General features: G+C 38.9%; 101 protein-coding genes and 10 pseudogenes. 29 read left to right on the top strand and 82 right to left on the bottom strand.

The genetic code is table 11. The annotated features are described in order from the left end of the window. Positions 1-314: 314 nt before the first annotated feature. The 6 genes and pseudogenes from AWH49_RS01705 to AWH49_RS01685 all read right to left on the bottom strand — a co-directional run bounded on the left by AWH49_RS01705 (position 315) and on the right by AWH49_RS01685 (position 5,228). Entirely contained in the window at positions 315-1,610 is a 1,296-nt protein-coding gene (locus tag AWH49_RS01705; protein ID WP_063964467.1) for a CitMHS family transporter, read from the bottom strand. Between the two features lie 308 nt (positions 1,611-1,918). Further along, entirely contained in the window at positions 1,919-2,602 is a 684-nt protein-coding gene (locus AWH49_RS01700; RefSeq protein ID WP_063964476.1) for a response regulator, read from the bottom strand. After that, positions 2,590-4,191 carry an ATP-binding protein gene (locus AWH49_RS01695; RefSeq protein WP_063964466.1) on the bottom strand — a complete coding sequence of 534 codons (1,602 nt, stop codon included), beginning with the start codon at positions 4,189-4,191 and terminating at the stop codon, positions 2,590-2,592. Before AWH49_RS01695 ends, AWH49_RS01700 begins: the two co-directional genes overlap by 13 nt. A gap of 49 nt (positions 4,192-4,240) precedes the next feature. After that, positions 4,241-4,552 (bottom strand): annotated as a pseudogene (locus AWH49_RS01690) (SRPBCC domain-containing protein); the annotation flags it as partial. 74 nt (positions 4,553-4,626) lie between these two features. Then, a pseudogene (locus AWH49_RS20600) lies at positions 4,627-4,779 on the bottom strand (ArsR/SmtB family transcription factor); the annotation flags it as partial. 53 nt (positions 4,780-4,832) lie between these two features. Then, a complete protein-coding gene (locus AWH49_RS01685; RefSeq protein ID WP_244886763.1) occupies positions 4,833-5,228 on the bottom strand; it encodes a DUF3291 domain-containing protein in 396 nt (131 codons plus the stop codon). Here AWH49_RS01685 and AWH49_RS21160 point away from each other — a divergent pair. Then, positions 5,188-5,334, top strand: coding sequence for a hypothetical protein (locus tag AWH49_RS21160; protein ID WP_425305690.1), 147 nt, complete (start codon positions 5,188-5,190; stop codon positions 5,332-5,334). The two genes, AWH49_RS01685 and AWH49_RS21160, sit on opposite strands and share 41 nt — an antisense overlap. On the opposite strand, the gene AWH49_RS01680 is transcribed toward AWH49_RS21160, so the two are convergent. The 3 genes from AWH49_RS01680 to alaP form a co-directional block, all read right to left on the bottom strand. Beyond that, complete coding sequence (locus tag AWH49_RS01680; RefSeq protein WP_063964464.1) at positions 5,312-5,602, bottom strand: hypothetical protein; 291 nt, start codon at positions 5,600-5,602, stop codon at positions 5,312-5,314. The two genes, AWH49_RS21160 and AWH49_RS01680, sit on opposite strands and share 23 nt — an antisense overlap. Before the next feature lie 456 nt (positions 5,603-6,058). Further along, complete coding sequence (locus tag AWH49_RS01675; protein WP_063964463.1) at positions 6,059-6,523, bottom strand: hypothetical protein; 465 nt, start codon at positions 6,521-6,523, stop codon at positions 6,059-6,061. Between the two features lie 279 nt (positions 6,524-6,802). Further along, positions 6,803-8,194 (bottom strand): alanine permease AlaP, encoded by a 1,392-nt coding sequence (gene alaP / locus AWH49_RS01670; protein WP_063964462.1) that lies wholly within the window; start codon positions 8,192-8,194, stop codon positions 6,803-6,805. A gap of 891 nt (positions 8,195-9,085) precedes the next feature. Between alaP and ald (AWH49_RS01665) the strand changes: the two genes are divergently transcribed. After that, positions 9,086-10,219 (top strand): alanine dehydrogenase, encoded by a 1,134-nt coding sequence (gene ald, locus AWH49_RS01665; RefSeq protein WP_063964461.1) that lies wholly within the window; start codon positions 9,086-9,088, stop codon positions 10,217-10,219. Positions 10,220-10,437: 218 nt separating this feature from the next. Here ald (AWH49_RS01665) and AWH49_RS01660 read toward each other — a convergent pair whose 3' ends face one another. The 3 genes and pseudogenes from AWH49_RS01660 to AWH49_RS19845 all read right to left on the bottom strand — a co-directional run. Continuing rightward, positions 10,438-11,409 carry a DMT family transporter gene (locus AWH49_RS01660; RefSeq protein WP_063964460.1) on the bottom strand — a complete coding sequence of 324 codons (972 nt, stop codon included), beginning with the start codon at positions 11,407-11,409 and terminating at the stop codon, positions 10,438-10,440. Positions 11,410-11,415: 6 nt separating this feature from the next. Then, positions 11,416-12,081 carry a GntR family transcriptional regulator gene (locus tag AWH49_RS01655; protein WP_034284997.1) on the bottom strand — a complete coding sequence of 222 codons (666 nt, stop codon included), beginning with the start codon at positions 12,079-12,081 and terminating at the stop codon, positions 11,416-11,418. Between the two features lie 86 nt (positions 12,082-12,167). Continuing rightward, a pseudogene (locus tag AWH49_RS19845) lies at positions 12,168-12,263 on the bottom strand (helix-turn-helix domain-containing protein); the annotation flags it as partial. 1 nt (position 12,264) lies between these two features. On the opposite strand from AWH49_RS19845, the pseudogene AWH49_RS20595 reads away from it, so the two are divergent. Then, positions 12,265-12,402: pseudogene (locus tag AWH49_RS20595) on the top strand (EamA family transporter); the annotation flags it as partial. A gap of 282 nt (positions 12,403-12,684) precedes the next feature. Here the strand turns inward: AWH49_RS20595 and AWH49_RS01650 are convergent. Further along, positions 12,685-14,109 (bottom strand): S-layer homology domain-containing protein, encoded by a 1,425-nt coding sequence (locus AWH49_RS01650; protein WP_063964459.1) that lies wholly within the window; start codon positions 14,107-14,109, stop codon positions 12,685-12,687. A gap of 229 nt (positions 14,110-14,338) precedes the next feature. Here AWH49_RS01650 and AWH49_RS01645 point away from each other — a divergent pair, with 229 nt between their 5' ends. Next, complete coding sequence (locus tag AWH49_RS01645; protein WP_063964458.1) at positions 14,339-16,624, top strand: family 10 glycosylhydrolase; 2,286 nt, start codon at positions 14,339-14,341, stop codon at positions 16,622-16,624. Between the two features lie 82 nt (positions 16,625-16,706). Here the strand turns inward: AWH49_RS01645 and AWH49_RS01640 are convergent. The 9 genes and pseudogenes from AWH49_RS01640 to AWH49_RS01600 form a co-directional block, all read right to left on the bottom strand. Then, positions 16,707-17,009 (bottom strand): annotated as a pseudogene (locus AWH49_RS01640) (MATE family efflux transporter); the annotation flags it as partial. A gap of 116 nt (positions 17,010-17,125) precedes the next feature. Continuing rightward, the gene (locus AWH49_RS01635; protein ID WP_280512809.1) at positions 17,126-17,494 is read right to left on the bottom strand and encodes an ATP-binding cassette domain-containing protein; all 369 of its coding nucleotides are present in this window, start codon (positions 17,492-17,494) and stop codon (positions 17,126-17,128) included. A gap of 9 nt (positions 17,495-17,503) precedes the next feature. After that, positions 17,504-18,118: a nitroreductase family protein gene (locus AWH49_RS01630; RefSeq protein WP_082862633.1), complete on the bottom strand. Its 615-nt coding sequence runs from the start codon at positions 18,116-18,118 to the stop codon at positions 17,504-17,506. A gap of 149 nt (positions 18,119-18,267) precedes the next feature. Beyond that, the gene (locus AWH49_RS01625; RefSeq protein WP_244886762.1) at positions 18,268-19,650 is read right to left on the bottom strand and encodes a DHA2 family efflux MFS transporter permease subunit; all 1,383 of its coding nucleotides are present in this window, start codon (positions 19,648-19,650) and stop codon (positions 18,268-18,270) included. 114 nt (positions 19,651-19,764) lie between these two features. Further along, entirely contained in the window at positions 19,765-21,114 is a 1,350-nt protein-coding gene (locus AWH49_RS01620) for an LLM class flavin-dependent oxidoreductase (protein WP_063964453.1), read from the bottom strand. Between the two features lie 51 nt (positions 21,115-21,165). Beyond that, entirely contained in the window at positions 21,166-22,176 is a 1,011-nt protein-coding gene (locus AWH49_RS01615; protein WP_063964452.1) for an ABC transporter substrate-binding protein, read from the bottom strand. A gap of 11 nt (positions 22,177-22,187) precedes the next feature. Next, positions 22,188-23,531 (bottom strand): LLM class flavin-dependent oxidoreductase, encoded by a 1,344-nt coding sequence (locus AWH49_RS01610; protein WP_063964451.1) that lies wholly within the window; start codon positions 23,529-23,531, stop codon positions 22,188-22,190. Positions 23,532-23,617: 86 nt separating this feature from the next. Further along, positions 23,618-24,442 (bottom strand): ABC transporter permease, encoded by an 825-nt coding sequence (locus AWH49_RS01605; protein WP_063964450.1) that lies wholly within the window; start codon positions 24,440-24,442, stop codon positions 23,618-23,620. 25 nt (positions 24,443-24,467) lie between these two features. Then, complete coding sequence (locus AWH49_RS01600; RefSeq protein WP_063964474.1) at positions 24,468-25,274, bottom strand: ABC transporter ATP-binding protein; 807 nt, start codon at positions 25,272-25,274, stop codon at positions 24,468-24,470. 596 nt (positions 25,275-25,870) lie between these two features. Here AWH49_RS01600 and AWH49_RS01595 point away from each other — a divergent pair. Then, entirely contained in the window at positions 25,871-26,092 is a 222-nt protein-coding gene (locus tag AWH49_RS01595; protein WP_063964449.1) for a hypothetical protein, read from the top strand. A 120-nt stretch (positions 26,093-26,212) separates the two neighbouring features. Here the strand turns inward: AWH49_RS01595 and AWH49_RS19835 are convergent, their stop codons facing one another. From AWH49_RS19835 to AWH49_RS01555, 9 genes are all read right to left on the bottom strand, one after another. Further along, a complete protein-coding gene (locus AWH49_RS19835) occupies positions 26,213-26,350 on the bottom strand; it encodes a hypothetical protein (protein ID WP_018392874.1) in 138 nt (45 codons plus the stop codon). A gap of 114 nt (positions 26,351-26,464) precedes the next feature. Next, positions 26,465-27,013, bottom strand: a complete 549-nt coding sequence (locus tag AWH49_RS01590; protein ID WP_169815962.1) for a sporulation protein — start codon at positions 27,011-27,013, stop codon at positions 26,465-26,467. Continuing rightward, entirely contained in the window at positions 26,995-27,624 is a 630-nt protein-coding gene (locus AWH49_RS01585) for a metal-dependent hydrolase (RefSeq protein ID WP_063964448.1), read from the bottom strand. Before AWH49_RS01585 ends, AWH49_RS01590 begins: the two co-directional genes overlap by 19 nt. Positions 27,625-27,685: 61 nt before the next feature. Further along, positions 27,686-27,985 (bottom strand): hypothetical protein, encoded by a 300-nt coding sequence (locus AWH49_RS01580; protein WP_018392871.1) that lies wholly within the window; start codon positions 27,983-27,985, stop codon positions 27,686-27,688. A gap of 169 nt (positions 27,986-28,154) precedes the next feature. Then, entirely contained in the window at positions 28,155-28,505 is a 351-nt protein-coding gene (locus tag AWH49_RS01575; RefSeq protein WP_063964447.1) for a SunI/YnzG family protein, read from the bottom strand. 213 nt (positions 28,506-28,718) lie between these two features. Further along, positions 28,719-28,919 carry a cold-shock protein CspD gene (cspD, locus tag AWH49_RS01570; protein ID WP_018392868.1) on the bottom strand — a complete coding sequence of 67 codons (201 nt, stop codon included), beginning with the start codon at positions 28,917-28,919 and terminating at the stop codon, positions 28,719-28,721. Positions 28,920-29,068: 149 nt separating this feature from the next. Next, entirely contained in the window at positions 29,069-29,551 is a 483-nt protein-coding gene (locus tag AWH49_RS01565; RefSeq protein WP_034284804.1) for a hypothetical protein, read from the bottom strand. 60 nt (positions 29,552-29,611) lie between these two features. Beyond that, entirely contained in the window at positions 29,612-30,988 is a 1,377-nt protein-coding gene (locus AWH49_RS01560) for an aldehyde dehydrogenase (protein ID WP_244886766.1), read from the bottom strand. Between the two features lie 139 nt (positions 30,989-31,127). Next, the gene (locus AWH49_RS01555) at positions 31,128-32,141 is read right to left on the bottom strand and encodes a metal ABC transporter solute-binding protein, Zn/Mn family (protein WP_063964445.1); all 1,014 of its coding nucleotides are present in this window, start codon (positions 32,139-32,141) and stop codon (positions 31,128-31,130) included. 633 nt (positions 32,142-32,774) lie between these two features. Here AWH49_RS01555 and AWH49_RS01550 point away from each other — a divergent pair. Further along, positions 32,775-33,905: an ATP-binding protein gene (locus AWH49_RS01550; protein ID WP_051927720.1), complete on the top strand. Its 1,131-nt coding sequence runs from the start codon at positions 32,775-32,777 to the stop codon at positions 33,903-33,905. A 372-nt stretch (positions 33,906-34,277) separates the two neighbouring features. Here AWH49_RS01550 and AWH49_RS19830 read toward each other — a convergent pair whose 3' ends face one another. Then, positions 34,278-34,448, bottom strand: a complete 171-nt coding sequence (locus AWH49_RS19830; protein ID WP_157723655.1) for a hypothetical protein — start codon at positions 34,446-34,448, stop codon at positions 34,278-34,280. A 345-nt stretch (positions 34,449-34,793) separates the two neighbouring features. On the opposite strand from AWH49_RS19830, the gene AWH49_RS01545 reads away from it, so the two are divergent. The 4 genes from AWH49_RS01545 (at position 34,794) to AWH49_RS01530 (ending at position 37,654) form a co-directional block, all read left to right on the top strand. Continuing rightward, positions 34,794-35,075, top strand: coding sequence for a hypothetical protein (locus AWH49_RS01545; RefSeq protein ID WP_034284810.1), 282 nt, complete (start codon positions 34,794-34,796; stop codon positions 35,073-35,075). A gap of 484 nt (positions 35,076-35,559) precedes the next feature. Beyond that, the gene (locus AWH49_RS01540; protein WP_157723654.1) at positions 35,560-36,129 is read left to right on the top strand and encodes a maltose acetyltransferase domain-containing protein; all 570 of its coding nucleotides are present in this window, start codon (positions 35,560-35,562) and stop codon (positions 36,127-36,129) included. A gap of 583 nt (positions 36,130-36,712) precedes the next feature. Then, complete coding sequence (locus tag AWH49_RS01535) at positions 36,713-36,937, top strand: hypothetical protein (protein WP_018392861.1); 225 nt, start codon at positions 36,713-36,715, stop codon at positions 36,935-36,937. Between the two features lie 537 nt (positions 36,938-37,474). Then, a complete protein-coding gene (locus AWH49_RS01530) occupies positions 37,475-37,654 on the top strand; it encodes a small acid-soluble spore protein H (RefSeq protein WP_063964444.1) in 180 nt (59 codons plus the stop codon). A gap of 203 nt (positions 37,655-37,857) precedes the next feature. On the opposite strand, the gene AWH49_RS01525 is transcribed toward AWH49_RS01530, so the two are convergent. The 3 genes from AWH49_RS01525 to AWH49_RS01515 are packed head-to-tail and all read right to left on the bottom strand — an operon-like array spanning position 37,858 to position 41,572. Further along, a complete protein-coding gene (locus AWH49_RS01525) occupies positions 37,858-38,955 on the bottom strand; it encodes a Ger(x)C family spore germination protein (protein WP_063964443.1) in 1,098 nt (365 codons plus the stop codon). After that, complete coding sequence (locus AWH49_RS01520) at positions 38,952-40,043, bottom strand: GerAB/ArcD/ProY family transporter (RefSeq protein WP_169815961.1); 1,092 nt, start codon at positions 40,041-40,043, stop codon at positions 38,952-38,954. The genes AWH49_RS01525 and AWH49_RS01520 overlap by 4 nt, the downstream gene beginning before the upstream one ends. Continuing rightward, positions 40,040-41,572: a spore germination protein gene (locus AWH49_RS01515; RefSeq protein WP_063964441.1), complete on the bottom strand. Its 1,533-nt coding sequence runs from the start codon at positions 41,570-41,572 to the stop codon at positions 40,040-40,042. Before AWH49_RS01515 ends, AWH49_RS01520 begins: the two co-directional genes overlap by 4 nt. Before the next feature lie 265 nt (positions 41,573-41,837). On the opposite strand from AWH49_RS01515, the pseudogene AWH49_RS20590 reads away from it, so the two are divergent. After that, positions 41,838-41,992 (top strand): annotated as a pseudogene (locus tag AWH49_RS20590) (DsrE/DsrF/DrsH-like family protein); the annotation flags it as partial. Positions 41,993-42,204: 212 nt separating this feature from the next. On the opposite strand, the gene AWH49_RS01510 reads toward AWH49_RS20590, so the two are convergent. Beyond that, entirely contained in the window at positions 42,205-43,593 is a 1,389-nt protein-coding gene (locus AWH49_RS01510) for an amino acid permease (protein ID WP_063964440.1), read from the bottom strand. Between the two features lie 765 nt (positions 43,594-44,358). Between AWH49_RS01510 and AWH49_RS01505 the strand changes: the two genes are divergently transcribed. Beyond that, entirely contained in the window at positions 44,359-44,985 is a 627-nt protein-coding gene (locus AWH49_RS01505) for a hypothetical protein (protein WP_063964439.1), read from the top strand. Positions 44,986-45,034: 49 nt separating this feature from the next. Here AWH49_RS01505 and AWH49_RS18865 read toward each other — a convergent pair. The 5 genes and pseudogenes from AWH49_RS18865 to AWH49_RS01485 form a co-directional block, all read right to left on the bottom strand. Then, positions 45,035-45,570 (bottom strand): annotated as a pseudogene (locus AWH49_RS18865) (IS6 family transposase); the annotation flags it as partial. A gap of 9 nt (positions 45,571-45,579) precedes the next feature. Then, the gene (locus AWH49_RS01500; RefSeq protein WP_063964438.1) at positions 45,580-46,206 is read right to left on the bottom strand and encodes a hypothetical protein; all 627 of its coding nucleotides are present in this window, start codon (positions 46,204-46,206) and stop codon (positions 45,580-45,582) included. 554 nt (positions 46,207-46,760) lie between these two features. Then, the gene (locus AWH49_RS01495) at positions 46,761-47,525 is read right to left on the bottom strand and encodes a carbon-nitrogen hydrolase family protein (RefSeq protein WP_063964437.1); all 765 of its coding nucleotides are present in this window, start codon (positions 47,523-47,525) and stop codon (positions 46,761-46,763) included. A 288-nt stretch (positions 47,526-47,813) separates the two neighbouring features. Next, entirely contained in the window at positions 47,814-48,641 is an 828-nt protein-coding gene (locus tag AWH49_RS01490) for a protein-glutamine gamma-glutamyltransferase (protein ID WP_063964436.1), read from the bottom strand. Positions 48,642-49,020: 379 nt separating this feature from the next. Further along, positions 49,021-50,178 carry an MFS transporter gene (locus AWH49_RS01485; protein WP_063964435.1) on the bottom strand — a complete coding sequence of 386 codons (1,158 nt, stop codon included), beginning with the start codon at positions 50,176-50,178 and terminating at the stop codon, positions 49,021-49,023. 33 nt (positions 50,179-50,211) lie between these two features. On the opposite strand from AWH49_RS01485, the gene AWH49_RS01480 reads away from it, so the two are divergent. Both AWH49_RS01480 and AWH49_RS19825 read left to right on the top strand, forming a co-directional pair. Further along, on the top strand, positions 50,212-50,892 hold the full coding sequence (locus tag AWH49_RS01480; protein WP_244886761.1) for a LysR family transcriptional regulator substrate-binding protein: 681 nt from the start codon (positions 50,212-50,214) through the stop codon (positions 50,890-50,892). A gap of 60 nt (positions 50,893-50,952) precedes the next feature. After that, positions 50,953-51,138, top strand: coding sequence for a hypothetical protein (locus AWH49_RS19825; RefSeq protein WP_155894672.1), 186 nt, complete (start codon positions 50,953-50,955; stop codon positions 51,136-51,138). A gap of 59 nt (positions 51,139-51,197) precedes the next feature. On the opposite strand, the gene map is transcribed toward AWH49_RS19825, so the two are convergent. Next, positions 51,198-51,941, bottom strand: a complete 744-nt coding sequence (gene map / locus AWH49_RS01475; protein WP_063964434.1) for a type I methionyl aminopeptidase — start codon at positions 51,939-51,941, stop codon at positions 51,198-51,200. A 156-nt stretch (positions 51,942-52,097) separates the two neighbouring features. Between map and AWH49_RS01470 the strand changes: the two genes are divergently transcribed. Further along, positions 52,098-52,721, top strand: a complete 624-nt coding sequence (locus AWH49_RS01470; RefSeq protein ID WP_063964433.1) for an HAD hydrolase-like protein — start codon at positions 52,098-52,100, stop codon at positions 52,719-52,721. Between the two features lie 39 nt (positions 52,722-52,760). Here the strand turns inward: AWH49_RS01470 and AWH49_RS01465 are convergent, their stop codons facing one another. The 6 genes from AWH49_RS01465 to parE all read right to left on the bottom strand — a co-directional run bounded on the left by AWH49_RS01465 (position 52,761) and on the right by parE (position 60,932). After that, a complete protein-coding gene (locus AWH49_RS01465; RefSeq protein WP_063964432.1) occupies positions 52,761-53,960 on the bottom strand; it encodes an MFS transporter in 1,200 nt (399 codons plus the stop codon). Positions 53,961-54,197: 237 nt separating this feature from the next. After that, positions 54,198-54,578 carry a large conductance mechanosensitive channel protein MscL gene (mscL, locus tag AWH49_RS01460; RefSeq protein WP_034284848.1) on the bottom strand — a complete coding sequence of 127 codons (381 nt, stop codon included), beginning with the start codon at positions 54,576-54,578 and terminating at the stop codon, positions 54,198-54,200. A gap of 98 nt (positions 54,579-54,676) precedes the next feature. After that, positions 54,677-54,820, bottom strand: coding sequence for a hypothetical protein (locus AWH49_RS19820; protein ID WP_169815960.1), 144 nt, complete (start codon positions 54,818-54,820; stop codon positions 54,677-54,679). 10 nt (positions 54,821-54,830) lie between these two features. Then, positions 54,831-56,279 carry a PAS domain-containing sensor histidine kinase gene (locus AWH49_RS01455; RefSeq protein WP_063964431.1) on the bottom strand — a complete coding sequence of 483 codons (1,449 nt, stop codon included), beginning with the start codon at positions 56,277-56,279 and terminating at the stop codon, positions 54,831-54,833. Positions 56,280-56,528: 249 nt separating this feature from the next. Next, positions 56,529-58,952 carry a DNA topoisomerase IV subunit A gene (gene parC / locus AWH49_RS01450; RefSeq protein ID WP_063964430.1) on the bottom strand — a complete coding sequence of 808 codons (2,424 nt, stop codon included), beginning with the start codon at positions 58,950-58,952 and terminating at the stop codon, positions 56,529-56,531. 3 nt (positions 58,953-58,955) lie between these two features. Then, entirely contained in the window at positions 58,956-60,932 is a 1,977-nt protein-coding gene (gene parE / locus AWH49_RS01445; RefSeq protein WP_063964429.1) for a DNA topoisomerase IV subunit B, read from the bottom strand. 228 nt (positions 60,933-61,160) lie between these two features. On the opposite strand from parE, the gene plsY reads away from it, so the two are divergent. Then, positions 61,161-61,763: a glycerol-3-phosphate 1-O-acyltransferase PlsY gene (plsY, locus tag AWH49_RS01440; protein ID WP_094777129.1), complete on the top strand. Its 603-nt coding sequence runs from the start codon at positions 61,161-61,163 to the stop codon at positions 61,761-61,763. A 106-nt stretch (positions 61,764-61,869) separates the two neighbouring features. Continuing rightward, positions 61,870-62,163 carry a HesB/YadR/YfhF family protein gene (locus tag AWH49_RS01435; RefSeq protein ID WP_034284858.1) on the top strand — a complete coding sequence of 98 codons (294 nt, stop codon included), beginning with the start codon at positions 61,870-61,872 and terminating at the stop codon, positions 62,161-62,163. A gap of 1 nt (position 62,164) precedes the next feature. On the opposite strand, the gene AWH49_RS01430 is transcribed toward AWH49_RS01435, so the two are convergent. Next, entirely contained in the window at positions 62,165-62,422 is a 258-nt protein-coding gene (locus AWH49_RS01430) for a hypothetical protein (RefSeq protein ID WP_082862630.1), read from the bottom strand. Positions 62,423-62,455: 33 nt separating this feature from the next. Further along, entirely contained in the window at positions 62,456-62,878 is a 423-nt protein-coding gene (locus tag AWH49_RS01425; protein ID WP_018392834.1) for an acyl-CoA thioesterase, read from the bottom strand. A 118-nt stretch (positions 62,879-62,996) separates the two neighbouring features. On the opposite strand from AWH49_RS01425, the gene AWH49_RS01420 reads away from it, so the two are divergent. Together AWH49_RS01420 and ggt are read left to right on the top strand one after the other, a co-directional pair. Next, complete coding sequence (locus AWH49_RS01420) at positions 62,997-64,130, top strand: M20 family metallopeptidase (RefSeq protein ID WP_082862629.1); 1,134 nt, start codon at positions 62,997-62,999, stop codon at positions 64,128-64,130. A 20-nt stretch (positions 64,131-64,150) separates the two neighbouring features. Continuing rightward, on the top strand, positions 64,151-65,833 hold the full coding sequence (gene ggt / locus AWH49_RS01415) for a gamma-glutamyltransferase (RefSeq protein WP_082862628.1): 1,683 nt from the start codon (positions 64,151-64,153) through the stop codon (positions 65,831-65,833). A gap of 40 nt (positions 65,834-65,873) precedes the next feature. Here ggt and bluB read toward each other — a convergent pair whose 3' ends face one another. From bluB to AWH49_RS01395, 5 genes are all read right to left on the bottom strand, one after another. Beyond that, entirely contained in the window at positions 65,874-66,521 is a 648-nt protein-coding gene (gene bluB, locus AWH49_RS01410; protein ID WP_211268370.1) for a 5,6-dimethylbenzimidazole synthase, read from the bottom strand. Positions 66,522-66,535: 14 nt separating this feature from the next. Next, positions 66,536-67,585, bottom strand: coding sequence for a nicotinate-nucleotide--dimethylbenzimidazole phosphoribosyltransferase (gene cobT, locus AWH49_RS01405; RefSeq protein ID WP_063964424.1), 1,050 nt, complete (start codon positions 67,583-67,585; stop codon positions 66,536-66,538). Between the two features lie 200 nt (positions 67,586-67,785). Next, complete coding sequence (locus AWH49_RS18860) at positions 67,786-67,926, bottom strand: FbpB family small basic protein (protein WP_082862627.1); 141 nt, start codon at positions 67,924-67,926, stop codon at positions 67,786-67,788. Positions 67,927-68,053: 127 nt separating this feature from the next. Further along, positions 68,054-70,780: an aconitate hydratase AcnA gene (gene acnA / locus AWH49_RS01400; RefSeq protein ID WP_063964423.1), complete on the bottom strand. Its 2,727-nt coding sequence runs from the start codon at positions 70,778-70,780 to the stop codon at positions 68,054-68,056. A gap of 150 nt (positions 70,781-70,930) precedes the next feature. Further along, entirely contained in the window at positions 70,931-71,872 is a 942-nt protein-coding gene (locus tag AWH49_RS01395) for a magnesium transporter CorA family protein (RefSeq protein WP_063964422.1), read from the bottom strand. A gap of 169 nt (positions 71,873-72,041) precedes the next feature. Here AWH49_RS01395 and AWH49_RS01390 point away from each other — a divergent pair, with 169 nt between their 5' ends. Beyond that, positions 72,042-72,329 carry a hypothetical protein gene (locus tag AWH49_RS01390; RefSeq protein WP_051927723.1) on the top strand — a complete coding sequence of 96 codons (288 nt, stop codon included), beginning with the start codon at positions 72,042-72,044 and terminating at the stop codon, positions 72,327-72,329. Positions 72,330-72,392: 63 nt separating this feature from the next. Here AWH49_RS01390 and AWH49_RS01385 read toward each other — a convergent pair whose 3' ends face one another. Further along, the gene (locus tag AWH49_RS01385) at positions 72,393-72,986 is read right to left on the bottom strand and encodes a lytic transglycosylase domain-containing protein (protein ID WP_018392825.1); all 594 of its coding nucleotides are present in this window, start codon (positions 72,984-72,986) and stop codon (positions 72,393-72,395) included. Positions 72,987-73,089: 103 nt separating this feature from the next. Continuing rightward, the gene (locus AWH49_RS01380) at positions 73,090-74,595 is read right to left on the bottom strand and encodes a hypothetical protein (RefSeq protein WP_063964421.1); all 1,506 of its coding nucleotides are present in this window, start codon (positions 74,593-74,595) and stop codon (positions 73,090-73,092) included. A 351-nt stretch (positions 74,596-74,946) separates the two neighbouring features. Between AWH49_RS01380 and AWH49_RS01375 the strand changes: the two genes are divergently transcribed. Next, entirely contained in the window at positions 74,947-75,639 is a 693-nt protein-coding gene (locus tag AWH49_RS01375; protein ID WP_244886764.1) for a L,D-transpeptidase family protein, read from the top strand. A 48-nt stretch (positions 75,640-75,687) separates the two neighbouring features. Here the strand turns inward: AWH49_RS01375 and ald (AWH49_RS01370) are convergent, their stop codons facing one another. The 6 genes from ald (AWH49_RS01370) to AWH49_RS01345 all read right to left on the bottom strand — a co-directional run bounded on the left by ald (AWH49_RS01370) (position 75,688) and on the right by AWH49_RS01345 (position 83,613). Then, positions 75,688-76,800 (bottom strand): alanine dehydrogenase, encoded by a 1,113-nt coding sequence (gene ald / locus AWH49_RS01370; protein WP_063964420.1) that lies wholly within the window; start codon positions 76,798-76,800, stop codon positions 75,688-75,690. Positions 76,801-76,909: 109 nt separating this feature from the next. Further along, on the bottom strand, positions 76,910-78,136 hold the full coding sequence (locus tag AWH49_RS01365) for a PucR family transcriptional regulator (RefSeq protein ID WP_063964419.1): 1,227 nt from the start codon (positions 78,134-78,136) through the stop codon (positions 76,910-76,912). A 191-nt stretch (positions 78,137-78,327) separates the two neighbouring features. Then, complete coding sequence (locus AWH49_RS01360; protein ID WP_018392819.1) at positions 78,328-78,507, bottom strand: hypothetical protein; 180 nt, start codon at positions 78,505-78,507, stop codon at positions 78,328-78,330. Between the two features lie 184 nt (positions 78,508-78,691). Then, positions 78,692-79,279, bottom strand: a complete 588-nt coding sequence (locus tag AWH49_RS01355) for an SCO family protein (RefSeq protein ID WP_082862626.1) — start codon at positions 79,277-79,279, stop codon at positions 78,692-78,694. Between the two features lie 102 nt (positions 79,280-79,381). Then, positions 79,382-82,495, bottom strand: coding sequence for an AAA family ATPase (locus AWH49_RS01350; RefSeq protein WP_063964418.1), 3,114 nt, complete (start codon positions 82,493-82,495; stop codon positions 79,382-79,384). Then, positions 82,492-83,613 carry an exonuclease SbcCD subunit D gene (locus AWH49_RS01345; RefSeq protein ID WP_063964417.1) on the bottom strand — a complete coding sequence of 374 codons (1,122 nt, stop codon included), beginning with the start codon at positions 83,611-83,613 and terminating at the stop codon, positions 82,492-82,494. Before AWH49_RS01345 ends, AWH49_RS01350 begins: the two co-directional genes overlap by 4 nt. Positions 83,614-83,738: 125 nt before the next feature. Here AWH49_RS01345 and AWH49_RS01340 point away from each other — a divergent pair, with 125 nt between their 5' ends. Then, positions 83,739-84,164: a DUF2621 domain-containing protein gene (locus AWH49_RS01340; protein WP_018392815.1), complete on the top strand. Its 426-nt coding sequence runs from the start codon at positions 83,739-83,741 to the stop codon at positions 84,162-84,164. Positions 84,165-84,180: 16 nt separating this feature from the next. Here AWH49_RS01340 and AWH49_RS01335 read toward each other — a convergent pair whose 3' ends face one another. Next, positions 84,181-84,684 (bottom strand): CcdC family protein, encoded by a 504-nt coding sequence (locus AWH49_RS01335; protein ID WP_425305691.1) that lies wholly within the window; start codon positions 84,682-84,684, stop codon positions 84,181-84,183. Positions 84,685-84,715: 31 nt separating this feature from the next. Further along, positions 84,716-85,423, bottom strand: coding sequence for a cytochrome c biogenesis CcdA family protein (locus tag AWH49_RS01330; RefSeq protein ID WP_018392813.1), 708 nt, complete (start codon positions 85,421-85,423; stop codon positions 84,716-84,718). Between the two features lie 157 nt (positions 85,424-85,580). On the opposite strand from AWH49_RS01330, the gene AWH49_RS01325 reads away from it, so the two are divergent. Further along, complete coding sequence (locus AWH49_RS01325) at positions 85,581-85,751, top strand: aspartyl-phosphate phosphatase Spo0E family protein (protein WP_018392812.1); 171 nt, start codon at positions 85,581-85,583, stop codon at positions 85,749-85,751. 46 nt (positions 85,752-85,797) lie between these two features. Here AWH49_RS01325 and AWH49_RS01320 read toward each other — a convergent pair whose 3' ends face one another. The 4 genes from AWH49_RS01320 to AWH49_RS01310 form a co-directional block, all read right to left on the bottom strand. Beyond that, complete coding sequence (locus AWH49_RS01320; protein ID WP_063964416.1) at positions 85,798-86,316, bottom strand: hypothetical protein; 519 nt, start codon at positions 86,314-86,316, stop codon at positions 85,798-85,800. Positions 86,317-86,567: 251 nt separating this feature from the next. Continuing rightward, a complete protein-coding gene (locus tag AWH49_RS21155; RefSeq protein ID WP_157723653.1) occupies positions 86,568-86,720 on the bottom strand; it encodes an S-layer homology domain-containing protein in 153 nt (50 codons plus the stop codon). A gap of 47 nt (positions 86,721-86,767) precedes the next feature. Continuing rightward, positions 86,768-87,013 (bottom strand): S-layer homology domain-containing protein, encoded by a 246-nt coding sequence (locus AWH49_RS01315; protein WP_063964415.1) that lies wholly within the window; start codon positions 87,011-87,013, stop codon positions 86,768-86,770. A gap of 232 nt (positions 87,014-87,245) precedes the next feature. After that, positions 87,246-87,425, bottom strand: coding sequence for a YjzC family protein (locus AWH49_RS01310; RefSeq protein ID WP_018392809.1), 180 nt, complete (start codon positions 87,423-87,425; stop codon positions 87,246-87,248). 302 nt (positions 87,426-87,727) lie between these two features. On the opposite strand from AWH49_RS01310, the gene AWH49_RS01305 reads away from it, so the two are divergent. Beyond that, the gene (locus tag AWH49_RS01305; protein ID WP_034284877.1) at positions 87,728-88,072 is read left to right on the top strand and encodes a hypothetical protein; all 345 of its coding nucleotides are present in this window, start codon (positions 87,728-87,730) and stop codon (positions 88,070-88,072) included. Between the two features lie 446 nt (positions 88,073-88,518). Here AWH49_RS01305 and AWH49_RS01300 read toward each other — a convergent pair whose 3' ends face one another. Both AWH49_RS01300 and AWH49_RS01290 read right to left on the bottom strand, forming a co-directional pair. Continuing rightward, complete coding sequence (locus AWH49_RS01300) at positions 88,519-89,136, bottom strand: CAP domain-containing protein (RefSeq protein ID WP_063964414.1); 618 nt, start codon at positions 89,134-89,136, stop codon at positions 88,519-88,521. Positions 89,137-90,159: 1,023 nt separating this feature from the next. After that, positions 90,160-90,426 (bottom strand): annotated as a pseudogene (locus AWH49_RS01290) (hypothetical protein); the annotation flags it as partial. A 195-nt stretch (positions 90,427-90,621) separates the two neighbouring features. Here AWH49_RS01290 and AWH49_RS20920 point away from each other — a divergent pair. After that, a complete protein-coding gene (locus AWH49_RS20920) occupies positions 90,622-90,744 on the top strand; it encodes a hypothetical protein (RefSeq protein ID WP_280512808.1) in 123 nt (40 codons plus the stop codon). Between the two features lie 86 nt (positions 90,745-90,830). On the opposite strand, the gene AWH49_RS01285 is transcribed toward AWH49_RS20920, so the two are convergent. After that, complete coding sequence (locus tag AWH49_RS01285; RefSeq protein ID WP_063964411.1) at positions 90,831-91,985, bottom strand: aminotransferase class I/II-fold pyridoxal phosphate-dependent enzyme; 1,155 nt, start codon at positions 91,983-91,985, stop codon at positions 90,831-90,833. Between the two features lie 100 nt (positions 91,986-92,085). Between AWH49_RS01285 and AWH49_RS20585 the strand changes: the two are divergent. Next, positions 92,086-92,361, top strand: a pseudogene (locus AWH49_RS20585) (arsenic resistance protein); the annotation flags it as partial. A 107-nt stretch (positions 92,362-92,468) separates the two neighbouring features. On the opposite strand, the gene AWH49_RS01280 reads toward AWH49_RS20585, so the two are convergent. Beyond that, positions 92,469-93,947 carry a HAMP domain-containing sensor histidine kinase gene (locus tag AWH49_RS01280; RefSeq protein ID WP_244886760.1) on the bottom strand — a complete coding sequence of 493 codons (1,479 nt, stop codon included), beginning with the start codon at positions 93,945-93,947 and terminating at the stop codon, positions 92,469-92,471. Next, complete coding sequence (locus tag AWH49_RS01275; protein WP_063964409.1) at positions 93,937-94,614, bottom strand: response regulator transcription factor; 678 nt, start codon at positions 94,612-94,614, stop codon at positions 93,937-93,939. The genes AWH49_RS01280 and AWH49_RS01275 overlap by 11 nt, the downstream gene beginning before the upstream one ends. A 276-nt stretch (positions 94,615-94,890) precedes the next feature. On the opposite strand from AWH49_RS01275, the gene AWH49_RS01270 reads away from it, so the two are divergent. Then, a complete protein-coding gene (locus AWH49_RS01270) occupies positions 94,891-95,121 on the top strand; it encodes a hypothetical protein (protein WP_063964408.1) in 231 nt (76 codons plus the stop codon). A 209-nt stretch (positions 95,122-95,330) separates the two neighbouring features. On the opposite strand, the pseudogene AWH49_RS18845 reads toward AWH49_RS01270, so the two are convergent. After that, positions 95,331-95,438, bottom strand: a pseudogene (locus AWH49_RS18845) (IS66 family transposase); the annotation flags it as partial. Between the two features lie 252 nt (positions 95,439-95,690). On the opposite strand from AWH49_RS18845, the gene AWH49_RS01265 reads away from it, so the two are divergent. Then, positions 95,691-96,170 (top strand): immunoglobulin-like domain-containing protein, encoded by a 480-nt coding sequence (locus AWH49_RS01265; protein ID WP_063964407.1) that lies wholly within the window; start codon positions 95,691-95,693, stop codon positions 96,168-96,170. Positions 96,171-96,573: 403 nt separating this feature from the next. Here the strand turns inward: AWH49_RS01265 and AWH49_RS01260 are convergent, their stop codons facing one another. The 3 genes from AWH49_RS01260 to AWH49_RS01255 all read right to left on the bottom strand — a co-directional run bounded on the left by AWH49_RS01260 (position 96,574) and on the right by AWH49_RS01255 (position 97,825). Further along, positions 96,574-96,894 (bottom strand): small multi-drug export protein, encoded by a 321-nt coding sequence (locus AWH49_RS01260; protein ID WP_244886759.1) that lies wholly within the window; start codon positions 96,892-96,894, stop codon positions 96,574-96,576. Positions 96,895-97,017: 123 nt separating this feature from the next. Continuing rightward, positions 97,018-97,185, bottom strand: a complete 168-nt coding sequence (locus tag AWH49_RS19810; RefSeq protein WP_157723651.1) for a hypothetical protein — start codon at positions 97,183-97,185, stop codon at positions 97,018-97,020. 265 nt (positions 97,186-97,450) lie between these two features. Then, positions 97,451-97,825 carry a DUF4878 domain-containing protein gene (locus AWH49_RS01255; RefSeq protein WP_157723650.1) on the bottom strand — a complete coding sequence of 125 codons (375 nt, stop codon included), beginning with the start codon at positions 97,823-97,825 and terminating at the stop codon, positions 97,451-97,453. Positions 97,826-98,243: 418 nt separating this feature from the next. Here AWH49_RS01255 and AWH49_RS18840 point away from each other — a divergent pair, with 418 nt between their 5' ends. Next, a complete protein-coding gene (locus tag AWH49_RS18840) occupies positions 98,244-98,336 on the top strand; it encodes an IS3 family transposase (protein ID WP_082193962.1) in 93 nt (30 codons plus the stop codon). 40 nt (positions 98,337-98,376) lie between these two features. Here AWH49_RS18840 and AWH49_RS01250 read toward each other — a convergent pair whose 3' ends face one another. The 4 genes from AWH49_RS01250 to AWH49_RS01225 all read right to left on the bottom strand — a co-directional run bounded on the left by AWH49_RS01250 (position 98,377) and on the right by AWH49_RS01225 (position 103,786). Next, positions 98,377-99,393, bottom strand: a complete 1,017-nt coding sequence (locus AWH49_RS01250; RefSeq protein WP_063964468.1) for a tRNA dihydrouridine synthase — start codon at positions 99,391-99,393, stop codon at positions 98,377-98,379. Positions 99,394-100,355: 962 nt separating this feature from the next. Continuing rightward, a complete protein-coding gene (locus AWH49_RS20915; protein ID WP_280512807.1) occupies positions 100,356-100,487 on the bottom strand; it encodes a hypothetical protein in 132 nt (43 codons plus the stop codon). 668 nt (positions 100,488-101,155) lie between these two features. Beyond that, positions 101,156-101,773 carry a DUF6241 domain-containing protein gene (locus tag AWH49_RS01230; protein WP_063964402.1) on the bottom strand — a complete coding sequence of 206 codons (618 nt, stop codon included), beginning with the start codon at positions 101,771-101,773 and terminating at the stop codon, positions 101,156-101,158. Positions 101,774-101,953: 180 nt separating this feature from the next. Continuing rightward, positions 101,954-103,786: a dihydroorotate dehydrogenase gene (locus AWH49_RS01225; RefSeq protein WP_063964401.1), complete on the bottom strand. Its 1,833-nt coding sequence runs from the start codon at positions 103,784-103,786 to the stop codon at positions 101,954-101,956. Positions 103,787-104,243: the final 457 nt, after the last annotated feature.

Raw genomic sequence — 104,243 nt, 5'->3', positions numbered from 1 at the left:
CTTTTTCTGTTTATTCATTTACACAAGATATTTTACGCTCTCACTCACTTTTCTTTTTTGCAAACAAAAAACCCTGAATAATATGTTGAATCATTCAGGGTTTTTAATTTTATTACTGCTCCTCTACAATTTTTATTTCAGTAGCATGTGCATACAATGAAGCAGAATGCTCGTATATATCAAACGTAACAACTACCTTTTAAGCGACTTGAAGAGAGGAAACAGTCTCTTCATCGATATCCTTCGTGTCAAAATCGCTTGAATAGTCGTACCTACATATACATGCCACTGCCTTGTAATAATCATTAACTATATTACAATGGGATAATACCTAAAACGAGAGCAACAAGAATTAGTACTGCTGTCGATCCGCATGCCCACTTTAAGAAAGCGCGCTGTAGTTTACCAAAGTCTTCTCCTACCATCCCGACCAAAAGATAGGTGGACGGAACAAGAGGACTTAATAGATGAACTGGTAAACCGAAAAGAGAAGCTCTTCCAATCATAGCAGGATCAATTCCATATGCAGCTCCTGCTTTTGCAAGTAATGGCAAAACGCCATAGTAAAAAGCGTCATTAGACATAAAGAAAGTAAACGGTGCACTAATTACTGCTGTGATTACAGCAAAATGGGATCCCATTGCATCTGGAATATGCTTGATCATCGAGTTTGCCATGGCATCCACCATTTCAGTTCCTGAAAGAATGCCAGTGAAAATTCCAGCAGCGAAAACCATTGAAACAACAGATAGAGCATTATCGGCGTAATTGGCCACACGTTCTTTTTGATCACTCATTTTCGGATAATTTATAGTAATGACAATCGCAAAGCCTAACATAAACAATACAGTTGTTGGCAGTAATTCCATGATTAAAGCTACTAAAAGGATTATTGTTAATGCATAGTTAAAGACGATCAATTTCGGGCGTTTAAGATGCATATCCTCGGTTGTAGCCGCCACCTCTTGAGCCACCACACCATAATCAAGTTCGATCACACCAATCCTCTTTCTTTCTTTTCTGCCGAGAAAATAAGCCATGAATAGAACAAATAGGACACCACCAATCATGGAAGGAATAACAGGCGTAAATACGTCTGACATTTCAAGATTCAAAGCAGTCATCACCCTTGCTGTCGGTCCCCCCCATGGAAGGAGGTTCATTACCCCTGATGCCGAAACAGCAATCCCTGCTAATGTAAGCGATTTCATTCTGATCCTTTTATAAAGGGGAAGCATGGCAGAAATGGTGATCATGTATGTGGTGGTACCATCTCCATCTAATGAAATAATAAGGGCTAAAACAGCCGTACCGATAGCAATTTTTACAGGATCTCCTTTTACTAGCTTAAGAATCGTATTGATAATGGGATCAAATACTCCTGCGTCAATCAAAATACCGAAGAAAAGAATCGCAAATAAAATCATGATTCCTGTTGGAGCTACACTTTTAATCCCCTCTAATGCCATTGGACCCATTTCCCTGCCAAATCCGCCCAAAAGAGCAAATACGACGGGTACGATAATGAGAGCAATCATAGCTGAAAGTCGTCCTGTCATAATTAAAATCATAAATACGAGTATCATTAAAAACCCTAATAAAGCAAGCATATCCTTCACCCCTCAATTCTAATTAAATAAATTTTAAACTATGCAACTTAATTTGTAAGCGTTTTCAATTTAATGTGTTTTAAACTTTTTTTGAAGATTTTGTTCATTTTGTTCACAGGAGCTTTTTGACACCTGATAATACCGGAAACATTTTTTCTTGACGGGTTGTAGTATTAAGTGCAACACATAGAAAGTAGAAACGCCCATGAAAGCTTCTTGTAAATTGATAAACTATCTCTTATAAAAAGAAAGATCGGAATGTTATTGATAACATTCCGATCTTTCCCTTCTTTAAAAGGATATTTCCATCAAATTTTATAATATTTACGCTCTGGTCTCCCTACTGCACCATATACCACTTCAGCTTTACATTCCCGAGCAGATATCAAATATTCGAGATAACGCCTGGCCGTTGTCCTTGAAGCGCCAATTTGAACGCCCACTTGTTCAGCTGATAAGCCTTTGTTACTTATTTCAAGGACTGTCCTTACTTTCGATAATGTGATTTCATCGATTCCTTTTGGTAACGAAGTCTCCTGTTCAGTTGTGGACGTGGAGGATTTATTAAAGATAAGATCAACAAAATCTTGATCTATTTCTCGTTTAGATTGCAAAAGCTGATACTTATTGAGATACTCCTCAATAATTTGATAGAAACGCTCCATTTTTACCGGTTTTATTAAAAAATATTCCACACCATAGTGAAGTGCCTTTTCAAGTATCTCCTTATCGGTTGCTGCGGTGATCATTAATATATCTACTTGCTTGTATTTTTGACGAATGACCGGAAGCAGATCGGAACCAAGCTGGTCTGGCATATACACGTCAAGAAGAAGCAAATCAGGTTTCTGTTGATCCAAAATTTCAATAGTCTGTTTTGCATTTAACGCTTTACCAATTACTTCTATTTCTTCAAACCTATTCAGAAACTTCTCATGAATGTCTGCTACGCGAAAATCATCTTCCGCAATGGCCGCTCTTATTTTAACCATTCCTCTCTCCCTCTCTGTCTTTTCGGAAGATACACTGTAAAGACGGTGTTTTCTGCCCCGCTGTGCACCTCAATGATACCGCCTAGCTCTTTTACTGCATGGTCAGTGTTTGAAAGTCCATAGCCACTTGGAATTTTTCCTATTTTTGAAGTAAAGCCCCGTTCAAAAAGGAGAGAAATATTTTCTGGTTTTATTCCCTTTCCATTGTCACTCACTTCAAATATAATATCCTCTCCGATATCAGTTGCGAAAAAGTTTACGAGTGGTTCCTCAATACCAGAAACAGCTTCAAATGCATTATCAATAATATTACTAAGGATTAAGGTAAGCTCGGACAACTTTATATGACTCGGCAGTGTCTCTAAGTAGCTTTGCATATCTATTTCAAAGGTAACCTTCTTTTCTGAGGCTTTTCCTAACTTCCCAAGTAAAATAGCTTGAACCTTGGTATCTTTTATCTGTTCAAAGACAATTCGGTTTAGAGATTGCAGTTCAGATGTCTCGCTTTGTATCATATTTATAGCCTCGTCATATTTCCCTAATTGGAGTAAACCGGATAGCACGTATAATTTATTAGTAAATTCATGGGTTTGTGCTCTTAAATCCTCAGAATACACTTTTACTTCTGATAATGTGTTTACCATCTGCTCAATTTCTGTTTTATCACGAAATGAAGCGACTACACCGCTCACCCCTTCATCGTCAAAGATCGGTGTGCAATTTATAATAATTTTTTTATGCCTCCACAGCATTTCTTTATCTATTTGCGGCCTTCCTGATTTCAACACTTCGTACAAATAAGCAGGAGGAAAGAGATTATCAACTTTCAAATCGCGAACAGACCCTTTTATATTCAGCAGTTTTTTTGCCGGCTGATTCATAGACGTAATAACCCCATTTTGGTCAATCGCTAAGATTCCCTCTTTCACTGAGTGAAGCACAGCGTTTTTTTCTTTATATAAACGGGAAATTTCAAAAGGTTCTAACCCTAATGTATCCTTACGTATACTGCGTGCAAGCATATAACTGCCAATGACGGATATGACAAGAGCTATGAATGATACGACAATCTCTCTAGATAAATCTTTAAAGATTTGTTGACGAACATCTTCTACTAAAAATCCAACCGAAACAACGCCAATGATGTTTCCATTCTTATCAAATACCGGTGACTTTCCCCGCATGGAAAGTCCAAGAGAACCACGAGCTTCGGAAATATAAGATTCACCATTTTGAATAGCCCGTTCGTTGTCTCCGCCAATCATAGGCTTTCCTATCTCTGATACCAAGGGATGGGAATAGCGAATTCCCTCTGCATTCCCCACGACGATGAATTCAGCACCTGTTTCTTGGCGAATTTTTTCAACTATCGGTTGGATGGTATCAGATGGATCTTCCGATTTAAATGCGTCGACAATTGTAGGTATAAAAGCTATGGTTTTTGATAACTCCAAAGCCAAGCGGCCCCTATCCTCTGCTATTTGCTTTCCTTCCATATAGGTAAAATAAGCCGTTAATAGGAGGATCAGAAATAAGCTTAATGATAATACCAACCCCAGAATCTTTTTTTGAAGCGATACTTTCCACATTTACAACAACATCCTCTATCTTCATTCGCTTTTTATCCTTTTATAACGTATCCGTGTAGACAATCTTCTCAGGAACAATAATTTCATGATAGACAGCTTTACCCCAAGATTCTTGACCATAAAATTCTCCCTGATTCTCATCTATGCACCGCATACAATAATGCCATACGCCATTAGGCTTAAACTCAAATTTGCGATTTTCTGTTTGCCATCCTCTCGGTCCCCACCAGCTTGCCAAGCGCTCTGGTTCCGAAAATGCCTTAAATACAAGACCTCGCGGCGCGTTGAAGATCCGCTCCATGACAAGAACTTGCCCTTCTATGTTCGTCGTCATACTGTTTGTTATTTTGTTTTCGGACATTTCAATTCCTCCTACCAGAAATTTTTGTACTAAGCTGGTCACTCTTTTCCATAGTAATTCTTTCCGTCGTAATGTCAGTCTTTCCCTTGCAACTTACGCAAATAATCATCCAAACGATCGAATCTTTCATTCCAGACACACTGGAAAGATTCCAGCCAATCATCTAGATCTTGAAACGGCTGATGCCTTAGCTTGTAGATTCGCCGATTAGCAATCGCTTGCACCTGATCTTCAAATCTTGTACCCGTTACTTGAAGAAGAAAACTAGTTTAACTTAATTTTATTTTCTTCCAAACTTATTATGTAAACGCTCCTTACATTCATCCCAAGAAGGTTTATTATCGGCTTCCCAATTGATTGATTCTAATTCGTCAGCAATATTTCTAGATACTTTCATTGCTTTTAAATGATTCCCTTTGTTTCGGTACTCTTTCATACTATTTTTGTTTTCCCATACAGTTAGTGTCCAGTATGTATCCCATCCTTCTTTATCAAATGAAGAATACAAAAGACCTTCTGCTTTTCTTGATTGACTAAATGATTTGCCTGTATGCCAAATAAAGACAGGTAACTTACGCTTTTCTTTTAGATGCAACCTAGTAACTGAAACAAACATAATTATCATCCCTTCAATAATGGCTTCTGGATTGTTAGCTGCTATGGCTTCGGATCTCAAGCTGTTAGCACCTTTTCAGGTACATTATGAGCTTTGGCAAAAACAGATTGAAGAAGATGGTGTAGATCCTGTCATAGCAACCATTATCTTAATACGGCTTCTTTAATTTTCCGATTAAACAAGCTCCGATTTTTCCAAATAAAATCAACAAAATCATTACCAACTAAACTTTGTTCATCATGATCACAATAATTCAGGCCTTTGCCATGAAGGGACCATTGGCTGTCTGAATATTTCATCAGTGTCCAATCCCCTCCTCGTTCTCTATCTTCAATCACAAGGTAATGCTTTTGTCCAACATCATCATATGAAGCTATTAATTCAAACTTTTCAATAAAGTCTTGAATGTCTAATTTTTTCTTAATAATACGCATGATATCCTGCCCCTCTATTTATTTTAGTAATTAATAAAAAGTGCATTATTTACCACTAATGATATAACATATTATACCATATGAATCATATAAAAAATCCAAATCTGTTTTTGTCTGTCAATGCTCATATTTAACCTTTCTTTCTTTAAGGAGTAGCGTCAGGAAAATGCGGATTTACAACGATAATCATTTTAAGACAAGTTTTATGAGACATAAGGAATGATAGTTATATTATGTATAAATGGATATATTTACTATTATAGGCAGGGCATTATTATCGTGATGGACGCATCTTGTTTTATTGAACAAACCCTGCTCCATAGATTATGTAAGGAAACCCGTTCTTACATGGGAATGGAACAAGAAAATCAATAACGTTCTTTAACAGAGCCTATATAAAAAGCCCAAGCAATCTATGATCACCTGAGCTTTCCTAATTCTTATATAACTATTATTTTACCTATTGATTACTTTAAAATACTTTACCATCATCCCTATGAAATAAAGATCCGTCCCGATGGAAACGAAAAGGTCGAACCAGTTTGTTTCATCGCTAAGGAGAGGCGGGAAAATGGATGGAGGTATCGCGTAACCGACAAGCTTCAGTACAAACACAATGAGAATAACCCGAAGTGTCAGCGGAATAAATAAACTAAAGCAGCGGAGCCAAAAGTCTTGGCGGTCCCCACTCTGATTGATCATGTACGCAGCGCATAGCCCGATAAGATTGAGCATTCTATAAATCATCATGTCTATTATGTCCAGTGTGTTGGCCCTTTCGGTTACCAGCAGAAACGGATACGTTAGCACTCCTATTGCCAGCAAAGCAATCCCTACAATAAAATACGTTCTTTTCGACTGTTCGGCAATACGCCTTTCTTTTAGTGCCTGTGCTAACTCTTTTATGTTCCAAATATACATACTTGTATCTCCTTGTATCTCCTTGTATCTTTTTATTAAATTTGGATTGTCAGCACTAAATCAGACAACTTTTTTAAAGGACAATCGTTTATATTCAATAGTGGTGGCAGCAACGAAAGTAACCTAAAGATAAAAAGGGGACTCTGTTTGAAGTCCCCTTTTTGTTTTCTTCATCCACAATGGTGATAAAAAGTCTCTTAGATTTGATTGGTTATCCTTAAAAGGTTTCCAATCCATTTTCTAAGAGGCTTAGAATCATAACTTGGTTAATTGGCTAACTTATTTATGATCTTCATTTTGTGCTTTATTTTTTTTATGGAATCCTTTCCCATAATAGAATGCCACTAGAATAATTAACCATACAGGTCCTACTATTAAAGCGATTCTTGTATCCGGGAAATAAGCCATTAAACCAACTACTCCGATTAAGAAAGTTAATGACAAATAGGAAGTAAATGGATATAAAGGCATTTTATATTTTAAACCTTGTTTTTGTTCTAGAGTTAAGCCTTTACGGTAACGAATTTGAGATAATAAAATCATGCACCATGTCCAAATCGCACCAAAAGTCGAAATACTTGTTACCCATGTAAATACTTGAGCAGGTACTAGGTAGTTTAATACTACCCCGATTAATAAAGCTCCTGCAGTCGCTAAAACCGCCAAATTAGGTACGCCGTTTTTGTTCAATTTATTGTATGCCTTTGGTGCTTCTCCATTTTCAGCTAAGTTAAACAACATACGTGCTGTACTGAAGATACCGCCGTTACAAGAAGAAAGAGCTGCCGTTAAAACAACAAAGTTAATGATTCCTGCTGCTGCAGGGATACCGATTTTTTCAAAAGTTAAAACAAACGGACTTCCTTGTGTACCAATTTCTGTCCAAGGATAGATGGACAGAATAACAAATAAGGCACCTACGTAGAAGATAAGAATTCGCCAAAAAACTGTATCGATTGCTCTTGATAACGTTTTTTCAGGATTTTTCACTTCTCCTGCTGTAACACCAATCATCTCAATTCCCAAGTAAGCAAACATAACCATTTGTAACGACATTAATACCCCGGTAATACCATTTGGAAAAAATCCTCCGTGTTTCCAAAGATTGCTGATACCCGTTGCGATTCCATCGTTACCAATCCCGAACACAATCATGCCGACACCTATAGCAATCATAAAGATAATAGCTGCAATTTTAATTAAAGCAAACCAAAACTCTATTTCCCCATACGCCTTTACAGCAAGGAAGTTAACTGCTGCCATAATCAATAATGCTGCTAACGCCCAAATCCAGCGCGGGGTATCCGGGAACCAGAACTCCATGTAAATTCCCACCGCTGTAATCTCGGCCATACACGTAACAACCCATAAAAACCAATAATTCCATCCTGTTATATAGCCTGCAAGCGGTCCCAAATAGTCACGTGCATATTGACTAAACGAGCCAGCCACAGGTTTTTGAATTGCCATCTCTCCAAGTGCTCTCATGATAAAAAACATGATCATACCACTAAATACATACGCCAACAAAATACCAGGTCCTGCTAACTTAATGGCAGATGCTGAACCAAGAAATAGGCCAACCCCAATCGCTGCTCCTAAAGACATAAGTGTAACATGTCTTTCCTCTAAACCACGCTGTAACCCTTTTCCTGAAGCATTCTTTTGCATACTTTCTTCCTCCAGTCGTTATCACATGAATAACATGATTACTCTCTCAAGCCTTAATTCCCATGTTGACTAGGCTTTTCATTATCCATCATGATCATGATGTTTATTATGGTGTAATCGTCATGTTATCTTTCCCTGTTTGTTCTCCTTAAAATATAAATAAATAATTACCATCAAATACTTATTGAATAAAAGAGAAGTGAGTTGAAAATTCCTATGAAATTTTTTGCTTACTTATGAAATTTAGAAAGTGATTTCTTCCTCCTCCACTGCACCTTAGTTGTGAACGCTTTCATTTTATAAAAGTGAGTTCTAAATGCTTGCAATATAATTACAACATTTTTGTGAACAAACTTCTATGTGATTTCACTAAAAAATTAAGTTGTGATTTTGTTGATTTAAACAAATCATTAACCTGAAAAGCTAATAAACCTATCAGAATAACAAAATAAATCAATTATATTTAGATAATGAGGAATTTTATATGACATATATGAAAAATGACCCTTTTAGAGTTAATTTTTACAGTCTAGAGGAGTTTGCCGACGTCGTAAGTGAAGTTCTTTCATTGTCCTATTACAATTGAAGATTGCACTTTATTCGATTGATCATCATCAATTAATTTTGTTGATCTCTCTAAATCAGATAGAACAGCCTTTCAACAAATTAAATGATTTTTTGGCGAGATTGATTTGAAGGATCCGAATCAAAAGAGGACGCTCTATCTTAACCTCAAGCTTGAGAAGTTTAAGTGATTATGAACGTTTTGTGAAAAAAATCAAAAACCCGTGAAATTTTTCTCCTTTTTCAATAAAGAAAAATTGTTGAAAGCGCTCTATAATAAAGTCGCAAGGAAATGTAAAGCAAGTTATTAAAGGAGGAAATCACGATATGATTATCGGTATACCTAAAGAAATTAAAAATAACGAAAATCGAGTTGCTCTTACTCCGGCTGGGGTAGTTTCATTTATAAACGCCGGACATAAAGTATTAGTAGAAAAAGACGCTGGGCTCGGAAGCGGTTTTACTAATGAAGATTACGCTGCTGCTGGTGCAGAAATTATTGCAAGTGCTGCAAACGTATGGGCTCAAGTAGAAATGATCATGAAAGTTAAAGAGCCTCTTTCAAGCGAATATAACTACTTCCGTGAAGGCTTAATCTTATTCACTTACTTACATTTAGCAGCTGAACCTTCTTTAACTCAAGCTCTTAAAGATAAAAGAGTTATTGCCATCGCATACGAAACTGTAGCAGTTGGACGCACACTTCCTCTGCTTACTCCAATGAGTGAAGTTGCTGGTCGCATGGCTGGACAAATCGGTGCTCAGTTCTTAGAAAAAACAAACGGCGGTCAAGGTATCCTTCTTGGAGGCGTTCCTGGCGTAAACCGCGGTAAAGTCACAATCATTGGCGGTGGTATAGTAGGAACAAACGCTGCGAAAATGGCAATTGGCTTAGGTGCAGACGTAACAATCATCGATTTAAGTGCTGACCGTCTACGTCAATTAGAAGACATCTTCGGTAACCAAATCAAAACATTAATGTCTAACCCATTCAATATCGCGGAAGCTGTAAAAGAAGCAGATCTTTTAATCGGCGCGGTATTAATTCCGGGTGCAAAAGCTCCTAAGCTTGTAACAGAAGAAATGGTAAAAACAATGAAACCTGGTTCTGTTATCGTGGATGTGGCAATCGATCAAGGCGGCGTCGTTGAAACAAGCGATCATGTAACAACTCATGATAACCCAACATTCGAAAAACACGGGGTTCTTCACTACTCTGTTGCGAACATGCCTGGTGCAGTTCCAAGAACATCTACAATCGCTTTAACAAACGTAACCGTTCCTTACGCATTGCAACTTGCAAACAAAGGTGTATTCAAAGCGATTTCTGAAAACGGTGCATTAAAGCTTGGTGTTAACGTTGCAAACGGCGAAATCACATATGAAGCTGTTGCAAAAGACCTTGGCTATGACTATGTAACAGTTGAGAAAACTCTTGAAAAAGAAATAAAAGTTAGCTAATTATTAACTTATTCGACCACAATATGTCCCCTCAAAAAACCAATTTTGAGGGGTTTTTCATGCAGACATTCGGAGGGATAACAACATGAATCAACATAGTTATCGGGACACATGGGCAGAAGTTTCATTAGATGCTATTAAACATAATGTTCAGCAATTTAGACAAATAGAACATATATTACCTACTAACTTGCGAGTTATGATGCTATAAAGATAATTTAAAGATTCACTGACTGTTTAAAATGACTTTCCTCTTTTCTATTTGAAACATAACTATGCAAAATCATTCCTAGAATGACGATAAAAATACCGCACCAAGATAATGGAGATGGAATTGGTATTGACAAAAATATTAGTTCTCCAGCTAATGCAAAAAGTACTTCCATTGATTGCGTTGCTTCAACAGAAGCTAACTTTTGCATATTTCCTCTTACCCTATCTGTTGCTTTGAAAAATAGGACAGTAGCAATGACTCCTGAACAAAGTGCCACCAATAAAGATTGAAGACTCTGCCCCTTACTTGGTAATCCTACGGTATAAAAGCCATACAAGGAAAGTAAAAACCAGAATGGAAGACTTGCCAATGTCATTCCTAACACTCGTTGATAAGCATCTAAACGCCCTTCACACACTTCCATCATTTTACGATTCCCTAAAGGATATGCAAATGATGCTATTAAAAGGGGAACAACTCCCAATAATAGACTTTCTAAAGAAAGTTGTTTTGCATGTTCAATTTGCATTAGAACAATACCTAACAGAATGATAAGTGACATTATAAGACCTTTAAAGGGAATTTTCCCTCTTATCTGTAAAGGTCCATTCTTTGTGTATATTGTTTCAAAAAATAACGGTGCCAGTAAAGCACCTGAAATAATAGTGATTTGCCATGTTCCAGCGATAAGCCAACCAGGTGAATAAGCAGATGCAAAACATAAGGGAGCATAGAATAACCCAAACCCAACAAAGCTCCATAAAACCCATGTTCTTGGTTGTTTTCTCATTTCGTTTAAGAGTGGTCGTAAATTTTTTCTAATTATTACAATACATAAGAGAAATGGAACCATAAAGATATATCGGAGCGAAGCACTCCAAATCCAACTACCACCAGACAGCTCCATAGATGCATTAAGAACAAATGTAAAAGCAAAAAAGAAGGCTGCACAAATACCTATTAAAATTGGTTGCAACTGAACTCACCTCGGGTCCGCTTGTTGTGTTAGTAGTTCGCCAAGACTTAGCCAGTTTTCTTCTACAAGACGGACGATTATTTCGTATTCCCGATTTTTACAAGCTGATATAATTTGTTTGTGCTGCTCAACCGAATTTAACCCTTTTAGCGTAGTAAATTGTGAAATCTCTAATCGTTGAATTTTAGGTACACTACGTTCTAATGCGAATACTATTTCAGGGTTCCCAGCCACGTCTAAGAAAACCTTGTGAAAAGTTCCATCTGTCTCAACCGCCTTAATAACATCACCTTTTTCAATTGCAAGTCGCAAAGTTTTATTGCTAAACTCTAATTTTTCAATATCCGTTTCCTTCAATAAAGGACATGCAAGTCGAGCAGCTAAAGCATGTAAAGCTGCTACAACAGTAAAAGCATGTTTCGCCTCCTCTAATTTTAATGGTGCTACGCGAGTAGATGACCCTGGAAGTGACTCAACAAGTCCTTCGTCTTCAAGTCGTTTAAGTGCTTCCCTAACAGGGGTACGACTAATTCCAAACTTCTCTGCTAATTTTTTGTCATTTAAGCGTTCTTCTGGATGTAATTCCAAAGTGATAATCGACTTTTTTAAAGTTTGATATACTTCATCTCTAAATGACAAACGTTTAATTGGTTTTATAATGTCTTTTTTCATAAAACCAATATATCGCATATTAGTTTTATTTGCAATTATTACTTATCTTCTTCAACAATCTGGCCCTTTAGCGGAATAAAGATTGGCTAATTATTCAATTCTGATAGCTTTCTATATAATGAAGCTCTAAAGACATTTGTAATTTCACAAATTTGATTTACAGTCATATTTCTTTCTTTATGTGGTGGTTTATTTTTCTTTTTTCAACCTGTAGTTGGAACATTTCTAGGGTGGCTTCTTCTAGGAGAAAATATAGGTTTAATATTTTGGATAGGATCAATTCTAATTTTCATTAGTGTCTTATTAGTTATTAGAGAAAGAGTCAGCGGAAGTGGCATTGGTTCCCTTCCCAGACATTTAAACCAGCGCCACTCCTTGAATTGTAAGGAATGGCGCTGGTTTTTGATCTGTGCCAAATGCAAAATAATGACTTTTTGTGTTTCATAGGGCTTGATTTAAAAATCTTATGAAGGAGTTCTCATTACTCATAAGAATCATCTTTCCGAATTTAATGACCAGCCCTCCTTTTAATAAAAAGAGCCAGTGAGAGATTCATCGTCCCCAGTACCACTATCTATTGTCTCGTTATACTCTCCACTTTTTTTATTCCTGAAGAGCCCTGTTTAAAAACGCAGAAAATTGTTCTCTTGTTACGTCATCATCTGGTTTGAACGTATTATTCCCGTATCCGAATGCAATTTCTGCAGCAACAACACGTTTAATCGAATCATACGCCTTCATTGCTGAAGAAACATCTATAAATGTGATCGCTGCTGTTTCCTTCAAGTTAAATGCATTTGTTAAAAGGATGGCCATTTGTCCGCGTGTGACAGAACGGTTTTCATAAAAATGCCCATCTGTAAATCCCGACATAATGCCATCTCGCTTCACCGCTTCGACGTAGTCTCCTTCGCTCACCGGCAAATTAAACGCACGCGCCATCATAATCGCCGCCTGTCCGCGAGTTACGATCTGCCGGGGACCGAATGCCCCATCCGGGAAGCCCGAAATGATCCCCCGTTTACTTAGCACCGTAATGTCCGTATAAAAACGGTTTTGCGTGCTCACATCCGAAAAAGATACAGCCGGCGGATCCGTTTTTTGGAGATAAGCAGACGCGATATAGCCGGTTTGTCCATCCGGCGTTCTCACCGGATACCAAACATAATGATTGTTGCCTTGATCGTATACAAACCGTCCAGTCACCGTCAGAACTGTATGTTTGGACAGCTGTTTCATAATCATGGTGCCTGGTCCGGTGCGAAGATTAACTGCATCTGTTGTCATCGCATAATCTCCCGCTTTCAGCCCATAAATCGATTCATGTGTATCCTCCGTTGGCGTATACTCTTTTTTCAAAAAAGTAATATTTTGATTGGAACTGGGATCATAAGCAAAATCATCCGCATGGAACAAAAATGCCGCGAGTTCTCTATCCCCTGTAAAACTCTTCTGCTCAACAATTGCAAACACCCGCTCTTGATATGCATTTGTATTCACAAGGCCTGTCCCTTTTACAATGGGGCTGTTCACGGGCTTAGTACCATTGTACGCCATCACCGGAAAATACCAGTTTTCAATCACATGACGTCCCGCCTCTTTAATCTTCGGAAGATCCGATGATGTGCGGTCATACATGCTGTCGAGAATTTGAACGCCTGCTTCGATATTGTAAACAAGATCTGTTTTCAGTTTTTCTTGATCGTAGTTTGATTGATTCGTAACCTGCATTAAACCAATCCCACCGTCAGCTGAAATTATTGCATTCCCATTTGCATCAAACTGCTTCCAGCCGCCGTTTTCCATCGTCGCGACTGCTTTGACAACTTCTGGTGGAATGTCCGCTTCAAGTGCCGCATTCGTCAAAAGACAGTTCACATGCTGAAAAGACGAATTCACGCCAGTTTTCACATTTCCAAACGCCTCACATGCGGACGTAACAGATGACTCTGCCAACGCTTCACCATTATTCATAAGACCCGCTGCGAGAATCGCCAGGAGCCCGATCTTCCCAAATGGTACTTTCACTCTATCATTCTCCTACCTCTCTTCGTTTATCTTACATTTGCATTTTACCATATAGTTTGTTTTGGTTGTATTTTCCTGTATACTAAATTAGTGGTGATCGTACTATTACTAATTACCCAAAATAAATACAATAGAGGTGCCGCTAATGAAGATTTTATTGTCGTTCCACATATTTCATCCATAAAAAATAAATTAATCTATTTTTTAATCAAGGAGTGTATTTTTACGTATGAAGAAAAAAGATATGTTTAGATTTATGATGTCAGCAGTTATGATACTAGTTTTATTTATTTCCATCTTTCCTTTACCAACTAAAGGAGCAAGCAATACATCTCCTAAGAATGAAATGCGCGCAGCTTGGATTGCGACTGTTCAAAATGTTGATATGAAAGCCGGAATGAATAAAGCCGAATATATAACTTGGGTACGTAAAACATTGGATCAATTGAAAGCCAATAAATTCAATGCGGTCATTTATCAAGTGAAACCAACAAATGATGCTTTGTATCCTTCAAAGTTGGCTCCATGGTCATTCTATATAACAGGTGGAAAACAAGGAACAAACCCGGGTTATGATCCTTTATTAATCATGATTGAAGAAGCGCATAACCGCGGTATGGAGCTACATGCATGGGTAAACCCTTATCGAGTAACAATGCCAGGACAAACATTAACAAGTCTTGCGCCTGATAATGTAGCTCGTACAAATCCTAGCTGGGTAGTTAAATATGGGCAACAATATTATTTAAATCCCGGTCTTCCTGAAGTGCAAAACTATTTAATTTCTACAGTCAAAGAATTAGTATCTAATTATGATATTGATGCCGTTCATATGGATGATTACTTTTATCCATATAAAATAAAGAATGAGGTATTCCCAGATCAAGCTGCATTCAAAAAATACGGAACGTCTTTTAAAAAAATTGAAGATTGGCGTCGAAATAATGTTAATCAACTTGTTGAAAATTTATATTCAACTATTAAAGCGACTAAATCGCATGTTCAATTTGGGGTTTCGCCATTCGGTGTTTGGCGTAATAAATCGCTCGATCCAACTGGAAGTGATACACAAGCCGGTGTAAATAATTACGATGATTTATATGCAGATACAAGACAATGGATTAAAGACGGTAACATTGATTACATTACTCCACAAATTTACTGGTCTAAAAATTTATCAGTTGCGAAGTATAATACTCTATTAAACTGGTGGAGCTATGAAGTGCAAACGTATGCTAAAGTTCATCCTGTTAATCTCTATATTGGTTTAGCAGATTATAAAGTCGGTAATGACTCCGATGCAACATGGAATAATAAAATGGAGCTTCCGAATCAAGTGATAGCTAACAGAGCTGACAAAATAACGAAAGGTCAAATGCACTTTTCCCTAAGAAGCATACAAAATAATTCGCTTGGTTATGCAACGATTCTTAAGCAACAACTTTATAATTATACAGCTGTAACTCCAGCAACTTCTTGGAAAAACGCTGCTCAACCTTTAAAGCCAACATTCGTACGAGTTAACAAGGATGCGGCTGGTATGATGCTCGAAATCAAAGATCAAAATAGTAAACAACCAAGAAAATATGTGATTTATCGTTTTGAAGGAAACAAAGAAGAGTCGTATCAAGATCCACGAAACATAGTGGATGTTGTCTATAATACGAAAGGAAATACGGTATTCTTAGACAAGACAGTAAGTTCAAACAAAGTATATACGTATGGAATTACATCTGTGTCAGCAACTGGTGTTGAAAGTAAAGACGCATATGTTGTGAAAGAAGGAAGTAATTCAGGAGAAGCAACCTTATTTAATGATATTAGTTCCTCATATCGTGCGTATAAGGAAATCACATACTTAGCACAAGGAGAAATTACGAATGGTGATCTCAAAGGTAATTTTAATCCAGGTCAACAAGTAACACGTGCTGAAGCTGCTGCCATGATTGGTCGTGCTTTAAACCTTGATGGTACAAAACGAGAGAACTCTTTTATAGATGTCAGTGCCAGCATGTTTGCATCGGGGTATATTCAATCTGCCGTAGACAAGAAGATTCTATCTGGCTATAAAGATGGTACATTTAAGCCTTATGAAAACGTAACTCGTGGCGAAATGGCTCTTATGATCAGCAGATCGTTCGACTATAGTTATGGAAATACAACTTCGGGAGCTGAAAAAGCTCTGACATCAAGAGATATTGCTCAAGGTATGGGTAATGGCACTTTCGGAACTAATTTAAGTATTATCCGAGCAGACTTTGCGATATTCTTAGCAAGAGCTATTGACTATAATCTTCGGATAAACAATCCAACGATTCCGTTTAGTGGAGAGATGTATGTAAATACGGAATCCCTTCCTATAAAAAAGGGACCGTCTGAAAATTATGCTCAAGTAGGTATTCTTAAACATAATGAGAAAGTAATAATTGGCTATAAAGTTGGAAGCTGGACGCTTATTAAAGCCGGCTCTAACGTAATTGGTTTCGTTCCTAATTCTTATTTAAAAACATTTTAAAAGAATGATCTCTAAAAGCCGAGTCAAAAGGTCGTTAAATAACGATACTTTTGACTCGGCTTTTCTGTTACGTGATAATAAAAAGGAAAATAAAGCTTATTCCTATAAGAATGGCAATTAAAAATGGTCTTGTAAGGACTAATATCCCTTTAATATCATTGTTTGCTCCATGTGCTTGAGCTGTAAAACCTGATGTACTCACGCGTAAAAACCCAAATAACCAATACATCGTATTGAAAATAATGGTCCCTATGGCGACTCCCCCGATATAAGCAGGATTAGGCAAGTGCACGACAACTGCTGTATCTACAGCTCCCAGTAAGGGAGTTGTCAGAGTTGAGATGGTGAGTGGGACGGCTAAAGCAAGATAGGATCGATGATTCAATACATGTTCCCTCTCTCCCCTAAACAACCGCTCCCCACTGTTACAGGAATTTTTTATTCAAAGAAGAGTTCTCATTAACCGTAATAATTATGAATTGATTACAGGAAATTTCTATATTATTCTAATGCAGCTTCTACAAGCTTCTCGGTATATGGATGACGATTTTCTGAAAAGAAATCTTTGGATGAAAATAAATCAACCAACATGCCTTCTTTTAAAACCGCAATTCGTTCACACATATATTGCACAGTGGCTATATCATGTGAAATGAACAAATAGGATATATTGATTTCACTCTTCAACTCCTTCAGCAAATTTAAAATTTGTGCTTGAATGGATACATCTAAACTGGATGTTAGTTCGTCACAAATAAGCAAACTTGGCTGAAGACTTATTCCCCTCGCAATGGCCACTCTCTGTCGCTGGACTCCACTGAGCTGATGGCAACTAAGATTGAGTAGGTTGTCACTATAATTGGAGAATATTATCTCAGCTTACGAAGTGATTGCTCCTTCAAAAACAACTTCTTTTAATGCCTTTCTGGTGCTTGGATTCTCACGCTCTTGCAAATTCTTATCGAGTGCTTCTTTTTCCCCTCGATAGCCAATGGTAATAACTGCATGGAGATCAAAATCATCTGGAATATTCAGCAAGTTTCGAGCTTTATCTTTATCAAATCCCCCAATTGCATGTGTGCTAAGTCCCAGTAAAGTTGCCTGAATCGCTAAGTAACCCCAAGCGGCTCCGGAATCAAATGCATGTGCCTCGTTTGGATCGCCATTCTCTCTTCGGTTACTTGATGCTACTAGAACAAGAACTGGAGCTTTTTCTGCCCAAGCCCGATTAAAAGGATTTAAGAACTCATGAAAAATTTTCAGTTGTGGTTCTGTCTTAGCTACAATAAAGCGCCAAGGCTGATCATTGAAAGCTGAAGGGGCCCAATGTGCAGCTTCAAGAATACTATATACATCATCATCAGAAATTTTCCGGTCAGAATATGAACGAGGAGACCAACGATTTAAAAATAAGGGACTAACAGAATGCTCCGCTTTACGATATTCTTTAACCTCGCTTGTAAGTTTCTCAACAGGCTTAACAGTTAAACTCATTATAGATAACCTCATTTCCTATAGAATTCATTTTAGTTATGATTACATTTTATACATTTTTGGTTTAAAATCATGATACCTTCAGCGTAATCGGCTTAGCATCCCCCCTCTCAATATGGGACCTCGCACAAGCGGTTCCTTTTATGCCTCTATCTCTTCGCCCATTCACTTCTCTTTTTGTAGCCCAGTCTTCCATTAAGCAATAACGAAAACGGGATACTCAAACAAGTCAAGATCGTTGCCAGAATAAATACATCATTCAATCCTTTTACATATATCTCGGGAGAAAGACCATCTACACTTCCATAAAAATCCATTCTTGTATAGAAAAAAGATGTGAATATTCCGATAGACATTGCTCCTGTCACTTGCCTGGCCCAATTAATCAAAGAAGAAGCGTCACCAGACAGATTAGATGGGACCGCACTCATCCCCGCGTTGATTGTAGAGGTCATCGATAATCCAAGTCCTATATAGCGAAAAGTCATCCATAGCATGACGAAACCTGGAGTCGAGTCCACCGTTAAACGACTAAATTCCCAAGTGGCAATCACTAAAAAGAGTGTTCCAATCAATATCAACGGCCGTGGCCCGACCCTCTCATAATATTTGGCACTCACCGTAGTGGCTACCGCCATCGATAGTGCAGGCGGAAGGAGTAATATACCGACTTCAGTAGGGGTCATCTGATGGACTTCTAACAAATACAATGGGATAAAATAAATTCCTGTAAACAGGCTGCTAATTAATATAAGCGAGGTAATCAGACTCAAAACAAATGTCTTATTTGTAAAAAGTCGCAGCTCCAATAACGGTTCCTTCATTCGAAGTTCCCTCCAAATAAAGTGACTAAGAAAGAAAATCCCTATAATTAAACAGATGACTGACTTTCCTGAAAGTATTCCCCACTGATAAAGATTACTAAATAAAACCAATAAAGCCAGACTGCCGAAAACAATGCCGATCATGCCTATTCCATCAAATGCAGACTTCTGGTAATCTGTCCTTTTCTCTAGGCTTAACCATCCAAATATCCATGCGATCACTCCGAACGGAATCATTATTAAAAAGATCATTGGCCAATTCCATGATTGAAGCCAGCCACTGATGGTAGGGGCTAATGCAGGGCCTAATACAGAAGAGGCCGACCACAACCCTAAAGCCATGGAACGTTTGTGTTCCGGAAGCATTTGATAAATGATCATCAAGGTTACAGGCTGAATAGTCCCGCAAAAAACACCTTGTACGACCCGGAATACGATCAGCGAACCAATATTCCAAGCAAAAGCACATAAAAGTGACGAAATTATTAACCCTGCCACTGAAAATAAAAAAAGTTCACGCGTTCCAAATCGATTTCCAAGATAGCCGCATAAAGGAGCGATGAGTCCCGTTACGAGGGTGAACCCTGTCATGAGCCATTGCACCGTAGTCAAATCCGTATCAAAAATATCCATAAAACCGGGTAATGAGACATTCAAGGAAACAGACTGATAAATGGAAATAAAAGAACCGATTACTAATGCTGTCAAAATAAAAGTGTACTTCCGAGATTCAGGGACTAATCCTGCTATGCTTTTCATCTCCATTCAAGAAAACCGATAGATGCAAACAAGAACTACGTTCACGTCTGCCTCTAACATCCGTTATATCGTTTCTTTTGTTTTAGCAATTAGCGTGTTGGCTGGTCGTTTCAATCCTAAATTCTCCCGTAAAGTGTTTCCTCTGTACTCTGTGCGGAACAGTCCGCGTTGTTGAAGTACAGGAATGACGTGATCTACGAAATCATCAAGTCCGCCTGGTAAATAAGGAGGCATAACATTGAAGCCATCCGCTGCTCCATTTTCAAACCATTCCTGCATTTGATCCACAATTTGTTCAGGTGTACCCTTTATTTCTCTATGTCCACGGGCACCGGCAATTCGTTGATACAGTTTACGAATCGTCAATCCTTCACGATCGGCAAGATCCTTTAGTAACTTAAAACGGCTTTTCCCACCGTTTACCTGATCCAATTCAGGTAGCTCCGGCAATGGTCCATCCACTGGGAAGCTCGATAAATCAAAACTTATCATGGCCGACAAAAGGGAAATCCCCGCTTCCTCTGGAATCAGTTCCTCAAGCAACCTTTTATTTTCTTCTGCTTCTTCTGCGTTTTTTCCGATTACCGGGAAGATACCAGGCATGATTTTCAATTCCTCAGGTTTACGGCCATACTTCGCCATACGTCCTTTTACATCGGAATAAAAAGCTTGTGCCTCTTCAAGTGTTTGCCATGCAGTAAAAATAACCTCCGCTGTACGCGCTGCAAGTTCCTTCCCATCTTCGGAAGATCCTGCTTGAACGACAACAGGATGACCTTGCACAGGACGGGACACATTTAGTGGCCCCTCAACAGAAAACCATTCGCCTTTATGATTGACAGCGTGTATTTTTGAACCTTCTGCAAATTGTGCTGATTTTTTATCTATAACGAGAGCTTCATCCTCCCAACTGTCCCACAGTTTTTCGACAACATCGACAAATTCTCCAGCCCGATCATAGCGCTTTGAATGCAGCAAATGATGTTCTTGATTAAAATTCCTAGCCTCTTCTTCCGTATTCGATGTCACCACATTCCACGCTGCACGACCATTGCTTAAATGATCAAGTGAAGCAAACTTTCGAGCTACGTGGAAAGGTTCGTTATACGTAGTTGATACCGTCCCTACAAGTCCAACATGGTGTGTGACCGCAGAAAGTGCGGATAAAAGGGTGAATGGTTCAAAATGAGTATTGACAGTTTGATCGAGGACCTTTTGATTTTTTGCTCTCACTGCATAACCGTCTGCAAGAAAAACCATATCAAACTTTCCACGCTCAGCTGTTTGCGCCAGCCTTTTTAGAAAATCAAAATTCATTACATTATGAGCTTCTGCTTTAGGGTGACGCCAAGCTGCGACATGATGCCCTGGTATCATGAAAAAGGCGCCTAATTTCATTTGTTTTTTCGTCATATCAACCACTCCTATTTATCCTATTTTTTTAATAAGAATTTAATCAAAAAATTATTTAGCAAAAGGATTATATTCGTTTGTATATAGATCTTCCGCCTTTACTTGACCTTCTTTTAATTCACCACTTTTCACAAGCCAATCAATCCAAACGTCATATTCTGATGGTCTAATGACACCGCCTTTTTCAGTAATGCCTGTACTCTTCCAATATTTAAGATTGTCTGCTGTTTCTTTGCGTCCACGCTCATTTATAATTTTCTCAAAGCGTGCAATGACTTCTTCCCTCGGCGTTGTTTGTGCCCAGTCAATCGCCTTTGCAACCCCTTCAGTAAATTGCTTTACGGTATTCGGATTATCCTTGATATATTGCTCTGTAAAAAACGTATCACCTGCAGTAAATTCTGCACCAAACACGTCAATATCTTTAAATAATTCTACGACTCCTCCTGTTTCTAAAGCTCGATCTCTCGCAATACCACTTAATAAAACGACATCTATTTGTTCATTTCGTAATGTTTGTTCAGCATTGGCTGCTGGAACCGTCACTAATGTCACTTGTTCAATTTCTTTTTCAGTTAAGCCGCCCTGACGTAAATAATCTTTGGTAACAAACTCCAGATGAGCACCTAGAATATTCACACCTACTTTTTTACCAATGAAATCTTTTGCCGATTTAATCGTGCTCCCTTCAAGTACATATGCACCTATATACGTATTTTCATCACTACCGTAAGATCCAACGACTGATTTTATTTTCACATTTTGTGAATGAGATTTAATAATGGCTCCATTGAATGCTGCACCAAAATCAATTTGCTTTGTCGCGGTTAATTGAATACTTTCTGGACCGCCTACACTATCACCTATATACTCTAACTTCAAATCCCCTAAATAACCTAAGTCCTCTGCTAGCTCAGGGAAGCTTACACTACCTGGTGAACCTTGATATTGTAGTACCTTATCTTCTTCTCCATTCGCAGATGTTGTCTGATCGTCTGAGCAACCTGCTAAAATACTACTGATTAAACTTGTTATTAAAATAAATGATGCTAATTTTTTCATATATTATCTCCTTATTCTCCCACTGTTTGTGGCTGTTTTTTATTTGGATTAACCGGTACGGAAAGCCCTAAATTCCCGCGAAGTGTATCGCTCTCATACTCCGTGCGGAATAAACCACGGCGTTGAAGCTCTGGGATTACTAAATCAACGATATCATTCAGGCCATCTGGGAATGTTGGAGGTTGAATGTTAAAACCATCTGCACCTTCATTTAAGAACCACTCTTCTAATTGATCTGCAATTTGTGAAGGTGTTCCAACAATTTCGCGATGACCACGTGCTCCAGAAATACGTTCATATACTTCGCGAAGTGTTTTTAAATTTTCACGCTCTACTAGCCCGCGAATAAGATTTCGGCGGATACCTGGATTTGTTGGATCCTCTATTTCTGCAAAGTCAGGAATTGGTCCATCAACGTCATAACCTGTTAAATCTACCCCCGTAAAGCCAGATAAATACTCTAAGCCGATTTCAGGTAAAATATAGCTATTTAGTTCTTTTCGTTTAGCAATCGCTTCTTCTTCTGTTTTAGCAACTGTAATAAATACACCAGGCATAATTTTTAAATCCTCAGGCTTACGACCATACTTTGCAAGACGTCCTTTAACATCTCGATAGAATGCTTGTGCTTCCTCAAGCGTTTGCCACGCTGTAAAAATCACTTCCGCCGTTTTTGCTGCCAATTCTTTTCCTGCTTCCGATGAACCTGCTTGCACAATGACTGGATGACCTTGTGGAGTTGAAGGAGAATCTAATGTTCCTTGTACTTTGAACCATTTTCCTTCATGATCTACTGGATGTACTTTATTTAAATCTAAAAATTCACCATTTTCCTTGTCGATGATTAATGCCTCATCTTCAATCGAGAACCACAATTTTTTCACGACATCAACAAACTCTTCTGCGCGTTCATAGCGATCAGCATGTTGTAAATGCTTTTCTTTACCAAATAGTAAAGATTCACTGTCGTTTGCTGATGTTACGACATTCCAAGCTGCTCGCCCTTTTGATAAATGATCAATAGCACTATATTTACGCGCTACTTGGAATGGTTCGTTGTACGTTGTTGTCAATGTAGCTGTTAAACCAATATTTTTAGTAACTGCTGCAAGCGCCGAAATAAGGATGACTGGATCTAACTTCAATGCTGATGGTGTATTTTCTGCAAGATTTTGACCAAATACGTCCGCAAAGAAAATTGTATCGAATTTTCCACATTCCGCCGTTTTTGCTATTTCAGTTAAGTAATCCAAATCAAATGTACGATGTGGTTGCGTTGATGGATAACGCCAACTTGCTACATGCTGCCCTGGTAAAAGAATAAACGCACCTAATTTCATTTGTTTTTTTGTCATACCAATTACTCCTATTTATCATATTTTTTTAATCAGAATTAATACAAAAAAAAGTATGTTCGCTTACGTATAATCATTCAGACTATTCATTGCACTGGTTGCTTCCATTTTGAAAATTTACGTTCGAGCACGCTTAAACCTTGATTGATTAGTAAGCCCAACAAAGCAATTGTGATAATACCCGCGTACATTTCAGGGATTTGGAAGTTGTATTGTGAATACGTAATTAAATAGCCTAAGCCTTCTTTCGCACCTACCATCTCAGCCGCAATAAGGACTAAAATAGCACCAGTACCTGCCATGCGAATACCGGTAAAGATGGTTGGTACAGAAGCCGGTAAAATGACCTTGATAAATAATTTAAAGGATGAAATATTCATCGAGCGTGCCGATTTAATGAGTAGCGGATCGACATTGCGAACAGCTGCAATCGTATTTAATAAAACCGGCCACGTGCACGCAAAGAGCACAATCGCAATTTTCGATGTTTCACCAATACCTAGTAACAGCATAAAAACAGGTAGTAATGCCAGTGCTGCTGTATTTCGGAATATCTCCAAAATTGGATTAAGTAAATCCTTCGCTAGTGGATACCAGCCAATGAGCAGACCAAGTGGAATGGCAATCAGTAAAGCTAAAATAAATCCCGTTAAAGAGCGTACAATACTAGCTGTGAAATGGGCGAACAACTCACCTGATACAAGCATTGCCCACCAAGACTTCACTACATCAGAAAAAGCTGGAAAGAATGCTGCGTCTACTAGCCCGATACGTGGGACAGTCTCCCAAATTAAAAGCAGTAGTATGATGACAGCTGTCTGTTTCACAAGTTTTTGCAGCCAATGAAAGGAAAAATGTATTTGTTGCCTTCTTTCTATTGGAACAGCAATCACTTTTTCTGTATTTGACAATATAATCACTCCTTTTTATTTTTTATTAGATGGAAGCCGCTTGATAGATATTTCCATGAAGTAAATTCCAAATTTGATGACGTGCTTTAACAAACTCTGGATGGGAACGAATGTCTAGTTCGTTTAATCGTGAATCTAAAGGAATATCAATCATATGCTTAATCGATCCAGGCTTTGTAGACATAACTGCTACACGCTGACCTAAATACACAGCCTCATCAATTCCATGTGTAATGAATATAATTGTTTTTTTCGTCTTTTCCCAAATTCTTAACAGTTCACTTTGCAGTGTTTCTCGCGTCTGTGCATCTAATGCTGCGAACGGCTCATCCATTAGCAATACATCTGGATTAAATGCCAGACTTCTAGCAATTGCAACACGCTGTTTCATACCTCCCGACAATTCATGAGGGTAACGATCTTCAAACCCCTCTAAACCAACTAGTGATAAGTAATATCGAGTTAGTTCGATGCGCTCTTTTTTCGAAATACCCTTTGCTTCTAAACCAAATTCGATATTGCCTAAAGCTGTCTTCCATGGGAACAAAGCATATTGTTGGAATACAATTCCTCGATCTAACCCAGGGCCCGTTATTTCCTTCCCATCAAGAAGGATTCTACCGGATGTTGGTTTCGTTAAGCCGCTAAGTAAATCCAACAAAGTAGATTTACCACAACCGCTTGGACCCACTAGTGTTAAAAATTCACCATCTTTTACAGAAAAGTTCAAGTCCTTTACCGCTGTAAATTCCTTCAGCGCTCTTTTTCCTTGTTCGGTATCACGCACTTTAAATATTTTCGTTACGTGTTCAAACCGAATTTTATCCGTCATCCTTTTCACCTCATTTATTTTTTCTCTTCTAGTATTGAATCGTTTCTGCATCTTCTTCTTATAATTTCCTCCTTTTTTTACTTCCTCTCCAATAGAAAAAACCTTTACCGCAAACGAATAACGCTTGTTGCAAAGGCCTCCAGCGGACTGGTCAGCTTGCTCATCAACCAAAAAAGCCGGAGACATTTCTTTGTATTAAAGAAACGTCTCCGGCTGACCGGTTAACGAATTAATAAAACCTATTGAAATACTTAGTATTTATTTTTCAATATGTTAGCAATGTTTTTATTATTAGTCAATATTAAATATTAAAAAAATAAAAAATTTTATGTTTATTTTTGAAATCCGTATGTACTTAGTGTAGCTTTGAAATAAAGTTTGATCAAAATAGCCCTCTTAACCTTGATAGACGAACAAAAGACAAGAGCCTGTTTTGAAAAAAGATCGATCAGAACAGACTCTAACACCTTTTTGATACAAACGAAATACGGTTCACTAAAACGTTGTACAACAAAAACAACAATATGTGAGAATACAAATTAACTTCGCCGAAGATAAAAGCAGCTATTCGCACAATTGATATTGATAAAAGTGATATGGATTTATTAAAAAGTCATAAGAAGAAGCAAGCGCAATTTAAATTAAGAAACAGACTTCGCGTTTCGGATTACCACGGTGAAAATTTTGTTTTCTGTAGAAAAAATGGTTATCCTTTTGTAACGTATGCCATATTTAATCAAATGAAAAAGACTACAGCTTTTAAAATGAAAAACACATTCGGAGCCATACTTGAAATGACAAAAGAACAAGAAATGTGATTTTCCCAAAATAAACGTGCAAAAACATGTGTAAACCCCGTCTACTTTTGCAAGAAGTTAACGGGGTTTTTAGACATCACATTTACTTGATTTTTCCGTGATAAATCAACCTTTCTAAAGTTATTTTGTTGTTTGTATGTACTGCTGAATCTGGTCATCTGTTAAGTTGTGCATAAAGTGATAAAAAGGAATACAGTCCATGCCGTAATTTTCACACATCTGTGTATAGTGTTCATAAGCCTCTTTGTACAAATCCATTGTTTGTTCCTCCTCTGTTATATAACAATATATATTTATTTTTATTAATATATAACACGAATAACGTATTGTCAAACCCTTTCATGAAAAAAAAAGCAGAAAGATTTCTGCTTTTTATACAATCATTAACTCATCTTCATCGGTAGGATCAACTGATTGATTAATTAAAACTGTCGTTTGTAAAAACCATTTATGCTTTTCTCCGGTTTTCGGACCGTCAGCTGGAATTTTCATCGTAAATGGAATACGATCTTTCTCTCCTGCTTTAATATGTCGATTCACAACAATTGTTAATTCGTCTATATGTTTATCATGCCATGAAAAATCGCTGTCTTTACGCACTTCTTCATATTGCAGGTACAGAAGTAGATTTATTTTTTGGATAGGCTCATCTGTCTGGCCGCCACAGATTAACACATCTCCTTTTATCATTTCACCTAGTGCTGCTTTTTTATCATGTAAAATTGTATCCACCTTTACACTGCCAATGCCAATACTTGAAAAAAATTTTTTCCACATATAAATAATCTCCTGTTCGTTTTTTATTTCTATTCCCGTATTTGACTTATTAAATACTAATTTTTTGTTTTTATTTGAATTTTGCATATAATGTATTAAAAATAAAAAGCCGTTTAAACGACTTTTTAAAATTCTTTTTTCCATAATGGATAAAACCATTTTGTTCCTTTTTTATTTGCTGGCAACATTTTCATATCAGCAATTAAATGAGAAATATAACTAATCAAAAGCGTCATAAATAAACCAGGCAATGGATATTCTTTAACGATTTCTACGGCCACAAAATAAAAAACCGCTACACCAATAATAGAGTGCGTCCATGTGCGATGCGAAACAAGTGAAGCAAATATAATAAACAAAGCTGTATACATGACCCAAGTCTCTTTTATATACCACCCTGCATATAGTACGAGTGCTCCAGTGATAAATAGCATTGTCCGTTGTTTAATGAACAACCTCGGTAATAAAAGAAGGCCCATACTAATTAGAAAACCGCTCATCTGTTTAATACCGATCAGCATAAAATAACTGTAAAGCGCCAAAAAAAGGCCAGCTATCGAAAAGAACAAAATAAGCCATTTCTTTTCGACTGTGATTTTATTCGCCAATTTCCCGTTTACGTCTAGGTCCGGAACGAGTGCAGCAACAGAGCCAACCCCTGCTAAAATAGCCGTTTCAAGTGGTGTAGCATTGATCCAGATAGAGACACCAAGACCCGATACAGCGCCAATTGCTGCGTGAGTAGATCCTTTCATTGATTAACTTCCTTTCTTTTTGCAAATAAAAAACCGCCTAATAAGAGGCGGCTTTGTATGGTCACGACGGATTAATCACATACAATATCCAGTCTTGAACAGCTTCGATATGTTCAGCTGAAATCTCCATTTCACACAACACTGCACCTTTGCCGATAATTTTTAAAACCGGGACAATGGCCGGCTTTTTCGGATTGTAAGAGTACACAACAGTATCAATATGAACAATAGGAATACGAGTATTCGTGATCATGCCGGTACTTTTTAAATATCCATCTTCTACCTTGACTATGTTTTTCTTCCAGCAATATGATGTACTGGTTACGATAGCTTCCGGCTGCTCTTCCGTAAAGATCACCATTATATAGATAACCCCATTTCTTCATACTAACTATTCTAACGTAACAGCTTCTGTAGCCTTTGTAAATAGGCATTTCCCCTTCTATAACTAAGCATAAGAAGACATCAAGTTTACATAATAAATTTATGGTTTATTTATTCAAAAAAATAAAACGGATCAACATCCGTTTTCACAAAACTTTTGCTTTTATATGAACGCGTGGATTTTGTGTTTTTACTGATTTTACAAGCCGATCTTTATTACGTAATACAAATAAATAAGATACATTGGAACGAGTGTAAACAGCTACACGTTTCTTTTTTACGTACGGACGGACAATATATTTTTCGATAAATGATGGATCTTTCGGGAATTCATCCATTTCAAATACTTCAACAATTTCATTCATCGGAATAGTTGTTTCTCTGTCCCCTGACTTGACAACAAGCAATCCCTCTTCTACTTTATGGCCGGCTAAATAACGGTTAGCGAGTACAACTCCTACAACAACAACGACGATAGCTGCTGCGATATATAACATACTCATCCTCCTGATTGTTCTATTTCATTTTCTTTCTCCTCATACATTGTACTCTTTTTTTATAAAAATAGATCCGATTCCTCGATCAATTTATAACGTTTTTGTGACATTTTTTCTGTAATTGTATTGACAGCGTTTTCAAAATATGCATAAGGAAAACTACAACGAAAAACAGGTGAAGCCGAGGCTTCACCTGTTATAGTTTCAATCAGATTAGTTTTTTTCAACGTTAGCAGCTTGTGGGCCACGTGGTCCTTCAACTACTTCAAATGTCACGCTTTGGCCTTCTTCAAGTGATTTGTAGCCTTCACCTTGAATAGCTGAGAAATGTACGAATACATCATCTTGTCCTTCAACTTCGATGAAACCAAAACCTTTTTCTGCGTTAAACCATTTTACTTTACCTTGTAACATGTCTTGTCCTCCTTATACTTTATGCACACAATCATTCTTGCTGTTTGCTACTATCTCAAGACGAAAAAACAATAGACCATTTTCTTTTGAAACGTACGAACAGCTGTCTCTAATGTACCATTTTTCCAATCCTCTTGCAACTAAACCTTTCATTTTTTCTCAATTTCAAGTGATTTTGCAACGTGTAAAAGATGTGCTGGGACGTCCCATTTTACAACGCCATCTGGATAAATCCACATGCGAATAATATCAAGTTTATCAAGACCTCCAGACAGTTTGGAGACAGTCCATTTCATCCGGTCAAGTCCTGGATTTGCCATAACAAATAGACTCGGCGTTTCCGCTTCTTCCTGTATACGCATTAGTTTTTCCACTTGATCTGCCGCATTGGAGCGAAGCTGTGTATTATCATATACCATTCCTTCTTGCTGCCGTTTTCCTCTTGATCCTTTACATTTTACATAGGCGGTCCACTCCATTTTTTCAGCTTGAATATCGTGACCCCCTACTGTGGATTCGACATGAGCAGTCCAGCCATTTTGATTTAAAAATTGAACCGCTTCTTCTATAATTTCTTCCTGTGTTAATATAAATTCATCCGGTACTTTTAAGCGTTCTAAACTAATTGGCACTTGTCCCCCTCCATTTCTCTTCGTTTTTTATTATTCTATTTTCAAACAATATATTCCTGTTTATTGAATCAATTTTCGTACAAGATTAACCCGGTTATCATATGGTGGATACAATAAATTTGATTGCAGTAAACTGCTTTTTCTCATAATGCTTTTCTTATGGGAAAAAGCATCAAAACTAGCTTTCCCATGATAGGCATTCATACCTGATGTACCAACACCACCAAATGGTAAATATGGACTCGACACATGAACGAGCGTATCATTTACACTCGCACCGCCAAATGGTATAGACGTAATCACTTTTTCTTCGATTGCTTTTTCTTTCGTAAACACGTAAAGCGCCAGTGGTTTAGGTAATTTTTTCACACATTTGATCGCTTGATCTAGCTCTGAATAAGTCAAAACGGGTAAAATCGGGCCGAAAATTTCATCTTCCATTAGCGGATCATCCCAACCCGCTTCCACAATTGTCGGTTCAATGTAGACATCATCACGATCAGTCCCGCCGCCCTGTACAATTTTCCCGTTTGTTTTTTGCAAGATTGTTTGCAAACGATCAAACTGCTTTTCATTCACAATACGTCCGAAATCCTGACTTTTTTGCGGATCCGCTCCGTAAAAATCAAACATAGACAGCGTCAATTCTTTTAAAAAAGCGGCTTTCACATTTTGATGAACGAGCACGTAATCCGGGGCAATGCAGGTTTGACCTGCATTGGAAAATTTCCCCCATGCAATCCTCTTCGCTGCCTGTTTTAGATCAGCCGAATAATCAACGAACGTCGGACTTTTCCCTCCTAGTTCAAGTGTTACTGGAATCAGTTGTTTCGCAGCCGCTTCCATCACAACTTTCGCGGTAGGCACACTCCCAGTAAAGAATATATAGTCAAACGGCGCGGCCAGAAGTTCTGTAGCCGTTTCTTTTCCGCCTTCCTGCACGCCGATAAACGACGGATCAAATGTATCTTCGAGCAGACTTTTTAAGACAGCGGACGTATGCGGGGTACTTTCAGATGACTTCACAATGGCCGTGTTGCCGGCTGCAATCGCACCGATAAGCGGCTCGATTACAAGCTGGAACGGATAATTAAATGGTCCAATAATTAAAGTAACACCGTACGGCTCAGTTAAAATCAAGCTTTCGGCCGGCATTTGATGAATAGGTGTCTTTACCTTCTCCGGTGCAGCCCATTGCGGCAGATGACGGATCATAAAGCGAATGCTTTCGTATAAAAAGCCAATTTCTGTCGTATATGCTTCAAATTTATTTTTACGCAAATCGAGATAGAGTGCATTCATAATTTCATCTTCACGTGCTTTAATAGCCGCTTTTAATTCATTCAATCGGGCAATCCGCCAGTCGACACTGCGTGTGATTTCAGTATCAAAAAAAGCTTTTTGTGCTTGAATCATGTTCGTAACGTTCAACGCAATCATCTCCATTACATATTTCTTTAATTCTAGCAGTCCAGTATTTGACCGTCAAAATCTCACCCTTCAGTTCATGATCGCTTCAGCCCCTATCAGTTCATTCTCCAAAAAAGCCGCTTCCTGTTTGGGAAGCAGCTTTTTATCATTTCGCCAAGGCTGTTTTCAACGTTTCAATATTTTTCTCCATAATAGAGAAATAATCCTCGCCATTTTCAATGTCTTCTTCTGTTAAAGTTGACAGATTATGAAGGCGGAGTGAGTCAGCACCAATTTCGTTTTGAATGACTTTTGCTACTTTCGGTGTAATATTTTGTTCAAAGATAACGTATTTAATGTTATGCTTTGTTGCTGTATCAGCAATTTCTTTCAATTCTTTTTGTGACGGTTCCTCCGTTGATGAAAGACCAGCTATGCTAAGTTGTTCAATGCCATATGATTCTTCCCAATAGCCGTAAGCTGCGTGAGACACAAGAATTTCTTTTTGTTCTGCGGCGTCCGTCATCGTGTGAAATTGTTCATCCAGCGATTCAAGATCTGTTTTTAGCGATTTAAAATTTTCATTATACGTCCCTTTCCCATCAGGATTTAACGTTACAAGTTCATCTTTCACAACGCTTGCTATTTCAATCGCCAACATCGGATCAATCCATATGTGCGGGTCAACACCGCCGTGTTCATGATCATGGCCACCTTCTGTTGTTTCACCTTCATGCGCGTGACCGTCTTCTGTTCCTTCTTCATGAGCTGTTTCATCTTCATGTGAATGACTCTCATGGCTGTCCACTTCCACATTGACATGCTCACCAACATTCACGATCTTGACATCTTCTCCTGCCAGCGTTTCTTCCGCTTTTTCTGCGAATGGCTCAAGGTTCAAGCCGTTGTATAAAAACAAATCGGCTTCAGCCAGCTCTAGTATTGTTTTTGTTGTCGGTTCGTACGTATGTTCATCTGCACCTGCCGGCATAATACTTTCCACGTTCACCGTATCGCCGCCAATCCGCTCAGCAAAATATTCAAGCGGGTAAATAGTTGTATAAACAGTCAATCGGCTGGCTTCATTTTCTTCTGTTGATGTTGCTTCCTTATCTTCTTCATTGCTGCATGCCGCTAGTGCTAATGACAGGGCGGCGGCAATAACTGCCCATTTTTTCACAATAAACCCCTCCAAATATGATGTATCATCTATTATATAGTAATCATTCCGATTTGCAAATAATAATTATTACGATTTAAAAGAGCATTCACCAATATTCAAATGAATGCCTTCATTTCACTTCGTTAAAATCGTATGTGCATTATATCGAATGTTACTATATCATATTTCCGGTGTATTAACACTCATCTTCCATGAGTTTTTTGAAGTATGGATATATCATATAATATCTTTAAATATTAAAAATATGATCATTTTGTTATCAATCTTGTGAATCGCCAAATCACTGAATACATCATCTGGCAACTTTGCTTCCATTTGCACGGTCCATCACCACGTTGATCAGGAAAAATCCCGGCCTAGTCATAGAAGCGGTAACAGTTAAAAGCCAGCAGAATCCTTTTGGAACATAGAATCTGTAATCAACATGCGGTCGTATCGCTGTACCTTCACAATTTTCTCACCCCCTTCCAGGCAATAAAAAAGACCTATTTTCGGTCTTTCAACATTTTCCAATATTAAATTTAATCATGTGAGGAAAAATAGCAAAAATTACTTTATAATTTAAAGGGATGTTATCGATTATGACGAATTGAATTTATCAGCCATTAAAATAAACAAAGGATGTGACCTATGGATTATAGCTACAAGGAAAACAATCAGAATATTAACAATAATAAAATTGATTATAAAAATCTTATCCCAGGACCAAATAGGTTTGTATTTAAATTTATAAAGAAAGATAACGATTTTATCCATACGTTCATTGAAGGTGAGTTTCTAGAAAAACTAGGACTTTCCCCTTCTCATATTATCGGTAAATCTTTGCATGAATTCTTACCTGAAAATCAGGCAAATCAAAAACATAAATTTTATGAACTGGCCTGGAATGGTGTTCCTGTTAACTATGAAGGATACATAAATGGATTCCATTACCTTGCTTCATTAACTCCAGTAATTATCAATTCAAAAATTATTGAAGTAAATAGTATAGCTATCGACATTACAGAGTATCGGAAGAATTCCATGAAGATCCAAGAACTAGAAAAACTTTCATTAATTGGGGAATTAGCGGCTGGAGTTGCCCATGAAATTCGAAATCCTTTAACATCTATAATAGGGTTTGCCCAGATAATTAAAGAAAGTTCAATTGACGAAGCAACAGATAAGTACCTTGAGATAATGCTTAATGAATTAAACCGAATTAGTACCATCGTCAATGAATTTATGTGTATATCTAAACCTAAAGAAAGCATGGAATTTAGAAATACAGACATTAAAGCTTTGGTCTCTCGTGTTATAGAATTTATGAAACCCCAAGCAAGTCTAAAAGGGCTAAACCTTATCGAATTTATTAATTCTGATTCTATAATCACTGCTCATTGTGACCCCAATCATTTAACACAAGTTCTAATGAACCTGATACAAAATGCTCTTGAAGCAACTACCGAGTCTACTCAAAAAATAGTGGTTTCGCTTAAAAATGTAAACAAAGATAGCCTCTTAATAAAAATTACTGATCAAGGGAGCGGGATTTCACCAGAGAGACAAAAAAGACTGTTTGAACCTTTTTATACAACAAAAGAAAAAGGGACAGGATTAGGACTTATGATGTGCAAACGGATTATAGAAAACCACAACGGTACGATAGAAATTAACAGTCAACTTGGTAAAGGAACGACTGTCAGAATCATTTTACCTAAGGCAGTTAGTCGTCTTCAATCATCCTCAAAAACAGGGTTATCCGTGCAACGGCAATTATAATCAGTACCAGGCCAGCCAACAGCAGGCGACTTGGCATACTCGAAAGTTGCCCCATCCAAGCTTCTCGGACCCGCTCGTCCTGTGAGGTGCTCCATTTAAACTTTCTGATCCCCATTCCCTTGTGACGATGACCTATCAACTGTCCATGAATGGATCCGATCTGATCACGAGCAATGATTTTAGCCCGTCCCTGCGTCATACCGATGCGTTTGATCAGCTAGTCCCGCATTTCTTTCGGACTGCTGCCGTTTTTCACTTTACGTCATAACATTTTGCTTTTATGGGATGTTTCGTGGGTATTTGGGGGAATATCCGCATTTTCACCCACGAACCATTTTAAAGCTTTTTAAAATGCGCTCTGTTAAATCACTCTCAACATCCGCGATTTTCCTTCTTCCCACGTAACATACCCAGTTTTTTCAGTCGATCCAGATGACCTTTCATAGAAGCATTTACAATGTTTCTGTGGTAACTTTCATCTTTCACATAAACGTTATGGCAACGGTATCTGCCTGTTTTTTCTTTTAGTACATAGGCTTTCATTTTGCTTCTCCTTATGGGTCTACTGAATATAATTTCGAGTGTCATACATAAATTCCTCTCGGATGGTTAAACTGTTACTACACGAGAGTTCCCTCTTGCATATGACAGTTTCACTCTTCCCGGCCGGGGGGCTTGGCTCCCCTCGGTTTTTTAGTTAATCTTTAATTAAAATGGAAATAATATTATTTTCCGGAACATTTTTCTACTTTAGTTTCCGGTTTTTAAAGTCGGGGCAACCCGGCTTTTTATGCTGTAATATCAATATAATCTTAATTAACTTTTTGTAATAATTAAGCTTCCTCAATAATAAGATTGTTTATTAAATCACAGAGAGGAAGATGAAAAATGCTTGAAGAAAAATTCGACTTAGAAACACTTGAAAATGTAAGGAAAAAATTAGCCGAAATTCAGGCTTGGTCAACTATTCAACGAAAAGCTGCCCATGAACTTTATGACATGATTGATGGCTTGTGCCGAGTTGCACACATGTACAATATGGCTATTGCCCAACAGATTGAAGATGGATATATTACAACTTCTAACCCTCAAAGTTACATTCAAAGTAAGCTAAGTACTCCCTATGCAATTTATAGATGGGAAAATTCAAAGCGTGAGTCCTTGAAATAAGGGCTTCTTCTTTTTCATGACTGTATCGACTTTTAAACCTTCTTTTCACTGCGCTTTTTTGCGTCGATAGTATTTTATCAAACAATAACGTCATCACTGTACGGGACTTTTCCTGGCTTTTTTGTATATATTTCTTTGTATTGGTTAAACTGTTATTGTGTTAAGTTTTCTCATAATTAAGTTCCTTCCACTCGTTTTAGTCAGGGCAACCTGGCTTTTTTTGTGCTGTAATATCGATGGATTGTTCATTTAACTGATTGAATTTTCACAGTTTGAATCGTTACTGCGTATACTGAAAACAGATAGGAGTCTCTTGCTCCCTCCTATTTAGAAGCCTTATTTTTATCACTTTCGGGCAACTATTCTTATCCTGGAATAGTTGCTTTTTGTCGTACTGTTCATTAAGCAACTTCCTTTTTTCTCTCCGTTTAGCTACAATAATTCCGAACGTGTGATTAAAACTAAGTAGTAAAGGGGAAGAGAATTGAGAACTGAAAAAGAAAAAATGTTGGATGGTAAATTATATCTTTCAGCCGATCCTGAACTAATGAATGAGCGGGAAAATGCCCGCCGGTTAACAAGATTATTTAACCAGACGTTAGAAACTGAGAACAACAAACGTATAACCCTATTAAAAGAACTCTTTGGCTCTACTGGAGAAAATATACACATTGAGCCTATCCTACGTTGTGATTATGGTTATAACATCCATGTTGGAGAAAATTTTTACGCCAATTTTGATAGTGTATTTTTGGATGTATGTGAAATCAGAATTGGCGATAACTGCTTCATTGCTCCAGGCGTACATATTTATACTGCTACTCATCCATTAAATCCATTTGAAAGAATTTCGGGTGCCGAATATGGCAAGCCAGTAACCATCGGTAATAATGTTTGGATTGGCGGAAGAGCTGTCATCAATCCTGGAATAACAATAGGAAATAATGTCGTTATTGCTTCAGGTGCAATCGTGACAAAAGATGTCCCTGATAATGTAGTCATAGGTGGAAATCCAGCGAAAATAATTAAATGGATCGATGTTCCAAAAGCATAAAAACTTTCCTACTTGCAGAAGGGCTATTTGGGCCCTTCTTTTCTTTCATCTGGCACCCCATTCAAATCAATTTTTACTACATAGTGTGTGTCTACTGTTGATTAAATTTTCCGTTTTTGCGTAGTCTTCAATGGTTAAACTGTTATTGCGTGATACTTTTTCATGAATAAGATCTTTCCAATGTTTGTAGCCGGGGACTTTCTTCGGCTTTTTTTGTATAAACTTTTCTGGAATGGACATACTGTTTTTGTACGACGGTTTTTCGTCACACCCCAAACCCTACTGGTCAATTTCTAACTCTTTTACAGTCAGGTATTAACCTGGCTATTTTTTATTGCAAAATACACTCCTGCTCCCCCTCATCAATTTTTAAACATTCCGTTAAAAAACTGTTACCATACCGACTATATCCACTCTCTTTTCCGCTCTTGTAATGCGAATTGTTTGTATTAAAAATTCCATTCCTATCGACCTCTCTTTAAACGTAGCTTCAACGAAATGTGACATACTTTTTAACCCATTGAACCTTTACAAGAACCCAAATTTATTGGAGTCATAAGATGTATTTAAAGGAGGGATCAATATGCCGTGGCAACATAAAATTAGGTACTTAATTGGTCAACCAGTAGGAATCTCATTATCTAACGGTCAAGGAACTTCAGGTATTTTATGCAATGCGTCTGGAGGAAAAGTTTTTGTTATTGAATATTTGTATCAATCTCAATTTGCACTAAAACAATACGATTATCGTATGATCCAAGATATAAATGAGTTTCCTCCTTGTCAGAACCAACAACCATTATATTAATAACAACGTCTCTCGATTAACTAAAGAGGAATGCACTTTTTTATATTACTTGCTACACGTTTTGTGTCTACTGGATACAAATTTGATTATTTGGCCTAAACTAAAAACAAATAGGAGCCCTTTCTCCCTCCTATTTAGAAGCCCTACCCCATTTCGAGCAACTATCCTTATCCTGAAATAGTTGCTTTTTGTCGTACTGTTTACACGGAGTTCACAATTAATCGGGTGGCCTGTTTTCGGACTTATTCGCTTGCCCGATCCGTTACAGCGATGGCATGTAACTGTGTATTTCGGTATGATTTCAAACACTGGTTGCACTTCCACCTTTTCAACATTTTGAATTTTTCACATTGTTAATTAAGATATTGATCTATCTGTTATTTCTTCAATACCACGCCCTATCCACGGCATAATTCCACCCTTTTCCACCCGTAAATTGAACCTCAACACAACTGAAGCTTAATATTTATTATTAAGAATAATTAAAGCTTTTCAGTAAACATTATTACTGTTACAAATCGAAAGGAGGTCATGATCATGAATAAACAACGAGCGCAAGAAATTGCTGCTTCACCAGTGATGGCTAATGTCACTTTCAATGAAGTACCCATCTATATTCAACATGTGGAAGAAAGCAACGAAACGGCTAGAATTTATCCTCTTGATGAACCGCAGAACGAACAAAATGTTCCTTTAGCTGCTTTAAGAGAACATTAATTATTTAAACTAAATACTGACCCTGCAAACACCACTTAGCGTGGTGTTTGCCTGTTTCATCAAGCCTATTTCTTCTCCACTTTTTATTAAATGATCGGTGATCGGAGACCTCTGTCATGAAACAATTTCAAACATCGGATACACATTGGAATCAAATGCACTTTTGATATCTTTGATCGCTTGGTTCTTCACCGCACTAGGCATTAGAACGTAATTCCGCTTTCGATGATCTCTGCTTTCACATGAATCTTGACGTTCAATTCCGGATAGGCGTTTTCCCATTTTAATTGTTTAAACCGGTCCGGATCCTTTGCCGACATACTGAGCCCGATGCCCAATATATCGGATTCGGCTTCTTTTATTTTATCCATCGTTTTATCCATCGACTGTTTGATTTCGTCTGAGATTTTTTTGTTCACTTTTTTCACCACTTTCTGTTCCTCTAAGTGACCTGGCGGATAATCTGTCACACGGTAGCTCAATTGATACGATAAATCAACCGATGCTGGTCCGTCCTTCGGCATGTGGAGTTTCATTTTCCGTTTCATTTTTTCAATCCGAATCGTCATATTTTCTTCTTTGCCCATTGGGAATGTTAGTGTAGCGTCTTTCCCCTTTTCGTCGTTCATTAAAAGCAAAACGGTCGTTTCTGCTACAGATAATTCACCCGCTATACGCCGATCATTAAAAAGGGCTGTTCCTTTTACTTCCGCCATCTTCTCTTCTTTATTAAACGTGATGAGCGGGGCCATCGCCGCTTCGCCGTCACTTTTATCAAATAGCGGCGAAGCGAATCGCTGTAGATTCGTGTTTGGCACCATTGTCGAGTCTTCGGCGCTTTCAATCAGAGTATGATAATAGGTACTGTACAGCGGTTCTCCTTCTATTTCATTTCTAAAAAAAGGCTCAGCCTTCCCTTCCGTAATGATAATTTTGGCATTCAGCGGGCTTCTAGCATTCCGATAGAGGTCATCAAGCAGCGGATAAATGTCATGCTGGATCGATTCTTTACTAATGAGTAAAACACGCATTTTCCCTATTTCCACAACGGCACTTGCTTTACGATCGATTTTACGTGTACTCTCTCGAACCGTTCGTCCCGTTGCTGATATGACTTGTTTTGTAGAGGCCGGCTTTTGCTCGTTGCCCGGTTCTGGAATGGCAACTGTAAACGCGATTTCTTCTTTTGAAGGCGCATCGATTGCTGCTCCAAAGATAATACTTCTCTCTTTTAGCTGACGTTCATCCCAGCAGCCTGCCAACAGCAGGCAGGACAGCCCCAGTCCAATCCATTTTTTCACACCGATTCCTCCCGTTTCTTTCGGATCAACGCAACCATTAGCAGAAAGGCAGGGATGACAAAAAGAAGAATGATGGATACGCTATTGATTTTATCCCCGATTCTCATTAATTCCATCCGATTTTCAGTGGCAATCGCCACTGGAATAACGAGAACAGCCAATACATAGAGCGATTTCTTGTGCTCCTTCGCCTTTAAAAGGTGCGTCAGTCCAGTCGATGCCACATACAAATAACTGATCATCGTCGTCAGAACAAACACGGCCCATACCGTCAAAAAGAGAAGATCAATCCGTTCAACGACAATCAGTTCGGCTTCTTTTATTATATATAGAACCGGCTCCGGAACGACTTTTATTTCTTCTGGACTGAATATAGCAGAAGAAGCAAAAGCAAGTATTGCATAGATGATGCTGGTTGCCGCATTTGCCCCGGCAACTGCTTTCCATTTAGCTGTTTTTGATCCTTCCGTAAAAGGGTACAACCAAAGTAAAAGTTCGAATCCTGCAAACGCCGTATTAAATGTTTTCCCCACGCCTTTCATAATGTCCTCCACTCCATTTGAAGCGAATGGCAGCAAGTATCGCATCTCGAAGTGTGGAATGAGGGGAAGGAGCACGAATATAATAGACACGAGTAAAAAAGAAGCTAGAATGTGAAATCGTCCAATGATCCTCAAATTTTCTTTTGCTAGGTAAACCGACACTGCGACAGTCAACACTGCAAAGACGACATGCGGTGTTCGTGGAAAAGCCCAGTTGGATGATATGGCAAGAAAAACAGACAGCTGATAGCAAACCATGACAAAAAAGAAAAGCATATACATCATCGTCAACACGGTACCGATGATTTTTCCGACAAGAAGCGGTGCAAAATCATAGAAGGTGAGCCCTGGAAAACGCGACGAAAGCAGCCAGATCACCGCAATGCCTCCTTGTACGAAAAGACCAGCGAGCAAAATGGAAATCCATCCATCTTTTCCTGCTCCCTCTTGGACCGTGTAAGGAATCGATATAAGGCCAATGCCTATTTGTGTTTGCAAGATAATGAAAAACAGCTGAACAGGCGAAATCGTTGCGGGCGATTTCATTTTTTCACCCACTCTCTTGAACCGAACTCCGCGCCTTCTCTAATTGGATGACTGTCGAGCGGCCGTGTTTTCTTCTTCCAAGCAGGCTGTTTTATAAACGTATCTCTTAGCATGTCTTTCAGACGAAAAGGAGCCAATGGCGCAAAATAAGGCCTGCCGAGTGATTCAAGCTTACACAGGTGCATAGCAATAAGCACTACTCCAAACATAAGGCCGTAAAAACCAAATAAAGAAGCGAGGATCATTAACGGGAAACGAATAAGCCGAGTAGCTGTACTCATTTCCGCTGACGGCGCGACAAAGGATGAAATGGCCGTGACCGCCACCACAATAACGGTTGTACGTGAGGCAAACCCTGCGCTGACAACGGCATCACCGATGATGAGACCGCCGACGATCCCGATGGTCTGTCCGATTGGCGTCGGAAGTCTCACACCGGCTTCCCGTATGATTTCAATAGCCGTCTCCATGGCCAGTACTTCAAATATCGGCGGAAACGGAACGGTCTGAACGCCCCCTTTTATTGTTAAGATTAGATCGGCTGGCAACACTTCAAGGTGAAAGCCGACGATGGCTATATACAAACCCGGCATCAGGATCGCGATTAAAAAGGACAAAAACCGGAGCAGCCGGTAAAAGGAGCCGGGGATGGTGCGGGCGTTGTAATCATCCGGAGACTGATACAGAGCAAAAAAAGTCACCGGCATGATGATGCAGGTCGGACTCCCATCTCCAAATAGTGCAATTCTTCCATCCATTATATTTGCTATGGCCCGGTCCGGACGTTCTGTATTCAACACTTGCGGAAATGGAGACAACGTTGAATCTTCGACCATATCTTCCAAAAACCCAGGATCAAACATCATATCCATATCGATGCTGTTCACACGCCGCTTTAGCTCCTCGACAAGCTCTGGATTGGCGATTTCTTTTTCATAAATAATCGCGACACGCGTATTTGTTTTCTGTCCAAGTTGGACATACTCGATCATCAGTCCTGGACTTTTAAGACGCTCTCTTATTAAGGCAATATTCGTGTTTAAGTTCTCAACGAAGCCATCATGGGAGCCGCGGATTACTTTTTCATTCGCTGGCTCCATAATGCTGCGTAAGAAAAATGTTTCCACGCCACACGCGATGCATACCGAACGTCCTTCAAGGAAAAGAAGCACTTTCCCTTGCATTAATGCGGCGATTGCTTTGTCTGGATCCGCTATTTCCTCTCGTTCCAGAACCGTCAGTGCTTCTTCCACATTTTGCATGTCTGTTTCCGAAAGAGGCCGAAGAATACTTTCTTCAATCCGTCCTGAATCTACGATAGTTTCAAAATACAAAAGCCGGCCTTCCGCTTTTTCATATGAAAAGGTCCGCTCTTTTAGATCTCCTGATTTACCGAGTAGATCGATAAGTTGCTTCGTATTTTCAGCCGCTGAAAGAGAAAATAGACTACTATCATTACTTTGGGGCTTCGTATTCCCACCTGCCGTAAGAGAAAGCGGATCATCCTCACCGCTTCGCCAAACTGCCATACAGATCACACTCCCTTTTCCACAGGATGGGGAAGTTTGATAGTTTTTATACATAAAAAAGGAATATTAGAAAATAATGAATAACAAAGAGGTCAATACGATACAGTCACAATTGTAGCAAATCCTGCCTCATAACAATAAAATAACTTCAAATACAAAAGAATTAAAGTGTCTTCTATTACTATTCTGCAGTTTCAATGCTATTGAATAAGGAAAAAGAATATGAGTATAAAAGTAGGGATCATTCTATCCTAGATCACGTAGAATGTCTCAAGAGATGGAGAGCACATTGATTGGGTGTCAGATGATTATTAATGTTATGGGATTAGAAAAAATGCTTTTGTGGGTCGTATTAAAGTTGGCGTAGCAGTCACGTTTTTAGAATTCACTAAAGATGCAGATGTAACTTTAACATTTTAATTCAAAAACTAACATTCCAGTATCTATTTATCCGAATTCCTAATTTTGCAATATAGTTCAGTTTATTACCTTATTTACTTATGGTACGATTCACCGTGATGTGTCTAAGTGCGGTTTTTCAAAAATAAAATAGGGACATTTGTCAAAACTGTCCCTATTCATTGATTTTTTTACTGGCTATTGCTTACTCTAACATTAAACAAAGTGAATTATCAGTTAGTCTCTTGATCCTCTGTTTGAGCATCTACTGGAACACGCTTGCCCATTCCAAAAGCGTAAAAACTAATGACAACGATACCTAGGAAAACAATTCCTACAATAAGCGACATACGTGTGTCATCATTAAACCACATACCGATTAAAACCATAATTAAAAAGGCGATTGTTAAGTAGTTTGTCACCGGTGCAAAAGGCATTTTGAATGGATGATTATCCATTTCAGCTCCCTTTATTTTTCTGAATTGAATTTGACTAATCAGAATAACAAACCATGGAATCATACCAGGAAGTACACTTGCACTGTATACATACACAAATAAATTTTCTGGTGCAATATAACTTAAAATAACGCCCATTGCTAAACCAACCAGCACACCAAGCGTACTGAATAAAGGCACACCATTATGAGATATTTTCGCAAAAAACTTTGGTGCTTGTCCATTCATTGCTAATGTATAAAGCATACGTCCTGCACTGTAAATACCACTGTTACAGCCGGACATTGCCGCTGTGATGACGACAAAGTTAATAATTCCTGCTGCAGCCGTGATGCCAATTTTCGCGAAAGTTGCTACAAATGGGCTTCCAATGGAATCTAGTTGATCCCAAGGGTAAACCGTTACAATGACAAAAATCGCACCAATATAGAAGATTAAAATACGCCAAATAATACTTTGAATCGCTTTAGTTAATGTTTTTTGAGGATCTTTTGCTTCACCGGCTGTAATCCCAATTAGTTCGACACCTTGATAAGCCCCAATAACTAGTGATAGAGCAAAGAAAAATCCTGACCAGCCACCTGCAAAGAAGCCGCCATGTTCCCAAAGATTAGATAATCCAATTGCGTCTCCTCCATTACCAAATCCGAAGAAAATCAGACCAAACCCTGCAATAATCATCAATACAATTGTAACGATTTTAATCATCGCAAACCAAAATTCAAATTCACCAAATGATTTAACAGAAATTAAGTTCGCTGCACCAAGAATTACCATCGCAATGATACCTGGTATCCAAGCAGGCAGGTCTGGGAACCAATACTGCATGTATGCCCCAACTGCTATAATTTCTGACATCCCAACGATAACCCATTGGAACCAGTTACTCCACGCCGTCATATACCCTGCTAATGGATGGATGTACTTATGGCCAAATGTCGCAAATGAACCTGTACTTGGCTCTAAATATAACATTTCTCCCATTGCTCGCATAATGAAAAATATAAAAATCCCTGTGATTGCATAAGCAAGCAATACGGATGGACCCGTCCATTTAATCGTGCTGGCTGAACCCATAAACAAGCCAACACCAATTGTACCGCCCAAAGCAATCATCTGAATATGACGTGCTTCCAAGCCTCTCTTCAATTCTTTGTTTGCCACTTCATTTCCTCCTCTTACAGTATTGCCACAATTTCAAGCAAGTTGCTAATACACTCTCTATTCGGTATCGAAATGATGAAGCGGGCGCCACTTTTTTCAATCTATCTTAAAAGCTGCCTCCTAAAATCATTCTTCACTTCTTATTAAACATTCCTAACAGTTAGAAAGATTTTTTATCTTCCTTCGTCATATAATACATAAATTACTTATCTTATAATAATAAATTCTCCAACAGAATACAATTGTATTTTTCAGGGAAACACTTATTAATCAACATGTACTGATTAAATTCAAAACAGTAACTATATTAGAAAGAAAAGGAATTTTTATTTCAATATAGTTTTAATTTTGTGAAAATTCTTTAAGTAATACTTCTGTGCTAAAGAAAATCTAGATGAATGATTATTTGTAAAAACCTGAACGCGTGGGACTTCACGAAGAGTCTTAAATCATTTCAAATTGCAAATCGCCGAGAAAAGAATATTCCCTTGGCTTGATTCATGCTTTACACAAGCCACAATCTTGTTGTGGGTTATATTTTTCCCTCAACATTGACTTCATTCAAAAAGCTTTTTTTGGATAGCTAATGATAAATTACTTATTTCCTGCTTCAGTTAAATTAAATAAATTTTTTATAAAATTATTCAAATTTAGACAAAATTATTCATTTTTGTTTTATAAAGCCCCTATATTATGGAATCTAGCTGTTATGTCCAAACTCACTTATTCCTTTTCCATATACTAATAAAAAAAGGAGGTGAGAAAGTGAGTAATAATGAGCATAGCTCTTTACGTAAAGATAAAGCAAAAATAGAATCGGCACACCAAGAGTGTATTGACCGTGCTTATCGTATTCCCATATTTTTAAGTACGACAACTCATTTAAATGACAACCAACAACGGTTTCTAAACCGTCTAATTTTAGAGATTGAGAATGCTTTGCTTTTTCCGCGTACATTACCTTTAAGCGAAAGTTATCCCGAATCCATTTTAACTGATATTCGTCGGTTAGTTTCATCAAGCTATGGAATGTTGGCAGTAAACCTTCGTCGTTTTAAAATTCAAACAGTTGGCGTCAATACAGGACCCCTTCCACCATCCACTCCGTTCTGGGAAGGATCCGTTTATTCACAAGTAGAACCTTCAATGGCTTTTCAATTTGGTCTACCCTTATTATTAGTAAGGGAAGAAGATACTGACGCAAATAATGGAATTTGGGCGGGAGGAATTGCCCCACTCAACCTATTTATAGTTTGGCATTCTGAAACTCAAACTGTTGATCAATTCTTTAACACTCCTGAATGGAGATCAGCCTTTGCAAATTGGAGTGCACAAGTAAGAAATGCTTTTTATATTCAGACAGAGCCTAAGTTCAAGTACAGATGTGAATGATAAAAGGGAAGATAAAAAGAGGCGAATATTTTCCTAGTGGAATTCGGTCTTAAGCAACAATTCTAAATAGTTGATGGATGAACTTCACCTGATTTTGGACAGACTTATCCCGTGAAACAAGTTGCCTTTTTTCACCATATGCATAGCTTCTATTTCCACTATGTTATGGAGATATTTCACTGGTCTTATTTGGATGCCTAATGGCATCTTTTTTTCTCAATTCTTCAACTGCTGTAGGGTAAGCCGGGTTCCTATCGACTGCCACGACACGAGGCTCAGAATTATGAAAAGACTGCAAAGTTTTAAAAACCGCTTTGCAGCCTTGTGATTTCTTGTGTTGCTTAGGTAAAAATCGATGGTATTTCCTTTCGAATCGACAACACGATACAGGTACATCCATTGACTTTTTACTTTGATATATGTTTCATCGACTCTCCAAGAGTCATTGGTTTACTTGAGATGACGACGGATTCGCTTGTCTAATCCAGGACCATACTGATGAACCCAACGCATGATCGTTATATGAGCAACGGATAAGCCCCGTTCCTCCATCATTTCCACCAAATCACAAAAGCTCAAGTTGTACCAATGTCATCATAACGGCTTTATAAGACTCTGACATAATGTATTCGCTTCTTCACCTGTGGCATTGTGGTGCAAGACAGCAATGATCACGCCCGCCTCTTCTCTGGTAAGTTCTGTACTCTTTTTTATGAGTTTGATTTTATTTATTTTAATCAGGTTTTCAACGAATTTCTGTTGCTTTTCAGTGGCTTTAAGCTGTGGCGATATCGATGGACTCTTCATATTTGCATTCACTCTATACACGAGACCGTCTACCAATGAGGATATACAGGCACGCTGATAGTTACCTGTCAGGTATTCATCTTTATGCGTCCGATAATACTTAGGAATGACATAATCAGCATATTCTGCAACCTCTTGCACGAAAGTCGGGTAGTTTTCAATTATGACCTCCTGCGGGCCAACTTTCTCCACCTGTTTTACTGAGCTTATAATGTGCGGCAGGATCTCCATCGCTAACTCTACTCTGTTTTTATCATTCAAAGCTTGTACAATGGATTTTATCCTGCCATCTAACGTTAAAAACAATGGTTGTACTAATTCCTGCGATACATAATCCCTGATCGTTTTCTGGATAGCAATCTCTGTTTTATTTCGACCGTATACATTTAGGCTCTGTTCCAAGTAATCAAACATCTTTATTTGACCTCCCTTTGCTGCATATACTTGTAGTATGGAATCCAGTAATCCACGGTCACCCCGAATGCTTCTCATAATCGAACCAGAATATCAAACTGTTATCGTAATTGCAATCCCATCACCTCATATTCTATTAACTATATCCATATTATATACGATTTGTAATATTATGTTTAATGATTACGCTCCGCCACATATGAAAGAGGTGGAAATGCTGTCCAATCAATTAGACGATGACTCGCTTTATTTGCCTTTTTATTTTCACAAACAGTGATACACTTACGAAGGTTCTAGTACAATTAATTGGAGATGATAAAAAGAGACGAAAAGTTTCCTAGTGGAATCTGGTCTTAAGTTTCTACCTACTTTGGTTACAACTAAATTCATTATTGAATCATTCCTTATCAAATAATGTATCCAAATTGATTTTCCCTATGACCTTATTAACCCGATTACTGAATACCTTTGAGCAAAATAAAGCAAGAGAACGACCTTTCGAATCTTTTTGCTCTTGCCACCCGTTTGTTGAAGAATTTTATTTAAATAAAAAATCAATCAATATAATTAATTTCAAAATCAGAAGAAATTAAATTCATATCATCCAAATTCCATTCAAAAATTAAAATTGCAGATTGTGCAGATTTATGTGAAAGAAGTCGTTTACCATTCTTAATAACCAAGCTTTCAGCTTCCCAAAAGGAAACAGTCGTATCTTCCCCAGTACGATTACACACAAATATGGGCAATCCAGTATCAATGGATCTTTGTTCCCACTCACCGTTCGGTCCGTGTAAACCTGGTCCCCAAGATGAAGGAGCAACTAGGATTTCTGCCCCTTTGGTCAATAATGTTTCCGCAATATTTTTTGTATAGGCATCTGCACATATCAGCACACCCACTTTTATATACCCCAAATCTATTGGTTCAATGAACTCACCTGGTGTAGACCAATTATCTACCCTTGCAATCTTTTTTTGTTTTCCTATTAATTCACCTTTCTGATTAATCACAAAAACTGAATTGTATAGTTTATTATCTTGTTTTGATTTTTCTGCACAGCCAAGAAATACAGTTGTTTTGATTGACTCAACAATGTTATGAAAATTAGTCATCCATTTATCGGGTTGTTGTTTAATCCAATCAGTTCCAATGATATGAGTAAACTGTAATCCGCTAGTAGCTAATTCTGGTGTTATAACCCAATCTACTTCTTTTTCTGCTGCATGCTTAACTGCTTTTTCAATAAGGTTTTGATTGTATTTAATATCTCCAGCAATAGGGATTAAATGTAATAAAGCAATTCTTATCGTTCTCATCAATTCACTCCTTGCCTATCATACATACTTTATGACCCCGGCATCCAACACTTTAATAAAAATATATAGATTTTCTAAATCCACTTATCTAACAGGTACTTTCGTTGAATAACTTTCACAGAAAATAATCAAACTTTTTTATAAAAAGAAATCTTTTTAAATACGTTGAGAACCTGTTTTTGATCAATCTTTTTTTCAAAAACAGGTTCTTTTATTTATCGATAAATCATCGTTTTCAGCAGCACCTTAATCGAATTTTATTTTAAACCAACACTTTCGGGTTGGCGATTACAAGTAGAACACATATTGATCAAATGAAATCGAACTTTCGTTATGTTGGACGACGATATGTTGATATTTATGATTCAAATAAACTCCTTGTGACATCGAAAGTTTCGCCAAATGTTTAAAAGATGGTCTTGTAACTAAATTTGTCAGATAGGCTGATTGCTTTGTCCCCGGCTTTCTCCTTCGATTCAGAGCATGGATTATTTGTTCAGCTGTCTTTATTCCTACCCCATGTCCAAAATACGTACCATCTCCTAGAATAACGGCATTTTCTCCTCTCCACTGAGGGGTTTGCGGATCGAAGTCCGGATTTTTAAAATATACGACATCTCCAGGCAAAAAATGGCCTGTATAATTTGATGTTATTCCGAGATCAGGATCAGCATGCCAGCTGTATAAATAGATATTTTGAAATAATCGATTAAATAAGGATTCGCCTATAAGGTTTAGGACCGCATGGTAATAGATAATGACCTTTGCCGTTGCACATTCAAACGCATATTGTGAACTGTTCCTGTAGATATCTTGAATCGCGTCTGATGGTTTTACACCATCCCGCAGCAGGAATCCGCCGGTACTCGTCAAATGCCAGTATCGAGGATTACAACGGGACTTTGCAAATACTTCAAACCGCACATTGCTTTGATTCATGGCTTTTGCACTTAATATGATATTTTTTCGTAACTTAAGCTCAAACAATAATTCACCTATGGATCGATACGAGTAAACGACTGTATCTTTATTCATCCGTTGAATGATCATACTTTCAATGCTACCAGACGGCCACATATCACTTCGTTGAAAGGGCTTTCCCGATAGTTGAATCATAATATACCTCTTTTCAAGTTCGAGTATTAATTTACATTATTACCTAGCATATTCAAGCATCGTTTTAATGTGTAGCTTTCACAAATAAAACAATCCGTCCTTTTTCAGATTGAACCACGTCGTTCGGTTACTCCAAGAACTTGGGATGATGATTATAAAGTGATCAAAGCAGGATATATAGAAGGATCTGACTCTTATGCCACCACGAGAATAAATATTGAAAAAGCTTCCGGAATTCATAGATTTCGGAAGCTTTTAATGCAATATATTAACTATTATGTTAAAATTGAACTTTATGTTTCACTTTCTTGAACTAACGCACCCGTTTAGTTGAAGAGGTAAAGTTATTAAAGAAACCATTCACCTTCCAAATGTTGGTTCATTTTGTTTCATCCATGTTTTCTTTGTTGTTCCCTATTTTTAAGATAGTAAAAAGCATCATACATATAATGATCACTAGTACTAACAACCCTGGAACAAAATTGTCAAATAGATCTACTGTGAGCCCAATAAATGCAGGACCAAGAGATCCTAACAAATAGCCGCCAAATAGCATCATAGCAGACCATGATATAGCTTCTTCTGTATTACTAGCTTCTTCAATTGGGATTAGTAGAGCCAAAGGAAAAAGACCGCCAGCTCCGATACCTAGAAAAATAGTAGTTACCCATGGGGAGAAATGTATCAGTAACAATACAATTCCTATTAATTCAGAGAGACTACATACTAGTAACCAAGTTTTTCTATCCCCTGTTTTACTAACAAGTATGGGAATTAAAAAACTTACAGGAATTTGAATGACTGTAAACAGTGTGAGGATCATGCCAGATTGAGAATAGCTTAAACCTGTTGATTGCACGATTGGAGCCAACCAAGCCGTTACAGTATAAAAAATAGCCGCCATGCAACCAAAAAATAATATAAACAAATTAACACGTTTATTTTTTATAAATAAAGCTGAAATAGATATGGAATCTTTATTTGTAGCCCCTTTTTTTAGAAGTGGGAGAAGTAGTAAAGAAGCGGGTACCGCTAAAATACTCCAGAAACTTAATGAATGTTGCCAAGAATCATTCATTTTTTGAAATAATTGTACAGAAAAACTAGATGCAATCGCTGCACCAGTCACCATAGATACGGAGTATAGACCCGTTAAACCAGGCTTTTCAGGAAAGTATTTTTTTATAAACCCTGAAATTAATGGTCCAGCAATTCCTATACCAACCCCAGAGAATAGGGCTGTAGTAAGTAAGAAAAGACTACTATTGACGAACACTCGAAGGAATGTGGCAATTAATATCAAAAGCATTGCTAGAAGTAAAGATCTTTCAATTCCTAAAAGGTTATTTAACCTAATGGCTAAAATGGCAAATAGGCCCATACAAAAAACAGGTAGCGTCGTTATTAAACTAGCTGTCACCCCACTCATTCCTAAATCTGTTTGGATGATATCAAGTAAAGGACCAACAGAAGTAATGGATGGTCTTAAATTCAATGAAACAAAAAATATAATCATAGCGAGATAAACAAAACGCACAGGAAACGCCTCCTTCCTTTATCATCGCATTCATTGTATATTTACGCTTTACAAATTGTTCAACTACTAGAAAATGCAAAAAATTCCATAGAAGATCTTACAAATCTGAATACCGGTCACTTACGTGTAGCGGTACTACCATCCGATCTTGATTATCGATTAACATCATTACTAATAGATTTTCACAAGGAATTCCCAAATACTAAAGTTCAAGTGATTCCATCAATTGATATTTTAAATAAAGTGCTAGAAAATGAAGTTGATATTGGGGTTGGTTTAGCGATTCAACCAGACAGTCGTTTAAATCGTATACCTTTTTATACCGAAACGTATAGTCTTTATGTTAATAAAGAACATGATTTAGCAGAAAAAGAAATTATTTTACCGGAAAACTTGGTAAATGTACCTTTAGTTATGTATCCTAAGGGATTCTATGGACGTGATTTGATTGATACATGGTGCAAAAATCAAGAAATTTCTATCGATACGCTTATGGAAACAGGATCAGCTACTTCCTTGTTTCAACTCGTAAAAGAAGGGATTGGGGCTACTATTCAACCTAGTCAACTGATTGAAAGTTTCCAGTCGCTCGGTATCCGTGCAATTTCAATCAAGCATTCACCTACCAGGAAGTTAGAAATGTTTTATCGTAATGATAAATATTTAAGTCAATCCGCAAAAGCGTTCTTGAAAAGAATGGATGCCTTTTTTTAAGTCAGCATTGGAAGAGACATTAAAAATTTAATCAATGCTGTTTTTAAATATGCTAAACGAATGGAATACATTGAAAGAAATCCTATGCAGCATGTTGTCGTTTCAATAAAAGTAGAAGATTTTTTGGTAAAAGAAGAAAAACGTAATTATTGGGAAAGGGATGAAATAAAAAATGGTCAATTTATGGTCAGAGAGTGTAAAAATAATAAAAAACAGCCCCATAATTTATTGATATATGGGGTTTGAAACGTTGATATATAAATATTCTGAACAACATGTATTGTATATTCAGAATTGGCAACTGATTATTTCGTTAAAATAATCGGCTCGCCTTTCGTTACAATGACCGTATGTTCAATTTGCGCGACTCGGCTGCCATCAGGTGTTTTGAACGTCCATCCGTCCCCTGATTCTTTAATCATATCTGCTTTTTCTGATACGAACGGTTCAAACGCAAGTACCATGCCTTCTTTTAAAAGGGCATTATCCCAAGGATCAAAATAATTCATTATATGATCCGGTGCTTCATGTAGTGATTTACCGATACCGTGGCCTGTTAAATTTTTAATGACCGCAAATCCATTCCGGCGTGCTTCATTGGCAACGGCTTTCCCGATTTGATTTTGCTTGGCGCCTGCTTTTATTTTCAGAAGGCCGCGTTCAAATGACTGCTCTGCTGCTTCACATAATTTCGTTAAAATCGGTTCGCCCTTACCAACGACGAATGAAATGCCTGTATCCGCAAAATAACCATCATAGGAACCGGATACATCAATATTCACAAGATCTCCTTCTAAAATAACACGGCTTCCCGGAATACCATGTGCTACTTCATCGTTAACGCTAATACATGTAAAGCCAGGGAAATCATATTCACTTTTAGGGCCAGAAATGGCACCGTACTTTTTAAATAAACGACCCCCAAGTTCATCAATTTCTTTTGTTGTTACACCTGGTTTCGTATAAGCTCGCATTTCATCACGAATAGCCGCGACAATGCCGCCAATTTTTTTTAATGCTTGCAATTCTTTATCTGTTTTTACGATCATATTGGTCATTCCTTCTCTTTTGATTTTCCATTTCTCATTATAACAGAATGCATACATCCTGAAAAAAAATCTTTTTTATGTTTGACGTACCATTCCAGTGTTAAACTAACAGTATACGTGGGCAACTCTGTCCTTATTCGAAAGGGTGATATTTATATGACAAAATGTGTAATATTTGATTTTGATGGAACACTTTCTGATTCCCTCCAGGTGTTTATTAAAGCCTATAACAATTTTGCTGAACAGGAAGGCTATAATAAAGTTGACCCGGAAGATTTAGATGATTTAAAAAGAATGAGTATTCCAGAGCGGTGCCGTCATTTAAATTTCCCGATGCGTAACATACCATTCGCCGCTCCGAAATTATACCGCTACGTACGTGAATCCCGAGAAACACTTCCGCTTTTTCCCGGTATAAAGCAAATGCTTGATGAATTGAACAGCCGTGGCATTCATATTGCTATTATTTCATCTAACGCAAGCGACATCATTAAAAATTGCCTTGAATTAAATGGCATCAACTATGTACATGATATTTTATCTTCCAAATACATTTTCAGCAAAGACAAACTCATTAAAAAGCTGCTTAAGCAGTACGATTACACAGTAGAAGATGCCTTTTATGCCGGCGATGAACAGCGTGATATCGATGCAAGTAAAAAGTCCGGCCTTCGTGTCGTCTGGACATCGTGGGGTTATGACGACGAGTCATTGATCAACGGCCCTGATTTAAAAGCCGCAACACCGGATGATATTGTCGATTTTGCATCAAGAGGATAAAAAAAGAGTGCGGGCCTCCTCTGCCTGCACTCTTTTTTATTAGACCGAGCTGGAGACGTTTTGTCTTTTCCTTCCTCTTGCCCAGTTCATACAAATAATGAGCGTAACACCGATAATGAGTGCCCCGAATATATAAGGAAGCCCCATGCTCATATCGAATAGCATTCCAGCCAGAGCTGGACCGATCATATTACCAATACTCATATACGCATTGTTCATTCCTGCTGCAAAGCCCTGTTCGTTCCCAGCCATTTTCGATACAGTCGTATTAATGGCTGGCCGCAAAAGGGAAGCTGCCGTGAAAAACACGCCAGAAATAACTAATACCGATACAAATCCAGTCGCCAGCAAAATACTCAGCATGGATATCCCTGCAACAACAAGCATCGTATTCATGACACGTACTTCCCCAAAACGCTCGAGTACACGATCGAGCACAAATGCTTGAACAATCACGCCAACAAGACCACCAACAACCATTAAGATCGAGATATCTGATGGGCTAAAGCCAAATTTTTCATCTGCATACAAGCTGATCGTTGATTGGTAATTGGCAAGACCAAATGAAAGAGTAAACATCATGATGAGTAAAATGAAATACGACTTCTTGACTGAGAGAGCAAGCTGCTTTAATAGAGATTCACGCTGCTTGACCGCTGTCTGTACTGCTGCCTCTTTTTCAGGCTCTTTCAAAAAGAAAACAGACAAAATAGCTGCAAGCGTCGCTACTGTACCAGCTATCACAAATGGTGCACGCAAACCGAACGCTGCCAGAAAACCCCCAATGCCAGGGCCGACGACAAACCCGAATGACATCGCAGCACCGAGCCGACCCATTCCTTTCGCACGTGTTTCGAGTGTCGTAATATCCGCAACAAACGCCATCATAGATGGAATCATAAACGCCCCACCAATCCCGCCGATTACGCGGGATACATATAACAATACAAGAGTCTCTGAAAAAGCAAATAAAAATTGGGATAATGAAAACAACACTAAACCGAAAATAATGGCTTTTTTACGACCGAATCGGTCAGATAAATCACCAGCAAGTGGTGAGAATAAAAATTGCGCAAAAGCAAACGTAGCGATTAAAAATCCATATGTTTTTCCGCTTGCTCCAAATTCATGAACAATCGTCGGCATAATTGGAATGACAAGCCCGATTCCAGTCATAACGATAAACATATTCATCATTAAAATGAGCAGTGGGAATTTATGTATATTTTTTCCAGTCATTCTAAAACCTGCTTTCTTATTATCTATAAAAGGCTTCCAGCATTTTTTGATAGAAACTTGTTTTTGTAAACAACTTTATCGCCCCAAGTAAATCTCCTTGTTCCCCCTGTTCTAATCCGCTTCTAAAATGACTGAGCGTTCAATTGTAACACACGTGGATTAAATGCGCACGAAAATTAGTTCGCTTTTACAAAGGTTTCATAAAAAAAGATGCCAGGCGGCTGCCCGGACATCTTTTTATAGCTGTTTTGTTTGTAATAAGTCGCGGATTTCAGTTAACAGCTCTTCTTCTTTCGTTAAAGAAGGAGGCGCTTCTTCGACTTTTTTCTCACGAATGTAAATTTTATTAAAGAGTTTAATAAATAGGAAAATAGAAAAGGCTATAATCACAAAATCAACAATCGTTTGAATAAACAGTCCGTACTTTACGACTGCATCGCCAACGGTAATTGATAAATTGGAGAAATCAATTCCGCCAAGCAAAAGACCAATAAGCGGCATAATGATGTCACTAACAAGTGACGCCACAATTTTACCGAACGCTGCACCTAGAATAACTCCGACCGCAAGATCAATAACGTTCCCGCGCATCGCAAACTCTTTAAATTCTTTAATCATAATCTTCACCTCTCATTCTTTTGTCTACTTCAATATATCACCATTTCAAAGTGGTGAAACCTATTTTTCGACAAAAGAATGAATTGAGTGAAAAAAACTTACTCTTCTTTTTTCAACCGCTCTCTTTCTCCTAAACGCCGGTTCAATTTTTGTTCTGATTTAAATAAGCGGATAAATAGCGTCACGAAAAAAACCGGAATGGCGTAAATGAATAGATGAATGAAAAAAGCAATAATCTGCACGATATTCACCTCAAGTTTCCTTGTTTACAGGTAATGTGATCGTTGCTTTCGTTCCTTTTCCTTCTTCACTTGTAAAAGACAAATTGCCGTTGTGATGAGCAATCATTTTCATGCTGACCATCAGACCGAGTCCCGTTCCTTTTTCTTTATTTGAATAAAATGCTTCTCCAAGGCGTGGAATAGCCTCTTTTGGAATACCTACTCCTTGATCAATGATATGGATGAGGACAGACTCCTGTACACATGTTGCTGAAACGACCACACAGCCGCCATCAGACATCGCTTCCATGCCGTTCTTTATCAAGTTAATCATGACCTGTTTAATTTGCTTTGGTTCCGCCTCAATCAATGGCAGCGAACCTTCTATATCCATTTTAATTTCAATATCTTTTAAAGACGCTTCCGCACGCATAAATGTGACGACTTCATCGATTAGGGCATGCAAATTGACTGCATTCATTTTTTTCGTTTTCTGCGGCTTTGCAAGCATTAAAAATTCGTTCATAATAAACTCAACCCGGGCGAGTTCCGATAAAATAATTTCACTATAAGGATTGAACGTTTCTTGCTGCCAGAGTTGCACGAATCCTTTAATGGCTGTCATTGGATTACGAATCTCATGGGCAATACCCGCTGCCAGCTGGCCAATTGCTCCGAGCGTATCGGCATTGTGAATAAGCTCCTCTTTTTCTTTTAATTCCGTGATGTCTTCAGAAACACTAATCACACGTACAGGTTCATCCTGATTATTATACACGACATTCTGGCGAGAGCGGATCCAGCGAATACAGCCATCAGCTCGAATAATCTGATAATCGAACGTGCCTTCGGGGTGGTGTAGTTGTCTAATAAACATATCTCTGTCCTCTAGACAAACAGTTTCAATAAGTGATAAAGGGTTTTTATAAATCGTTTCTCTCTTGATTCCCCATATTTCTTCAAATGCTTCGCTTATATATAATATTTCGATATCTCCAACGGTATATATGCAAAACATTTCTCTTATATTTTCGCTCATTTCTATCATCCGCTGCTCTATTTCCCGTAGACGGGTACACATCATATGTTGATCATGTATGTCTTTCATAAATATGGACAGTCCTGTTGGCTGAGGAAACACACATATTTCAAAGTACCGGCTATACATTTTAGAAAAAATCTCAAATTTCATCACCTGCCGTGTCGCGGCGACTTCTTGCAGATTCCGCTCATATAAACTACCGCTCCACTCTGGAAATACACTCCATATATTCTTCCCGATCAATGCTCCACTATCAACACCAAGTAGTGATTCATACTGCTCGTTTATATATGTTAATCCCCATTCATCATCAACAAATAAAACTCCTTCTGCCACATGTCCACAAATCTCTTCAAACTGATTGTCCTTTACGTGCGTAAAACGATTGGCAGATCGTAATTCCTGCTTCTGACATTCTAATTTTAAAAGTTTGTCCACTGACCGTGTATTCCCCTTTCTTTCTACAAAAAAGTCAAGACACTGTGCCTATTTAGTAACTTCATTTCGGCATATTTATAGAAAATCCCTCTTCTCTCACCCTAAATTATGCAAATGTCTTCGTTTATATTATTTATTTGGTTGTTTTTTAAATATATTATTTTGAATTTTGTACATAATGTATTTAGTAACCAAATAACTGATTATCATAAAAAAGCTTTGCATCATGCTGACGCAAAGCTTTTTTTATTAATCTGCTGTCTTTTCCGACAAAAGAAGACGCTGAACCATTCCCTGTTCTTTTTCATCAACAACAAAAGAACCATTTGAATAACGATCTACTTTTTTAAATGACTGTACGTGTATCTCAATATCTTCCCCTTTTTTCGTTCTCAACAAATATGCATGATGTTCATCAATGAGAGCGGCACCGACGATACGATGCGGATTGCTTTTCAGTTCTCTTAACAACACTACACCGCGTTTCACCCTTGTCGTCCGTTCAAATTGGTCAAATCCACTCCGTTTCACCGCACCCCGATTTGTCACAACGACAAACTGCGCGTGATCTCCATCCGGAGAGGCAATGGCCGCAATGGCATAATCGTCTTCTTTTAAACTTAGACCTTTCACCCCGGCAGCACGGGGGCCGACAACTGGTACTTCTTCTTCTCCAAAGCGGACGCCATAGCCAAAATGCGTGATGAGCATTACATCGGAACGGCCATCTGTCATCACAACTGTACATATTTCATCATCGTCTTTTACATTCATCGCCATCAGCGGGCGCGAGTAGCGCTGTACTTTAAATTGAGACAGCCCTGTTCGTTTCACCATGCCTGTTTTTGTTGTAAAAAGCATATAGTTCTGTTTTGTAAAATCTTGGACAGGATAAACGGCTATGATGGATTCGTCTTTCAACCCGTTTACGAGACCTGCAGCATGCTGACCAGTGTCTTTCCAGCGAATATCTGGCAACTCATGCACTGGTAAATACAAATAGCTGCCTTTGCTTGTGAATACAAGAAGAACATCGGTCGTGTTCATCTCTTGTTTAAATAAAAGACCATCTGATTCTTTCATTGCCGGAAGCCCTCCGGATGCCGTATATGACCGGATGCCCGTCCGCTTAATATATCCTTCACGCGTGACAGACACAATGACTTCTTCGCTCGTAATCATTGCTTCACGATCAATTTTTATTTCCTGAATTTTTTCTTCAATGCTTGTGCGCCGCTCTGTTGCATACGTTTTTTTCAATTCTTTCAATTCCCGTTTAACTACTAATACAAGTTTATTCCCACTCGCTAAAATAGCTTCAAGCTGCTCAATTGTTTTTTCAAGCTCTGCCGATTCTTTTTCAAGGGCGGTAATATCCGTATTCGTTAACCGGTATAGCTGTAATGTAACAATGGCTTCCGCCTGCGCTTCTGTAAAAGCAAATTCCGCTACAAGACGGTTTTTTGCATCTTGTTTATCTTTAGATGCACGAATGCAAGCGATCACTTCATCTAGAATCGACAAAGCTTTCATTAAGCCCGCTACAATGTGATGACGCGCTTTTGCCTTTTCAAGATCATATATAGACCGGTTTGTCACGACTTCTTTCCGATGTTCGATATACGCATCGAGCATGCGGTTCAGCCCCATTAAAATAGGGCGTTTATTGTAAATCGCCACCATATTGAAATTGTACGCAACCTGTAAATCCGTTGCTTTGTACAAATAGTTTAACGTAAGTTCAGCATCAGCTTCTTTTTTCAAATCAATAACGATTCGAAGTCCCGTCCGGTCCGTTTCATCACGCACTTCCGAAATCCCATCAAGCTTTCGATCAATGCGGAGTTCATCCATTTTTTTCACGAGTGATGCTTTATTCACTTCGTATGGAATTTCCGTCACAACGATGCGCTGACGGCCGCCGCGAACGTCTTCAATTTCTGCACGGCTGCGGATGACAATTTTGCCTTTGCCTGTTTTATACGCTTTTTCAATACCGTCAACGCCTTGGATAATACCACCCGTTGGAAAATCAGGGCCTGGAATAACAGTCATCAACTGTTCAACCGTACAATCCGGCTGTTCCATCCGCATAATAGCTGCGTCGATTACTTCATCGAGGCGATGCGGTGGAATTTCTGTCGCATACCCGGCTGAAATTCCTGTTGATCCATTGACAAGCAAATTTGGAAATCTCGCGGGAAGTACAACCGGCTCGCTCGTCGATTCATCGAAGTTTGGAATGAAATCAACGGTCTGTTTTTCGATATCGGTTAACAGTTCACCCGCAATAGCGGACAATCTCGTTTCGGTATAGCGCATGGCTGCAGGCGGATCGCCATCTACAGAGCCATTATTTCCATGCATTTCAATGAGCGGCGTCCGTATTTTCCAGTGCTGACTAAGACGGACCATCGCGTCATAGACGGACGAGTCGCCATGAGGATGGTAGTTACCAATGACATTCCCAACCGTTTTGGCGGCTTTCCGGAACGGTTTTTGATGCGTATTTCCTTCTGTATGCATCGAAAATAAAATACGGCGCTGTACTGGTTTTAATCCGTCACGTGCATCAGGCAGCGCACGCTCTTGAATAATGTATTTACTGTACCGCCCGAATCGGTCACCAACGACGTCTTCAAGCGGTAAATCTTGAATGTTTTCCTTTTCCATTAATTATTCCTCCCTGATACCGGACAACTGATCATTTTCTAAGAGCACTGCTTCTTCTTCAAGTCCAAATGCAACATTTGACTCGATCCATTTTCTGCGTGGCTCAACTTTATCCCCCATTAAAACCATAATACGGCGCTCTGCACGGGCGATGTCGTCAATCGTTACCCGGATCAGCGTCCTCGTTTCTGGATTCATTGTCGTATCCCAGAGCTGATCAGCATTCATCTCACCAAGACCTTTATAGCGCTGAATCGTCGTCCCTTTGCCCATTTTCTTCAGCTTAGAATCAAGTTCACGTTCTGTCCAAACATATTCTGCAACTTCTTTTTTGCCGGTGCCTTTGCTTACTTTAAATAATGGCGGCATCGCAATAAATACTTTTCCACTGTCAATGAGCGGCTTCATATATCGGTAGAAAAAGGTTAAAAGGAGCACTTGAATATGCGCACCATCTGTATCGGCATCCGTCATAATAATCACTTTATTGTAATTTGCATCTTCTACAGCAAAATCCGGTCCTACACCGGCGCCGACTGCATGAATAATTGTATTAATTTCTTCATTTTTAAAAATATCAGCAAGTTTTGCTTTCTCGGTATTAATGACTTTCCCTCTAAGCGGCAAAACAGCCTGAAAACGGCGGTCCCGTCCTTGTTTCGCCGAACCGCCCGCCGAGTCTCCTTCGACAAGATATAGTTCATTTTTTTCTGGATTGCGCGACTGTGCCGGTGTCAGTTTTCCAGATAAAATGGATTCGCCTTTTTTACGTTTTTTTCCGCTTCTGGCATCTTCACGTGCTTTTCGGGCTGCTTCACGCGCTTGTGCCGCTTTTACTGCTTTTTTTATGAGAAGTGTACTGACTTCCGGGTTTTCCTCTAATAAATAAAGAAGCTTTTCCGATACGATTTGATCAACTGCCGAGCGCGCTTCTCCTGTGCCAAGCTTTCCTTTTGTCTGCCCTTCAAACTGAAGCATGTTTTCCGGTACACGGACTGATACAATAGCTGTCAGCCCTTCACGAATATCCGTTCCTTCTAAATTTTTATCTTTTTCTTTTAACAGACTGCTTTTCCGTGCATATTCATTAAATGTGCGCGTTATCGCTGCACGTGCCCCAGCTTCATGTGTTCCCCCGTCTTTCGTCCGGACATTATTGACAAATGACAGAACATTCTCTGAAAAACCGTCATTAAATTGAAACGCAAATTCCGCTTCAATGTTATTTTGTGTGCCGAAAAAAGACGCAACGGGATGAAGAGCGTCTTTTTCTTCGTTCAAGTATTTGACGAATTCTTCAATGCCGTTTTCATAGTAATATTCTTCTACTTGTTCCTGGTCCTTCCGTTTATCTTCAAGCGTTATTTTTAATCCTTTTAATAAAAACGCCGACTCTCGCAACCGTTCGCCGAGTGTATCAAATTGATACACAGTCGTCGAGAATATAGTCGGATCCGGTTTAAAATGAAGTTCTGTTCCAGTCGTTTTTGCTTTACCTTTTTTCTCAAGTGTCGTGGCGGGCTTTCCACCATCTTGAAAATGCTGTTCATATCGGAAGCCGTCACGCCATATAGTAACAGTCAATGTCTCAGATAAAGCATTTACAACCGATGCACCTACACCGTGCAATCCACCGCTTGTTTTATAGCCACCCTGACCAAATTTCCCACCCGCATGAAGAACCGTCAAAATGACTTCTGTTGTCGGTTTCCCTGTGCGATGCATCCCAGTCGGCATACCGCGGCCATAGTCACGCACGCTGATCGAATTATCTTCATGGATTGTAACATTGATTTCTTTACCATGTCCGCCGAGTGCTTCATCGACCGAGTTGTCTACAATTTCATAAACAAGATGGTGCAGACCTCTCCCATCCGTCGAACCTATATACATTCCCGGGCGCTTCCGGACTGCTTCAAGTCCTTCAAGCACCTGAATGGATTCATCATTGTATACTGGTTGTTGCTTTGAATCCGCCATAAAATTTCCCTCTCTTTCTAAAAAACCGCACAATGAAACGTATGTTCCTAACTATCATATCATACTTGTCAATCATTCACCAATATCATCTGTATTTCGTTAAAAGAGTACGTCACTTTTAAGAGAGAATCAACCGAAATATTTTTCCCGCCGCATCACCCGTCATGGTAAAATGATGAATGAACGTTATTCAAATGATTATACATTATGAAAAGGGAGATTGAGAAATTGATTCAAGCACTTATTTTAATTATCGCTTATTTACTCGGTTCAATCCCGTCTGGACTCATTGCCGGCAAAGTCTTTTTCGGTCTTGATATACGTGAGCATGGCAGCGGTAACCTTGGCGCGACTAATTCATTTCGTGTTCTCGGCAAAAAAGCAGGTACAGTCGTCACTGCTGTCGATATTTTAAAAGGAACAGTCGCCACATTGCTGCCCATCTGGTTCGATGCAGGCTTTCATCCGCTGATCGCTGGACTTGTTGCGGTTATCGGGCACATGTTTCCTATTTTTGCCGGTTTTCGCGGCGGTAAAGCCGTGGCGACGTCGGCTGGTGTTCTACTTGCCTACAGCCCGCTTGTCTTTTTATTTTTAGTTGCGATTTTTGTTATTGTCCTTTTACTAACAAAATACGTGTCTCTTGCTTCTGTATTGGCAGCTACAGTCGCATTCATCTATGCGATCATTCATACAATTTATACGAATGATCTCCCATTTCTCGCAGCGATTACAGCTATATTCTTTTTCGTCCTTTTCCGCCATCGGGCCAACATTGTCCGCCTTAAAAATAAAACAGAACCGAAAGCAAGTTTTGGTAAAAAAAATTGAAACAAGCGGTTTAACGTTATCGCGTTAAGCCGCTTGCTTTGTGTTTTATTTTGACTGTACATTATTCCGTGCTACACTAAGAAAAAAGGATTGGAGTTAATTCGGCATGAATATTCAATTGAACAATCTAGCAAAAAAATGGTTTGAAGAAGAAATGTATGCAGCTAAAGGGGACTTTATCCGTTTTTACGTACGCTATGGGGGATCCAGTCCTCTGCATGACGGGTTTTCACTTGGCGTTTCGAAAGAAGAACCGATTGAAGCTGCTGTGACAGCAAAGCACGGCGGCGTCACCTATTTTGTTGAAGATAAGGATCTATGGTATTTTGACGGGCATCATCTAGTCGTCGAGTTTGATGAACAATTAGACGAACCAACTTATAAATACATACGCGATTGATCTATTCCAGTTGAAATTTTCGAATATGATCGTCTAATCTTTCATGTTTTAAAATAAATAGCTGTTTTTCACCGAGTAAGTCAAAATGCGCCCTAGATGAGGTACCTATATCAATCCATTTCGGCGTCAATCCGTATATATATCCCCATTCCACCAGTCTGCCTACATAAATACAGCCTGCTTTCGTTACGGTACGGTAATGCGGGAACCGCTCATCGTACCAGTAATGTGTTAAAAATGCAATATGACCGGTTTCCATTTTCCACATCCACCCGTTTAAGTCCAAATGTCATTAAACTGGTTTTTTTTCCTGTTCATATACATGATGCCATTCTGGAAATTCTTTTTTAAATTTCACCGGCCGGAATGTAGCTTTGTTAACAATCGTATGAACGCTTGAACCTAACACACACACATTGCCTTTTTCATTCACAATCTCATATCCGTACGTCGTGCGGATACCACTGTGTGCCTCAATCCACGTCCGTACCGTCGCTGTTTCTCCGTAGCGAAATGGCTGTTTATAGGATAAGCGAATATCGACAACAGGCGAAACAAAACCTTTTTTTTCCATGTCTGCATAATTGAAACCAAGATCTTTAATTAAACGTGTGCGGCCAATCTCAAACCAAACGACATACTGGCCGTGGTAAACGACTTGCATTGCATCTGTATCCGCATAGCGAACTTCTACCTCTGTTTCTGAAATAAACAATATAAAAACTCCTTTATCTCACTTGCACCTCTATTTATTTTACCATGTTTTCCGCTAACGTTTATCTTTTTTGTCTTTTCGGGTATAGGTAAAGATCAGCCGCAAGGAGGAATTTATTTTGATTACGTATTTGAAAAACGAAAAAGAGAACATGATTGCACTTCTTGAAAAACTCGTCAATACAGACAGCCATTCTTACAATAAACAAGACGTCGATAAAATAGGTTCGATTCTTCAAAAAGAGTTTGAAAACGCCGGTATGAAAGTGGATGTACATAGAGAAAAAGAATTCGGGAATCATTTAAGTATTGCATCACCCAATGCGAAAAGGCCTGGCATTTTAATCATCGCCCATATGGATACCGTATTTCCAGACGGTGAAGCAGAGAAACGGCCATTTGAAATTATCGGAGACAGAGCGTATGGACCTGGTGTAAACGATGAAAAAGCCAGCCACGTTCAAGTTTTATATGCGATGAAAGCATTGAAAAATGCGGGATTAACCTGTTTCCATAACGTTCATATTATCTTCAACAGCGATGAGGAAGTTGGATCCCCCTCTTCAAAATCACTTATAAAAGAAGCAGCAGAAGGAAAAGACTACAGTCTCATCGTTGAGTGTGGACGGCCAAACGAAGGTGTCATCACAGCACGAAAAGGCGTCGGACGATTTAAGATGAGCGTAACCGGTAAAAGTGCCCATGCGGGTGTAGAGCCCGAAATCGGTCGAAGTGCTATTGAAGAAATCGCATATAAAGTGATTAAATTGCAGGAGCTAAATGATCTTGAAAACGGGCTGACGGTCAATGTCGGCTTAATTAGCGGCGGAATATCTGCGAATACTGTTTCACCCGACGCAGAAGCAGTCATTGATGTACGCGTTCAAAGCAAAGAACAGGCAACAGACACCGTAAAAGAGATTTATGCGATTGCGGAAGAAGAGATCGTGCAAGGGACCGATACGAAAGTGTCGGGCGAGATCTCAAGACCACCGATGGAAATGACGAAAGAATCGCAAAAGCTGCTGGATCGTGTGAAAGAAATAGGTAAAGAAATTGGGCTCGATATTCACGGTGAGTCAACAGGAGGTGCATCAGATGCCTCTTTCACTGCAAGTGTTGGCATACCGACGATTGACGGGCTTGGACCGGTCGGCGAATTTTCCCATAGCGAAACAGATGAATATACAGTAGTTGATTCACTAATTGAACGAACAACTCTTCTTGCCAAAACAATTGAGCGTTTGTCTTAAATAGAGACGGAGGAACCATCATGACAATGGAACATATATGGGCCAATCAAAAAGAAGCATCACATAGACAGAAGGCGCGTGGAAAAAATGGCATGACAGCCAGCGCAACAGAAGAAGCATCTCAAATCGGAGCGGATGTTTTGTCAAATGGCGGAAATGCAATGGATGCACTTGCTGCAATGCAGTTTGCTCTTGCAGTAGCAGAACCGTTCAACACCGGGCTTGCCGCAAGTGGATTTATTATGTACTACGATGCGAAAAGGCAAAAAACATTTGTTGTTAACGGGCATTCCATCGCCCCAAATAAAGCACATAAAAATGTCTTTGTTGACGAGCATCAAGACATCATATCATTTATCGAGCGATCGACGCCTGGGACAGCTGTAGCAGTACCCGGTATTTTAAAAGGGTTTGAAAAAGCGCTGGAAGAGTTCGGTACGATGAATTGGGCAGACGTAATGACGCCGGCAGTCAAGTTGTCTGAAGAAGGTGTTCGCGTCAACTTAACGTGGAATACCGGCCTTGAACGATTCAGTGATCGGCTTGGCGAAGAAGCCCGCACTTTTTTCTTTCCAGATGGTGTACCACTGACAGAAGGAGAAGTGGTCGTAAATGAGCAGTTGACGAAAACATTGAAATTAGTGCAAGAAAAAGGAACGGATGCTTTTTATAAAGGTGAAATTGCAGATGCACTCGTTAAAACGGTCCAATCTTTTGATGGATTTATTGAAAAAGAGGATTTGGAGAAATATGAAGCAACAGTGTCTGAAGCGATGACCGGTACTTACGAAGATTATACGATCGCTGTCCCTTCTCCACCAAATGGTGGCGGCTTTTCGCTTCTCTATATGTTGAAACTGCTAGAAAAGCTGAATATCGCACAATATGACGTTCATTCGTGGGAAAAATATTATATGATCGCTGAAGTGCTGCGTATCATGACCGCCGATAAACTCGCTTTTATGGGCGACCCCGCGTTTTATGATATCCCCCTTGAAGGGCTTCTCCATAATGATTATTTGACGAAACGAATGGAACTGCTTAACTTTGAATTCCGCAATGATTCGATAACAGAAGGGAATCCGTGGGACTATGATAAAGTAAAACAGCCGCATCATCAAAAATCAAATAAAAAAGAACCCGGATCAGAGACGACACATTTCATCGCTGTTGATCGGGATGGCAATATTGCCACATGTACGTCTTCTCTCGAGCACTTTTTCGGTTCCGGTATTATGGTGCCAGGTTATGGATTTTTACTAAATAATGATATGACTGATTTTGATCCAGATCCTGCTGGTATTAACTCTGTCGAACCCGGCAAATACCCGGTCAGCATGAAAACACCGACCATTGTATTTAAAGATGGGGAGCCTGTCCTAACACTCGGTTCACCGGGCGGCCCGACTATTCCTGCATCAGTCTTGCAAACGATGATCCATATTCTTGACTACGGAATGGATGTAAAAGATGCTATTGAAGAGCCGCGCATTTATAATGGGACCGGACCGCTTATCTGGCATGAAGAAGGGATTCCAGAAAAAGCAAAGCGAAAGCTGGAGCAGATGAATTACCAGTTCGATAACATTGCACTTTCCATTGGCAATGTGCAGGCCGTATTATTAAACCCCAAAACAGGGGAATTATTTGGTGGCAGTGATTCTTCACGCCCTGGTATTCCAGTTGCCGTAAATCCATTTTAATATAAAAGGGATCCCGTTTATGTAAGGGATCCCTTTATCATTACGTTAATACCGGCCACTTATTATGGTATACTAATTTTTCCAATTCTTTTCTTTTTTCCCATTTGACTGTCTCCAAAATAGGAGCTTTCGGATAACCATCTGTATAACCGATGGAAATTAAGGCAACTGGATCAATATGAGGCGGTATCTCTAATATATCCCGCACATCGGATTTTTTATAAAAACTAACCCATCCCATTGCCAGCCCTTCGGCACAGGATGCCAGCCACATATTTTGAATGGCACATGCTGTCGACATAATGTCTGTTTCCGGTATTGAATTCCGTCCAAGTACGTGCGATCCTCCCCTCGTAGGATCGGCAGTGACACATATCGTTAATGGTGCTTCCTTCATTCCCTCAATTTTCAAATTCAAAAATTTTGATGAACGATCATCGTTTTCATAATGAATCGCAAGGGCTCTTCGCTCTTTATCTGCCGCCCATGCTAACCGATGTTTGATTTCTTCCTCTTCGATCAAAATAAAATTCCATGGCTGCATAAATCCGACTGATGGTGCGTGATGAGCCGCTTCTAAAATCCGTTCTATCGCTGCTTTAGGAACTGGATCAGATGTAAAGCTTCTTACATCTCTTCTGGAATAAATTACTTTGTAAATCGCTTCTTTTTCTTCATTTGTAAACAAACATTGATCCTCCATTACTCCTTATTGGATACTTGGGCCGTTTCAAATGTGGCCATTTCTTTCACCATTAGTACAGCTGATTGTAATATGGGAAAAGAAACCGCAGCGCCACTGCCTTCTCCCAGTCTCATTTCGAGATCGAGAAGCGGCTTTTTTCCCAACAACTGAATGAGAACGTCATGCCCAGGTTCTAAAGAACGATGCCCCATAATCATATAATCGGCGACTTGACTGGAGATCATTTTCGCGATCAAAGCAGCAGTTGCAGAAATAAATCCATCGACAAGAATAGGTATCCGGTTACTTGCAGCAGCAAGCATTGCACCCGCCATTCCAGCAATTTCAAGCCCCCCAATTTTCGATAAAATGTCGATAGGATCATCTGCCCTCGGATTTCTTTTTTCAAGAGCACTTTTAATAATTTGTTGTTTATACTGAATTTTGTCCTTCTCAATTCCTGTGCCTGTTCCGACTAGCTTTTGAATATCTTGTTCGCTGACAGCAGCTGCAATAGCACTGCTTGTGGTCGTATTGCCGATTCCCATCTCACCGAGAATGAGGCATTTAGCTCCCTCGTTAATCATTTTTTGTGCCTGCTCATAGCCAACTTCAATAGCTTTAACTGCTTCATCAGGAGACATTGCGTTTTCCTTATAAAAATTAGCTGTTCCATATCGTACTTTTTTCTTTATCAACCCTTCCTCATCTATATCACTAGCTACCCCGATATCCACGATGTATAAGCTGGCGTTGATTGATTTACTAAATACATTAATGGCTGCGCCACCATTCAAAAAATTACGGACCATTTGACCTGTCACTTCCTGCGGATAAGCAGATACACCCTCATCAGTGATACCATGGTCCGCTGCAAACACAATAACCCCCGGCGGTGACACGTCCGGAAAAGGATCTCCTGTCATCTTTGCCAGTTCAATCGCCAAATCCTCCAATCGGCCTAAACTCCCAAGAGGTTTTGTCAGTGAGTTAACATATTGCTGTACATGAGCACCTGTTTTTTCATCAAGTTTGGGTATATGTATTGTTCGTAATAAGTTCCCCATCCCCCTATATCATCCTTTCTTCTTACAGAATTCTTATCTATGCAAAAAACCTTAACATATGAAGTTAAGGTTTTAAATAAGCACTTAATTTGCAAAAGAAACAAAGCCTGATTAAAAATCCTTTTTTAAAATCCATTAAACTATAATCATATTTTAATAGCAACTAACAATTATGTATACAGTCCGGTACGAATACCGGCCTATTTTCCTGTTTTATCATATGCAAGCCACTTTGACTCGAGTCTTTCTTCAAGGACTTTCATTGCTTTAGCATCCGCGAGCAGTTCCTCTTTATTTTCTTTAATTAGATCTGCAAATGTTTTTTTATGAATTTTACGCACGTTTTCACTCCTTTCTCTATATTGTTATTATTTCCTTAAATATTATTTTTATACAAAATATTCAATCATCTCTCTAAAAAAAGAAGCCAATTCCAAGTAAATGGAACCGGCTTCTTTTTTGTATAACTTATTTGTCGCTTTTAACATTTTGCAATTTGCCTCGAAGGACCATTTGCAAAATGCCACCGTGACGGTAGTAGTCCACGTCTACTTCTGAATCAAAACGCACAAGCGCCTGGAATTCTGTTTTCTTGCCTTCTTTATTGGTTGCTGTAACGGTTACAACTTCGCGTGGTTTCACGCTATCTGTAATCGCCACTTCAATTGTTTCTTCACCTGTAAGTCCAAGTGTTGTTGCATTTTCGCCCAGTTTATATTGAAGCGGAAGCACGCCCATCATCACTAGATTCGAACGGTGAATACGCTCATAGCTTTCCGCAATAACGGTTTTAACGCCTAGCAAGTTTGTACCTTTTGCCGCCCAGTCACGTGAAGAGCCCATTCCGTAATCTTTACCAGCAAGAACGACAAGTCCTGTTCCTTGCTCTTGATACTTCATGCATGCATCATAAATCGGCATAACTTCGCCTGTTGGCCAATATGTTGTAAGTCCGCCTTCTGTACCCGGCGCAATTTGGTTACGAATACGAATATTCGCAAACGTACCACGCATCATTACTTCATGGTTGCCACGGCGTGAACCGTATGAGTTAAAGTCACGTGGTTCAACCCCTTTAGAGCGAAGGTATAAGCCTGCTGGCGTATCTTTACCAATCGCACCAGCTGGTGAAATATGGTCTGTCGTGACAGAATCACCGAATTTACCCATTACACGTAAGCCTGTGAGCGCTTGAATCGGCTCTGGATTTGTTGAAAGATCCTGGAAGAATGTTGGATTCGCAATGTACGTTGAATCTTCATTCCAGCTGTAAAGTGCTTCATTGCTCGTTTGAATTTGATTCCATTTCGCATTATTGTTGAATACTTGAGCATATTCTTTACGGAACAATTCAGGTGTAACTGTACGTTTTACCGCTTCTTTTACTTCAGCCGTTCCAGGCCAAATATCTTTAAAGAAGACGTCCTGTCCATCTTTGCCTTTACCGATCGGCTCGTTTTGAAGGTCTACGTTTACATTACCTGCAAGTGCATAGGCAACAACGAGTGGTGGAGATGCAAGGTAGTTTCCTTTTACAAGCGGATGAATACGACCTTCAAAGTTACGGTTACCTGAAAGAACAGATGTAACGAGAAGATCCGAATCAACAATCGCTTTTTCGATTTCGTCTTTTAGCGGACCAGAGTTACCGATACATGTTGTACAGCCGTAGCCAACAAGGTTGAAACCGAGTTTTTCCATATAAGGAAGGAGTCCAGAATCACGAAGGTAGCCTGTCACAACTTTTGAACCTGGTGCAAGAGATGTTTTTACATACTTAGGTACTTCAAGACCGAGTTCAACCGCTTTTTTCGCCACCAAACCAGCTGCAAGAAGAACGTAAGGATTTGAGGTATTTGTACATGATGTGATCGCCGCAATGCCGATCGCACCCGTTTTCATTTCTACTTTTTCACCATCATTGAATTTAATCGTTGTTGTTTTATCAAGCTCATCTGCTGTCAAACCGAAGCCGTGGTTGCCTTGAGGCGCGCTGACTGCTTCTTGGAATGCTTTTTGCATTTGAGTAAGTGGAATTAGGTCTTGCGGACGTTTCGGACCAGACAAATTCGGCTCGATTTCAGCAAGGCTTATTTCAACGACTTCCGTGTAAATTGGTTCTTCGTTCTCTGGTGTGAAGAACATATCGTTTTCTTTTAAATATTGCTCAACGACTTGAATATGCTCTTCTTCACGTCCTGTTAAACGCATGTAATCAAGAGACTCTGCGTCAACCGGGAAAAAACCGCACGTTGCGCCATATTCAGGTGCCATGTTTGCAATTGTCGCACGGTCTGCAAGCGGAAGTGAAGCTACACCTGCACCGAAGAACTCAACGAATTTACCTACTACACCCTGTTGACGAAGAACTTGTGTTACTTTTAACGCAAGGTCAGTAGCCGTTGCGCCATCTGGAAGTTCGCCTGTTAATTTAACACCGACTACTTCTGGAATAGGGAAATATGAAGGCTGCCCAAGCATACCCGCTTCTGCTTCAATGCCGCCAACGCCCCATCCGAGAACGCCGATTCCATTAATCATTGTTGTATGAGAATCCGTACCAACGAGTGTATCCGGATATGCTTCAAACTCGCCTTCAGTCGTTTCAACTGCATGTACGACATTCGCGAGATACTCAAGGTTTACCTGATGAACAATTCCCGTTGCCGGTGGAACTGCACGGTAATTATCAAATGCTTTTTGCGCCCAGCTTAAAAACTCATAGCGCTCCGCATTGCGGTCAAATTCAAGCACCATATTGCGTTCAAGTGCTGCCGGTGTACCATAAGCATCTACTTGCACAGAGTGGTCAATAACGAGATCAACCGGGATTTCTGGATTAATGACCTGAGGATCGCCGCCGATGTCTGCCATTGCTTTACGAAGAGATGCAAGGTCAACAACAACCGGCACACCTGTAAAATCCTGCAAAATAACGCGTGATGGTTTAAACGGAACTTCTGCTTCTTTATCTACATTCGGTCCCCATTTTGCTAAGTTTTCAACATGGTCTTTTTTAATGACATAGCCATCAAATTGACGAAGTACAGATTCAAGTAATACTTTAATCGAATATGGCAGGCGTGAAACTTTTGCTATTCCCGCTTCTTCAAGAGCAGCCAGGCGGTAGTAATTATATTGCTTACCATTAAGGTCAAAGCTTGTGCGGGCGTTAAATATATCATTTTTCGCCATTTCGGTTCCCCCTCTTAAATATCAGTATGTAAGACATCCGAAAAATTAGTTATTCGTTTTTTCTTCTAATTTCCCACATCCTTTATCATATTATACGGATCTATATAAGTAAATAACAAGAAGTTAATCACCTTTCATAAGAAAAACTAATCACTTGAAAAATGATTTTTTTGAACGGACCGATAAAATGTCACCCATCCACCCTTTTTTCTTCAAATATGCATATAGAATAAACGTCGATGCCACAATTAATACACCGGCCAATAAATAGCCAAATTTCCATTCGAGCTCCGGCATATGCTTAAAGTTCATTCCCCAGATGGCACCAAATGCAGTCACCGGTGTAAACAACGTTGTAATAACCGTCAATGTTTTCATAATTTCATTCCCCCGGTGTGTGGAAACAACACTTTCAAGATCAAGCAGCGCATCGATTTCCTCTTCATACTCACGAATCAGTTCACGCGCACGTGTAATGCGGCGCTTCGTTCGTTTATATTGCGGCTGTTCCATAATCTCGTCGCCAAATGCTTCTTCCACCGCTCTACGAATTTCGATCATCGGAATAATTAAATTTTTCCAGATAAGCAGTTCATGATCAGCATTCGCCGTTCGATCGAGCGTTTTTGTATTATTGCGTTCTTTAACATCCCAGATCAAATCACGCAGCCGCACTTCAAATTTATCAATTTCCTTTAAAAAGTAGGCCATAATTTCACCGATGAGTACAAAAAATCCTTCAATCGATGTTTCTGATTGATGCATTTTTTCTTTCATTGCTTTTACATCTAGATAATCCAGCTCATTTAAATTCAAATCTGCCGTTACAAGTTCATTGCGTGTTAAATAAAAATGAAATACACGTCTCTCTTGTTTTTCATGAAGATCCTGTATATAAACGAGCGAGCCCCAGATGATTTCTTCCTCTGCGGTACCTGTATACATTTCAAGCAAGTTCATTTTATTCGTTTTCACACTATCGGTCCACTTTTTATATGTAGAGTGTTTTTTCATAAGCTCTTTCGCGTCGATATCGTCTTTCATATTGAACTCTATCCATTTCCATTGCGACGAGTGGAATGTATGTTCCATTTAAATCCAATCCTTCCCCTGGATCATCCTTACACAATATACCCTCATTTCTTTTTTTCGAAACGCTTTGTTTTTTCATTAAAAAATGGTCCATGTTTTGAATTTATACCATGTGGGTAAACTTGTTAGTAAGCAAGCGATAAAGTGACACTACTAAGGAGGACTTTGAATGTATAGCAGTAAAAAAACGATGAAGCAAAAAAATGGTGGACTTGGTTACCTTCTTCTCGGTGCCGGTGCCGCAGCGTGGTGGCTGTCAAAAGATGAAAATCGCACAAAGTTTGATGACTGGATGACCCAGGCGAAACAGAAATTAAGCGGCGAAACGTCTCCAGGGGATGCATTCCCGGTTTACAAAGGCGGCAATCCCCATCCAGAAGACATTGACGACAATAAAATGGTCAGCGAAGGTTCTCAATTTGCTGTTGATTATTACAATAAAAAAGAAAATCACTAAAAAAACGTCTTTGCCACGAATGGCAAAGACGTTTTTTTATTTCACCGGTTAGGTACTCTTTTCTCATTCTTCCTGTTTCGAATACTCCTCGACATAATATAAAATATCTGAGACATATTGATCACTTCTATTATAAGCAAAAATGGCCCGTTCTAAATCACCTTCAGCGGCTCCATTTGACTGCAAATAATTTGCCGCACTAAAAATGGCATCTTCAACATCAAATGGGTCAGCTTTGCCGTCCCCATTTGCATCAACACCGTATCCACCGTATTTTGCAATGACATCAGGGTCTACTTTTTCTTTTTCTGAAATTTCTCCCGTACCGAGTCCGTTGCAGGTAGGGTGCTGCCAACCGACAAATGTGCACGGCATAAACTGCATCGGTCCTTCTGCACCGACCGGTGAAATCATCGGATCCATTGTCGAAAATTTAGTTTCCACTCGGTGATGCGCTGCCAGTAGCTCCCACGGAATTCCATATTCTTCTGCAGCCGCTTTGTAAATCGGAATAAATTCTTCTGGAATTTTTTTTGAATCTATTAATTTAGATGTTGAATCACTAAGCGCAAACAGTATCAATAAAAGCAGTCCTAGAATAATAAATGGAGTGGATAAAAAATACATTGCCCGTTTTCGTAACTTTCGTCGTTTCACCACGTTGCACTCCTTTATTAAAACGTGCTCTCCTCATCATAGAAAAGACAGGTGAAAACTTCAAGTGAAACAAATGTAAACGATAAAAATAAAAGAATCCCTATCAAATGATAGGGCTCTCCACGTGTATGTCAACGGCGCCAAGCTGCTTTAATCCTGGTGTTTTGGAAGCGGATTCCGCTGCTTTCTCACGCAATTTTAGCTCTTCACTTTTCATCTCTGATAGCGACTTGACGGATTCCGCTTCTTTTTTCTGCAAACGCTCCTTTTCAAACTGCCACTGGTTCGCTGTGATAAAGGCAGTGTTCATCTCTGAAATTAAATCCGTTTCATAATACGGATACTTTCGCATGATTTCATCAGCCATTTTTTCAAATGACACGTGCAGTTTTTTTTCTAAACTATTTTTTTCCGTCTGCCAATACGTATTTGATACCCAAGCCCCAACAGACTGAAGAAGCCCTTTTTTCGTCTCATTCGATTTCATTTTAGACTGCACACGGCTTAATTTTTCGCGAATTCGTGTATTAGACACGCTAATATCCCCTAAATAAGGGCGTGCTGGATCTGTTTTTAAAATGGCAATGAGACGCTCCCGTAAATTGCGATAGACCGACCGAGCCCTCTCTTCAGCACTCATCGCCTTTCCAAGTTCCAACCGCACCGATTCAATGTGCTTCTCCGTCTCCTGCTGATCTACTTTCAATTCATTAATTTGCCTGATTAACAGCTGGTAACTCGACTCTCTTCTGACCCACTCTGCTGCAATCACGGCCAGATCTGTTTCTTTCAAATCATCTTCCGGCGACATATACATTAAAAGCAATGCGGAGGGCAGCATCCAACTCCCTAACACGAGACTTTTCAATGCGACATCTGTTGTAAACAATGCGTCAGGATGAAGCACCCATAAATAACGAGGATCCCCTTTTGGCACATCCGTACGAATATCAGACAGCAGCGCTTCATACATCGATAAACCGCTTCTTGTCCCCATTTCAAATAGAAAAGAAGCGAGTCCTTTTTCTTCCAAGATCTCTGAAAACAATGTTCCACGATTTAAATGGAGATGCTCATAGATTTGCACTCGTTTGTATTCCGGCATTTCTTCCCAGTATCGGCGGATCTTTTCTTGAAGCGGTTCTTTCTTTTCATCTACTTTTTCATTTTTCAGCACACGCTCCACTCTTTTCACACTTTCATAGTGAAGCAAAAATTCAAGTTTGTCCGTGATAAGAGACTGATCAAATTTCTCTGTCAATAATTTATCCTGTTTCGCCGCTTTTTCAAACCATTTATGAACGATTTCATCAGAGCGTGCAGCTACTTTTTCTTTTTCATTTAAACGGGCAGCTGGAAGCTTTAACATCTTCGTTAAGGCAATAAACACATCGAGCTGCAGCTCAGCATCCATTTGCTCACTTCGTTTGTTTGCTTCTGCTGTAATGGCACTGAAAAACGGTGTCATCTCTTCTTTTGAAAACTGACTTTTTGCTTTTAACGCAATTAAATCGCGCGCATTGATTTGATGCAAAATTGAATGAACGACGCGCAGTCGCATACCTGTCAATGATGAAACAGCTGCACCTATCGATTTATTTTCCGTCATAACCATCCGCTCCATTTGTTGTCTTTTTTTTGATTGTACACGAAATCAGTTGGAAAGAAAATGAATGAGAGTTTTTACTAGATAAATAAGGAAAACAAGGAAATATCGAAAAAGTTTATTTTTTTGTCAAAAAGAGTTGCTATCTGGAAATTGCTTTCTTAGAATAGAGTTACAATTTCGTTAATTGGAAACGATTTCATAATTACAAACTACTAGGGAGGTCTTTTATATGCAACAGGAAGCAAAGCGCATCGAATCGCCGCAAATGAAACATGATTACGCAGCAATTGCGGCTAGACCGAAGTTCAAGTCACTAGTTAGAAAGAAAAAGGAGGCTTTATAGTGAAGCATATGATTTATATGTGTTTAGCGATTCTTTTACTTATTTCTATTTCTCCTCAGTCACCCGAAGCAGCCCCTGATCCATACGTCGCTGCATTATCCAACGTAACTGACAGCAAACAGGTAATCATTGCGGAAGGCCAGACATCATCTAGTATAGCAACAGTGAAACTATATGAAAAAGCCGGGAGCAACTGGGTATTAAAACGGGTCTCACCGGCTGTCACCGGTAAAAACGGACTGTCTTTTACGAAGAAAGAAGGAAATGGCGCTACACCAACAGGGATGTATGCCATCGGTGAAATGTTTGGCTTTGCAGCAAAACCTGCCGGCGTAAAATCACGTTATACAGTTACAAACAAATTTCATTATTGGGTAGATGACGCTACATCAAAAGACTACAACAAATGGATATACTACCGTGGCAATCCATCCACACGCTGGAAATCATTTGAACGGCTGAATCATACGCTCTACAAACACGCGATTATTATTCGCTATAATGAAAATCCTGTCGTGAAAAATGCCGGCAGTGCGATCTTCATTCACCGGTGGCGCAGCGGTACAACACCGACAGCGGGATGCATTGCCCTCAGTGAATCGCATTTAACAGTCCTAATGAAATGGATTGACCCGGCGAAAACGCCCAAAATCGTCATTGGTACAACGGATTCGATCCAAAAAGAACTGAGTGCTCTTTAATGACACAAAAAACCGGTCATCAGCTGATGACCGGTTTTAGTTTTACTGTTATATTAGTTCATCCAGCTGCTTATACACATAACCAAGATCATGAGCGACCGCTTTGTATGTGACAAACCCTTTTAGCGTGTTAATGCCGCATTTTAAAGCCGCATTTTCAGCTGCCGCTTTCTCAAACCCTTTGTCCGCGATTTGAAGCGCATACGGAATGGTTACATTCGTCAACGCAACAGTCGATGTTCGCGGCACAGCACCTGGCATGTTGGCCACAGCATAATGAACGACACCATGCTTTATATATGTTGGATTGTCATGTGTCGTAATGCGGTCAACTGTTTCAAAAATACCGCCCTGATCCACCGCTACATCCACAATAACCGAGCCATCTGACATCGACTTGACCATTTCTTCTGTTACGAGCTTCGGTGCTTTAGCTCCCGGAATTAATACGGCACCAATCACAAGATCAGACTCTCTCACTGCTTCTGCGACATTAAATGGATTCGACATTAACGTTTGAATTGATGAACCAAATACATCTTCCAGCTGCCGGAGACGATCTGCACTTAAATCAATGATCGTAACGTCAGCACCAAGACCAACCGCAATTTTAGCAGCATTCATCCCGACCATTCCACCGCCAATGACCGCCACCTTACCTTTTTTAACACCTGGTACACCACCAAGCAGAATCCCTTTCCCCCCCTCTTGCTTTTCTAAAAACTGCGCGCCAATTTGCGCGGCCATTCGTCCTGCTACCTCACTCATCGGCGATAAAAGCGGCAACGTCCGGTTCACACTGACTGTTTCGTATGCAATGGCTGTCACTTTATTTTCAACAAGTGCTTTCGTTAAAAGTGGCTCTGCTGCAAGATGAAGGTACGTAAAAAGAATAAGTCCATTGCGGAAATATTCGTATTCCGATGCGAGCGGCTCTTTTACTTTCATAATCATATCTGAACGGTTCCATACCTCAGCCGCCATGTTCAGAATTTCCGCGCCTGTTTTTTTATATTCTTCATCAGAGAAACCGCTTCCCATCCCCGCACCACTTTGTACAAGTACATGATGTCCTGCTTTTACAAATGAACTAACGCCTGCTGGTGTAATGGCAACCCGATTTTCATTGTTTTTAATTTCTCCCGGCACACCAATAATCATGACAATTCATCTCCCTAGTTGATTATTTTCCTTATCATCATATTATGACTGATGAACGACATATTTATCAGGTTAAATAAAAAATCAGGAGAGATGTTTTTGTCTATTTTCACAAAAATGAATCATCCACTTGCAGGATCAATAAATCAATATAAAGCAATGTTTTTTCATTCATATCTTTCAAATCAAGTTCAGTAATTTCTGTAATCCGTTTTAACCGGTATGCAAGCGTATTCGGGTGAACATGCAAAACTCCAGCCGCCCCATTCATATTACCGTCATGAGCTAAAAACGTATAAATCGTTTCAATCATATTCGCATGATGCATGTGATCATAGGCTTTCAGTTTTTCAATAATGGGATTTCTCATCCCTTTCCGGACCGTGCGAAAATCATCAATCGATTTAAAAATGCCTATTTTTTCGTAACAGTGCGGCACTTGTATCGTGGAAAACAGTTCTTTCATACGCAGCACATATAGTGCTTCTTGATAGCTTGTCTGCACATCGATTGGATTTTTCACAATACTTCCCGCTGCCCCTGTCGGCTGTACTTTCAGCCGTTCTGATGCTTTCGCAATAAAATCTTGAATATAATGCTGCACTGTATCTGTTTCACCTTTATCCGGAAATCGAATGAGTAAAATAAGCTGATCTCCATCGTACGTTCTTGCTATACAGGATAATTGCTGGAGCGTTTCAACAAGATAGTCTATTTGCCGCTCAAGTGTACGGTCAATCGTCCGTTTAAAGTCAAAAATTACCGTCAGCAGCTCACCTGACAACGGCATTCCATAGCTCTTATTCACTTGATCCACTTCATTTCGTCCGTTGAAGTGCCCCGTTAACAGCTTCCAAAAAAACTCCTGATGGCTTTCTTCAGCCGCACGTTTTCGCTTCTCGTGCTGTAGAAGCTGGCTTTTCACCGCTTTTGCGGCTTCCTTTAAAATAAACATTTGCTCATCCGAAAAATGCGCCTTTGATTGCGCCCAAATGAAACCGATCACTTTCCCCTGCTTTCTGACTGAAATGGCGACGCGTTCACCGAGCTCAACTTGATCAATCGCCGGGATGATGACGGGCTCTTCTGTTTCAAATAGTTTCGGAATGGCTCCGCTTTTCCATAGGCTATTAATAACATGCTCCGGCACACGACGGCGCATAATCGTTGCAATCCGTACCGGATCTATTTCTCCTTCATGGCGACTGTACGCAATAATTTGATGATTCGCATCTTCAATTGTAATGGGACAGTGAAGGGCGTCACTAATGCGATCAGCAAGCATTTCAATCGATTCGTATTCATGGGCAAAATATTGATTGACTACATTCGACATTTTATTCCTCCGCTCATTTGACTACCTCTATTATAAATGGCGAAAGAGTGGTTGTAAAAAAAAACAGGAAAAACGGAATCATGAGGGTGATTCCGCTTCAAAACATGATGGCAAATGGCTACTGGCGGTCGTCGAAGTCGTCGTAAAGAAAGGATCATATAAAGTCGAAGGGAGAAACAAGTAGAGAGGAATTAATACTTTCTAGATCCACAGCTCGGGCAAATATAAACATCTTCAGCATCATAAATGGAACCGCATTTTGTTTGTTCCAACACGACAAGCGCACTTCGGAGTTCGGCACGCTGCCCTTCCCAGCCGCATTCACATTTTACGCTGTTCATTGAGCCATATTTGTATAATCCATAGTTCATACAATCACCCCTTAACAAAATATTCAGAAAAACCTGTACATTTATCTTAAACAAAAAGCCAATTTCCTGCAACTAAAAAATTATTAATTTTTTGTGAATTTTATAAAAGTCAAGTCTTATTTATTTGTTTTATGCTCATTTATTTATATGCAAAAGCCCCGAATACGTGATTCGGGGCCTTCTATCAAGGTTGTTCTGTTAATTGCTTCACATCCAGCACAATTTCATCGAATGGCACGTCCATATTGCCTGCATAACTCTTGACAACCGTGCCTTCTTTATCCACTAAATAAAAGCTCGTTCCATGCATGAACTGGTCGGAATTTGGATCTGGAACTGCTAATGTTTGAAAGCTCTTTTCCGCGAAATCGCGAATATAATCGCCGTCATAACCCGTTAACAAATCCCAATTTGATTCATCTGCTTCATAATGGGAAATATATTCTTTCAATGCTTCCGGTGTATCGCGCTTCGGATCAATACTAAATGACACAATGTGGTAATCTTTCACCCCTTCTTCATTTAACTTGTCTTGAAGATCACTCATGTTTTTCGTCATCGGCGGACAAACAGTCGTACAATTTGTGAAGACAAAGTCAGCAATCCACACTTTTCCTTTCAAATCGGACAAACTAACTTCTTCTCCATCTTGATTCGTATTCTTGAAATCCTTCACATTTACATCCATGTTGCCTTGAAAATCACTGTTGCTGCATGCAGACAACACAATTATTACAATCCCCATGATTATCATATAACGAAATAACTTCAAAAAAGTTCCCTCCAAACGGTTTTTATATATTCATCGTAGAGGAATTCCCCTCATTACTCAATGGACAAATTCACTTTCTCGTGAACTATTTATGAAAATTGTTTAAACTTCACCTGAAAACACAAACATCGCTTTGCTTCCCACCTCTGACTGCTTCACTTCCAAACGAGCATCAATTCGCTCTTTCAATTCCGGTACATGCGATATAATCCCTACAAGCCGGCCATCTGATTGAATATCCATTAACGTTTCAATCGCTTGATCCAGGGACTCAGGATCAAGCGTACCAAATCCTTCATCTACGAACATTGTTTCCAGTGACACACCACCCGCATAATTTTGCACGACCTCCGCAAGACCGAGTGCAAGAGCAAGTGCCGCTTTAAAACTTTCACCGCCCGACAATGTCTTTACATGGCGGCTTGCCCCCGTATATTGATCAAAGGTCAATAGATCAAGTCCGCTCTGCGCATTTCCTTTTGCACGCTCCGTCTGCCGCTCAAGCCGGAATCGTCCATTTGTCATACCGATAAGCCGCGTATTCGCAGCGATTAAAATATCCTCTAGAAAAGACGCAAGTATGTAACGTTCAAACGTCACTTTCAATTCATTCTTCCCGTGTGTAATATCATACATATGTCCGGCAAGACGATACTCTTCCTCAACGCGCGCGATTTGCTTGGATAGACGCATGACCGCCTCTTTTGTCCGCATCGACTCACTCATCTGCGCCGCAAGCATCCCTGCCTTATGTGTCCATTCGTTCATCTCGTCGTTCAACGCGTCAATTGTATCGCTCAATTCATCAAGATTGATCCGCTCGAGACCGTCTGTTGCCTTTTCCAATTCACGAATTTTCATGTGAATCGCACGCTGCTCTTCGTTATATCGCTCCACTGACTCCTTCATCCGAAGAAGATGATCGACAAACCGTTTTGCTTCTTGATAGGACTGTTCAGTGACGAATTCATTTTCCAGAAGCTTTTCGGAAAAGGTAGCAGCCGCGTCTTTGAATGACGCGTCTGCTTCTATCATCGCCTGCTCTCGTTCATTTAGAATCGAGACCGTTGACTGGAGTGTCAAATGCCATTCATGATACGAGGTACAGGCCTGTTCGAATTGCTGTTTATCCTGTTCTACTTGCTGTTTTACTTGGTCAAAAGCTTCAATAAATTTAGCTACATTTCGCATCTGATCCGGTACGTTTTTTTTCATTTGCAAAAGAAAGCTATGCGCCTCAATATATGCGCGCTGTTCAGCTGCTTCCGTTTGCCGGTTTTGCTCCATATTTTGCACGATCATTTCTTTTTGCTGATTGAACAATTGAAGCTGTTCTGCCAGTTTCTGTTTTTTCTCTCGATCATGTTCAGCCGTCTGCCTGTCCATTTTCACACATTGAAGCATTTCTTGAACATCTTCAATCGTTTGATCTTTAGGCAGTTTGGTTTTCATTTTTTCCATTTCTTTTTTTACGGTATGAATAGCAAACTGGGTGGATGACAGTTTGCGTTCTTCATCATGACTCTTTCGCTCCATCAATGAAGCATGTTTCTCCGCTTCTTCGACGGCCTCTTCACGAATCAACGGATCATCATTATCCAAATAAGCCGGTTTAGGATGGTGAATGGAGCCACAAACGGCGCACGGTTCGCCTTCTGTCAATTGCAATGCAAGAAGAGCCGCTTGTTCACGCTTTAATTCCTGCCGTAAAGCAAGTACTTGTTTCTTACTTTCAACTGCTTTTTGCGTGGCCTCGATGAACCGTTGCTCCGTTTCTTTTCCCTCGGCTTCGAGTGTCGACAATTGAGATGCTGCAACTCTTGCTTCTTTATGCAGCTCAAGCAGCTGCTCTGTTTTTTCAACGAGCCGGTCCGCTTCGATAAACCGTTCACCCGCTAATTCAAGCGGTTTGATTGAACGTTCGACCTCGCTTATTTTTTGTTCCATTTCCCGAAGCATTTCACGCAATCGCACACCGTCAGCTACTGTATTTTCCAGCTGTTTCCGGTATGTTGATTCGTTCTGCATCGCTTCTTCAAAAGCATAAACAGATTCTTTCATTGATTCCAGCTGTTGATAGCGCCCGATCGTTTTATCACGCTCCGGCTGTCGGCTCTCTTCTCGCTTCAACACTTCCTTTGCTTGTTCAAATTGCGCACACGCCGATTTTTTGTTTTGCACCGCTTCCTTTTTTCGCTCGTGTGCCAGTACCAATGCTTTTTCAGCTTTTTGAACATGCGCTTCATATGAATGCACCTTTTCTGCTTTTTCACCACGAACGATATTTAGAGCAATCGATTGCATTTGTTCCTGTCGGTCATCGAGCTGTCTTTTTACTTCAATTGACTGTATCAACTGATCAAACTGCCGGTTCAACGCCATACCGCGCTCGCGTTCTACGACGCGTACATCGCGTTTTTTTCCAATCTTCACAATTTTATCCTTCATCGTTTGATGCTCTCGCTGCATCATGTCCATATCGATATCCAACTGTTTGAAGACTGCATCTTTCATCATGTCCTCCTCGTTTAGAAGAATACGCATTTCATCTGAATATGGAGCCAAATTTTTTAGCATCGTGATTTGTTCAGCTACTGTTTTTCCTGCTTCTTTCTTCAAAATATCTGCTTTTTCTTTCAATTGATCCTCTACTTGTTTGTAAAAAACCGTTTGAAACAGCTTCTGCAAAATTTTTTCTTTATCTTGACTGCTTGCCATGAGCAGTTTTTGAAATTCACCTTGGGGGATCATTAATATTTGACGGAATTGATTCGCTTCTAGACCGATTAGTTCATTTATTTTTTCATCTGTATCACGCACATTGGCTGCTAGCAGCACTTTCTTTCCTTCATCTGTTATTTCACTTAGTTCAGCCGTCGCACCCGCTATCGTCGTACCCGTTCCACGCGCTTTCACTTTTTCTTGCTGTGGTGTACGCCGGATCACATATTGGCGACCTTTCAGTTCAAATAACAATTCCACTTCCGTTAACTGTCCTTTTTGTGCAAACTGACTTCTCATTTCTTGTGCACTCCGGTTGTCACCACTCGGCCTGCCATACATCGCAAAGCTAATTGCATCAAAAATGGTCGTTTTACCAGAACCGGTCTTGCCCGAAATAACAAACATTTTCCTGTTTTCAAGCAGTGAAAAATCAATTTCTTCTTGGCCTGCATACGGACCAAATGCGGTCATCGTTAATTTTATCGGCTTCATGCTTGATCACGTCCTTTTTTCAGATCATCAATCACCGCTGCCATATAGGCTTCTTTTTCATCCGTAAAATCAAGTCCCGTCATAGCCCCATAAAATTCACCGAACAATTCCAGTTCATTTTTTCGCTTTCGCCTAGCAGAAACCGTTTCAATTGAAAGGATTTTTCCCGCTGCTCTTTCCATATGTAAAATGTTTGGAAATTTCTGCTTCAACTTCGCCATTGGATCGATTAACGCGCCTTCATCCTGTAGCGTTACTTTCATATAATCATCTGTTTCATCCATTTCCATTACTTCATCAAATAACCCTTTCACTTCTTTCATATCACGAATCGGTGTTAACGCTTCTCTCCTCACGCTCAACGTCCCTTTTCCGTTTACTTCTACTATTGATACACTTTTCGTATGCGCCGCTTCCGAAAACGAATATTTCAAGAGTGAACCGGAATAGTTTACTGTTTCATGACGGATGGCGTTCGGATTATGTAAATGGCCAAGCGCGGTGTAGTGAAAAGGGCTAAACAGCTCAGCCCCCACATTTCCTGTTCCGCCAACGGATAAAATACGTTCTGAGTCACTCGTTTCCCCACCGGTCACAAAGGCGTGACCGACAGCAATGTGAATGGCATCGCGATCCATTTTCTCGCTTAAACGCCCTATGATTACCTTCATTGCATCATGATGGGAATGAATCGATTCATCTTCATATACGTGACGGACGATTCCTGGTTCCGCAAATGGGATACAGTGGAAATGAACATCTTCGATCACAGGACAATACATCTCTTTCTCGATTTTTCCGGCCAGATAAAAGCGGCTTTGACGGAACCATGTCGAGCCAAATGCTAGACGATCTGCACTATCATGATTGCCTGATATCGCCACAATCGGCACATTCATTTCGACATTAATTTGATAAAGTACTTCATTTAATAGATTAACAGCAGAAGCCGTTGGAACCGAGCGATCGTACAAATCACCCGCAATCACAAGTGCATCCGGTTTTTCACGCTCAATAAGCAAGATCAGTTTTTGTAGAACGAAACGCTGATCCTCTGTCATCGATACGCCGTGCACAATTTTTCCAAGGTGCCAGTCAGCTGTATGTATAAATTTCACATGATTCACCTCTATTCGTATGTATGTTCTTATCATAACGGAATATTCAGAGAATGAAAAGGATGAATAAGCGTGCTTTTCTTGCTATAATAAACAGTAGAAGATAATCTTACGGGGGTTTGATCATGCTTGAAGGCTGGTTTTCTTATTTTATTATGATATGGACAGTCGTCCTTGTCTCATTGTTCGCGATCGGTGGTTTTTTTATGTTCCGCAAGTTTTTGAAAAAAATGCCGAAGCAAGATGGCCGATCAGATATGGATTGGGAAGAGTATTATGTCGATCAGACAAGGAAAATCTGGGGGAAGAATGAAAAAGCAATGCTTGAAGAACTCGTTAGTCCAGTGCCTGAATTGTTTCGTGACGTCGCCCGCCATAAAATTGCTGGCAAAATCGGTGAACTTGCATTAAAAGAAAAAGCGCGCCACATATCAACTGATCTTATCGTACGTGGCTACATTATGGCTACACCGAAACGTGACCATAAATTTTTGCGCAAAAAACTTGATGAAATGCAGATTGATGCTTCACCATATAATCATTTGTTTTAGAAAAAAGCACCATTCGTCAAATTGGACGAATGGTGCTTTTTTTTGTGGTATCTATCATCTGAACAGACATCTGCCGTTTTAGTTTTATATATTGACTGTACATCGCCATACGCCACGGGACGATCATCGCGAATGCTAAAATGAAAAACATACCACCGAGTTCCCCGATATCAATTGTCGTCGATAAAACAAGTTTACTAATAATACGTACGATTAAAAGGGTCATTAGAATAATCGGAAATGCCTTCGATCGTTTCAAATAAATCGCATCGTCGCGTATTTCAAAATTTGTCGTTTTCATTAATAAAAGAGAGAAGACCATCCCGACCGCTGTTGCTTCAAGCAGCTCCAACCAAGTCACCCTGAACTCCGGAAATAAAAACATAAGAGCTCCGGTACTCATAAACAGCGGTGGCATAATGATTTTCTTTGCTGTTGTCGGCTTTTTAGCTGCACGCATTCTGACAAAGAATGCAGCGATCCCCATCATAACAGCGGCTACTGATGATGCCCAGATCATCCAATCCATGTCAATCATTCCTTCAAACGTGTTAAAAACCAGTGAATCCTCCAAATAGTGGAGTGAGAATCATAATAATTTTTGTCATCCAGTCAAAAAAGAGCACAATACCCATAATGATCATAACATAACCGCCGATTTTTACAATCTTAGCGCTATTTGTCCGGATCCACTTCATCCGGCCGATAAAGAATGAAAGTGCGAAAAATGGAATGGCAAATCCGAGCGTATATGCGATCATATACAGCATCGCTGAATCAGGATGCGTCCCCGCCATATAAATAACTGCAAGTAAAATGGGGCCAGTACACGGCGTCCACCCTGCACCAAATGCAAGGCCAATGAGTACGGATCCTAAATAGCCGACCGGACGGTTTTTAAACGCAACCCTTTTCTCCGACATCATAAACTTAGGCTGCAATATACCTGTTACAATAAGGCCAAAGAAAATAATAAAAATGGCGCCAAGTTGACGGATTAAGTCATCCCACTCTTTCAAAAACTGACCGATAAAGGACGAACCGAACCCAAGCAAAATAAAGACAAGGGAAAATCCAATTAAGAAGAATAGTGTGTGCAGCATACTGCGGCGCTGAAGCATTGCATTATCGTTTTTTAATTCATTCACACTCATGCCGGTAATATACGATAAAAAGGCAGGATAAAGCGGCAGACAGCACGGTGAAATAAAACTTAAAAACCCTGCTCCAAATGCCAGAAAAATATTTAAATCAGCCATCATCAACATCCTTTCCTTCCCATTGTAACAGAACTGGCCTCATTCGTACTCTGAATAAATTGTGAACAGAAAAAAACTACAATTTGGCAGTTCTTTTTGAAAATAAGTCAATGATTGGGTATACTATTACAGGTAGAATAAGAAAGGGATGTCCGCTATGAATAAAGACATGCTACTGTCCGCAATTGAAGAAAAGCGTACCGAGCTTCTCAACATCGCGTTTGATAATGGACTCACTTCACCGCTTGCGATCGAGTATAGCCAAGAATTGGATCGGCTTTTAAATTTATATGAAGATTTACATATTCGTAAAACCAAAAAATATTGAATTAAAGTAAAAAGGCGATCCGCTTAAATGGGATCGCCCTTCTTCCTTATTTCTTTTTATATACACAGATTAAACCGCTTTCAATAAACATTTGGTCAAACTCGGCTGTAACATACTGACCGGTCTTTACTTTCTGACCCATTACATTTTCTGCTGTAAAGATGATATCACCATCTGAAGCGCTTGTTCCTTCGTAATACGTTTCATTATGTTCATTCCATACACGCGTTACTTTATAATCAATCCGTTTTGGTTTCACGTATTCTGCTATATTAAAACCGCCATCTTCCCAGTACGAACGGATACGATCACCGACAGATAGTTCAATTTCAACATCATATTGTTTAAAACGAAGGGTCTCACCATTACTAGAAACAGCCCGGTAGTAGCCATTTTCGATATCTTGTGATTTAAATGTCACGATATAGTGTTTTAATGAAATGCCTTCTTTTTCGAGCTGTTCAAACGGTGTACCCGTTGGCTCGTCTTCGTAAGCATATACAGGGGCGCTTGCACCAATTATAATAAAGATCGTTATGAATAAAAGCAAGTATCGTTTCTCCATGGCAATCACTCCTTTTCCTTCATTAATTTATTTTATCCATTACTCAGCGTAATTATGCATCAAAAGATAAAAAAACCGCTTTTTTATTTAAAAAAGCGGTCTTCTATCGATCTCGATTTATTTATTCTGTTATTTTATTCACCTTATGTAAATTGTAAGTTTCATTGTCTTCAAAGTATGTTTCAACGTTTAAGTCTACTGACGGTACACGTTTTGTTGTAATGATGCGGTGTTATTTTTCAACTTCATTGTTACATCAAATTTAATTTTCGTGCCGTAAAGGCCGCAAATTGAGCACAAGTTACCTCCATATTGGGGCGGTATGTATTATCTCGATAGCCAGTTGTAATCTGTGCCGCTAAAATCTTTTGATTATATGGATAAGCTGTGGAACTTTTTGACACGTCTTTGATATTTACAGTTTTTCCACCTTACAAATTAAATGCACGCGCTAAAATATAACCAATTGTCCCCTGGTAACCGCTTCCCCCGGTTTAAATGTATGGTCTGGGTAGCCTGAAATAATTCCTGATTTTACCGCTGAATCGATAGAGCCTGATGCGAAATTTGTGGCGTTTACATCTTCGAATGCTGTTTTTCTTTTCACCCCATCTAATTTCAACGCCCGACCAATCATCACTGCCGCCGCTGCACGAGTCACTTTATCTTCGAATCCGATCTGATAAAATTGGCACAAGTTATATGTTTCCCTAAAAGACTTGGTGGAACGAAATAGCCAGCCATTATCGGCTGGCTAAAGTTAAAAATTTCACTTTGTCTTAAGTATCTGCCGTTCTTTTATTTGAAGCGCTTATGAGTTCTTATAGATATGATTGTGCCATCTGCTCGTTCCGCTTATTTTTATTGTGTGTAAAAGAAACAAAAATATGATGATACGCTCAATGAATTAGGGAAAGATTTTTAAGTGATTATGTTTTGGGCTGATACGTCCAAACACGATTGTGATTTGTTGTATCTGGGAAAGTATCTCCTGCTTCCAGCTTGATTTTCTTTGGATCGTTTACCGTGCTTCCTGTTTCGCCAATTTCCACATAAGATCCATTGTTCGGCGCCTTTTGCCCAGGCTTAAATTGATGATTTTGTCCCACAGTGCTCACTCCTTTTTAATGGTTGCTTTTTTAGCCTTTCCGAATTCAAGCTGGTTTATGAATGATTTTAATGAAAATAGTGAATGATCCCTAAATTTCATCATCCCCGATCTATATAAATAAAAATGTAATCGTCAACCTAAAAGTGGTTTGTTGGAAAATCTTTTTTTACCGACTTTATAAATGCGAAGTATAATGGTTTTTAATTTGGATTTTTTGGATACAATGAGGATTATACCCTCTTATTCTGGAATAAGGATATTAATAGGATTTTCAAATAGGTATGAAAGGAGCGGTGGATCATGAAGGAAATCATCATCAGTTTTTTAGCTACTATGGAATCGTTGACCATCAAGGATGTAATCAATGTTGCTGCATATACGTTTTTCTTTGTTACACTCGCAGTCTTTGTCTGGCAAGTACATCGATACATCGGTTTTGTAAAAAAGGCGATTCTTATGAAAAAAATCGGGTTAACCATTATCGTGCAAAGCTTCTTTACTATTTATCTTATTCTCATTGCCATGCTGTCTGCCGGGATTAACGGTTTTACGGGTATTTTTTGGGTATTTTCTTTTATCGGCTTTTCTCTAACACTGATATTTATGATAGATCAAGCAGCGAAACGAGAAAAAAAGATCTCTTAATGAAAAGGTCTTTCGCACGAAACCTACATTTTAAAAAGGAGCGGCTCATGTAAACGAACTACTTGACATTCAAGTCATTTTTCAAGAATGGATAAGTTCTGATCACACAGGGTCTTTTTTCGTTCTTTTTGGGCATACAGGATAAAATCTGACCAGGCGCAAGATATCATTGACCATTCTCTCAATGAGTCTTATCATAGAAAAAAACGGCGGTGAGGATAGCGGAAATAGCGAATATATGCCCTTAAATCATCGAGGTAAATACTTTAATAAAAGCCACCTTTCCTGGTTAATCTTTCAACAAGAAAAGGTGGCTTAGTTATTTACGCAGCTATATACAAATCAACATCTGAACTTCCCACCAAAATGAAAAATGTAAAATTCTCAAAACCAGGAAATGAAAGATAAAAAATCCCGCCAGCATATAAGCCAGCGGGAGAATCGATTTATTTTCCGATAAACATTTGTGTCCAATGACCGTCTACATATCCAACACCGATGTGCGTGAAGTCGGCACTTAAAATATTTTTACGGTGTCCATCACTATTCATCCAAGCATCCATTACTTCTTCTGGTGTTTGTTGTCCTTTTGCAATATTTTCACCAGCTGATTTGTACGTAATGCCAAATTGTTTCATCATATCAAACGGCGAACCGTAAGTAGGTGACTGATGAGAGAAATAGCCTTTGTTTTTCATGTCCGCTGACTTCGTGCGGGCAACATCACTTAACTTCGTATCAAGTTGAAGTGCTTTTACTCCTGCTTTTGCGCGCTCTTGATTCACAAGTTCAAACACTTGCTTTTCAAATTGGCTGACAGAACCAGTTGTTGCTGTTGGCTGCGCTGCCGGCGCTTGTGTTGTTGTCGGTGATTGTGCTGGTGCAGCAGGTGCTTTTTGAGCCGGCTGTTGTACTTTTACGGCTGTTTTTTCACCATTATATGTTTTATATTGAACAGGTTGATTCCAGTTGCAAGTTGGTGTAGCGGCTTCTGCTTGTCCTGCTGTAAATATTCCAATTGACATTGCACCGGCAATCGCGGCCATACGTAGATTCTTTTTCATTTTTGGAATCCTCCCTTGTCATTTGTTTGTGAATGTGGTGCCCGTGCTTCGGGTTTAATGTTGCCGGAAATCTAGCAATCCTGCAATAGGTTTTAACCTTCCAAATTAAACTAGCTTTCCATAATAATAGTTTCCTGTTTTCACCACCAGCTTCAACGCACACAGGGCTTGGATTTAATCAGGTCACTTTTTTCAAAAAAAAAAGCAGGTTATAAAAGCGTAACCTGCTTGTCATATTTGTTATGGTGAAAAAATCCTAAAAAGGCATTTTATAAAGACGTATCATCATCAAATTGTAGTAATCATAACCTGACGGTAAATATTGCGTGTTGAAAATTCTAACTCATTGCAGCACAAAAAAAGAACCGTCTTGATTGACGATTCTAAAGAAGAAGAATTCAACACTATTTTTGAAGTTCAGTATTCATTCTGTCCAATTCATTTACAATGTGATCTAAGTCATTATATTTTTCATTCGAAGCCGATTTTATAGTTCACTTTTTCAACTAATACACCCGTTAGCTTAAGTAGAATCCTTCACAATTGCCCTAGATCACTTCTGTTTATTTCAGCATATTATGTTGAGTAACTATCTAATAAAGGAGTGAAATCGTATGCCACCTGAATTCCCTCCACCACCGTTTATTCCACCAAAGCCTTCTTCTCCATCCTATATCATAGACTGTGTATTTCAAAACACTTATGTTTGGCTTAGAAATGGGGAAAGTTTTTGGTTTTATCCAACTCGTGTCGAGTATGGCGAAATTTCCGGATATAGATGGAACGGTGCATTCTGGATGTTTTATGGTATAGACCCAAGACTTATTGATGCTGTTGCCTGTTATCCTACCCCTACCCTATACTAAATGTAAAAGCTCCTTGTGGAAATTAAAACCACAAGGCTTTTTTTCATTTGTAGTTCGATTAATTCCATTATGAAGCGACTCCTTTATAAGTTGATAACGGACAATATTGTCCAAAAGCATCTTCAATCGTTGATACAACAAGGATTTATTTATCTTGTTGTTTATTCATTTGCGCCATCATTTGAATGAATTCTGGCTCTAAAATTCCTTCACGCCGTATCGTATTAGTCCGATCCACTTGCGTCGTATTGTATGCTTCACGAATATTCTCAGATGCCAAAATGTATTTCGTCATGGTCTCCGCAAACAAGCGCAGTTTCATTAATGTTGTATGAGGGTCCACATACACATTTCTTTCTGCTGACTCCACTAAATTAGCAAGTACATCCCATTTCGCACGAAAAAATGAAAAGTTGCTAGCCATTTTTATCACCGTTTCCAGTATTTTTTAAGTAATCGGACGGTACTGAATTAATAACAGCTTGCAGGAGTGCAACTGCCCCTATCCACTTGATAAAGAGTAATCGGACAATTGGTGAGATCATGCCCCCTCTCACGTTTAAACAAGTTTAGATAGCAAAAGCGGTAAAAGATATTAATGATCCTGAAGCAAGAATCTGTGGAAACGCCTGAAGTTCCTACACCGAAAGAACCGCCTGTTGAAGAACCGCCATCCGAAGAACCTGTTGCAGAACCACAGCCATTACAAACCGAACAAACACCAACAGAAAGCGGCATTTAACACGGCATCATTTTTACAAAGGTACAGAGCAAAAGTATGCTCATAAAAAAAGGCATTTAAAATGAAATCTGTTTTAAATGCCTTTTTTATTTGTTTTTTAAGTATTGCTCGATTCTATTCATCGCTTCATTCAATTTTTCCATCGAATAAGCAAAGGAGATACGCAGTCGATCCGACCCTCCTTTTGTAAAAACGGTACTGGGCAGAAGACCTACTTTCGCTTGCTCCAACAGTTCCATGCTGAATGCATACGAATCATGATGAAATCTTTTTATACTTGGAAACGCATAAAACGTTCCATCAGGCACAATTGTATCTAATCCCAAGGCATTTAATCGTTTACACAAGTAATCTCTCCGTTTTTGATATTCGAGTTTCATTTGTTCCACTTCTTTTTCTCCGTGATTGAAGGCATAGGCAGCGGCTTCTTGTGAGATAGAAGAGATACTTGTATTGAGGCATTCATGAACTTTAAACAGTTCATTGGTGATATAGGAAGGCGCAAACGTACATCCGATTCTCCATCCCGTCATCGCATGAGACTTGGACACGCCATTAATAACAATCACTTTTTCTCTTATAGAAGGAAATGAAGCGATAGATTGATGAGGTTGATCAAAAACCAATTCACTGTACAATTCGTCTGAAATGACGAAAACATTATGTTTTTCGATGACTTTCGCCAAATCCATTAACTCATCTTTTGTTAGGATAGCGCCTGTTGGATTAGAGGGGAACGTTAGAATGATTGCTTTTGTTTTAGGTGTAATGGCTTGCTCCAGTTGTTCTTTTGTTAACTTAAAACGGGTGCCGCTAACATCAATAGGCACGAGTACACCGCCGCACAACTTTATAACGGGCTCATACCCTGGATAAGCGGGTGTTGCAAGGATAACTTCATCACCTGGTGACAAAAGGGTCTTCAACGTAAGAAACACGGCTTCGGTTGTCCCATTCGTGACAATAATTTCAGTGTCGGGGTTATACGATAAATGATATCTCCGTTCCATAAATGATGACACTGCTTTTCGCAGTGCGGGTTCCCCCGCCGTTGGTGCATAAAACGTACGATTGTTGTCTATGGCAGCCTTCCCTGCTTCTTTTATCAAAAAGGGTGTTTGAAAGTCAGGTTCGCCTATTGTTAATGCCACGACACCATCGTATGTTTTAATTATTTCAGACATTTTTATGATCCCAGAAATTTCGAGTGACTGTACATCTTTATTGAATAAATTTTTCATAAAATACACTCACTCCCTTCCAAATTATTGTGTATTTTAAGAGAAGAAAAATAAGCCCTTTGAATGAAAAAGAATATTAAACATAAACAAATCTTGTTTTGTTCATTTATATGTTGCTTTTATGATCATCGTACCTGTTGTTTCTCGATTTATCGCTAAGTGGTTTAAGCTCGATACAGGATCAGGCCGTGTCCTTATCTTCAGTGGATCAACACGCAATTCTCTTGTAGTTCTTCCTCTTGCCTTGGCGTTGCCCAACGAGTTAAGCACGCTGGTAGCTGCCGTAATCGTAACGCAGACAATCGTTGAGCTTGCAGGTGAACTTATTTATATTCGATTAGTACCTAATCTAATTTTACGTGAAAAAACAACCTAATTTCGTATATGTCTTCTAAGAAAGAAACACCTTCTATTATCGTATGTCAAACTATTACGATTCAGGGGGTGTTTGTTTTACTTGTCTATTTTACTTCCTCTAATAGTTTATTCAATAAGTAACATGAGACGAAATATAGTTTCATGCGGTGAGGTTGATATTAAGAACAATTCACAATTATTAGCTTCAGCAAGTAATCGACTTAAAGGTAACCCAAGCCCTAATCCTTGCTTCTTCTTTCTTTTACTGTCTCCTCGATAATATCGTTCAAAAATATAAGGAATTTCTTGTTCTGCAATACCTTTACCATTATCTAATATATCAAGGTACAGCTTTTTTTCTTCCATATTGAGGCTTAAAGTGATTTTAGTAGCCTCTGCTCCTGCACTATTCATTAAGAGGTTAAGCAGAATTTGCTTAATCTGACCTCTGTCAGCTACTATTTTCAGTGGTTTGATTAAAGGAGAGACATCAATGTCTATATCTTTAAAACCTTCTATGGAATGAACCTGTTGGATTACCTCTTCTATTACCTCTGAGAGAGATAATAAGACAAACTCTCCATGAATTGTGCTAGATTCTAATGACGTAAAATCTAATAAATCTTCTACCATTTTTTGCATTCTTTTAGCTTCTTCTAACGTTGTTACTAAAAATTGATCTGCTGTTTCCCCTGTGACAACGCCTCCTTGGACGGCTTGAATCATACCACGAATCGAAGTAACAGGGGTCCTTAATTCGTGAGAAACTCCTGCAAGTAAATCTGTTCTCATTTGTTCAAGTTGTTGCAAACGCTTTGTCATCATCTTAAAAGAAGAGAATAGTTGTTGTAATTCAACTTCTTTTACTTTCGTTGCTGATGGCAGATTCGGCGAGTAATCCCCTTCCGAGACTTGTCTCGCAGCTTCCGTTAATTGATGTAAGGGACGAGTTAATTTTCTAGAAAGGTGATATATTACAAGCCAACCTCCAAATGCGATTCCTAAAATAATAAGCACAAGAAATCCATAAGTTTCTATATTCTTCGAAAGCATCTCTGATGAAGGGGTAGGGGTACTTAAATATAAAGCACCTATAACATTTCCCTCTTTCCTTAGGGGGATGCCTACACGTAGCCATGTAACATCCTTAAGTTCAATTTTTTCTTTAGTTTTTTTACCGCTTAGCACACTTTCTATAGTAGGCGGTGTTTTAGCAAGAGTCTTGGATATTGATATATCTAGACTCGAAAAGTTAACAAGATTATGACCCTCTTCATTAAAAACCTGCATATAATCTTGAGCAACCGGACGCGCTACTTCCGTTGCTATAGCGGGTGTAGTAGGTACAGCAGTTGTGCTAGGTAATTGATCCTGCTGAAAATTTGGTTGTGATTGTATTATATCCATAGCGCGTATATATGAAACACTAAGTTGTTCAGCTCTTGCCTGTAGTATTTGAAAGTTTTGTTGATTTTCGTTTACTTTTAGCCATACACCAGCGACAATCCCTAATAAGATAATAATGGCTATTAACACTCCCGCATATCTACGAGTCCAAAAACGCAGTAAAGGGATACTTTTATCAGACTGTAAGTTAGTTAACACGTAGCACATACCCCATTCCACGTATTGTTTTAATTTCGCCCTCGTCTGGTGACCATTCACGCAAGTGTTGACGAATTCTTTTGATTGAAGCATCTACAGCTCTATCTGCACCCTCATAATTCATACCCCATACATAATCTAATAGTTGATCGCGAGTAAAGCATTGATTGGGGTGTTTTCCTAGGAAGGCGAGCAGTCCCCAATCACGTGGTGACAAAGGAATTAGCTCATCATAAAAAGAGGCTGTACGAGTAGTAAGATTTATTACAAGATGACCTAATCTAATAATTTCATTATCTTCTAAATGTGAGGGACGGCGTAATACGGCTTGAACTCTAGCCACAACCTCCTCAGGATCGAATGGCTTTGTAATATAATCATCAGCCCCTTGTCCAAGTCCTGCTAGTCGTTCGGGCACACTACCTCTAGCCGTTAGGATAATGACAGGACAACTACCATATTGACGGATTTGCTTTAGAACCTCAAGCCCATCATTTTGAGGCAACATCAAATCCAAAAGTACCAATGAAGGGTTACAATTTAAAAAAAATTGAATTACATCACCCTCGCCTGAATGGGAAATCACCGAAAAACCCTTTCTTTCCAAATACGCTTTTAATATGTAAATAATCGGCAATTCGTCCTCAATGAGTAAGATATGCTTCACTATAAAACATCCTTTCTACAATACTTTGTAATTAACTTATCACAATAAGAGCTAAGTCGTTAGTGTATACCTTGAATATGACAATAAAATGACAACGACGCATTATTTCCTATCTAAGCAAGGGATTTGACTTTAGATAAGTGATCATATGTCAGGTGGATACACTACATTTTTTCACCGTCATATTGTTGTCACATTCATTAGTTAAATTAGATGAGTGGGAAACGACATCCCATACTATATCGCACAGCGATTAACAATAAGGAGGAATTTGAAATGAAAAAAGTTCTGTTAATAGGGGCAACGACATTAGCTGTTTCAGTAATAGCAGGAACAGCTTTAGCTTCTCCACTTAATTCTAAAGAGGAATCGACATCAGCAGTAGAAATGACACCTGCAGCAGAAACGACACCTGCAGTAGAAGCGACAACTGAAGTAAAAACGGCATCTGCAGTAAAAGCCACACCATCAATAGAAGCCACAAAAAAAGAAGCTGTAACAAAGTAGTCTCTACTCAAACATTAAAATAAGCAGTTTGATTAAAATCTACTATGAAATAGCAGATTGGTTATACCAGAGGGGTTTTGTACAATCGATTAATTTCCTTGCAAAAAGATAAATTAAATGAAATATCTATTACTTTATAAGTAAGCGCCAAATAGCGCCCACGTGTCTTTCCGTGGGCGCTTTATTGTATAATTTAATTAGTTTTCTTGGGGCATGGCTTTCAGTGCTTCATCTAACTTACAACGTGCATGTGCCCAACAGCCGACAAGCCTCACCTTTGGTATGTCGTTATAGCCTCGATAACCATCGACATGCATGAGGACAACACGTGAATATATGTTTGAAAATTACTTTGTGCGGCTGATCGAGGTAGATAATGTAACTTTAAAATAAAGTTTGATTAAAAACACTCCAAAAATCTGTTTATAACAACAAATAAAAATACTCCATTTTGAAAAAAGATTGATCAAAATGGGGTATTTTCGTTTGCTTAATTCATTAATTTTCATAAAAAAGTTTGATCATTTCGGTGATGCTTATTGTGTGAATCATGGAAAGGAGAGATTTTGATGAAAAAGCATACGATACTCATTTCTTTCTTAACGATAGTGTCCCTTTTGCTAGTCGCCTGTCAACTAGAACCAAAACGATCCGAAGCTAAGATTCATGGGGACCTTCCGTCTTCTAAAGAGGGAATTACAATCAAGCTTAAAAAAGAGCAATATACCACAAAGGATAATGAAGTCGCGGTTACTTTGCAAAATGATGGGAAGGTTACATTCCTTTACGGAACTAACTTTTTATTAGAGAAAAACGTGAATGGAACCTGGTATAGTGTTCCACTTAAAAAAGGAATGTTTTTTACCGATGAAGGGCATCTCCTTGCTCCTAACAAGACAGCATCCGAAGCGATTTTATTCGAAATTTTTAGTGAGGAACTTTCTGCTGGTAACTATCGTATTATCAAAAATTTTCGCGACTATGAAAAAGAACATAGCTCAGAGAACCAAGTAACTGTTGCTGCTCCTTTTAAACTAATCGAGCCGTAAAACAGATACATTATGTTGTATTGAATATAACACAATGATCCAAAATATTGCATTTAGTTTCCTTCTTGTAAACCAAACCAAGCGCCATCCCTTGAATGGTAAGGGATAGCGCTTGGTTTTTGTCTTTTTGTTGAATACAACATAATTGCATTTATGTTGTATTTGTTCAGCAGTATTGATCTAGTTATTCAGAGATTATACTATCCTAGCTAACAACAAAAAAACTATTTACTGACTAGATAAATAGTTTTTTGTTATGGTGTCTAAATTTAATACCAATTTACGTATTTGAGGCCATAAACAGAGCCAACTGTCATAAGAATTGACCAAATGACTAAACTGATTCCCATCCAAGTAATTACTCTAATTCTAGATGAACCTAGCAAAAGAGCTGTTAAAGCTGCTAAATCTGTTCCAAGTAACGAGGGTGAAAGCAAAGCAAACACTGGAAGACCATATTTTCCCCAAATATGTCTGGCTCTAATTTCCCCTTTTTTTCTCTCCGTTTGTTACGCCATTTAGAAATTTGTCTAAAAAATATTGCAAAGACTAAAACCATTATAAAATTTCCTGAAAAAGCAATAATCCCAACGGCTACAGGTGACATCTCCAACATAATACCTACTGGAATAATATAAAAAACATCCAGTAATGGCAATATTGATATTAAAAATAAAGCGATGTATTGCCAAATTCCATCTGCTTGTTGAACCCATTCAACCATCTGAATAACCCCTTGTAAAATAACATTATTTTCCATCTATTTATCTATTATACATTAGTAAGAAAAAACATTTAATATTCTTGTATTATTCAAAAGCAACAAAGTTTACGAAAAAAGCCTTTATTAAAATAAGCAGGCAAGACCTAACAAACCAAATACATAGCAAAAACCAGAAACATATATAAGGCCCACATAAAAGTCATCAAAAGAACCTAATCCCTTAGCCATTATTGCTAAACCTAACATTGTTACTACAATGGCACTTCCAGATCCTTTCAGATAATTGATCATTCTGGCACCTCAGTTAATTTATTTTGTATCAAAAACAAGCTGACTCCTTTTAACTCTACACCGAAATCCTAAATAGTTAATATTTTCTATTTTCGTTTCGAATCAATGTTCTCTTTATACTGCAAACAAACAGCCCGAAGAATCAATAAATTCTTTGGGCTGTTTGTTGTGAATGCCATATAATTACTATTATGTTGCATTGATTATATTAATTCTTACTTTCCAAAAGCACTGACTTATAAGTGTTTTTCATTCAAACAAATCTTTAAAATCCAGCTGCTGGTTTAATAGTTTTAAAATCTTTATCTTTGTTAATACCTTCGAAACCGATATGCAATTTCCATTCCCCAGCCTCTTTCACAAGATTCAAAGGCACCTGATAAACACTACCATCTTTCAACGTTAACACTGCCACAACCTTTGCCGTTTCTTCTGTCACATCTTTTACTTCTTTAATTTCATACTCTTCTACGGCTGAATCGTTGGCTGATGCCTCATAATCTTCAATTCTTTTTTGCCGATCAGGAAAACGCTCATCAATTACCAAATCTGCCATTTGTTCATATTCTTTTGCCTTGGATAACTCCAGATACTCTGTTGGGAACTCTTCCGGAGAAGAACTTTCCAGGATATACGACAATTGTCTATCTAATAACTATAAAAGAGACTGGAGATGATAAAGCTTTCAGTTTAAAAAGGGCTTTAATTACCAAACAAAAACACGCCCCTAGAGGCGTGTCAGAATTATTTTTCTTTGACAACATAACATCCGAACCTACGACCTACAGCTTAGGAGGCTGTTGCTCTATCCTACTGAAAACCCTTATATACCGCTGTTTCTTGTCCGTCCAGTCCAACGGTCATTTTCCGAACTTAGACCGTTATTGTCTTTTTTGTATTATAAGGGTTTAAATTATTGATTTCAACCGAGGAATTTCCTCATTGACCGCTACCCTGTCAAAGCGAAACAAGCTGTTTTCCTAATTTCAGACATAAATTGAAGAAAATAATGATCTTCCCCATTTGCGTACTTTTAATTTGCAAATTCATAACCTAATATAGATTACTATAATAACAAGCGTATAAAGCAAAAATTGGCGGGAATGAGTCCGGTTCAATACCGCCTTCACACCAGCCAATTAACTGCTTAGTATAAACTCTAACTTTTTGGGGGCACACCAGTTTAACGTCCTACTTCGCTTTTACCTTGAATTGGGACACTTCCATCTGTTCCCCCATTCCATCAAGATTCTTTGACCCAAAGTTATCGAGCAATGCACGCACTTCATCTGTTGACTCTGTGCTCATTAATTGATTTCTTAATTCACTTGCCCCTCGAAACCCACGGACATATATCTTAAAAAAGCGATGAAGAGCCTTGAACGGACGTAGCTCTAATTTTGAATATTTATCATGGAGATCCAGATGCAACCTTAAGAGATCAAGCAATTCCTTACTACTATGATCTCTCGGCTGCTTTTCAAAGGCAAATGGATTATTGAAAACACCACGCCCAATCATAATCCCATCAATACCGTATTGATGAGCGAGCTTTAAGCCAGTTTGACGGTCAGGAATATCCCCATTGATCGTCAAGAGTGTATCTGGTGCCACCTGGTCACGAAGTTTCTTAATCTCCGGGATTAGTTCCCAATGAGCATCTACTTTGCTCATTTCCTTTTTTGTACGCAGATGAATGGAAAGATTAACAATGTCTTGTTTCAATATGTGTGTTAGCCAGTCGTGCCATTCGTCTACATCCGTGTAACCAAGCCTTGTCTTTACACTTACGGGCAATCCTCCTGCTTTTGCTGCTTGTATTAAATCTGCTGCAACTTCTGGACGACGGATAAGGCCACTTCCCTTCCCATTCTGTGCCACATTAGGTACAGGACAGCCCATATTGATATCCACACCCCGATAGCCTAGTTTCGCCATACCAATACTCATTTGCCGAAAGTATTCAGGCTTATCCCCCCATATATGGGCTACAATTGGTTGTTCATCCTCTGTAAAAGTCAAACGCCCACGCACACTATGGATCCCCTCTGGGTGACAATAACTCTCCGTGTTTGTAAACTCTGTAAAAAACACATCAGGTCTGGCTGCTTCACTCACTACATGGCGAAAAACAACATCCGTCACATCTTCCATTGGTGCCAGTATAAAAAAAGGTCGTGGTAAATCACGCCAAAAATTATCTATCATATTCAAATTCAAATCCTCTCATTATGGGATACCAGGCCAATCCCTTATCCCAAAATTAAAAAGCAAAATGCCCCTGCTTCTTTTACACTTATACCATGCTTAAGCACTTTTTATCAAACTGATCGGAAATGTTTATTTTAACTTCACAATCTCTGTACAACCAAAATAATCTCCTGCTAAAATCCACTCCATCAACCAGCATTCCACTGTTCGAGTTAAAATAAAGTTTTGCTAAACAAATTGATGCCCTGTTCCCAAAATCAAAATAAACCGCTTCGGCACCAACATGGCACCAAACCCACTTTTCAGCACAGAAAAACAAAAAAGACCACCTCCGAAGAAGTGGTCTTTCACGCCAAAACCCTTTCCCCATAAGGGTTTTAAAGGGTTTATATTTTATGATTCCTACCGGGTTCGAACCTGCGACCTCTACCCTGTTAATGTGACATAAGCCATCTGATTGTATCTGATAAGTATCTATTAAGAACAAATCCCACTTTTTTTAAGTATGTATATCTCAATACCATTTAATAAAAAAAATCACTCCTGCAATGATGTTCAAAATCCCAGAATAAAAATAATCTATCCTATTATAAGTTTGTAAATAAACGATTATTGCACAGGTTACCAATATTACCTGTAAAAACAGTATAGGTTTAATTCTGTCTTCAAGAAATTGTTTTCTAAAAAATGTAAGAATTGTTTTATCTCCTAAATAAAAATTAAATATCCTTTGTCTTATAACCATTTTTCCCAATGATTTCTTGTTCAATTATCCTGCTTCGTTAATTGAAGAAGAAATCCTTTTACAACTCGTACCTTTTAGACAATTATTCAAAAAAAGATAAAATGAACCGATATCTAGGTAGTAGACCGAAACTGTTCAACAAAGAGAGCTCAATTGTGAGAGTCATCAAATTTTACAATAAAAAACACCTAGAATATTTAGGTGCCTTTATAACTTATCGATTTAACTTCTTTTTCGTTCGTTTAATCTTAATAACTTTATATACAAGAAAAACCAATGAAGCTAAAAGAACGAGCCAAAACAACTGGAAAGTTATATCAAACCAATTGATAGCCGAGGTATTCATTAAACCTGCCTCCCAAATTTATGTATATTGATTTATTAAATGGAAACCGGAGAGTAATCAACAGTTCGAAGATATAAGTAAGCAGCACTAATCCCAACTTAGACGGCAATTGACACAAATTGTGTATTAAGAATTAAAAATTAAGATGTCATTGCTACAGTGAATAATACTATAAATAGGCAAACTAAAACAAAGGCTAGGATTGTAAGTAAAATCTTATTCCTTAATCGGATAGTACCCAAACGGTTATAAAGTCTATTTGTCAAACTAATGGTTACTATAGCGAGGAAAGCAATTATACCTATTGCGAGTAAATCAACAGAGCCAAATGGTTTGCTGATGTATTCATCAGAATAATAATTGACAGCAATAAGTGCACTGATTAATACGAATTGATAAACAAAAAACTTAAGGTGACTCATATATGGATTGCCCCAATTCCGTAGGTGTCTTGTATCTAAATTATAGTTTTTTCTGAAAAATAACAAGTAAATCATTAATCAACAGTACGAACAAAAAATTAAACAACCTTATTGTTTTTCAGACAACTTTTTGGTCTTTCAATAAAATACAGCCTTCAGATTTCCTAGCCGTAAAAAAAAAGACAAAGCAGTCTCAATTAAATTGAAAATTATAGAGCTATTATTGAGCTAAAAAATAAGCTCCCATTATTGGAAGCCTATTTCTCGTGCTACGCTTGGATCAAAATATTTAAGAACAAACTCTTTTTCTTGTTCTGAAGTTGCAATTCCTGTTGCAGCTCCTTTAGTTGCCTTCAATCTAGTGTGAAGATAATTATGCTCATGATCGATTGCGCTAAAATTTCCTTCTTTCCACCTTTGGGCTACATAAAGTAAATCTGGATCGTATTCTGGATGATTTTTAAGGTGTGTGATAAGCTGGTCGATTGTTGAAGGCGTCATTGGGACAGCTCCCCATACATCTTCCGCTATAATCTTCTGGTGTGTCATCAAATGCATAACACGGATTACATCTGATTCTGAGTATCCAAATTTGAGATCGTCGCTGTTTTTTACAATACCATCTACGTGAACATTTTCTCCTTCAAGAGCGACGACTTCTACATCTTTTCCTGTTTCGGTCTTATACTTTGCTTCAAGAGCCTGTTCTCTTGCTACTTCCATTTCCCTTGTTTCTGGTGTTCTTTGATTCTGGGCTTTTGTTGCAGGATCATTAAATCCTTCGATTATTCTAGTTTCTTCAAGTTCTGTTTCATTCGTAAGCAGTTCTTTATTATTATTTGAAACTTCTCCAGCTTCCTGCACTTCTTTTTTTCACTGACCAAAAATGTTTCAAGGCTGATCATAACGACTACTAGGCCAATAATTAGGGTCCACCCAATTGTTTTTTTCAAAGCCCATCTTCCTTTCTATCCATTTAAGAAGAATTTCTTATAGACCTATAATTATCTTATGTGAAAGCCGTATCCATTTGTCGATACGGCTTTATTTCATTTTTAAGAAAGGATAAGATAATACTAATCCTAATAAATATAAAATTATTAAAAGGTAAACAGGTAGTAAATGTATAAAGGTTGTATATCCAATATATATATGCGTTCCAATCCCCGCTATAAACGCAGGTAATGCCCCGACAGCAAGGGTATTCCAAACCCAACGTTCCCCTTTTCTGAAACCCCACAAGGAAAGCATTAAAAAAAGCAAACCAACACTTATAAGGGCACTGCCAAATCCTGCTCGGTCATGTGCAATAACGGGAATCAAATTGTTACTCATACTATCTAACATTTGAGGTGACATACACAAGAAGCTTAAATCAGTTGGTACAAAAACTTTGGATACACCTATAGTAGAAATAACTATACCGCCTACTACTATCAAAAATCCTAGTATAATAAACATGAGTTGTCCATAAAGCCCGTATTGCCACGCTTTATCATTCTTTCCATGAATAGAATATGGGGTACTTGTGGCTCTTTTTCCTTCCCTAAAACTAAAATAATATACCGGCAATAAGAAAAGCCAAAATAAACCGTGTAACCAATCAAAGTAACCGAAGCCGATAAAAAGAAAAATACCTAGAAATCCTACGATTGCTGCACTATGAAAAGCAATCCTTGCCCAATGCATGCCATATTTAATTCCGTGTCGTGCAAGCTGGATGTACAATATTCCTCCAGATATCATCGTTCCAGCTAGAGCTATTCTATCATGTGCCATAAATGATAAGATGAGTGGATTTACTTGTAGGATATCAGCTTTTGTCAGTCCGATAAACGATTCATCATAAGGGAGGATAATACTCGTAAATGCAAAATATAAGGCAATGATTCCTCCAATTACGATGGAGAGACCAAACAGAAATGACCAGTACCAGTTTTGTTTTTTAATAGGTCGGGCTTCTTCATATAATAATCGTTCATGAATTCGCTTTGGTAACCCTGGCCCAGCTTTTACATAGCCATCTGTTAGCATTACCAGATCTGCACCAGCACGAACTAAAGCACCAGCCTCCTCTGGTGTCTCCACACCGCCAGAGGTTATGACCATTAGCTCAGGATGTAAATCTTTAACCTGTTTTGCCATTTTAGCTAGGCATTCATTTGCATTTGCAACTTCATGCCAATAGCTGTCCTCCGTTCGATGAGGAGCATTTACGACAATACCTCCAATACATGTATGCTGTATTAATTTCCCCATTTCTAATTTTTTTTTGTTAATTTCATCAGCAGAAAAAGATACATAAAAAGAACGCTCTAAACATATTAAACTTTGATCTACATATGAGTTAATTTGCTCACTTGTTCCGATGAAAATGTCTACAAAAGGCGTTAAATGTTGTACAATTATGTCCCATTCATTTCTTTTTACTTGTGCATCTATCTTAGCAAATATAGGAATTCGAATATTCAGACTTGTTAATTTTTTAATCGCCAATTTGAGAGGGACCTTCTCTTGATGATTAGAAAACAGAATATGACTATTTTCCCTTCTTGGTTCTATTTGGTTTTTAGGTTCGTTTAACACGATTGGTCCAATTTCTACAAATCCGAAGCCTAATTCTTGGAAGGCGTTAATACCTGACAAATTAGGATCAATATGGCCACTTAACCCAATAGGAGAAGGAAATCTAGTATGATAAATTTCCTTTTGAAATTCCCGTGGGGGTTTCATATGCCCTAAAAATCCAATAAGATCCCGACCACCCGGAATGGATGATATTGTACTCATGGATTTATGAAGAAACTCTCGGCTTGTTTTCGGCCTTGTTTTATCTAGTAAAAGTTTTTTTAATGGATGATAAGACCAGTCTGGCATAAACAACACCTTCTAAACATTAATTTAGGCTACTCTTTTTACTGTATCGATCTTAAGTCACTCATTTATTTTTCCTTCTCTAATTCTAGCATGTATAGCTACAAAGCATAAACTGTCCTTTTCTGTTATTTAACGAACTGGTGCTAAAATTCAATAAATGCGCCACAGCTTCAACGGCCTTTGATCTTCCACAATTGGGCGCGATTGAGGACATTCGAGAAATATTTACTCATTTATCAATTTCCATCCTAGAAGAAAGTCTTTTTAAATAAATGAAGTTTTTCATTAAAATTTGGGAGCGTCAAGAATTTTGTGTAAATGACGGAACCCCTATACTTATAAACCGTCATTTAGTCTGTTGATTTGAACCTGGCTGCGAGCTCCGCACGTGCTTGATCGAAACCGATATGACATCGTCTAGCGAAGCGTTCGTTCTACTCTCCCAATCCTCCACCAA

Source organism: Domibacillus aminovorans (genome assembly GCF_001643235.1).
GTDB classification, from domain to species: domain Bacteria; phylum Bacillota; class Bacilli; order Bacillales; family Domibacillaceae; genus Domibacillus; species Domibacillus aminovorans.
The sequence above is the reverse complement of the archived record's forward strand: the minus strand, read 5'-3'. Positions and strand labels throughout refer to the sequence as shown.

Coding starts and splice junctions, on each gene's coding strand:
- AWH49_RS01705 (WP_063964467.1), bottom strand. CDS start 1,610: ATGCTTGCTTTATTAGGGTTTTTAATGATACTCGTATTTATGATTTTA.
- AWH49_RS01700 (WP_063964476.1), bottom strand. CDS start 2,602: ATGGTTAAAATAAGAGCGGCCATTGCGGAAGATGATTTTCGCGTAGCA.
- AWH49_RS01695 (WP_063964466.1), bottom strand. CDS start 4,191: ATGTGGAAAGTATCGCTTCAAAAAAAGATTCTGGGGTTGGTATTATCA.
- AWH49_RS21160 (WP_425305690.1), top strand. CDS start 5,188: ATGGCTTCTGGATTGTTAGCTGCTATGGCTTCGGATCTCAAGCTGTTA.
- AWH49_RS01680 (WP_063964464.1), bottom strand. CDS start 5,602: ATGCGTATTATTAAGAAAAAATTAGACATTCAAGACTTTATTGAAAAG.
- AWH49_RS01675 (WP_063964463.1), bottom strand. CDS start 6,523: ATGTATATTTGGAACATAAAAGAGTTAGCACAGGCACTAAAAGAAAGG.
- alaP (WP_063964462.1), bottom strand. CDS start 8,194: ATGCAAAAGAATGCTTCAGGAAAAGGGTTACAGCGTGGTTTAGAGGAA.
- ald (WP_063964461.1), top strand. CDS start 9,086: ATGATTATCGGTATACCTAAAGAAATTAAAAATAACGAAAATCGAGTT.
- AWH49_RS01655 (WP_034284997.1), bottom strand. CDS start 12,081: ATGAAAAAAGACATTATAAAACCAATTAAACGTTTGTCATTTAGAGAT.
- AWH49_RS01645 (WP_063964458.1), top strand. CDS start 14,339: ATGAAGAAAAAAGATATGTTTAGATTTATGATGTCAGCAGTTATGATA.
- AWH49_RS01630 (WP_082862633.1), bottom strand. CDS start 18,118: ATGAGTTTAACTGTTAAGCCTGTTGAGAAACTTACAAGCGAGGTTAAA.
- AWH49_RS01620 (WP_063964453.1), bottom strand. CDS start 21,114: ATGACGAAAAAACAAATGAAATTAGGCGCCTTTTTCATGATACCAGGG.
- AWH49_RS01615 (WP_063964452.1), bottom strand. CDS start 22,176: ATGAAAAAATTAGCATCATTTATTTTAATAACAAGTTTAATCAGTAGT.
- AWH49_RS01610 (WP_063964451.1), bottom strand. CDS start 23,531: ATGACAAAAAAACAAATGAAATTAGGTGCGTTTATTCTTTTACCAGGG.
- AWH49_RS01600 (WP_063964474.1), bottom strand. CDS start 25,274: ATGACGGATAAAATTCGGTTTGAACACGTAACGAAAATATTTAAAGTG.
- AWH49_RS01595 (WP_063964449.1), top strand. CDS start 25,871: ATGGATTTATTAAAAAGTCATAAGAAGAAGCAAGCGCAATTTAAATTA.
- AWH49_RS19835 (WP_018392874.1), bottom strand. CDS start 26,350: ATGGATTTGTACAAAGAGGCTTATGAACACTATACACAGATGTGTGAA.
- AWH49_RS01590 (WP_169815962.1), bottom strand. CDS start 27,013: ATGGAAAAAAGAATTTTAAAAAGTCGTTTAAACGGCTTTTTATTTTTA.
- AWH49_RS01585 (WP_063964448.1), bottom strand. CDS start 27,624: ATGAAAGGATCTACTCACGCAGCAATTGGCGCTGTATCGGGTCTTGGT.
- AWH49_RS01580 (WP_018392871.1), bottom strand. CDS start 27,985: ATGGTGATCTTTACGGAAGAGCAGCCGGAAGCTATCGTAACCAGTACA.
- AWH49_RS01575 (WP_063964447.1), bottom strand. CDS start 28,505: ATGTTATATATCGCAGCAGCTATCGTCGTTGTTGTTGTAGGAGTTGTA.
- cspD (WP_018392868.1), bottom strand. CDS start 28,919: ATGTTACAAGGTAAAGTAAAATGGTTTAACGCAGAAAAAGGTTTTGGT.
- AWH49_RS01550 (WP_051927720.1), top strand. CDS start 32,775: ATGGATTATAGCTACAAGGAAAACAATCAGAATATTAACAATAATAAA.
- AWH49_RS19830 (WP_157723655.1), bottom strand. CDS start 34,448: ATGAAAGCCTATGTACTAAAAGAAAAAACAGGCAGATACCGTTGCCAT.
- AWH49_RS01545 (WP_034284810.1), top strand. CDS start 34,794: ATGCTTGAAGAAAAATTCGACTTAGAAACACTTGAAAATGTAAGGAAA.
- AWH49_RS01535 (WP_018392861.1), top strand. CDS start 36,713: ATGCCGTGGCAACATAAAATTAGGTACTTAATTGGTCAACCAGTAGGA.
- AWH49_RS01530 (WP_063964444.1), top strand. CDS start 37,475: ATGAATAAACAACGAGCGCAAGAAATTGCTGCTTCACCAGTGATGGCT.
- AWH49_RS01520 (WP_169815961.1), bottom strand. CDS start 40,043: ATGAAATCGCCCGCAACGATTTCGCCTGTTCAGCTGTTTTTCATTATC.
- AWH49_RS01515 (WP_063964441.1), bottom strand. CDS start 41,572: ATGGCAGTTTGGCGAAGCGGTGAGGATGATCCGCTTTCTCTTACGGCA.
- AWH49_RS01500 (WP_063964438.1), bottom strand. CDS start 46,206: ATGTTTGATTACTTGGAACAGAGCCTAAATGTATACGGTCGAAATAAA.
- AWH49_RS01495 (WP_063964437.1), bottom strand. CDS start 47,525: ATGAGAACGATAAGAATTGCTTTATTACATTTAATCCCTATTGCTGGA.
- AWH49_RS01490 (WP_063964436.1), bottom strand. CDS start 48,641: ATGATTCAACTATCGGGAAAGCCCTTTCAACGAAGTGATATGTGGCCG.
- AWH49_RS19825 (WP_155894672.1), top strand. CDS start 50,953: ATGGAATACATTGAAAGAAATCCTATGCAGCATGTTGTCGTTTCAATA.
- map (WP_063964434.1), bottom strand. CDS start 51,941: ATGATCGTAAAAACAGATAAAGAATTGCAAGCATTAAAAAAAATTGGC.
- AWH49_RS01470 (WP_063964433.1), top strand. CDS start 52,098: ATGACAAAATGTGTAATATTTGATTTTGATGGAACACTTTCTGATTCC.
- AWH49_RS01465 (WP_063964432.1), bottom strand. CDS start 53,960: ATGACTGGAAAAAATATACATAAATTCCCACTGCTCATTTTAATGATG.
- mscL (WP_034284848.1), bottom strand. CDS start 54,578: ATGATTAAAGAATTTAAAGAGTTTGCGATGCGCGGGAACGTTATTGAT.
- parC (WP_063964430.1), bottom strand. CDS start 58,952: ATGGAAAAGGAAAACATTCAAGATTTACCGCTTGAAGACGTCGTTGGT.
- parE (WP_063964429.1), bottom strand. CDS start 60,932: ATGGCGGATTCAAAGCAACAACCAGTATACAATGATGAATCCATTCAG.
- AWH49_RS01435 (WP_034284858.1), top strand. CDS start 61,870: ATGAATATTCAATTGAACAATCTAGCAAAAAAATGGTTTGAAGAAGAA.
- AWH49_RS01430 (WP_082862630.1), bottom strand. CDS start 62,422: ATGGAAACCGGTCATATTGCATTTTTAACACATTACTGGTACGATGAG.
- ggt (WP_082862628.1), top strand. CDS start 64,151: ATGACAATGGAACATATATGGGCCAATCAAAAAGAAGCATCACATAGA.
- cobT (WP_063964424.1), bottom strand. CDS start 67,585: ATGGGGAACTTATTACGAACAATACATATACCCAAACTTGATGAAAAA.
- acnA (WP_063964423.1), bottom strand. CDS start 70,780: ATGGCGAAAAATGATATATTTAACGCCCGCACAAGCTTTGACCTTAAT.
- AWH49_RS01395 (WP_063964422.1), bottom strand. CDS start 71,872: ATGGAACATACATTCCACTCGTCGCAATGGAAATGGATAGAGTTCAAT.
- AWH49_RS01390 (WP_051927723.1), top strand. CDS start 72,042: ATGTATAGCAGTAAAAAAACGATGAAGCAAAAAAATGGTGGACTTGGT.
- AWH49_RS01380 (WP_063964421.1), bottom strand. CDS start 74,595: ATGACGGAAAATAAATCGATAGGTGCAGCTGTTTCATCATTGACAGGT.
- AWH49_RS01375 (WP_244886764.1), top strand. CDS start 74,947: ATGATTTATATGTGTTTAGCGATTCTTTTACTTATTTCTATTTCTCCT.
- ald (WP_063964420.1), bottom strand. CDS start 76,800: ATGATTATTGGTGTGCCGGGAGAAATTAAAAACAATGAAAATCGGGTT.
- AWH49_RS01365 (WP_063964419.1), bottom strand. CDS start 78,136: ATGTCGAATGTAGTCAATCAATATTTTGCCCATGAATACGAATCGATT.
- AWH49_RS01360 (WP_018392819.1), bottom strand. CDS start 78,507: ATGAACTATGGATTATACAAATATGGCTCAATGAACAGCGTAAAATGT.
- AWH49_RS01350 (WP_063964418.1), bottom strand. CDS start 82,495: ATGAAGCCGATAAAATTAACGATGACCGCATTTGGTCCGTATGCAGGC.
- AWH49_RS01340 (WP_018392815.1), top strand. CDS start 83,739: ATGCTTGAAGGCTGGTTTTCTTATTTTATTATGATATGGACAGTCGTC.
- AWH49_RS01335 (WP_425305691.1), bottom strand. CDS start 84,684: ATGATCTGGGCATCATCAGTAGCCGCTGTTATGATGGGGATCGCTGCA.
- AWH49_RS01330 (WP_018392813.1), bottom strand. CDS start 85,423: ATGGCTGATTTAAATATTTTTCTGGCATTTGGAGCAGGGTTTTTAAGT.
- AWH49_RS01325 (WP_018392812.1), top strand. CDS start 85,581: ATGAATAAAGACATGCTACTGTCCGCAATTGAAGAAAAGCGTACCGAG.
- AWH49_RS01320 (WP_063964416.1), bottom strand. CDS start 86,316: ATGGAGAAACGATACTTGCTTTTATTCATAACGATCTTTATTATAATT.
- AWH49_RS01305 (WP_034284877.1), top strand. CDS start 87,728: ATGAAGGAAATCATCATCAGTTTTTTAGCTACTATGGAATCGTTGACC.
- AWH49_RS01300 (WP_063964414.1), bottom strand. CDS start 89,136: ATGAAAAAGAATCTACGTATGGCCGCGATTGCCGGTGCAATGTCAATT.
- AWH49_RS01285 (WP_063964411.1), bottom strand. CDS start 91,985: ATGAAAAATTTATTCAATAAAGATGTACAGTCACTCGAAATTTCTGGG.
- AWH49_RS01270 (WP_063964408.1), top strand. CDS start 94,891: ATGAAAAAAGTTCTGTTAATAGGGGCAACGACATTAGCTGTTTCAGTA.
- AWH49_RS01265 (WP_063964407.1), top strand. CDS start 95,691: ATGAAAAAGCATACGATACTCATTTCTTTCTTAACGATAGTGTCCCTT.
- AWH49_RS01260 (WP_244886759.1), bottom strand. CDS start 96,894: ATGGTTGAATGGGTTCAACAAGCAGATGGAATTTGGCAATACATCGCT.
- AWH49_RS19810 (WP_157723651.1), bottom strand. CDS start 97,185: ATGATCAATTATCTGAAAGGATCTGGAAGTGCCATTGTAGTAACAATG.
- AWH49_RS01250 (WP_063964468.1), bottom strand. CDS start 99,393: ATGATAGATAATTTTTGGCGTGATTTACCACGACCTTTTTTTATACTG.
- AWH49_RS20915 (WP_280512807.1), bottom strand. CDS start 100,487: ATGAATACCTCGGCTATCAATTGGTTTGATATAACTTTCCAGTTGTTT.
- AWH49_RS01225 (WP_063964401.1), bottom strand. CDS start 103,786: ATGCCAGACTGGTCTTATCATCCATTAAAAAAACTTTTACTAGATAAA.